The organism is Brevibacillus brevis (assembly GCF_900637055.1).
Taxonomy (GTDB): domain Bacteria; phylum Bacillota; class Bacilli; order Brevibacillales; family Brevibacillaceae; genus Brevibacillus; species Brevibacillus brevis.
Genome location: NZ_LR134338.1, coordinates 4,052,672 through 4,166,697, shown reverse-complemented (window position 1 = coordinate 4,166,697; position 114,026 = coordinate 4,052,672). Strand labels below are relative to the sequence as shown.

Sequence of the window (114,026 nt, the reverse complement as noted above, 5' to 3'; positions counted from 1 at the left end):
ATCTAAAACGATCCAATCGGCTCCATTCCATGCTTGAAATTGCCAATCTTTTGGTGCCTGTGACATACCATCAGTCGGACTACCTGAATGAGCATAATTTTTGGGTTCCAAAGTATATTTTTGTATTTGTTTCTTTGAGGTAAATTCAAATTGTAACCACTCATTTGATGTAGTTAGTGAAGCCCAAACATCAAAGCCATCAGGAATTGTAGTATCATCAAAAGCCAAATAAGCAAAATACTTTTGTTGTTCTTGGTTTTCACTACTTGCACTTGCGATTCCCTCTGGTGATGAGTGGCTTGTCATTGTAGGAATCAAATCCTTAGTATATTGATCCTCCGCATGACCAATGTTCTGGCCAGAAAATAAAATGGAAAACATAAGAGCAAAGCTAAAGAATTGCTTGCTGAACCTGTTTGTTAAAATCATTATAATCCCCCTTGAAATGTTAAAAATGGATAATAAAACAAATTACTTCAGAAATATATTATATTTCGATGATTTGAGCAAAACAGTAAAAGGAATAAATTCAAATCAAAGGAATGCTCAGGGGAATGTTCATAAGGTGTTCAAGAAATAGCAAACCTGTCCCTGTTTTGAGGGGACGGGTTTCTTTACTAATACCTATACTACTGCTTTTCCCACTTGCCGTTTTCCAGTACGAACTCTACAGCTGTGTTCGTTCCATCCGCATATTGCCGCAGTACGTACAGACTTTCGCCGGATTCGTGTAAATGGATTTGAGGCATTTTATCGCCCACTGAAAGATTGCTAGTCAGCTCTTTAACCTCTTTGAATAGGTCTTTGTCCATTTTCCAAACGTCGGCTTTTTCAATTGCGCGTATTTAGACAAATCTACGCCAGTGTCGGCAGCGATCTCCGTAGCTCTTTGAGTGAGTAGATTATCGAAGGCTTGAGCCTCCTTTTTCGCCTCTTCGCTGGTCAATTCTTCCCTAACAAACTGCCAATCCGTCGGATTGTATGTGACTGTATCCTGTGACTGATCAAAATCTAAAACAGCTATTTATCTGTTTTTTTAAAAATATGCCTAATTATAGGATTTTTTAAAAATGGAGAAATAGTTTCTTTTTCATATACGACATTATAGTTATCTCTTAATCATTGGAACTGTAACAGTAAAGCGAGTTATACCCTGATGAGAATAAACTTTGATTCTCGTGTGTACCTTTCATTAAGTCCAAAGCTTATTCAAAAAACAGATAAACACATAGGGTGAATGAAATCACCTTGATCGACGTCCTCGGCACAGAAACCGACGAAGTGGTCGACGCTGTGCAACCCTCGATGAGCGTGAAAAAGAGGTCATCATCGGCAGATTTGGGCTGGATCAGGACAAAGAAAAGACACAGCGCGAAATTGCGCGTGAGCTGGGCATTTCTCGTTCGTATGTATCCCGTATCGAAAAGCGAGCGTTAATGAAGTTGTTTAATGAGTTTTATCGGACGAAGCAACCGCAGAATCGGTAGTTTTTCGCAGCGGGGGCAGTTTTTTGAGTAAATAGGATGAAGCCACTCGGACTGCGGGTGGCTTTTCTATTTGCAGGCTGATCAAGAGGCTCCCTATTGGATCAGTCAAAACGCAGATGGAAGTCCAAACAGCATTCCCCAGTTTTCGTGAATGGGCATGAGCACGGAATCACCATAAGAACAAAGCCATTTCTTCATACGATTGCCTCGGGCATTCATTTGACTTGTCCCATAAAAAACTCCCGATAACGGGAGTTTTTCATTTAAAAACGACGCATCGAATGTATTTGCGTTCTGTGGTGATGGGCCCGCATGCGATGGAAGTGTTCTCTTTCTCGAAAGGTATGATGACGCATGCGATCATGGCGATGTTCAAAAGCCAACGAGCGATAACGATCTGCTTGCCGCAAGTGATGACGCATTCTCCGTCTATGATGCTCAATCGGATCCATGACACTGCCCCCTTAGCGTTGGTACTTATATGCTATGAGGACAGCTCCTTGCTTGCTTATGCATGTGTGGATACCACCATGAAGGAATGGAAAAGAGGCGTAAAGCCTTTAGCTTTCGCCCCCTTCTCAATAATTAATCTCTTACTCAATGCGCGGTCTGGTCGGGAAACAGTCTGGTGATTGCACGTCGGAAACCTCAGATAGCTTCATCAAATAGTAGCATTCTTCCCGAGACATATGGTCGGCCATGAGCGGGGAGAAAACGCCTAGCAATTCATCACGCATCCGCATCTCTTCCAATTCATGCAAGAATACTTGAAAAAGCTTCATTTCTATTTCTGCTTGATGGTTAAAACGGCGTAGTGCCGGGAAGTTATGCAGGTTCGTTCGGAGGTACCCGGCTAATTCCACCGCTTTTAGGTAAAAGTGCTCGAACTTTTTGGTAAATCGTTCGCTTTTGAGCTGATAGTCTTTTTCCACCATGTCCAAAAGGGAAGTGATGGTGGCCGCATGCCCTACCGCATCGGATAGCCACAGAAGGTGGAGCTCTACCGGGTGATTGGCAGGTGGCAAGCTTCCAGAGAGAAAAGCATGCAAAATTCGTTCGTACTCTTCTAGCTCATTGACCATGTGGTTCATAAACGTTGGGGGGAGGCTGATCGATATTTTACTGATGAGATGCCTTTCTAGAATGTGGAGTTTAAAATCACGAAGTTGTTGGGTGAGTGTGCTTGCTTGTTGGTTGAGTGTATGCAGTTCATCGGAAGACAGGTTTTGCCTGGCGTTTCCCAGCAAGTGGTCAAATGACTCGATAAAGTAAACGGCTCTTTCAATTTCCTGCTCTTCATTCGGAGCAAGCGATTGAAAAATAAAGCGGGCATGATCGCCCAGAATTTGTAGCCAGAAACGATGCTCAAACAACATACTCTCTCGCAATGGGTCGTTCACTGTTGTTCCCTCCTTACTCCACTCAAGATATGTAAAAACGCCCAGAAGTGTGTAACGGATTGACCTTGACTCCCAAATGGACATAAATGGTAAAATGCTTGTAGGAGGAGCAGCAGTAAGGGGGAGAATATGAAGAGACCAATCATAAATATTCCAAAGACAGGCAGCGAATGGTTATGGGATGTAGTTGGTTTTTTATTTTTCGTGGGATCGCTACTCTTTTTAGTCTTTGCATGGAATAAGCCCCTCCTGACGAGGTGCCTGCCCATTACAATGCTTTGGGGGAAGTAGATCGCTGGAGCTCAAAATGGGAACTGCTTCTGTTACCTGGGATTGGCGTCTTTATCATTTTCCTCATGCAGGTACTCGAGAAACATCCGGAGTTGCATAACTATCCGGCACGCTTCTCTGAATCGAATGCCAAACAGTTTTATTTGCACAGTCGAAAAATCGTGAATCAAATAAAAAATAGCTGCTTAATTATTTTTTCCGTAATCTTGTTGGAGTCGGTCTCCATTGCGCTAGGATGGGGAGGCGGCTTTGGGAAGTGGTTTCTGCCGATCACCATCGTTGGGATGATCGTTCTGCTTGTAATAGGGATCGTGAAACAAAAAAAGATTCAATGAGAAGAATGAGCGAGAGGTCCCTTTAACAGGAAGGGCCTCTCCTTTGTTTTTTTGCAACGAAAATCATAAGGACATATGTCCTTCCCTATCCACCTTGCCATCCCTTTTAATTAGGAACAGATCAGTGTGAGGTGAGAGGATGAAAGGGATTGTTTTTGCGATTTTCGGCGGTGTTTTCATTACCTTGCAAGGTGTAGCGAATTCAAGAATCAGTCAAGATATTGGGGCGTGGCAAACCGCGACACTTACGCAGTTAACGGGCTTCCTCACGGCTTTTTTCCTCCTGTTGTTTTTTCGGGATGGAAAATGGCAGGCATACAGGCAAGTGAAACCGTTATATTTGACAGGTGGAGCATTCGCTGCGTTTATCATTTTTAGCAATGTTACGGCCATCCAGCATATCGGGGTAACCATGACGATTTCAGCCCTCTTGATTGCGCAGCTAAGCCTGACTTTTCTCATTGACAGCAATGGGTGGTTCGGTGTCGATAAACAAAAGATGAGGCTGCCGCATTTTATTGGGATCGGGATGATGATTCTGGGTGTGCTGATACTGAGAGCCTGATAGCGAGAGGGTGAAAACAGAGGGATGAAGGAAATTGAAAATCGTGAGCTTTTGCAACAATATCTCCATGACCATCAGTTAGCGTCTGTCTTTCATGAGCCTTTTCTGCCGCATTTGTCCTTGTACCAATTTGATCAAGGGGAGCTCATTTGTGCCCAGGGTGAATTGGCCTGTCATCTGTATGTTTTGGTGAAGGGCAAAGTAAAGATTTTTACGACTTCCCCCGAAGGGAAAATACTGATCCTTTCCTTTAAAAAGCCGCTTGAAGTGATCGGAGATATTGAGTATGTAAGAGGAATTCCTTATCTGAATTCGGTAGAAGCGGCATCGTCTGTTCAGATGATCGGGATTCATTATCGCTGGTTGAAAAAATATGGAACAGACTATGCTCCACTCCTGCAATTTTTACTGCAAATCATTACGAATAAATTTTGTGTGAAGTCCAACTCATTAAGCACCAACCTTCTGTATCCAGTAGAAGTACGTTTCGCTCGTTATTTGTTGTCCGTTTCGATAGAAGAGTGGAACCTTGCCAACAAAGAACAGATCAGTACGAGCAATCTCTTGGATGCAGCGAATATGATTGGAACGAGCTACAGACATTTGAATCGGGTCATTCAACAGTTCTGCAAGGAGGGACTAATTGAGCGTGCCAATGGATTCCTACTGATCAAGGATAGAGAAGGTTTAGCTGAGATGGCGAGCGAGACACTGAACGAATAATGGGACAGGAGAGTCAAAATCATGGTAGTCGGGCTATTCTTCGCGTTACTGGCTGGCTCGTTGGTCAGCCTCCAAAATATTTTCAACAAGAAAGTAAGTGAACAGGCAGGAACATGGTCTACGACGACTCTTGTGCTTGGGATGGGATTTCTGTCTTCTTTGACGATGGGTCTTATTTTCGAAGGCGATCAGTTGTTTTCACTTCCAGCTATGCAGCCGTGGTACTGGTTCAGCGGTATGATCGGCGTTGGGGTGGTCTTTTGTCTGGTACAAGGAATGAGACTGCTTGGCCCAACGTATGCCATCTCCATCGTTCTCACTGCCCAGCTCGGATTTGCTTTATGGTCTGATTCAATCGGCTGGTTAGGGCTGGTTCAAGTGCCGATGACATTTACACAATTGTTTGGGGTTCTGGTCATTATCGGGGGTGTGATCGTATTTAAATTAGGCGGCGAATGGCAACAGAAACGCTCAATGAGTAAGATGTAAATTTTTTGTTGACTTAATTTTAAACGTCATGATAAAATAAAAAATTTCAAATCCGATTTTTGTGCTATAATGGATATAGATTGCTTTGAAGGAGGTGGACGTATGTTTCAAGTTGGAGACAAGGTTTTTTATCCGATGCACGGAGCAGGCGTAATCGAGGCGATGGAGGAGAAAGAATTTCTGGGTGAAAAACACCTCTATTATGTGCTCAACATGATGCTGAAAGAATTAAACATCATGGTCCCGGTTGAAAAGATGTCCGCTCTTGGTATTCGAAAGGTGGTCGAAGCCGACATTCTGGAGAATGTTTTGGCCGCCATGCGAGAGGGGCAACGCGACACCGCCTTGAATGCAGCGCAGCGCTACAAGCTTCATACAGAAAAAATGAAGAGTGGCGATATTTACGAGCAATCTGAGGTCATTCGTGATTTGGTTGGTATGAGTAAAGTTAAAGTATTGGGATCGAGCGACAAAATGATGTTGGATACTGCGCAGCAGCTCCTCATTAGTGAGATTGAACTTGTAAAAGACGTAGATACGGAACAGGCAACAGTGATGCTGAAGCATGCTGTATGCCCAGAAGAAATGTCTGAGATTGTGCCATAAATATTGTCCATACAAGGTAATCAAGGGGAGTGATTGTTACTGCAATCGCCCCCTTTTTTGTATGTCTTTTAGAGCAACAAGCCATGATCCAAGGAAAATTCTTGGCGATTGGCAAACTGTTGGTATCCAGCACGTAAAAAGGCTTTGGCCATTGGCGTGTTTTTTACATCGGTATCCGCGCGGATGTATGTTTCGCCTGCTTGTACAAGAACGTCTGTGGCCTGCTTCAGCAATCGATCAATATAGCCGTGTCCTCTTTGCTCGGGGAGAACTCCGATGTATCCAATCGTAGCGAAGGTAGGGCTGACCGTAGGCATCAAAAAACCAATGAGCTCATTTTTTTCTGTATAGGCAAGCTGCCACCATTCCGGTTCGTACTTCATTTGTTGCAAATCTTGGAACATTTCCTGTGCTTGGGCTAGAGGGCCTTTTTCCAAGCGCTCCTCTGTAATTTGTTGATCATGGGTGAATTGCGAGACACGCAGGATGGCATCCACAAATGCAGCCTCGCCAACCTCAGGAAGACTGCGGTACACGATCAGATCATGCGTTTCGTTTGAGGGTAGAGCAGCTGCCTCCATCGGAGCATGCCATTCGAATCGGTTAGTTTCCCGGCTAATCCGAAAGCCGAGTGCTTCCAGAACGTTTCTTCGCTCTTGGTGATCCGTTTGCCATTGAGGAGAGGAGGAAGGTGAATCCAGAACATAGCCGATTTTCTCCGAAAGATTCCCCGCCATGAGTGTGAAGACTTCACGTAAGAAATGAGCGCCGAGCGAAGGGCATTCTGTTTCTTTCCATGGAAGCTCCCACAATACCAAATCAGTTGCTTGTTTACTGCCAGGCAATGTCCAGAAGGCGAGACGACCAGCTATCTTGCCATGTACCTCCAGAACGAAGCACCAGTCCTGGCGCATAGCTCCTTGTGTGAACATTTTGTTGAGGTAAGCAGCTATATCATCCCGAACGGACGCAGGGTGGTCCGGAAATGCAAGAAATACAGGTAAATCCTCCGAGTGGATACGGCGAACGGTGATCATGCAAGTAATCTCTCCTTTGTAACCATCTAAAATAATTTTGTTAGTTACAAATGGATTTTACCAAAATGTTCTGTGAATCGTCAATCGCCGTCTATGTAGAAAAATGGGGAGGGTAGGGAGCAAAATGCCCGCCCCCTCGTTTGCTCTTGTGTTATTCAATCAATACGCCCCGCGACCTACCTATGATGCGGATGGCGCGATTCCACAGCAACTGGAGCTTTTTTCTCTGCAGAGGTCGCAAATACAGATCAGGGCTTTTCAGATACGAACGCATGGGGATGACACGAAAGCATATACGCCCTTGACTTACATACCGTTGCGAAAACGTCGGGATGACCGAAATTTGCTCGAGTGAAATCTGATTCCTCTCATTCTTTTCGACAGTAAATCGCAGGATTGCCCCGCACTGGGATTGATCAAACGAGAGCATTTTCTCTGATGTGAAATTGCCTAAAGAATATGCGACTAGCGTTTGTCTTTTTGTTCCGTGAGCAGTCGTGATACTCGGGGTGACAACAGGCTGCAGAACATGTGGGTGAGCCCCGAGGATGACATCAGCACCGTTGTCGAGCAGGCTTTGTACGAGCTGTCGCTGGCGTGTTGTCGGAGTATAGCGGAATTCAATCCCAAAGTGAAGGGAGATGATCACCAGATCGACGAGAGGACGGACTTTTCTCAGGTCGGATAATATCGTGTCAAGATGAAGAAGTCGAACGATCCATGGCGTATGAGCGGGGATTACCTGCTTGTTTGTCCCGTAGGTGTAAGCAAGCAGGGCGATGCGAATGCCGTTTACCTCCTTGATCAGGTAGGTATTTGCCTCTTCGGGGCTACGATAGGTTCCGGTATGAGCAAGCTTGTATCGATCCAAAACATCAAGGGTTCGGCATAGTCCGGTTACTCCGCCATCCAGACAGTGGTTATTCACTGTAGTCAATACATCAAATCCAGATGTTTTCAAGTCCCGAGCCAATTCATCTGGACAGTTGAAGCGAGGGTAACCGGTTCGTGCCGAACCGATTTGATAGGGCTGTGTTTTCCCGGAAAAGGTGGTTTCTAAATTGCCAATCGTGAGATCTGCCGCTGAGAGAATCGGTGCCACGGGATGAAACATATCCGTAAAAGAGAATTGATCTGTACCAGGCAATCTGGCAGTTGCCACCTGCTCTTTCCACATCAGAATGTCGCCTACAGCGGCGATGGTGGCCTTCTTTGTCATGCGCTTCACCTCCCCTCCTACTCTATTCCAGAAGTCGTCCGTCTGATTTGGATAGTAGCGGAACGTTTTCATAGATAATGGTCTATACAGGCTGTCTATGCCGTTCATACAATAGGAAAGCTGATCGAGAGAAGAACGAGGCAAAGGGGTGATGCCCGTGAAAAAGAAGAGAAGAGCTGCTGTCCCGGCAAACACACTGATTCTCGACAAGCCGGTTATCGCTGTGACGGGAAGTGCAGGGAAAACCACAACAAAGGAAATGATCTATACCATCCTGAATCTACGCATGCCCACATATAAATCGATGTACAACAAGAACTTCCTGGGAAATACAAGAGCGCATGCCAAAAGAATTCGGGACGAGCACAAGGCCGCAGTGCTTGAGTATGGTATTTATCGAAGCGGTCATTTGCGACAGCATTGCAAAATCATACAGCCGTCGATGGGAGTCATTACGAATATTGGCACGGCTCATATCGGAAATTTTGGCGGTGATGCCAGGAAGCTGGCGTTAGCAAAAACGGAGTTAATTCGTCATATGAAACCCACGGGAACCATTTTTCTGAATTGGGACTGTCCTTATTCTCGCCAGTTTATTCAACAGCCTTATCTGGGTTCGTTCACGGGAAAAATCGTAACATTTGGCAAGGAGCAGGAGGCGGACTATAAGGCGGGAAGAACGAAAATGGAGGGCAACGGGTTTCGATTCGAATGTTCTTTGCGTGGAGAAAAGGAATCATTTTTTGTCCCCATTCCCGGCGAGCATAATTTGTACAACGCGTTGGCTGCTATTGCAGTCGCGCATACGATGGGGATTCCCGTCGATGTTATTCGTCGCGGGTTAAGTCAGTTTCGCGGACAGCGCAGACGACTAGCTAGCTATCGACTCGCGAATAACATTCAGGTGCTGGATGATACCTACAGCTCGAATCCGGATGCGGCCAAGGCAGCGATTGATGTGTTAAGCCAGGTAGGGCATACGACAAAAATCGCGGTGCTCGCCAGTATGCTGGAAATGGGTAAATACGACGTGAAAGGTCATGAGGATGTCGGGAAATATTTGAGTCAAAAAAATGTAGACTACTTATATACACTGGGAAGAAGTGCTAGGAATATTGCCAGAGCAGCGATTCTCTCCGGTTTTCCGGCAAATCGGGTCAGGCATTGCTTGAGTAAAGCAGGCTTGCATCGGCGTCTAGCAAAACAGCTGAAGCCAAATACAGCCGTTCTCGTAAAAGGATCGAATCAGTTGAAAATGGGAGAGACTGTACAATTTTTGTGCAGGGTAACTGCCAATCGAAGCGCTGGGAATGGATGAAAGAGTGGGGACGCCTGCGGGGTGGCGGACAAGGGATTTATATACAGGCTCTTGCGGAAAAAATAGGTGAATGACGGCGGGCAAACGCACATACCATCTGTGCGTTTGCTGCATTTCCTATAGGGAGACTAGTAGGAGGTGACACGTCATGTCATACCAATTTCCCCCTGGCGGTCCAGAAGGTTCCCCAGGTTATCAAGGTTCCCCCGGTTCCCCGGGAGGTTTTCCCCCTCCGCCACCAGGTCCTCCACCGAGCAGGACGCCAAGTGCACCGGGAGCAAGAGGCTATGGGGGAACCCGCCGGATCGATGCTGGCGGATTCTATCCCTGTTTATATCGTTACACGTACGTTTGGCTGCGAAATGGTCGCTCTTTCTGGTTTTACCCCGTCTACGTCAGCCGTAACTCTGTAGCCGGATATCGCTGGAGAAGATATCGGTGGGAGTATTACGGGACGGATTTGGATCGAATCTCCTATTTTACCTGCTAACGCCATTTGCGAGCAAAAAGGCCATTCCTTGGGAGGAAGGCCTTTTTATTTGGAAGGACTTATTTTATGGAGAGTGGAAAATCTTTGTGATCATGAATGTCTCCTTTTTCTACATGGACCTTCACTGTATAATCCCCGGCAGTGGGGAACTGTACGTTGCCTTCATACTGGCCAGCCGCAGTTTCCGTTGCATCGACGAAGCTGTGCTTCTCGTCATTTCCCCGCCAGAACTCGAATTTGACTGTCGCTTTGTCCAACGCTTTGTTGTTTTTCATAAGGTGAACAGTGAGAGCAGCTGGGGTTGCCACTTGAATATTGTCGGCTGGAGAGAAATGATAATCAACTGTATCAGCATTCACGTGACCTGCCGCCCCATGATCGTGCGACTGACCTGCGTCAGCTGGAGGAGCGGAGGGCGTAGCCCCAGGCGTCTCACCAGCCTTGCTGTTTACGGTGAACGGTGTCTTTTGCATATTGTGGAAATCACGTGCTGTCACATGGTAGTAGACAAAATAAGAACCTGGCTCGCTAATGGTTTGTTGGGCCGTATAGACACCGTCTCCTTGCAGCGAAGCCGGGATTGTTTCATGCTTTTCTTGCCCATCCCTCCACCATTCGAACTTCACTTCCTTGGCATCATCCACGGGTTGGCCATCTTGTGTGACTTTCACGGAGAAGGTAACGGTGTCGCCCGCTACAAGCTCCTTTGGCTCCAATGTAAAGGCAGCCTGAACGGGAGCTCCGGGTTGAAAAGCTTGTTGCTCGTTCTCTTTTCCACAAGCGGCTAAAAGGAGCATAAGCATGGATAAGAGCAGAATCATCGTACGTTTCATGTTGGATTACCCTTCCTTCTTCAATTTCAACAGTTCCTGATAAATTTGTTCGGGATCGAAATCGTCCCCCATGCCGAATTTTTGAATGACAGCATTGTTATCATCCACGAGATACGTACTCGATGTATGAGAGATAAATCCATCATCCATCTTATTGGCAAAAAAGCCAAGCGAATTTGTAACTGTTTTGATCGTTTCCTCATCACCCCGAAGCAGGGTCCAGCCTTGTTCTTGAATCCCCAACTGCTTGGCATAGTAGCGCATGACATCAGGGGTGTCGTTTTGCGGATCAATCGTGATGGTCAAAAACTCAACTTCTTGCCCCATCAGGTTTGCTTCGAGCAAGCGCTTTTGCAGCTGAACCATTTTTACCGTTGTCGTGGGACAAATATCCGGGCAACGGGTATAAATCAGCTCCACCAAGCGAAACGTTTTCTTTTGCGGTGCTAGCGAATAGGATTGTCCATCGATGGTTTGCAGAGTCACATCAGGTAATTTCGCCTGGGCGTTTTTGGGCCCGAACCAAACCCAAGAAGCGACAAGAGCAACAAGAACAAGGACGGGTAACAACAAGAGCAACCGTCTGATTCGGATTGCAGTAGCAGGGGCGATATTCACGTGTGTGTGGCGCCTCCTTTCTATATCTTCTTTTTGGCTATGGCGTCATGAGTCCGTCCTCTTCCTGATTCTTTTCTTTTCGATACCAGGTAGAGAAGATGTAAGCCAGAACGACTCCGTACGTCAGCTCCTGCATGAGCTTCATCACAATTCCGCCCAGCCGTTGATCCTCCAGAGGGAGAAGGGGAACGGCAAACATTGATTTGTCGATCGGCGTGGAAAAGAATGGAGCGCAGAGCATGGAAGGACCGTCTACATATGTCGTATACAACGGTGTTGCTGAAAAAATAATCAGTGCGCATGCAGGCGTAATCAAAACGCCGTTAGCAAAGATGTAGGCGAGCTTTTGCAGTTCCGACAGACGGTGAATTTCCGGTATGGGTGCGACAACAGGCATCCACATCAAAATTGCAGTCACCAGCAGCAGTAAATGAATCAAATTATGTAGGGCCAGGTTGTTCATTGCCAAGTCTAAAATAACAGGCATATGGTAAAACGAGAACAGGGCATTAAACATAAGAATAGCAGGTATCGGATGACTCGCTATGCGCATGAAAAGCTTGAGCCCCCGGCGATAGAACAGGGAGCGGATCAACCATGACGGGGTCCCTGCCAAAAGCAGCAAGGGCATTACGAGATAGAGCAACGATTGCTGCAGCATGTGGGCGCTAAACAAAAAATGCCCAGCTACGTTCAAGGGACTCCCCATACTAAAGTAAAAACCAATTAAGCCGAGTGTGAAAAAAGTCTTTTGCTTGCGTGTCACAGGTGTGGAATCTTGAAAAGTTTGGCGTAATGGTCCGGTCAGCGAGAAGTAAGCCAGACCGATCAAGAAGGTCAAAAGAATCAGCTCTGGATTCCATGTCGCCCGAAAGCCAAAGGTTTCAGTGAAATAAGTGAGGGTCATGCGATTACCTCCGTTTTCAAGGATTATCCCCAGTACTCATTATAGGCAATTAACTGGAAAAGCCTAATGACTCGTTCGGGCTATTTCTTCCAAGGGAACGGAATTCTTCACATATTTGTCACGTATGTCCAATATGAAAAGAGCCTCCCGCAAAGAATCGAGGGAGGCTACCGCACGTTATGATTTTTTCTGTTCTTCCAACCAAGCTTTCCATTCGCTTGCTTCGCGTCCGCCGACGAGTCGAGCTACTTCCTTGCCGCCCTTGTAATGAACGAGGGTAGGGGTAAATTCGATGTTGTATTCACCATAGCTGGCGTTAAATTCCAGCAAATTAAGCTTTTTCATATCGATGTCCAAGCTTTTCACGATCGGTACAAGGACGGGGGTAGTTGCTTTGCAGTGCTCACAAACCGGGCTGTAAAAGTAAACAAACGCATCCTCCTGATTATCGAGCTTACCTTTGAGTTCATCAGGCATAATGAGATTATCGTACAGGGGGTCACTCAATTGTTCGAGAGTAGCTGGGTGCAAATTGGCTTTCCCATAAGGGTTTCCTTCCGCAAGCTGACGGTTCGAAATGTCAGAGTACACGATCGCACCGATCAGGATCGCAGCCACAAGGATGGATAGAAAGATGACTTTCTTCATGAATCATTTCTCCTTTGCATTTTTCATAACGATGACAAGCAGGATGCTGATCAAGGTGAAGGCAATGAGAGCAAGGAACGGAATCGTGATAAAACCTAGCCAGTTAATATAGTCCGTGCTGCATGGCACAATGCCGCAAGCGCTGCCCAGATCTTGCAGGGCAGGTATTTTTTGGATCGAGTAATGATACAGCGATGTGAGTCCTCCGATGATGGAGAGAATCAAGGCGTACGACGCGATCTTGTCATCTTTCTTCGCGGAGGCAACTCCGAGTAAGATGACGAGCGGGTACATCAAGATTCGCTGATACCAGCACAGGTCACACGGTATGTACTTTAACACTTCTGAAAAAAACAAACTGCCTCCTGTTGCGATGAGGGAGACTCCCCATGCGGCAAACATGGCTTGTTCCACGATTTGCTGACGTTTCATATAAACACCTCGTCCATATCTTAACATATTACAAATCGAAAGTAGATTATAAAAAGTAATAATTTATTGAACGAATGGGCTTGTCTTCTGCATCAAACTGGATGCACTACCCGATGCACTTGCAGCAGGTAGGAGCACCAGTGCGAAAGCTCCCAGTTTTCCTTAAGCATGCTCAGTAGACCCGTACTTGTGGAGAGGATTGCCTATCCCGAATCGGTACGAAAATGGATGGAAGAGAAGGCCATTCGACGAGCAGGACGCCTCGCCAATATCCTGCGCCACCATCAATGCCAACCATATTGTCTCTTTGCCAAGGACCGCTGCCTGAGTATTGAGGTAATCCTGGAACAGGGGTATGGCCAAAGATGACAGGGAGTTCTCCATCATAATAAAGGTAAAAAGGCTCGCGAATCCATAGTAAATCTTGCGGATTTTGTTCCTGCAAGGGGATACCGGGTCGAATGCCTGCGTGGACCAAAAGTGCGGCTGGAGCTCCTGTACGCGGATCGGCTGGTAGCTCAATATACAAAGGAAGAGACGACAAGGCTGGCAAAATGGTTGGATAGCGAGAAAGGATGAATTGCCGCGCTTCTTCTTGTTCCTGCAAAGAAGGCATCCGATTAAGAAAAGCTCGCCGAAGCGGGTGGTTTCCTAAAAAAGAACGAATGGTGGCATCACCGCCATTGTAGCGCAGGTATAACTCCGGATTGCCGTTGCCGGATAGCCAATCTGCAAGCATTTGCTCGTGGTTGCCTTTTATGAGATAGATTTGGCTCGGATACGCTTGTCGAAGAGCGAGTAAATCGAGCAGTACTTCCTTTGATTCAGGTCCTCGATCGATCATATCCCCCAATACGAACAGACGATCACCAGCTTGGGGGGAGAAGGAAACGTCCCGCAGCGCCTTTTGAAAAGCCTGATTCTGACCATGTATATCCGAGACCAAATAAGTAGCCAAACAAGATCACCCTCCTCGATTACCCGTTATGCCTTTTAGTAGGATATGTTTGTGCAAAGTGGAGGGTGAAAGGGTGTGTCTCTTTCTCGTTTGAATAGATGAGTGCACATATTTTGTGAACGGGAATAGAGATACAAATGAGTCAAATACCCATACGGTGGGAGGATCAAACGACAGATGGCTACTTCCTATCGCGACTATACATCGCCAAATACTCAATTCACGTACGACATGAGAAATAATCTGTTTTTCAAAAAGGACGATCGGAATTTCATCGATTCCCTGGGGATCGCCCAATTAAATACATTAGGCAACAATTCGTTGTTGGATATTTTCTTGACAACCGGAAATGTTGTCGAGCCACACATTCATCAAAATGCAGCGGAGCTGGTGTACTGCATCGCTGGTGAGGCCATTGTATCCTTAATCAATCCTTTTACCAATCAATTGCTCAACTACAATATTAAACCGAGACAAGTTGCCAATATCCCACAGGGCTGGTGGCACTATGAAATGGCTTTGACAGACGATACGCATCTACTGGCTATTTTTGATGCGCCTATTCCTGAGGTGATCTTTGGCTCCGATATTTTGCGCTTAACTCCAGCGAGTGTGTGGGCACATACGTATTGTTTAGACGAAGCAAAGGTAAAAGAAACATTTGCGCCTATTACCCAAACCGTCGTGATTGGCCCGCCAGTAGGATGTCAGCAGCAGGGGCAGTTGCCAGATAGAGCTGTCTCAAGTCAGTACCCGTACTATGGTTACTCGAGCCAGATGCCAGACGGTTACGGTTATTACGATGCCAACTATGTGCAGCAGGGTGGATATGGACAGCAGCCAGTCTATCAACAGCCGACCGGATTTCCGCAATATAGCACGCACCCCTGCCATACCGGATATCCACCACAGCCCGATTACCCATCCTATTAAATGGAAAGACAGATGGTGTCCTGGTGGGCAGGTCTCCCAAATCCGGCATTCTTCTATTACAATCAGGAGAAGAACATTTTCAAAAAAAGGGGAGACCATGATGGAACATCTGGCACACTGGTTGCGGACATCTTCCTTTACCGTTGTATTTACTGGAGCAGGCATGTCGACAGAGAGTGGCTTGCCTGATTTTCGTTCACAGTCTGGGCTATGGCGCGGCAAAGATCCGATGCAACTCGCGAGTACACGCGCGATGATGGAGAATCGGGAAGCGTTTGTGGAATTTTATCAGATGCGCATTCAAGGATTGATAACCTGCAAGCCACACGCCGGACACGAATGCTTAGCAGAATGGGAACGGCGTGGATTCGTTCATGGGATCATTACACAAAATGTAGATGGCTTTCATCAAGAAGCGGGAAGCTTGGCTGTAGCCGAACTCCATGGCTCCCTTGCGAAAATCCGCTGTCTCGCCTGCGGGACGGAGTATGCCAACACGCGTTATCTGGAGGAACAAGGGACGATCTGCGCATGCGGAGGATTTTTGCGTCCGGGTGTTGTCCTATTTGGGGAATCTTTGCCGCAATCGCAAGTCGATCAGGCCATCTCGTGGACCGAACAAGCCGATTTGTTCATCGTATTAGGTTCTTCGCTTACCGTGAGTCCAGCCAATTGGTTTCCGCAGCATGCAAAAGAAAGAGGGGCCAGACTGGTCATTGTCAATCAGGAACCAACCCCATTGGATGCATGGGCAGATGAGGTCATCCAAAATGAACGGATCGGCGAAGTGCTGAAAAGAGTAGGACAATCGTTAGGAGATTAAAAGCAAGCGTGCTCGATGAAAAGAGTACGCTTATTCTGATTGGGCTCGTTGACATGCCTTATTGCCGGTGACGCTTTCTATTTTATTTTCGTACATGTGTCATTATTACTTACTATTCTATATTTTACCATTAATGAGATAATGTTCCAATATTTGCTCCATCCATTTGAATCACCCTAGAGCTTGCGCGAAAAACATGATACCATCGAGTGTAGGATTCACATGGCATCTCGATAAGCAAATAGAAAAGAACAGGTGACGTTCATGCAAATATTATCAGTAGAAAACCTCTCCAAAGGCTATGGAGAAAAAGTATTGTTTGATAACATTTCCTTTCATATTGCCGAGCAAGAGCGCATTGGTCTGATCGGTGTTAATGGTACGGGAAAATCCTCGCTCTTGAAAATTGTGGCGGGCCTGGATACAGCGGATAGCGGGAAAATTGTTCACGCGAATCATTTCCATGTGGAGTATTTGCCGCAAAATCCCGATTTTGACGAAAACTCCTCCATACTGGAACAAGTATTTTACGGCGATTCTCCGCTCATTCAGCTTTTGCGTGATTATGAAACAGCGCTAGAGGCTGTTCAGGAATCGCCTGACGACGAGAAAAAGCAGGCGCGATTGTTTGCTGTTCAAAACAGGATGGATGCGGCTGATGCGTGGGAGAGCAATACGCAAGCCAAAATGATCCTGACCAAGCTTGGCCTGCACAATTTCTCGCAAAAGGTAGGAGAGCTCTCTGGTGGACAAAAAAAGCGGGTAGCAATGGCACGTGCCCTGATTCAACCAGCAGACCTGCTCATTTTGGATGAGCCTACGAACCATATTGACAATGAGACAGTCGAGTGGCTGGAAGAGTATTTGTCCCGCTACAAGGGCGCTTTGCTGCTCGTCACCCATGATCGTTATTTCCTGGATCGTGTGACGAACCGCACGTTTGAGCTGGATCGCGGCAAGCTGTACAGCTATGAAGGCAACTACGCGATGTTCCTGGAGAAAAAGGCGGAGCGTGAAGAAAATGAAGCAGCCGTAGAGAGCAAGCGGCAAAATCTGCTTCGACGCGAGCTGGCATGGCTTCGTCGTGGAGCAAAAGCGCGGACGACCAAACAAAAGGCGCGTGTGCAACGGGCTGAGGAGTTACGAGATAAAGTTGTAGATGGACCTGCTGCCAAGATGGAAATGGCACTCGGGGCCAGCCGTCTCGGTAAAAAGGTGATCGAGCTTACAAACATCAATAAAGCATACGGTGAGCGAAAACTGATCAACGATTTTAGCTATATTGTCCTGCCGGGTGATCGTGTGGGAATTATCGGGCCAAACGGAAGCGGAAAAACGACGCTCTTGAACATGCTTGCAGGAAGAATTCAACCGGATAGCGGTTCATTGGAAATCGGAACGACCGTAAAAATCGCCTACTACACGCAGGATAATGTTGAGATGGACGAAAAGCTGCGCGTCATCGAATATGTAAAGGAAGCAGCAGAGGTCATTCAGACGAGCAACGGGGAGTCGATTACGGCTTCGCAAATGCTGGAGAGGTTCCTGTTTTCGCCGCATATGCAATGGACACCGATTTCCCGCCTGTCTGGGGGAGAGCGCAGACGTCTCTATCTGCTCCGTACGCTGATGGGAGAGCCGAATGTGCTGTTTTTAGATGAGCCTACGAATGATTTGGATATTCAAACACTCAGTATTTTGGAGGACTATCTCGAGCAGTTCCCAGGGGCAGTTATCACGGTGTCGCATGACCGCTATTTCCTCGATCGTACCGTTGACCATTTATTTGCTTTTGAAGGGCAAGGAGACATTCGTCATTACTACGGCAACTACTCCGAGTACTTGGAAGAAAGACGCCAGGAAAAAGCATCACAGGTGCAAGAAGCGGAGCAACAGGCAGAAAAGGCGCCAAGCAACAGCGGGGCTAATCGCGGCAACAACCGAACCCGCAAGCTGTCCTACAAGGATCAGAAGGAATGGGATGCGATTGAAGGCAAAATCGCGGCTTTGGAAGAGCGCAGTGTCAAGCTAAAGCAAGAGATTGCAGCGTCTGGCAGCGATTACGGCAAAATTGAAAAGCTCTATGCAGAAGAACAGCAAGTAGCGGCAGAGCTGGAAGCAACCATTGAGCGTTGGGCGGAATTATCTGCACTGGTAGAGGAATTGGAGCAAGGGAAATAATTAGTGGCGTAGCCAGTAATTGAGGGTTGGGAAAGCGACGCTTCCACCTGTAGACTAGAGTAGATTACTAGAGTAGAGGAGTCGCTGTCGTTGCCTGCCTATAAGTTAGACCCGGAATGGGTGATGTCTTACCTAGAGCTCCAAGAACAACAGCTCTCTTCCGAAGTGCATCCGGAGGATAAAGAAGTGATCATGAACAAGATCAGGGAAATGACGTTATCGATCATGTACAAGCAAGCGAGAAGATTTCTTGTATACTTGGAATCGGATGAAACGGAAGCAGAAAGAACGAAAAAGACTCATCTTATGTAAAGAAGGCCCGCCTTGGTTAAGAGAGGCGGGTCTTTCTTATTGCTGTCTGATTCGAACGGGCGTACCAATGGGCACGATTTTTGCGAGAGCATTCACGTCCTTATTGTACATACGAATACAGCCACGAGATACGTACTTACCGATGGAGGAAGGATCGTTCGTGCCGTGAATGCCGTAGTGTGGCTTGCTTAGTCCCATCCAGAAGGTGCCGAATACACTCAAAGGTCCTCCCGGATAGGAATTCGGATAGGGGACTTTGTTGATGATGGTAAAATCCCCTCGTGGCGTCGATGTGGCGATTTTGCCCAAAGCAACAGGATACGAGCGGATGCGTCGGTTTCCATCGAACAGATCGAGACGTAGCTTCGCAATCGAGATGCGGATGTTGTAGGACGGCAGCTTCTTCACCTCCCCGACAAACGATACGATATGCCGCTGTTACTATCTTATGAAAACCAACGAAACCGGTACCTTTCCCATCCTGATTAATGTAGTTTGAAATCTAACGAAAACGTATCCGGATAGCGCAGGCCGTCACGATAGAACAAGGTTCTCACCCAGACGTACATCCGTAAAGGAACGGAAGGAAAGACGATGGCCAGCTTACCTTCTTCCAAGACAGGCAAATCGAGCGGGGATTGAATTTCATAAGGGACTCCTTCTTGATCAAGCAACGTTTTGTAATGTTGGGCCTCGCTCCAGCTAACAGGATAATAAAATGATCGCTCCATCCAATTCCAACACCTTTCCAGATTTCACTGCTTCCCATTGTATGCAAAACATTTGAGATAAAAAAAGAAACAAACGCCACAGGCATTGAAAATTAGGCAGTCCAATTGAGGCTTCAAAAGTGTCGTCTGGGCAAAAAACGTCATGATTTTCCCAGGAAATGCGTGTAAAGTGGAAGTAAGCACAAACTGGAGGGACACGGGAATGAAGCAGACACACTTGCACTTTAACATGCAAATAGGCAGAAAAAAGCCAGTGAGTGTAAACAACACAGAAACGGCCTGTCCTTTTTGTGATCGAAACAGTCTCACAGACGTTTTGGAGCAGCGGGGCTCCATGATTTGGCTCATGAACAAATTCCCTGTTCTGGAGGATACGCATCAAACTGTTTTGATTGAGTCGGATGAATGCCAAGGGGATTGGTCTGTCTATTCCAAAGAACATGTACGAGCATTGCTGGCATTCGGGGTGGAGAAGTGGCTTGAAATGGAGCAAAGCAAGTCTTATCGTTCCGTTCTGTTCTTCAAAAACCACGGCCCGTATTCCGGGGGCAGCATCCGTCATCCGCACATGCAGATCGTCGGATTACATGACTACAACTATCTGGATCAGGTAAAAGACAGTGATTTTACTGGCATGACCATCGATCAAGAGACGGGGATTGAATGCAATCTGTCTACGCATCCGCGTGCAGGTTTTTTTGAATACAATGTCATTCTATCGGACTTTGATCAATTGCCGAAAATGGCAGACTACTTACAAATTTTAGCACATTGGATACTGACTCATGTCAATCCGCGCAACCAAAGCTACAATTTTTTCTTTTACCATTGGAGAGAAAAGCTGATCGCCAAAGTGGTTCCGAGGTTTGTTACCTCTCCTCTTTACGTAGGCTATTCCATTCCGCAGGTCGCCAATAATTTGGAAGAGATCGTCGATGAATTGCAGCGACGATACTTCTAATCATAGAAAGGGTGCTTACGCTTTGACGTATACGATCACGGCAAGAAAAACACTCACCTCAGAGGAACTGGCACAGATTACAGAATTGGTTGCGATTTGCAATGAGCAGGATGGGATTGATCTCAAAGTAAACCCGGGTATGCTGGAAAAGCGTTCGGGAGAGCATGAAGAAGACTTTGTCTGTTATGCCGATGGAAAGCTGGTTGGCTTTCTAGGACTCTACGTGTTTCATGGCGGTGAGGCAGAAGTGAGCGGCATGGTCCATCCAGCCTACAGAAGAAAAGGCATATTCACAGCGTTGCAAGCACAAGCCGCAGACGCATGCAGACGAAGAGGCATTCCGGCGCAGTTGTTTATCGTTCAGCGAGATTCGCAAAGTGGCAAGTCATATAGGGAGCGAATCGGTGGCCATTATCAATTCTCGGAATATTGGATGGATTTAGGAGAGAAGCAAAGAGCAACGGTTTCTGGAAACGTGCTGCTTCGACCGGAGGCCGCCAGCGACTATGAAACATTGATTTGGCTGAACGTCCATGGTTTTCAAATGGAGGAAGAACGGGCAAGGGAAATGGCCGAAAACATGGCGGGTGATCCCAAGTCCACCACGCATTTGATGATTGTCGATGATAAGGCCGTTGGTAAAATAAGCGTGAACAAAAATGAAGGCAAGGCGTTTATTTATGGATTTTGTGTCCACCCAGATTACCAAGGGAAAGGGTATGGACGCCAGGCTTTGGCACAAACGATCGAGATGCTGGGGAAAGAAGGATACCAGGACGTATCACTGGAGGTAGCCTGTGAAAACAGCAGTGCTTTGGGGCTGTATGAATCATGCGGCTTTTTTGTAAAGTCGGCCAATGATTACTACAAGCTGGTGTTGTAGCGGGCAAACTGCTTTTCACTATCTCTCGGGTTGGAAAATGGATTAGGTTACATGCTACGATAGAAGAGAAGCAAGTACGTTGTAATAAGGTTGTTCAAAAAGCCGTCTTTTGATCACGAGGTATTCGTGACTTTTTGAACATGCATAATAAGGAGTGACTCACTATGAAACTGTTGTCCATCGAACCGACGCCGAGTCCAAACGTCATGAAGCTGAATGTAGACGAGCGTTTGCCGGATGGGGTCCAACATGTCTATACAAAGAAAGATGCGAGTAAAGCACCAGAACTTATGAACAAGCTCTTGGAGATCGAAGGAGTTACCTCCATTTTTCATACGGCGGATTTTCTCGCGCTGGAGCGAAAGTCCAATGCAGATTGGCAGCGTATTTTGACTGTCGCGCGCGAGGTTTTGCAAGCAGGTGGGGGAGCGGCTGTTTCTGACATGTCTGCGGAGGAAGCAGGGGCATTTGGAGAGGCGCAAGTGTACATTCAAATGTTCCGCGGTGTACCCATGCAGGTCAAGGTGACCATGGGAACGGAACAGATTCGTGCAGCGCTGCCAGAGCGTTTTGGCCAGGCAGCCGTGCGTGCAGGCTCTGCTTCGCCCAACCTCATCATGGAGCGGAAATGGGTCGAGCATGGCGTGCGCTATGGCGATTTGCGCGAGATTGGCGAGGAGGTCGCATTGGAAGTCGATGCCTCCTATCCGGATAGCCGTGTGGAAGAAATCGTGCAACAGGCCATGGCGCTTGGTCCCGGGGAAACTCCAGAGCCAGTCGTGCGTGAAAAGAAAGTCGTTACGCTGGAGATGCTCGATGATCCGGATTGGCAAAAAAGATATGAAGCGCTGGATCGAATGGAGCCTACCGAAGAGGATTTGCCTGTTTTGGAAAAAGCGCTCCGTGATGGCAAGCCGTCGATTCGCAGGCTGGCGGTTGTGTATCTGGGCATGATCGGTGGGGATAATGTCTTCCCGCTGCTGTTTGAAGCGCTCCGGGATGATTCCGTCTCTGTCCGACGCACAGCAGGCGATACCTTGTCTGACTTAGGTGACACGCGCGCAATTCTGCCGATGTGTGAAGCGTTGAAGGATAAAAACAAGCTGGTACGCTGGCGCGCTGCTCGCTACCTGTTTGAGGTGGGGGATGAAACTGCCTTGGACGCTTTGCGTGCCGCACAGAACGATCCAGAGTTCGAGGTCAGCTTGCAAGTCCAAATGGCCGTGCAGCGCATTGAAAGCGGTGAGGCGGCTAGCGGTACCGTTTGGCAGCAAATGACTCGCCGAAACGATTAGTCTCTGCTTCCAGTTGCGTAAGAGCTCTCTATCAAGCAGATTACTGCTAAAGAGGGCTTTTCTATCGTGTTTTCGTTGGCTGGATATACAGCGAATAGCGGGGCATACTGCTTCAAGAAGAGTGGTAAACAAGCTGGTTGATTAGGTAAATATTGGTATAAGTCAGTATAAAAATAGACACAGTTCAATAATGGTTGACTTCCACCTTATCCATCCCTTAGACTAGGATAGGGTTTAGCTTATGTATTCAACATCGCTAGTGCGTAGGGGAGATTGTGTATGACAACCAATCACTATGACGTTGTTATTGTAGGTGCAGGACTTGCTGGTCTTTCCAGTGCCGCCTACCTGTCGTCGAAAGGCAAAAAAGTTGCAGTTTTGGAACGCGGTCAATTGGGTGGACGTGCTGTTACACTGAAGATCAAAGGATTTAACTTCAACTTCGGTGCCCACGCCATTTATGCTCGCGACAGCTCCGTTTTGAGAACGTTTGAAAAAGAATTGGGTCTGAACATCGATTGGCAGGATTTCAATCCGACGAAAGCCAAGTACGATATTGGTAGCGATCTGACTGCAGTTCCGGCGAATGTACAAGGACTTTTCCAAACGAAGCTCTTAAAAGGCATGGACAAAGTATTGTTCACGTTTGAGATTTTGAAAACGATGCTAAAAATGGAAAAAGGCCATCCACATATGTCGATTCAAAAGTGGATGGAGAAAAAGCAAGTCAACGAAGAAGTGCGAGAAATGATGTTGACGCTTGCTTCTTCCAACTTCTTCACACGTGAGCCTGAAAAGATTCCTTCTGACGTATTCTTTGAGTACTACAGCCGTTTGTTTACAACAAATAAACCGGTAGCGTATATCGGTGGCGGCTGGCAAGCATTGATCAATGAATTCGTGCGTGTGATTGAAGCGAATCAGGGTACGATTCTGATCAAAACCAAAGTAGAAAAGTTCCAAGTAGAGAATGATCGTGTGGTTGGAGTGGTGACACCGGAGGGCGAATTTACGGCGGATGAATTTATTTGCTGTATTCCGCCGAAGGAGATGGCGAAAGTCTTTGCGGAGACGCGCCTGGAGCATGCGATTGCACAGCATGCTGAATACGAGCCAACGGTCGTTATGGTGTATGACATTGGCTTGAAAGAGCGAATTGACGTACCGTTCTCCTACATCTACGAAAAAGCAAACAATATTTTCATTACCGATATTTCGTATTATGACCGCACTTGTGTACCTGAAGGCGGGCAGTTGCTGCAGGCGACTGCTTACATGCGTCAGGATGAAGTAGGAAACAAGGAAGCGGCCGAAATCCGCAAACAAGAGATTGAAAACCTGTATGACAAGCATTTCCCAGGCTGGCGTGAGCAACTGGTTGTGCCGCGCGTTTCTGCTCGTGCAGTCGTACAGGAGATCAAATGGACCATGAATCAGAAGCCAATGCCGATTTTCATGCCGGATTACCGCAACCTGTTCTTTGCGGGTGACTGGTGTGAAGGACAAGGCCAGCTGTCTGAGCTGTCTTTCTCTAGCGCGATGAACGTTGCCAAGCTGATTTTGGAAAAAGAATAGGTCGATCACGAGCGGGTGTTCCTTGGAGAAAGGAATACCTGCTTGTTTTTTCTCATGCAACGTTTCAAAGAAAAAAGCCCGCCAATGGAGATGGCAGGCCACATGGATTACGCTTTCTGACTATATACGTGATAGACGAGAGTGCCGATTTGCGCCATGACGTTGGCAGCATCCTTTTGCTCGAGTCCCTTGTTTAATAGGGACAAGGTAACAGCATGAGAACCGATGTAGAGGATGCCGACATCATGCGTGATTTTGGTCACAGAGCCAGTCTTGTTGGCGAATTCCCATTTCGGAATCATCCCGATCACATCGCCGTCTGGGTCAGGCAAAAGGAAGGGAATGCGATCGCGGTGCTGCTGAGTCTTCAAGATGGCGACCATTTTCAAACAGCTGTCGTAGGAGATCACTTTTCCTGTTGCCAAGTATCGGAGGTGGCTTCCCATGTCTTTTGCCGTCACCTCATTGTATCCTTCCAATTCAGCTGGGACGACCATAAGCTTGTTGTAGAAGTGACTGTTTGTCATTTCGGTTTTTTGCATTGCGTTGCGAATGCTCTCTGTTCCGACGAGATCAATCATCATGTTCGTCGCCGTATTGTCGCTTTGGATGATCATCAGGGTAACCAGGTCGCGAATCGTAAATTCAGTGCCGGGAGTCATATGCTGAAGAACACCTGCACCGCCAACGAGATCCTCTGCACGCAGCTTGATCTTGTCCTCCAAGGCAAATTTGCCTGCGTACGCCTCTGCAAAAACGGCTGTCATGATCGGGACTTTGATCACACTGGCTGCATAAAAGCGCTGATCTTCGTTGATGGATAATGTTTCACCGGTTTGCAAATCTTCGAAAAAGATTCCCCATTCCCCTCCTGCATCCTTGATCAGATTGGATATTTGGGCAAAAAGACTGGATAACATGTAGACCCATCTCCTTTTGTTTCGATGTAGACAAAATTTTCTCAAGATAATATTATTTAGTCATGCTCCTAACAATCAAGAAGAATTATTCCTAAGATGGGGGTTTTGCTGTTGCATAAGTGGAAGAAACTATCATTTTGTGCTGTTCTGTTAACCAGTTTAGCATTCGCTGGCTGTGGAACACCGCAAGCGAGCACCACGGGGGAGACGACAGGTGCGAAGCAGGAGCAGAGTAGCGCCCCCCAAACGATGCAGGTTAACCTGAATTCTGGTGAGCCAAGCACGATCGACCCTGGACTGGCAGAAGATATCCCTTCGATGTCTGTTGCCCGTGCAGCATTTGATGGCCTCCTGCGCTTGAATGAAAAAGGCGAGCTGAAAGAGGCGGTCGCAGAGAAGTACGAGGTTTCCGCTGATGGTCTCACGTACACCTTCCATCTGCGGGAGTCCAAATGGACCAATGGAGATCCGGTTACCGCTCATGACTTCGAATACGCATGGAAACGAGTTCTCGACCCGAAAACCGCTTCCGGATACGCGTACCAGATGTACTATTTGAAAAATGGGCAAGCCTTTAACGCCAACAAGGCCAAAGCCGAAGATGTCGGTGTGAAGGCAACAGACGACAAGACACTAGTTGTTACACTGGAAAACCCGGCGCCGTTTTTCCCGGAACTGGTTGCGTCTGTCACCTATTTCCCAGTCAACAAAAAAGCGGTTGAGGGCAACAAAGAGTGGGCTGCTAAGCCAGAGACGTACATTACAAACGGTCCATTCAGCTTGAAAATTTGGGAGCACAAATCAAAGATCGAATTTGAGAAGAGCGATTCTTACTGGGATAAGGACGCTGTCAAATTGTCCAAGCTGACCTTGAACATGATCGAGGATGCCAATACGGAGCTGTCGATGTTTGAAAAAGGTGATCTGGATTGGGCAGGCTCACCACTGGGCGATTTGCCACTGGATGCGCTGGATGCTCTGAAAGAATCCGGAAAAATGCAAGCTCAAGCGACAGCGGGTACGTACTGGTACATTTTCAATACGAAGCAAAAGCCGTTTGACAACAAAAAGATTCGTCAGGCATTTGCTACGGCTGTGGGTCGTCAGGAAATCTCCGATAATGTCGTACCATACAAGAGCACGCCAGCGACGGGTATTCTCCCGCCAACCATGGCACTTACACCAGAGGGCTACATCAAAGACGGCGATGTAGAGACCGCGAAAAAGCTTTTGGCAGAAGGTATGAAAGAAGCGGGGATCAAAGAGTTGCCACCGATCATGATTGCATACAATACGTCAGAGGTCAATTCACGTATTGCGACAGTCATTCAGGATCAATGGCGCAAAGCATTTGGCATCGAGGTCAAACTGGTTAACAAAGAGAACAAGGTTCACCGCGAAGACATGAAGCAAGGAAACTTCACCATCGGCCGTGGTAGCTGGATTGGCGATTTCAACGATCCGATCAACTTCCTGGAGGTCTTCAAGGGTGGACTGAATACATCCAAATGGGAAAACAAGGAGTTCCTCGATTTGCTCGCGCAGTCTGCCAAAGAAGGGGATGTAGCGAAGCGTAAGGAAATCCTCAAGAAAGCTGAACAAATCGTCATGGATGAAATGCCTGCGTTGCCAATCTACTATTTCACCTATGCGTGGGTGAAGCAGGATAGCGTAAAAGATGTGGTGGTAGATGCACTCGGGTTCATCGACTTCAAGTACGCTTCCAATCAAAAGTAATCATGAGTCTATAAGGGAGTGACTGGCGTGCGTCCGATCATTGGTGTGGCATGTACGAAAATGTATTTTCCGAAGAACGATCTCGACCAGTTTTTCTATGTAGGTTCAGGCTATGTGAACGGAATTGCGCGCAGTGGCGGTACCCCACTGATCTTGCCACTGCTGACGATTCAGGATGCTCCGTTTCGGGAGATGATCGAATCCCTGGACGGCTTGATTTTGTCTGGTGGTGAGGATCCTGCGCCGCATTTGTACGGCGAAGACCCGCTGCAAGGGCTGGGTGATATCAATTACGAAAGAGACATCACAGAGCTTGAGATTATCAAGCTTGCGCTGGAGCTGAAAAAGCCAATCCTGGGTATTTGCCGAGGGATGCAAATTTTGAATGTGGCGTGTGGCGGCACCCTCATTCAAGATATTCCAAGCCAAGTACCAGGAGCATTACAGCATGCACAGAAGGGATCACGGCAATACGGGGCGCACAAGATTACGCTACAGCCTGGTTTTATAGCGGATGCCCTCGGAAAGACAGAGGTGCTCGTGAACACCTCTCACCACCAAGCAGTCAAAGACATAGCACCGGGCTTCAAAGTCACAGGATGCGCGGCTGACGGTGTGATTGAGGCGATGGAAAGCCTCGACGGGCTACATGTAGGCGTACAGTGGCATCCAGAACGAATGTGGGCACACGACGACGACATGTTGAAGATTGCCGAGGCATTTGTTGCCCGGGTAAAGCAGTTGAAACTGCAAGCGACTAACTAGAATAGAAATGAGAGAAACCGTTCTGGGATTGCCCAGAGCGGTTTTTCTCATGCAGGAGGGCTTCATAATCTAGTGAAAAAGGGCGTTTCAACCATGTTCCTTGCCACTTCATCTCCATAGTCTGTTGAAGAATACGATTTGGAGAAGAGGAGGATGGCAACTTGCGCATTCTGGTCATTGCTCCGGAGCAGCTACCGATTCCCCCGATAACGGGAGGCTCTGTCGAAACGTGTATTTACAATATTTTTCGGCGCATGGCAAATCAGGATTCTGTCACAATTATCAGTCGCGCTCATCCCAGATTGCCCGGGACATCGCATTTTGGGAGGCTGAAGATCGTCCGAATTCCACAAAGAAACCGTTTATCCTATATTCGTGCTGCCTTGAGACGAGTAAGGGGACAATCATTTGACATCATCCAGATCGAGAACAGACCGACGTTCGTCCCCATTGTTCGAGCGGCTTTTCCCCGAACGCCGATTGTTCTGTCTCTTCACTCGTTGACCTTTATGTCCCAGCTTTCCCATTCGAGAGCAAATGCCATTCTCTCGCAGGTAAAAGGAGTTACCTCCGTCGTCTCGTTTGTTTCTCAGACGATGCGCAAGAGGTATCCTCGACATGCCTATAAGTTCAAAACGGCGATACTCGGAGTGGATACGAGCAAGTTCCGCCCCAGGACCCTCGCCTACAAGCAGGCGTTGCGGAAACGATGGGGTGTCGGTCACCGATACAATGTCCTGTTCGTAGGCAGGATCGTACCGATGAAAGGGCTTCACACACTTGTACGTGCCGTCGCGATTCTGAAAAAGCGATACCCGAGCATGGGAATCGTCGCTGTCGGTGCGTCGTGGCCGGGGGTCAGAAAGCAAACGGCCTATATGCGTAAGGTACGTCAGCTGTCGCAAAGACTCAACGTTCCGATTCGATTTACAGGCTATTTGCCGCCCTCCCAGATCCACAAGATGTATCATTTAGGGGATGTCTTCGTCTGTCCGACACAGTATCGGGAAGGGTTTGCGACAGTCAATTCTGAAGCAATGGCTTCCGGTATCCCTGTAGTTGCCTCGAAAAGAGGTGGAATTTCCGAAGTCGTGAATAACGGAAGCAGTGGACTGCTCGTACGGAATTATCTCAGCCCGCGAGCATTTGCGCATGCCATTGCAAGAGTGAAATCATCGCCTAGCTTAGCCAGAAGGCTTGCTTATGGTGGGAGACAGCGAGTAAAGGCGAGATTCAGCTGGTACAGTACCGTATCCAAACTAAGAGGACAGTACAGAGCGATAAAAAGCAGGCGGAAAATATGAAGGTGATGGTCACGGGTGGGGCCGGTTTCATTGGCTCCCATATCGTGGACTTTTTGGTGAGTATGGGGATAGAGATAATCGTAGTCGACAATTTCAGTACTGGACGCCTTGACCATCTGCCGAAAGTGATACAGTATTACAACGCAGACATCGTTTCGCAGGAGCTGAAGGAAATTTTCGCGATGGAGCAGCCGGAGAAGGTCATTCATCAAGCAGCTCAGGTAGATGTCCAAAAATCCGTGGTCAATCCGTATGATGATGCCGTGCAAAATTTGCTGGGAACGATAAACGTATTGACCTGTTGTCGTGATTATGGCGTGCAGAAGATCATTTTCGCTTCTTCCTGCGCTGTTTATGGAGAAACCCCCGATATGGCTATTACGGAAGCCCATCCGATTCGGCCATCGTCTTTCTATGGCCTTTCCAAGTACAATGGTGAGCAGTATGTCCGTTTGTATCAGGATATGTACGGTTTGCCTTACACCATCCTTCGATATGCCAATGTTTATGGTCCTAGACAGAATAGCGGTGGGGAAGGTGCAGTCATACCAATCTTTATCACCAAACTTTTAGCAGGGGTATCCCCGGTTATTTATGGTCGGGGTGTCCAAACGCGAGATTTTGTGTTCGTGAAGGATGTGGCGCACGCCAATTATCTCGCTCTTCAGGGAGCAGATAACACAACAGTTAACATCGGCACGAACATAAAAACAAGCATCAGCGAGCTGTACAAGATGGTTGCCCATGCTCTTTCTTCTCCATTGCTCCCCGTTCATCAGCCTATGAAAAAGGGAGATCTTCTGTTCAGTTGCTTGCAATGTGAAAAAGCAAAAGAAGTGCTGGCATGGCAGCCCTCTGTTAGTTTAGAGGAAGGGCTCGCATATACAATCGGGTTTTACAAAGAAAGACGATAACTTCATGACATATATCCACAAAAGCCTCACGTAGCGTAATGTATGCGTGAGGTTTTTCGGTGCCAGCGTATCATGGGAGAATGAATTTTGATATTCCGGTATCCCCTGTATACTAAGTATAGAGGTGAGAGAAATGTTAAATGTCGGAGACTTGGCTCCCGTCTTTACGGCGGCGAGCACAAAAGGAACCATTGATCTTGCAGCGCACATCGGCAAGGAAACGATCGTCCTCATTTTCTATCCGGGAGATGATACCCCGATTTGTACGAAACAGCTGTGTGGGTGCAGGATCACTACACGAAAATCGAGCAAGCAAATACAGTCGTTTTTGGCGTCAATCCAGGGGGTATGGACAAGAAACGCTCGTTTGCAGAAAGGTTTCGCTATGAATTTCCATTGATCATGGATGAAGGTGAATCCATTCGAAAAGCGTACGATGTCGGAAAAGTTCTCGGGTTGTTTTTCCAGCAACGCATCGTGTACATCATCGGAAAAAACGGAACAATCGTATATGCCAAAAAAGGAAATCCTCCAGTATCGGAGCTGCTACAGGTGATTGAAAGCCAAGCGTAGAACGTTCTTGCTTGCGTCAATGGAACAAAACAGGGATAATAGAAATGAGAATGTATGTTTGGTGGGTATCCCTATGAAAAAAATTCTTCACTTGGATATTGACGCATTTTTCGCGAGTGTAGAGCAGTTAGATCGCCCCGAATTGCGGGGGAAGCCGGTTATTGTCGGGGGAATTGGCAATCGCGGTGTCGTATCGACCTGCAGCTACGAGGCGCGAAAATACGGTGTTCGCTCAGCAATGCCTGTAGCCATGGCGAGGAAAAAATGTCCGCAAGGCTTTTATTTGCCTGTCCGCTATAGCCGTTATATCGAAAAATCTGCTGAAGTCAGACAGATATTTACTTCTTATACAGAGCGTTATCAAACAGTAGGGCTAGACGAGGCTTATTTAGACGTGTCCCATTACGAGAATGCGGTCCCCATCGCCCACGATATCAAGAGGCGAATCAAACGGGAGACCGGACTTACTTGCAGCATCGGACTTTCCTACAATATGTCGTTGGCTAAGATTGCCAGTGACTTGAAAAAGCCGGATGCCTTTGTCATCATCCGACCTGAGCAGGCTTTGGATGTGCTGCGGTCGTTGCCAATTGGCACCTTGCATGGAGTCGGCAAAAAGTCGCAGGAGCTGCTCGCGAAAAAGGGGATTGAGACGGTAGAGGATTTTTGGCGGCTTTCACTCGATGAGGCCACTGTATTATTTGGGAAATTCGGTCGTTCCCTCTATTACCGGGCGAGAGGAGAAGACAATCGCGAAATTGAAATGGACCGCGCGCCGAAATCATTGAGCCGCGAAACGACACTGCCCTTTGACTTGTTTGACAGGGATGCGATTGCTCCGATTGCCACTTCCCTTTTGCGTGAGGTCGAAGAGGACATCCGCGAGGAAGGGGTCGAGCCCCAGACGATAACACTCAAAATCAAGTACGCGGACTTTACCCAGCGGACCAAGCAACACAAGGCTGTGGCTGGGGCCAACTGGCAGGAGCTGTTGGACGATTTGCTCGACGCCTTTGACTATACGGCAGGCGTTCGATTGGTGGGCGTAGGCTTTTCGAATTTTGCCGAGCAGCAAGGGGAGAGGTACGAACAGCTCTCGATGTTTTCGTGGAAGCTGGGGAAGTAGGGGAGGGAGAACGGTGGAGACAGAGAATGCCTTTCATTGCTGTGCGACCTGTATTCATTTTCGCGTGGAGAAAGGTACGGGAGGAGCCAGCTATCGATGTTCTCGTCTGACCTATGAGACACGTCCAGACTACCGATTCCAATGCTGGACTCCGACAGAGAAGGTCAAGCGACTGATGGAAGCACGTAAAAGTCAACCATAGCTGCAAAAAGAGGCACCGCCTTCGTCATTATCGACAGAAGCGGTGCCTTTTCTATTCATTTGTCAGGTCGAGGACCATCACTTCCTCCGGACCATCCATTTCGCCATTTGAGGTAAAGCCAAACGACTCATACAGCTTTCGCGCGAACTCGTTTTCAGGATGAATACTCAAGTAAATGCGCGTACAGCTGTAGCGTCTGCACATTTCATCAACGAGCATGTGCAGAAACTTTTTGGCGTAGCCCTTACCCTGATGGCTACCATCAATCATAAAGCGATCCAGCCAAATTCGGCCATTCTCTACTTCGATTCCGTGCATGGCATAACCAACAGCGATGTCCTTGTCATACAGACCGCATGATATCCATTCTGGCTCAAAACCTGATTGGGCGATGGAAAAAGCGTTGCTCTCGATGAAGGAGTGTTGACCTTCCGTTACAGTCAAGCAGGCAATTTGGCGCCAATTTTCTTTCGTAATAGCACGAATAGACAAACTCAAAATTTCATCTCGCTTTCCTTGGTGCAAAGACGGGCGGATTTGCTTGCTTTTAATTGGACAAAAAGTAAAATGCCGAAACCAAGGATGGACGCTGCCACGATCAGGAGGGCAGAGGATACAGGCAGTAAATCCGTCAAAATTCCCCCTGCCAGTGGGCCTGCAACCATTCCGATTCCGTGAAACATATTAAAGAGAGAGTATGCCGTGCCGTATGCGCCGCTTCCTCCTTGGTCAATAATGGCCCCCAACGTAGCCAAGGTTGGCGATAAGGTAAAGCCAATACTAGCCCCGACTAAAGCCATTGCGAGCATTGCCTGCCAGAGAGAGTCAGCCAACGCCAAAAATGGCAGAAACACAGCCAGCGTGATGATTCCGCCAAACATGAGTTGAAACGGATTCATGCGGCTGGAAAGGGAGCCGGCAACTGGGGCGATCAGTCCGTAGGCGAGTGTCATGACCCCAAACAAGAGACCAATCGTTGTCGGTGTCATGCTGAGTTTCTCTGTAAAAAATACGGGCAACGTCGGTTCCAGCAAACAAAGGGAAATCTCAGCCAACAGGACGATTCCAGCAATAAAGATGACTTGCGGATTGCGGATGAATCCACCGACATGAAGCTTTTCACTTTCAGTTCTTGTCGCGTCTTCCTTCAAGAACAAGTAGACCAGCACAATGTTGATCACGGTAAAGGCTGCTGCTGCCAGGAAAGGCATGCGATGGTCACTGATTTCAAACAACCATCCTCCAATCGGCGCTCCAAGCAATGTACCAGTTGAAATCGCGGTCAATGCAATTCCCATAACAGCTCCGCGCATTTTGGATGGGAACAAATCCGCCAAGAGGGCAAGGGCAGTTGGCCATGTAGCCGCAGCAGCTATACCTTGAACAAAACGAGCGGTAATCAACAAGGCCATTGTCTCAGAGAAAGCAAACAATAACGTGGAAGCGGCGAGACCGAGTAAGCCGATCAAAAGCATGGTCCGTCTGCCAACCCGATCGGATATCGGCCCGAAAATAGGGGTGGCAATGAGCATCGCGACGGCATAGCTGCTAAACAGCACGCCCATCATGGTAGAGGAGGGCTGAAGCATTTCCGTAAAATAAGGTACAATTGGAATCAACAAGCTGTACAGCAGCATGTCGATAAAAAGGATCAGGATGACAAACAAAAGTCCGATTCGTTGTTGTTTGGTCATTTGCGTAAAAATAGACATAATGGAACACCTCTTAACTATAAAAACTATTTTTGTTTTATTGGTTTTTTTACAAAAAACGATATCGTGGTCTTCCAAAGTTAGTGGGATGACCACGAGTCATTTGTTACCTTTTATTCGCTGGTACCAATCCAAACAAGAGGACATCTACAATAGCGGAAAGCGCCTCTGAGACTGTAATCTGGTTTTTCATGTAAAAACGCTGGTCGAGTGTAGAATTCACCGCATCGACAATAACCTTCAGCATGAGCGTGACGTCCATATTGACGATGAGCCCTTCTCGAATCGCTTGCTCGAGAAGGACGCGAAGCGTCTGCCAATCCTCGGATAGAGAAGCCTCTACTTGGGCATATTGCTCAGGATAATACCGCTTCATCTGTTCGAGGATGCGCAGATCATAAAATTCATAGTGTGTCGGTAAAACCATCATGACACCTTTGATTTTATCGATAAGAGAGAGACTGTCGTCTGCGAGAATTTGCTGTGTTTTTTCATCGCCCTCTTCAAAGGACTGCTGAATGATTGTTTCCAGAATTTCTACCTTAGATGAGAAGTGCTCGTATAACGTGCGTTTGCTGATCCCGAGCCGCTTCGCCAAATCATCCATGGAAAATTTCATGCCTTTATCGCGAATCTCTTCAATAAAACCTTTCATGATCCGGTTTTTAATTGCAATCAACCCCCAGCCAAAACAACATAACAGAAAACTATAAAAACAAAAACAGTTTTCTTGGTAACGTTATTCTACACAGAATGACAGAGCAATGCAAGTGGTGATCATGCTTTTTGTTTTGCAACCAAGTGGTCGATTATGGTATAGTAGGTGCCGAAATCGCGGTTGATTGCTTCACATCATTTGGAGGTGCCCCGTGTTTTTAGAGAAGCTGATGCCTAGTCAGTTCGTCGAATCAATCCATCACATTGACATAGATCAATTGAAACGAAATAACATCCGTGCGGTGATTACAGACTTGGATAATACCTTGGTGGAATGGGACAGGCCACATGCAACCCAGGAGGTCATCAACTGGCTTGCTCGCTTGCATGAGGCAGGCATACAGGTCACTGTTGTCTCCAACAACAACAAGGAGCGTGTAGACCGCTTCTGTGCCCCATTAAATCTCGGGTTTATTTATGCGGCCAAAAAGCCGACAAACCGTGCCTTCTTGCAGGCAGTGCGGCAGATGAATGTAACCATCGCTGAGACTGTTGTCATTGGCGATCAATTGTTTACCGATGTGCTGGGAGGAAATCGATTAGGATTTCATACGATCCTGGTCGTTCCTGTGGCCCAGACGGATGGTTTTTGGACGCGCTTTAATCGTCAGATGGAGCGTGTGGCCCTTATTTGGATGGAGAGGAAAGGAATGGTTTCGTGGAGGAGAAAAGCATGACGGAACAATCGCATGGCTCTTGTGCTGGATGTGGGATTGCCATTCAGACAGCGGATGCAAAAAAGCCTGGCTATGCACCTGAGTCCGCACTTGGCAGAAAGGTAGTCATTTGCCAGCGGTGTTATCGCATCAAGCATTATAATGAAGTAGCTCCCGTAGGAATGGGCGATGATGACTTCCTCAAGATTTTGGATGGCATCGGTTCTACAGACTCTCTTGTCGTAATGGTAGTCGATATTTTTGACTTCCAAGGCTCCTGGCTCAAGGGTTTGCCACGTTTTGTCGGGAAAAATCCGATTTTGCTCGTGGGTAACAAGGTCGATCTACTGCCGAGAAACATCAACCTGAACCGCGTACGCAACTGGATGCAGCACGAAGCAAAAGAACGCGGACTGCGCCCAGAGGATGTCGTACTTATCAGCGCGCAAAAAGGGCTTCATATCGATGAACTGTTGAATCGCATTGGAGAGCTGCGCAAAGGACGAGATGTTTACATCGTGGGTGTGACCAACGCAGGAAAATCGACTATGATCAACCGCATCTTGCATGACTACGGTGCGGCTGAGCTGGAGATTACCACTTCGCCATTCCCAGGTACAACGCTGGACAAAATCGAGATTCCACTCGAGGATGGCCGCTCCATTTTTGATACGCCGGGAATCATTAATCGCGACCAGATTGGACATATGGTATCCCCGACTGATCTGAGGAAGATTACCCCGACCAGCCGGATCAACTCCAAGGTGTATCAGCTCGATGATGGACAATCACTCTTTTTGGGTGGGTTAGCCCGTATCGACTTCGTACGCGGAGAGAGACAGCCGTTTATCATCTATGTCGACAACGACCTGTACATCCACCGGACGAAGCTGGAGAAAGCAGACGAAGTGATGCAAAAGCATCATGGAACCTTGCTGGTGCCGCCAACAGGGGAGGAAGCTGCGAAAGCACTTCCACCATTTGTGAAGCACACCTTTAAAATCAACAAGTCCACCATGACGACTGACATCGTAATTTCCGGTTTGGGCTGGGTCAGCATCCAAGGAAAACACGAAGCAAGTGTTGTCGTGCATGCACCTAAAGGCGTAAGTGTTGGGATGCGCAAAGGGCTGATCTAGCTTAAACAAGAAAAGTCGAGTTAGCCTTGCCCCTTGCCATATGCTATAGAGAGACGTCCGGGGAGGAAAAGCTCCATGATTACAAGCAAAACACAACTGGTTGGCCTGTTTGGGCATCCAGTTTCCCACTCGCAATCACCGATGATGCACAATACAGCTTTTTCAGAGACCGGGTTGGGATTTGCCTACGCTGCGTTCGATGTGGAACCGGAAAATCTGGAAGATGCAGTCGCGGGTATTCGCGCGTTAGGCTTGAAAGGGATTAACGTCACGATCCCCCACAAGGTCGCTATCATGCCGATGCTGGATGAAATCGATCCGCTTGCCAAACGAATCGGTGCCGTCAATACTGTCGTTTCTCGTGATGGGCGCTTGATTGGCTACAACACAGATGGTATGGGCTATGTTCGTTCGCTTGTGGAAGAGACGGGAATCGTTCTTGAAAAGCAAGTGGTAACCATGGTAGGGGCTGGAGGCGCTGCGCGTGCAGTGGCGTTTACTTTGGCTGAACATGGAGTCAAGGAAATTCGCATCATCAATCGCTCCCGGGAAAGAGCCGCAGTATTGGCTGAGCATGTCGGGACGATTGTCCCTACGAAAATCGTAGAACAGGGTGAAGGGGAAGCAGCTATCGCGGACTCTTCGCTGTTGATCAATACGACATCGATCGGAATGCTGCCAAACGTACAGGAGACACCTGTGCCAGCAGAATGGCTTCATTCTGGTTTAACCGTTAGCGATCTGATTTATAACCCGCTCGAAACGCGTCTGCTTAAAGAAGCGCGTGCTATCGGAGCCACTGTTCATTCCGGAATCGGCATGTTCGTGAATCAAGGTGCACTGGCTTTCGAGCTGTGGACGGGCGAACGAGCACCAACTGGGGTTATGCGTGAGGTCGTCTTGCAACAATTAAAGAAAACAACCTGATTTTGCAGGATGTAAAAGGAGGCATTGCCGATGTTGACCGGCAAGCAAAAGCGCTTTTTGCGCGCAGAAGCACATCATCTCACCCCGATTTTCCAAGTAGGAAAAGGCGGCGTAAACGAAAATATGATCACGCAGATCAAAGAAGCGTTGGAAGTACGTGAATTGATCAAGGTAGCGATTTTGCAAAACAATAATGACGATAAACATCAAGTGGCAGAAGATCTGGCAGCAGGTGCTGGAGCAGAACTTGTGCAGTTGATTGGCCATACGGTTGTCTTGTACAAAGAGTCCCGGGAGAACAAGACGATCAAGCTGCCATAAGTGACCTGCATGCGATGAGAGAGCCAATCAAGCAAGTAGGGATCATGGGAGGAACGTTTGACCCGATTCATTGCGGACACTTGCTGGCGGCCGAACAAGCCAGAGAGCAAGCGGGCCTGGATGAAGTCTGGTTTATGCCTACACACGTTCCACCGCACAAAAAGAGAGAGAGTCTGACGCTGGCGCATCACCGCTTGCAAATGGTTCAGCTCGCCGTGTCTGATCACGAGGTGTTTCGTGTAACAGATGTGGAGTTCGCAAGAGAAGGTCCATCGTACACCTATGACACGATGATTCAGCTCATCAGGCAGTTTCCGGATTGCCGGTTTTCCTTTATCATGGGAGGAGATATGGTGAAAATCTTGCCCAAATGGTACCAGTACAAAGAGCTGATTCATATGGTACGATTTATAGGTCTAGCGAGGCCAGGAACCGAACTGGACCTAAAATCGAGTGAGGACGTCACATTTGTGGAGATGCCTGTTTGGGACATTTCCTCCACAATGATTCGCGAGAAGGCAGCTGCCAGAAAAAGCATACGTTATCTTGTACCTGATGCCGTGGAGCGCTATATAAAGGAGAACCGAATCTATGAGACTTTTGGATAATCGGGAAGAGCTTCTCGTTCGCATACGGCAACAAATGCATGAAAAACGATACAATCACACGCTAGGGGTGGCTGCGTCGGCTCGCGAGCTGGCAGAGAGATTCGGGGCTGATCCTGACAAAGCCGAGCTTGCTGGACTGTTGCACGATTACTGTAAGTGCTGGCCTGTGGAAAAAATGTTCGAGATTCTCGTTCGCCACGATATGCCTACAGAGCTTTTGGAAGGGGAAAAAGAGCTGTGGCACGCCTTTGCAGCAGCCATTGTGATCCAGACTGATCTTGGTGTAACGGATGCAGATATTTTACAAGCCGTTCGCTACCATACAACGGGTCGGGCTGGCATGTCCCTGTTAGAAAAAGTCGTCTGTGTGGCAGACTATATAGAACCAAACCGCGTTTACCCTGGTGTCGATTTTATTCGCGCCAAAGCCATGCATGATTTGGATGCTGCCCTGGCACTCGCCTTGGGAGGCACGATTCAATTTTTGATAGAGAAGCAAAAGACGGTTTTCCCGTTGACATTGACGGCATATAACGATTTGGTTTCCCGCAAAGGGAGAGAAGGAGGGTTTTAATGGTTAAAACAGTAGAAGATTTGGCCCAGTTGGTTGTGAAGGCAGCAGAGGACAAGAAAGCAGAGAACTTGAAGGTGCTCGATATTAAAAAGCTGTCCGTCATCGCAGACTATTTCATGATTTGCCACGGAAACAACGAGCGTCAAGTACAGGCAATTGTTCGCGAAATCCGTGATCAAGCCCACAAAAACGGCTTTGACGTCCGCGGTATTGAAGGAGCGGATGAAGGTCGCTGGGTACTGGTTGATCTGGGCGATATCGTCATTCACGTTTTCCATCGCGAAGATCGCGAGTTTTACAACCTGGAGCGCCTGTGGAAGGACGCAGAGGAAGTTTCCTTCAGCGCGCAAGGGTAAGATCAGATGGCATACGCACATATGGCCGCTGTATATGACAGGCTGATGGCGGATACTCCTTATGATCAGTGGCTCGATTGGGTCGAGCGTCATTGGACAAAGGGAGAGAAGCCTGTGCGGGTCATTGATCTTGGCTGTGGGACTGGTACGATTGCGATCCCACTCGCCAAGCGGGGATACCGTGTTACGGGAGTGGATCTCTCAACAGAAATGCTTGCGATCGCCTATGACAAAATGAGGCAGGAGCAAGTGGATGTAGCTTGGGTGGAGCAGGATATGCGGGAGCTGTCCTTGCCAGAAGCGGATGCGGTCATCTCCTTGTGTGATTCATTGAGCTATCTTACAGAGGAAGCGGATGTGCAGGAAACGTTCAAGCGCGTTTTCGCTCATCTCGCCCCCGGTGGGAGCTTTCTGTTTGATGTGCACAGTCCGTACAAGATGCTGCACATTTTCGGAGACGAGACGTTCACACATGTAGAAGATGAAGTTTCGTACATTTGGCAATGTTTTTGCGACCCGCTGCGACTGGAGGTAGAGCATCAGTTAACGTTTTTCATTCGTCAGCCAAACGGACTGTACGAGCGGATGGAAGAGGAACATTGGCAACGGGCTTACCAGCCTGTCCAACTGATGCGCTGGCTGACAGATGCCGGCTTCACAGACATTGTCATCACCGCTGATTACTCGGATATGCCGCCACAAGAAGCGAGTGAGCGCCTATTTTTTTCAGCCCGCAAGCCGAAAAGTTTGACATGATTGGTTCGGATTGACTATAATGGCGTTATAACTACAGATTTCGACGCGTTTAAGAGGAAAAGTAGGAATAGGATTCGAGCATTCACAGAGAGTTGGCGGATGGTGCAAGTCAACCCGGATCTATCTGAACTCACCTCCCAGCACTTGCCCCCAAGGTCATTCAAGCAATGACTGCGTAAGGGTGAGCGGTTTATCCCCGATACGGATGAAACAAGTGGGTGAATGCTTGTCATTTGCCAATCTGGGTGGTACCGCGGGAATGTTAACAACCTCTCGTCCCTTTCGCAAGAGCGATCTGGGATGTGAGGTTTTTTTATACGGAAAACATTCCGCTAATACGCGATCGCTCATCCTTGAGCAATCCTCGATAGAGGTTTTCGTATTTTCACCTATTTTAAGATGGGAGTGCTTTACCATGGTATTCAGTCATCAAAATGTCGAAAAGAAGTGGCAGCAATATTGGGAGCAGAACAAGACCTTCAAAACCTCCGAGGATGAGGGCAAGAAAAAGTTTTACGCACTCGATATGTTCCCGTATCCATCTGGAGCTGGCCTGCACGTAGGACATCCGGAAGGCTATACGGCTACTGATATTTTGTCCCGCATGAAGCGGATGCAAGGATATAACGTTCTCCATCCAATGGGTTGGGATGCGTTTGGTTTGCCAGCGGAGCAATACGCGCTCGATACAGGAAACGATCCGGCAGAATTCACCGAGCACAATATCAACACCTTCCGTCGCCAAATTAAGTCGCTCGGATTTTCCTACGACTGGGATCGCGAAATCAACACGACCGATCCGAATTACTACAAGTGGACGCAATGGATTTTTACGAAGCTGTATGAGCACGGCTTGGCTTATATTGACGAGGTAGCTGTAAACTGGTGCCCTGCTCTGGGAACAGTTTTGGCGAACGAAGAAGTCATTGACGGGAAAAGTGAGCGTGGCGGACACCCAGTAGAACGCCGTCCAATGAAGCAATGGGTCTTGAAAATTACTGCGTATGCGGAAAGACTGCTCGCTGACCTGGATGAACTGGATTGGCCAGAGAGCATCAAGGAAATGCAACGCAACTGGATCGGTCGTTCTGAAGGGGCAGAAGTAACTTTTGGTATCGAAGGTCATGACGAAACCTTTACTGTCTTTACGACTCGTCCAGACACTCTCTACGGAGCAACTTATGCGGTACTGGCTCCTGAGCACAAGCTGGTTGAGCAAATTACCGTACCAGCTCAAAAAGAAGCAGTGGAAGCGTACCTGGATCAAGCGAAGCGCAAGAGCGATCTGGAGCGTACCGATCTGGCGAAAGAAAAGACAGGAGTATTTACCGGAGCATATGCGATCAACCCGGTAAACGGCGAGCGTCTGCCAATCTGGATTGCAGATTACGTGCTGATCAGCTACGGAACAGGCTCTATCATGGCGGTTCCAGCGCACGATGAACGCGACTATGAGTTCGCGAAAACATTCGATCTGCCAATCAAGCAAGTAATCGCTGGCGGAGATATCTCCAAGGAAGCGTATGCAGGCGACGGAGAGCACATCAACTCCGGCATGCTCGATGGTTTGAACAAAGAACAGGCGATCAGCAAAATGATCGAGTGGCTGGAAGCGGAAGGCAAAGGAAATCGCAAGGTAACGTACCGTCTGCGCGACTGGCTGTTCAGCCGTCAACGCTACTGGGGTGAGCCAATTCCGATTCTCCATCTGGAAGATGGCACGATGAAAGTCGTTCCGGAATCCGAACTGCCAATCGTGTTGCCAAAAACAAAAGAAATCAAACCATCCGGTACAGGTGAATCGCCATTGGCAAACATCGCGGAGTGGGTAAACACTGTCGATCCGGAAACAGGAATGAAAGCGCGTCGTGAGACAAACACGATGCCGCAATGGGCGGGTAGCTGCTGGTACTTCCTGCGCTTCATCGATCCGCACAATGACAAGGCATTGGCTGATCCAGAAAAACTGAAAGAATGGCTGCCAATCGACATTTACATTGGCGGTGCGGAACACGCGGTGCTGCACTTGCTCTACTCTCGTTTCTGGCACAAGTTCCTGTACGATATCGGTGTCGTACCAACCAAGGAACCATTCCAAAAGCTGTTTAACCAAGGGATGATCCTGGGTGAAAACAACGAGAAAATGAGTAAGTCCAAAGGCAACGTCGTAAACCCAGACGATATTATCAACAGCCATGGTGCTGACACACTGCGCATGTACGAAATGTTCATGGGACCACTGGATGCTTCGATCGCTTGGTCGACAAAAGGATTGGATGGCGCACGCCGCTTCCTGGATCGCGTATATCGTCTGTTTGTGGGCGACAACGGTGAGCTGAACGAAAAAATCGTGGAAACCTCCAATGTGGCTGGCATGGAGCGCGTGTACCACCAAACTGTGAAAAAAGTAACGGAAGACTACGAGGGCCTGCGTTTCAATACAGGTATCTCTCAGTTGATGGTATTCGTAAACGAAGCGTACAAAGCAGAAGTTCTGCCGAAGAAATTCATGGAAGACTTTGTGAAAATGCTGTCTCCAATCGCTCCGCACTTGGGTGAAGAGCTGTGGGAAAAACTGGGCCACAGCGAGAGTCTGGCATACGAAGCATGGCCTACGTATGACGAAGCGAAGCTGGTTGAAGACGAGGTAGAAATCGTCCTGCAAATTAACGGCAAAAACAAAGAGAAGCTGCTCATCGCTTCTGATTCGACGAAAGAACAGATGGAAGAGATGGCGAAAAACAACGAGATGATCCAAGAACTGATCGAAGGAAAAACGATCGTCAAAGTCATCGCTGTTCCAGGCAAACTGGTGAATATCGTCGTTCGTTAAGAAAAGGACGGCAAAAAATGAGAAGAGGAGCGGAGCCTGTGACTGACAGGTATCCACTCCTTTTTTCGTAAATATCGTTTCTTCGTTTTGCGCTAATGCGGTTGATTGCTCAAATTTCGTGCAACCAGTTCTTGATCCTCGGCAAACTTCGCTTGTGTGCGGCGAAATACTTGGGCGAAAAGACCGGGAATTCCGTCTTGCAAAGGAATCAGTCCTTCCCCAGTAATTCCTCCGGGCACGCAGACCCTCTTTTGCAGAGTAGGGAGGGTGAATGCTTCTTCGCGTAAAAGATCTGCCATTCCAATTAGCATTTGCGTGGTCATGTAAGTAGCAGCTTCTGCGGAAATGCCAGTTTCTTCAACGGCTTCTTGAATCATTTGCTGCAAAATATAGCTGAGAAACGCTGGCCCGCAACTGACAATGTCAGAAGTAATTCGTAAAAAAGGCTCCGAAATCTCAATAGGGGAGCTAATGTGGGCAAACAGACTCCGTATAAATTGACGTTGTTCCTCTTGGATACGTGATCCAAACTCACATAAACTGACACCACTCTTTACTGCATTTGTTATAGAAGGAACGACTCTGGCAACTGCACATGGAACTTGAGACTCCAGATCCGCAAGCTTGATCGGACTGGTGATCGTAATCAATAGGTGATCTGGCGTTAAGGCAGGAGCAATTTGTTCCAGCATCACGCTATATTCCAGTGGCTTGACGCACAGCACGATCGTTGTGGCTTCTTTGACCAATTGGGCATTGCTGTGCGCGACAATGAGCCCGGGATGTTTTTCTGCCAGTTGCTGCGCCTTCGCAGGGGTTCTGTTGCTGATAAAGACATGACCAGGAGTCAGCGCCTTGGCTGACAGTAAAGATTCAATCAAGATACTGCCCATGCTGCCCGTACCAATGAACCCAATTCTATTCATGGGCATACCTCCCTCCGATATTCTTTTCCCATTCTATGTAGGAGTGCCTATGATCATGACCGGATGCTGAGTACTCATTGTACCGCCAGCCGATCCTTTATCCGTGCAAACATCTTCTCGCCAATTCCCTCAATCTGTTTCAGGTCATCCGCTGAACGAAATGGCCCTTGTTTTGACCGGTAATCCACGATTGCCTTGGCACGAGCTTCTCCAATCCCGGGAAGGCTCATGAGCTCTTCGACAGTTGCCGTGTTGATATTAATGGTTGTGGAGGCACCAGTGGTGGACACGCGGGCGGAAGACTGTACAAGGCCAATGGATGTGGAGACTGGCGCGGCTGCCCCTTTAGCCGGGATGACAAGAGCAGCTCCATCTGTGAGCGGCTCTGCCAAATTGATTTGGACGAGGTCGGCATCAGGCAGTGCACCACCTGCTTTTTCGATGGCATTTGCGACACGCGTACCTGGTTCGAATTGGTATAATCCAGGATTTTTCACTTGCCCTTTCACATCGACATAGAGAGGAGAGGGGGGTGGTTCCTTATCCTTATCTTTTTCCAGTGTCGCTTTTAGAGGCTTGGCAGGTTGAGCAGCTGCTGAATCATCTGTCCGTTCTTTTGTTTGCAGATTCGATGCTGCATAAGCAGGAGAACGCAACGGTAGTTCGTCAGTCTTATGCGATTGGTCGCGTTGATAGAGCCAATAGCTACAACCGACAAACAGCACAGCCGCAGTCAGCAAGATGAAACGACGATAACGCTCCCACCATTCCAGCACCATAACAAAAACCCTCCCGTCCTTCACATAGCGATACGTTCATAGAGAGAACTTGTTCTCTATCAACGATGCTACGAAAAGTAAGAGAGGGTCTGCAAATCTATTTATGGTGTTTTCGCTGTTAGCCGATATGCTGCAGCGTATTTTTTTTGCGGCGAAGGTCTACATTCGGGCTGACATAAGGCTCAAAATTGTGCTTTTGCTCAATGAAGATTTGATGCCACAGCATGAAGACCAGGATCGTCCAGATTTTGCGACTGTAATCCGCATTGCCTTCGCGGTGTTCATCGAGCATGTACAGAACATAGGCCTTATTGATCAAATTATCCACCTTGGATTCGAAAATGATCTCTTTTGCCCATTTGTAAAATTCGTTTTTGAGCCAATGACGAGTCGGAACAGGGAAGCCGAGCTTCTTTCTCATTTGGATCTCAGGTGGCAAGAAGTCTTTCATCGCTTCACGGAGCACGTGCTTGGTGGTGCCGTTGGCAATTTTGTACTTCGTTGGAATGGTAGCGGCGAATTCAAATACCTTCAGATCAATGAAAGGCACACGCAGCTCCAAAGAATTGGCCATCGTCATCTTGTCGGCCTTCATCAAAATGTTGCCTCTGAGCCAAGTGTGAATGTCCAAGTATTGCATCTTGGTCACATCGTCATATTCGGAAGCGCGTTTGTAAATCTCTTCAGTAATGGTGAAAGGAGATACATACGCTTCCGAACGGGTAATATCTTCCATCACGACACGCTTTTTCATTTCTTCGCTGAAAATCAGCGCGTTTCCGAAGAAGCGTTGCTCAACCGTTTTCGATCCGCGGATGAGGAAGTTTTTCCCTTTTACCTGATCGGGGAGGCGTTCTGCCATGTATCCGATGGATTGGCGCATCCAGCCAGGCATTCCGGAAAACATTTTGAGAGAATGAGGCTCTCTGTAAATATTGTATCCGCCAAAAAATTCATCTGCACCTTCACCGGACAATACGACGGTTACGTGTTCACTCGCCATCTGTGCTACGAAATAGAGCAGGATGGCAGAAGGGTCCGCTACCGGTTCGTCCTGATGCCAGATGAGCCGTGGCAATTCATCCATGTACTGCTTGGCGTTTATCACGCGCTCGAAATGCTCCGATCCCAAATACCCGGCAGTTCGCTTCGCATAATCGAGTTCGCTGTAACCCGGAATATCCGAACCGACAGAAAAAGATTTGACTGGCTCGAATGTACGCAGCATCCCAACGATACTGCTAGAGTCAACGCCACTAGACAAGAAGGCTCCACGAGAGACTTCACTAATCCGGTGTTTGTCGACAGATTCAAGCATGACACTGCGCGTACCCTCAACAAAATAAGAGAACGGCTTGCTTTCATCGGGCTTAAATTCTACATCCCAGTACCTTTCCAGCTTGATCTGGTCGTTTTCAATCACGAACGAGTGTGCAGGCGGTATACGGTAAATGCCAGCAAACATCGTTTCAGGATCCGGTACATATTGGAATGTCAAATAGTGATAAAAAGCGGTTGGATTCACTTCACGCTTGAATCCTGGCAGCTCCAGCAAGCTTTTAATCTCGCTGGCAACCCCGATCGAATCATTCGTCTCGACATAGTAGAGAGGCTTGATTCCAAAATGGTCGCGTGCCCCAAACATACGTTTTTTACGGGAGTCGTAGATCGTAAAGCCAAACATCCCGCGCAAATGCTTGGGTGCATCTGTTCCTACCTCTTCATAAAGGTGGAGGATGGTTTCAATATCAGAATCGGTATGGAAAACGTGACCGATGTCCTTTAACCATTGCTGTAACTCTTTGTAATTGTAGATTTCACCGTTACCAATAATCCAGATGTCACGTGTTTCGTTAAACAGCGGTTGATGTCCGCCTTCCACGTCAATGATGCTTAAACGACGAAAGCCCAGGGCGATGTTGTCTTCAAGGTGAAAACCATCGTCATCTGGACCACGGTGCAGGATGACACCCGTCATTGCACTAATCGCTTCTTGTTGAACAGGCTTTTGCCGCTTGTTATAGAGTGATACGATTCCGCACATAAGAAATGACTCTTCCTCTCACTGGATTGCTCCTGCTAACTCTATCATGTATCGACCATCAGCGCAATCTCTTATGAGTGCCAGTGATTGACCTGCAAAACGCTGATTCTACAAGGGAATTAGCCTTTCTTCTTTTCTATTTTTGTCCCCATTCAGTTAGATATACTCCCTTAGGAGTCTGTGAATCGTTCGACAAAACGGTTCATGAAAGAACAGGACGGGGGGATTGCAGTGTCAGTATGGATAGCAAGCCTAGCGATGATGATCGGCCTCATTCTGTCCGCCTATTTGCATCCTGCTTGGCTGCTTTTGGCTGCAGGCGTATCATGGGCACTCGTTGCATGTATCCCGTTACCATACCGCAAATACGTTGCATGCTACTCACTGATTTCTATTCTAGCAGGTCTCTTTTTTTATGGGTACGAGAATCTCCACAGCTCTGAAGTGAAACCATTGGCAGAAAGGGAGCAGAGGGTCTGGATAGAAGGTGTCATTGATTCACCCGTTAGACGGGACGGCGATGTAGCACGATTTTTTGTCACGATCACATCATGGGGTGAAAATCAGCGTGATCAGAAAGAGCATCGGTCTCTCGAAAAAATCGCGCTTCGTGTTAAACTTGCTTCTTTCCAGGAAGCATCACAAATAGAGAAGTGGAGGCGTGGCAGTGTTATTGTGGCTCCGATCCGACTATCCTTGCCAGTTACTGCGCGCAATCCTCATGCCTTCGACTACGCCAGTTATTTGTATTGGCAAGGTGTCCATGTCACAGGGGAAACAAGCTATCAAGCGGTTGATATGACACCTGTTTTTTCGGTGACGGCGAGCTTTCAAGAATGGCAGGACTCGGGTGCCAAGCGAATTGAAACATTATTTACAGATCCAGAGACAGCGGGGTACATGAAGTCGTTGCTGCTTGGCCTTGGACAAGAGGTGAACCCTGAGCTTGCGGCGATGTATTCGAATTTGGGCTTAAGTCATATCCTCGCGATTTCCGGTTTGCATGTGACATTGGTCAGCTCCATGTTTATGTGGTGTTTGGAACGGATTGGAATCAGACGCAGACTGGCATTTGCCGTAACGATTTTGTTCTTGTTCGGGTATGTGCTTTTGGTGGGAGCCAGCGCGTCCGCAATCCGATCTGGATTGATGGGGAGTGTGGGGCTTCTCTGTCAGGTATTTGGAAAGAGGTTGGACGGCAAGGACGTCTGGGCAGGCGCACTCATTCTGATGCTGGTGGTAAATCCGTATCAGCTGTGGCATGTCGGTTTTCAGCTTTCCTTTGCGGTCACACTTGGTCTGATTATTTTTGTGCCATACAGTTTGCATGTGTTTGTTCGGGTACCCGTCTGGATTCGTACACTTGTGGCGGTTACTTTGTCAGCCCAGCTCGTTTCTTTTCCGTTTCTCATCTACCATTTTCATTTGTTTTCACCTGTGTCTTGGCTGGTCAATTTGGTAGTGACACCGATTCTCTCGGCTATAGCGCTACCGTTCGGGTATATCGCAGTAGTTCTCGACTTTGTCCATCCGTTTTTGGCCGTGATCCCTGTTTGGGTATCGACGGCTATGCTGAAATGGATTCATCTCCCGCTGTTTGCTATTGAAAAAATAAGGCTCCCCTTCACCTATTGGCCGCATCCTTCTTGGTGGTGGCTTGTTTTGTATACCTGCTTTTTAGGTGTCCTGCCCATTTCATGGAAGTTGGGCTATCATCGAAAGCGTGATATAATGCTTTCTTTCGTTATATTTCTCTTGTTCATTGTCGCGGCCAGACAGCCCTTTTCTGGAGTCGAAGAAGTGCGAATTACCTTCCTTGATGTCGGACAAGGGGATTCCATCGTTGTCGAAATTGGTGATCAGAAGGTATACTTAATGGATGCGGGTGGGACAATGCGGTTCCCAGCTGCTGAACCATGGATGGAAAAACGTGACCCTTTTGAGGTGGGGAAAGATGTCGTTCTGCCGTTTCTGATGGCCAGAGGAATCGAGAAAATCGACCGTGTCGTCATGACGCATGGCGATTTGGATCACATCGGGGGTTTAAAAGCGCTTGTTCCTCATTTTTCTTTTGGCGAGGTATTGGTGAATGGAACAGCACCTTCCAAATTGGAGAGCGAGATTGTCCAGCTTTTCCAACAAGAAGGAGTTCCGATTTTAACCGGGATCCCGGGGCAATCATGGTCAGATGGGCCGGGAATCGAGTGGAAGTGGCTGCACCCGGGTGGATCGGGTGAATCGACCTTCTCAGGAAATGATGCATCCGTAGTACTTCAGCTGACTGCTTTCAACAAGACTGTATTGTTTACGGGTGACATTGAAAAGGATGGGGAAAGTCTGCTTGTTCAAAACGGTTTGACTTCTGTGGATGTTTTGAAAGTAGCCCATCATGGCAGCAATACCTCGAGTACCGAAGAGCTCCTTGCAGTCACAGCACCAAAAGTTGCTGTCATCTCTGCCGGGGTGAAAAATCGGTACGGGCATCCATCGTCCGAAGTACTGCATCGCTTAAAAAAATCGGGTTCCGCCGTGTACAGGACTGATGCTCATGGAGCGATTACGCTGGTGATTACACCTGCGGGATTATATTGGCAGGCCCAAATATTGGATACATAATCTGTTTGCAACTTTTTCAATGAGCGAACCGTCTGTAGGGGGGAGAAGTGAATATGCATGAAGCAGAGTTGATCAGGATGGCGCAATCCGGGGATCATGACGCGCTAGTCGAACTGCTTCGATCTATTGAGACCTCCGTTTACCGAAGCGCTTATTATATTCTAGGGAACGAACAAGACGCGCTTGATGCCTCCCAGGAAGTCCTCATTCGAATTTATCGAAAGTTGGACACCTATCAGGAAAAAGCAAAGTTCTCTACCTGGGTACAACGCATTGTCAGCAACGTCTGTATGGATAAATTTCGCGCGAAGAAGGAAACGGTCTCAATTGACGAGCACGAGTTGATCATTCCTGATCGTAACAACGTAGAAGAAGAAATCCTTCTCACCGGGCTGTCGAATGACATCCAGGAAGCCATCGGAAGATTGCCAAAGCAATACCGGATGGTTGTAGTACTCCGCTATCTAGAGGATTTGTCCTATCAAGAAATAGCGGAGGCACTAGATTTGCCGCTTAACACGGTAAAGTCGTATTTATTTCGGGCTAGGCAACAGTTACAGGAGCTGTTGTACGACTACCAGAAAGGGGGGATCGGTTGATGACCAACGAAGAGATTTTTGAACTCATGCAGCGGGATCTGGATGGAGATCTGTTGGAGTCAGAGCAGCAATTGCTCCATCGTTTGATTCAGAAAGATGCTGATCTGCAGCTTATGTACAACCGTTTGAAAGATGTGTCACAACAGTTAGAACATCTGCCCCCTGTCGTACCTCCGTTCAGCATCGTAGATTCGATCCTGCCCAAGCTGGAATCAGCCGCTGCAAAGCCTGCTGCGGTGAAATCTACGGTGAACGAGGAAATCCTGCCCACTCTGGAAGTTAAGCGCGAGACGTCTTCGCTGCCAGCTTATTGGTTGGCATGCTGTTTTCTAGTGGTGATGGTAAGAAGCAAGAAGTCGATTCGTTCCAGAACGGAACGGACATGACACCAGCGGTCGTGGAACAACCCAAAACTCTTGGGCCAGAAGATCCTACTCCTCCAAGCAATAATCCAATCCCATCGAATTCAAAAGAGGAAGAGGACAAGACAAAAAAGTCTGCTGGAACAACTACTCATACCAAGAGTAAAAAGCCACCAGCAAAGAACGTTCAAAAGAAAACACCGCCTCCGAAGAAAACGAATCCGACGCCACCACCACAAAAGAAACCTGCACCTCCAACGCCAGTAATTACCGATGATAAGCCACCGGTATGGCCGATCGGACTGGAAGAGAATCCGGACAGAGAAGACAAAGAACCTGCTAATGACGATAAGGACGACGGCGGGGACAAGCAAGAGGAGAAAGACAAGGGAAAAAATAAAGAGAAGAAAAAAGATAAAGATGATAATGACTAACTTTTTTCCACGTATGGACCGGCACCGCTTGCGGGGATTTTGCGTATAGTACATTATCAAGCACCCCCTGCTTACCGTTTGGGGAGGAGGAATCCCGGGGCTTTTCCCTAAACGTTTACATAGAGGTGCCAACGGATGAAAAAACCGCTACCGATTCACTGGTGGCGGTTTTTTTTCGCTTTGTTCTGATCAACATGTGCTATAATAACGCAGGTAAGAAGAAGGAAAGGGGAGAAGACGTATGCCACTCCTATCGGCTATTCGCGAAATAAGGCAAAAACAATTCTCGCCGATCTACGTCTTATACGGTCCGGAGTCTTTTCTGGCCGAAGATTTTTTGGCGTTGTCTCGAAAAGAAATGATTGATCCAGAATTTATGGATTTGAATATGAGTGTGTATGATTGTACCGAAACAGGATTGAGTGAAATCCTGCAGGATGCGGAAACCTTGCCGTTTATGGGTGAGCATCGATTGGTGATTGCCAGACAAGCCTACTTTTTAACAGGAAGCAAACCTTCGACTAAGGTAGAAAGCGACCCAGATGCTCTGCTCGATTATTTGCAAAATCCGCCTCCCTACACCACACTTATCCTACATACAGAAGCTGACAAGCTCGATGAACGAAAAAAGCTGGTCAAAACGCTGCAGCAAAAAGCGAAAGTGATCCCTTTTCCGTTGCTAAAAGACGGAGATTTGTACGGCTGGGTAGAGCGGCAAGCGGGTAAATACGAGGCGAAAATCGATCGTCAGCAAGCCATGAAGCTGGTGGAGCGTGTGGGAGCCGAGCTGCGTCTTCTGGACAAGGAAATCGAAAAGATGGCTCTGTTTGTCGGGGTGGGTGAAAGCATCACGGACGATGTCATAGAGCAGCTAGGAGCACGTACGCTGGAGCAGGATGTGTTCGCGCTGATTGAACAGGTCGCTTCGGGGAGATTGGACAGGGCACTCAGGATGATGTACGACTGCATGAAAACAGGAGAGGAGCCGATCAAGCTGCTGGCTCTCTTGGCGAGGCAGTTCCGCATGCTGTTGCATGTCAAGCAATTGGCTCCGCGTGGTTATTCACAGCAACAGATGGCAGGCATGATTAAAATGCATCCTTACGCGGTGAAAAAAGCCATGGAGCAAGCGCGTCATTTTTCCGAAGAGTCGTTGAAAAAGCTGTTGGGCATTCTGGCGGAAGAAGATTTTCGAATGAAGTCAGGGCAAGTGGACAAGCGTCTCGCCCTCGAATTATTTATTGCACGTGCACATGACGAACGAACAAAACGGTCGTGACGTTTTTCACAGTAAAAAAAACCCCTAGAACAAGATGTTCACGGGGTTTTTTTGCGCTTGGTCTCTTACGCTACAGGAGCGCTCAGAACGTTAAGCTTTTTCATCAAACGAGACTTTTGACGGTTTGCTGCGTTTTTATGAATGAGACCTTTCGAAGCGGCCTTGTCCAGCTTTTTCACAGCCACCAGAAGAGTAGATTTCGCCAATGCTACATCGGAAGCAGCGACAGCTTTCTCAAAGCTCTTGATGGAAGTGCGCAGATCAGACTTTTGAGAAGCACGGTGTGCGCGACGCTTTTCGATTGTTTTGGTGCGTTTAATCGCGGATTTAATGTTTGGCATGTGTGTCACCTCCTTAATACGACCATAGACATACAGTCATACAACAAAGTAATTCTAGCATGGGGCGAACCCATTTGCAAGAAAGGATTCGGAATAAAAATGAAGGATTCAAGCAAGCTAGTAGCAGGAACAAAATGGTTAGTACTTTTTTCACTTCGGATCAAAGGAGCTGATAAACATGGCACATAACATTGATTTGTCGGGTTATTCCATTCGAACGGATCTTGCCTTGGAGGCCCACGAGCTTGCCCAGCAGCAAAACCAGAGCAGTATTGAGGGCATTTGGCTGCAAGCTGACGACAGCGAGCCCAATGTGAAAGTAACGAGATTGCATGTGGAAACAGAGGAAGCGGGGAAGGAAATCGGCAAGCTCCCGGGGCATTACCTGACGATTGAAGTACCTAAGCTGCGGGATAATGATACATCGATCGAGGAGCAGGTGGCCAAGCGATTCTCCGTCGAATTTGCGATGTTTCTCAAGCAGCTGGGAATCACCGAGGACAAAAAGGCTCTGGTCGTTGGTCTCGGCAACTGGAATGTCACCCCGGATGCGCTGGGACCGATGGTTGTGGAAAATTTGCTGATTACACGTCATCTGTACACACTGGCGCCTGAAACCGTCGGAGAAGGGTATCGGGAAGTCAGTGCGCTATCACCGGGTGTTCTAGGGATTACAGGCATAGAAACGAGTGAGATCATATTTGGTGTCGTGGAAAAAAGCAAACCCGATTTTGTCATCTGTATCGATGCTCTTGCGTCCCGCGCTCTTCACCGGGTCAACACGACGATTCAAATATCGGATACAGGGATTCATCCCGGATCAGGGGTTGGCAACAAGCGCAAAGCGATTGATCAGGCGACACTTGGTGTGCCTGTGATTGCGATAGGAGTGCCTACGGTCGTTTTTGCCTCCACGATTGTAAACGATGCGATTACGTACTTGCTGGGGCATTTTGGACAATCGATGGTGGAGAGCAAGCGGGCGTTTAACAAACTGGCATTGAGTACGTTGCCAGAGCGTAAGGAACCGTATACGGAAGAGGATTTGCCTGACCTGGAATCCCGCAAGACATTTATGGGATTGGTAGGTTCACTGCCGGAAGAAGAGAAACGGCAATTGATTCATGAAGTCCTCCGACCGCTGGGACAGGATCTCGTCGTCACTCCAAAAGAAGTGGACGATTTTATTGAAGGTGTGGCGAATGTGATTGCAACAGGTCTGAATCGCGCCTTGCACAGTGCGGTGAATGAAGAAAATAGCGGCTCGTATACCCACTAAGTCGTGAAAAGCTAGAGTGAGAGAGAAAAGCTAGAAAAGGGTTCTATCGTCTCTATGAGCCTCATAAGCTAAAGCATAGACAAGCGCGAGGGGAAGTTCTCCCAACGTGCAACCATGCTACAGCTAGAGGAGTGAGACAGATGGCGACCCTCATTCAACGCCAATTCGTTGTTCTTTCCTTTATAACCGCCTTCCTGTTTGTCATGACAGGGGTATTTTCGCTAGGCGGAAACCGAATCGCAATTTCTTCCTCCGCTATACAACAGGCCGCTTCTCATATTTCCAGTCTGGCAATTTTGGGGTGGATGGGGCAGGAAATTCCGGTTTTGTCCGAAACGGTGCAAGCACAGGCTGATGATCGCACGAATAGCGTAACGGGTTTTCTCTTTCGCTTGGCAACCAATATACAGCCGGGAGACTTGCGCAGCTTGCTGGGCAGGGAGCTTCCGGGAATGGTAACGACAGAGGATGCCAGGTTCGTCGTGCAGGGAAAAGGAGCTTCTCTCGCAGATTTTTATGTGGAGTATCCCGCCCATCCGAGACAGGTAGCGGATCAATCGCAAGTAGTTCCAATCGTAGAACCAAAGCCGGAGGATACCACGAAGTCAGGCGAAACGAAGCCAACTCCTGTGCCTAATTCAATCACGAACGGCAAAAAAATCGTGTACGTCTACAACTCGCACAATCGGGAATCGTGGTTTAGTGAGACGAAGCCAGTGGGAACCTCCGTTGATCATCCTACGAGAAATATATCGTTAATCAGCAAGCATTTAGCAGAAGCGTTGAATGACAGAGGAATTGGTTCAGATGTGAGTAACGACGACATCTATCAGCAGCTGTTGAACAAAAAAATGCATTACTCCTTCTCCTACGCGGAATCTTTGCAAGTGGTCAAAGCGGCAACGGAGAAAAATAAGGAACTGTACTACTTTTTCGATCTGCATCGAGACACAGCGCCACGAGAGCGTACGACGGTCACGATCAAAGGAAAAACGTATGGAAGAGTATTATTCGTCATCGGAAAAAGAAACAAAAGCTACGAGAAAAATGAAGCATTTGCGACGGAACTTCATGAGTTGATGGAAAAAATGTACCCAGAGCTTTCGCGTGGCGTGATGGAAAAAGGCGCAAAAACGGATCATGGCGAGTATAATCAGTCCCTCTCCCCGGGAAGTCTGTTAATAGAAATAGGTGGTACGGAAAACAGCGTGCAGGAAAGCATGAATACAGCAGAAGCATTGGCTGATGTTTTCACAGCCTATTATCAGCAAGCTGAAAAAGTAGGCAAAACAGTTTCTGACGAGCCTGCAAAGAGGTGACGGGCATGAACGTGACGATGAAGCTGACTGGACTGTTAATCATCTTGCTGGTCGGGGTAGTTTTGGGATTGCAAACGGCTGAGCGTGGAATATCCAAGGTGAGTGGAGTGCCTGAGGGGCAGGCGCAAACCTTTTCCATCAAAAAAGTGGACCAAGGGCAAGTAGAGATCGCGGTAATGGGCAAGCAGGTTCAGACTGCCAACCCGAAGGAAATGGTCAACTACGTCAGTCGGATCGGTTTGACTTTGGGGGGAAGCATTAAAAGTGGGGCGCAGAGTTTTGTCGATTGGGTAGGGAGTTTTTTTGAACCGTGAAAAATGGTTTACGCGCAAAAAGAAGGGGTGCAGAAAGCCCCAGTGACAAAAGACCCGTACAGGCGGGTCTTTTGCATGCGACCACAGATCCTTCATTCGATATGCGTAGACAGTGCAAGTGAGGCTACATCAACAATGAAAGGGCTATCATAAAATGAATTTTAAAACACGAGTTGAATATTCTGTTTAGTCAGTAAAGGTATAATAGTTAGAATTTATTGTGTTGCGAAAAAATTGAATAAATGTCATAATGTCTACTGACAGGTCTAATTTGGAAGTATATATCGGTGAGAGAGGTGAGCCACGTGTCACATCCTGTCCTACAAATCGAAAACCTGCAAACGCACTTTTTCACGGACCGCGGCCAAATCCCTGCCGTTGATGGCGTGACGATCACGGTACAAAAAGGAGAAGTAGTCGGTATCGTAGGCGAATCCGGCTGCGGAAAGAGCGTTACCTCCCTTTCCGTTATGAAGCTTGTACCCAATCCCCCAGGGAGAATCGTGGGAGGCTCGATTAAATTCAAGGGGGAGGACCTCGTATCTGTTGACGAAAAGCGTATGAGAGACATCCGCGGGAATGAAATTGCGATGATCTTTCAGGAGCCGATGACGTCTTTAAATCCGGTGTTTACGATTGGAGACCAGATAGGAGAATCAGTCCGATTACATACGAAGGCGAGCAAAAAGGACGCAAGAGCACGTGCTATTGAGATGTTGAAAAAAGTCGGAATTCCTCGAGCGGAAGCGATCGTCGATGAATACCCGCACCAGCTTTCCGGGGGTATGCGGCAGCGTGTCATGATTGCGATGGCAATGGCTTGCAATCCAGCGCTTTTGATTGCAGACGAGCCTACCACTGCGCTCGACGTGACGATTCAAGCGCAGATTTTGGACCTGATGCGTCAACTCAACCGGGAAGCAGACACAGCCATTCTCCTCATTACCCACGATCTTGGGGTCGTTGCGGAAATGTGTCATCGCGTTGTGGTGATGTACGCGGGCAACGTGATCGAACAAGGCGATGTCCGTACGATCTTAAAAAGTCCGAAGCATCCTTATACGATCGGCTTGTTGAATTCGCTGCCGAAGCTGGAAGGATCACAGGAGCGTCTCTATTCGATTCCAGGCAACGTCCCGATCCCGGGTTCGCTTACTGTCGGATGCCGTTTTGCACCCAGATGCGATAAAGTATCAGACCGATGCCGCAATGAGATGCCAGAATTAAAAATGGTAGGGGACAATCATCTTTCCCGCTGCTGGCTGACCGAATAACCCGAGAGGAGCATGCAGGTGGCAGAAGATCTTCTGATCGTAAAAAACTTGAAAAAATACTACCCAATCACAGGCGGTGTTCTTGGAGGGGAAGTAGGTGTAGTAAAGGCGGTAGATGATGTATCGTTTACCGTTAAGAGTGGAGAAACTTTGGGGCTGGTAGGTGAGAGCGGCTGTGGAAAGTCTACGACGGGACGTTCCTTGCTGCGACTGATTGAACCGACCTCCGGTGAAATCAACTTTGACGGGACAGATGTCATGTCGCTTTCTACTGATGCAATGAGAAAGATGAGACGTGACATGCAAATTGTCTTTCAGGACCCGTTTGCTTCGCTCAACCCTAGACATAATATTGAGAAAATTTTGGAAGAGCCTTTGATTGTACATGGTTTGGGTTCTTCGGCAGAGCGAAAAAAGCGCGTGCAGGAAATGCTGGAGATCGTTGGTCTGAGCAGCTATCACGCGAGCCGCTATCCGCATCAATTCAGCGGAGGACAAAGGCAGCGGATCGGCATTGCGAGAGCACTGATGCTCAAGCCCAAATTGATCGTTGCAGATGAGCCTGTATCTGCACTGGACGTGTCCATTCAGTCGCAGGTGCTCAATCTCATGCAGGATTTGCAGCGCGAATTCGGCCTTACATACTTGTTCATTGCCCACGATTTAAGTGTAGTGCGTCACATCAGTGATCGGGTAGGCGTGATGTACCTTGGCAGAATTGTCGAGCTGACGACGAGTAGCCAACTGTATTCCAATCCGCTCCATCCGTATACAAAAGCACTACTGTCGGCGGTACCTTCGCCAGACCCTGATGCGGTACGAGAAAGAGTTATTCTCCAGGGAGATGTGCCGAGCCCTGCAAAACCTCCAAGTGGCTGTACATTCCATACGAGGTGTCCCCATGTGACAGAGGAGTGTCGTACTGTGCGACCAGAATTTGCGGACACAGGCGACGGTCACTTTGTTGCTTGTCACTTATACAAGTCCTAATCGACAAAAGGGAGTCTGCCTGCCGAATAGGAAGTTTTGTAAAGGGGGGATGCAAAGCAGGAGGTATTGATCGACCATCTACCAAAAAGGAACATGCGACCATTATTTGGAAAAAGGGGGATGTTTTCATGAAAAAGAGAGTTCTCTCCGCAACCATGACCAGCCTAGTGGCGCTGGCCATGCTGATTGCTGGATGCTCTAGCACTCCTACAACACAAGCGCCGGCAGAACAACCAAAGACAGAAACTCCGGCACCTGCAGCTGAGCCTGCAAAAACTGGACCGAAGCAATTAATCATCGGTCGCGGTGCAGACACAAAAGGGCTTGACCCAATCACGCAAACAGATGGTGAGACATTCAAAGTAACAGAGAACATTATGGATACATTGATTGGCTTCGCGGATGGCTCAACAGAGCTCGCTCCATCGTTGGCTGACAAGTGGGAAGTATCTCCTGATGGTCTTGTTTATACGCTGACACTTAAATCTGGTGTGAAGTTCCACGACGGTACTGATTTCAATGCTGAAGCGGTCAAATACAACTTTGAGCGCTGGAGCGACAAGAGCCATCCACAGCATTCGCCAGAGGGCTTCGAGTACTACGTGAGTCAATTTGGTGGTTACAAGGGTGACGCGACCCACGTTATCAAATCCGTGGAAGCAGTCGATCCAACGACTGTAAAATTCACACTGACTCGTCCACTCGCTCCATTCCTTGCTAACCTGGCCATGTCTCCTTTTGCAATCGGTTCGCCTGAAGCATTGAAAAAGGATGTCAAAAAGTTCAATGAGCACCCAATTGGTACAGGACCATTCAAATTCGTTGAGTGGAAGCGCAACGACACCATCACTCTCGAGAAAAACCCTGATTACTGGAACAAAGGGTTCCCGAAATTGGATAAATTGGTATTCAAGGTCATTCCAGAAAATACGGCGCGTCTGACTGCTTTGGCATCAGGTGAGATCGATTTGATGGATGGTCTGAACACAGATGATATCCCAGCAGTAAAAGACAACAAAGACCTGCAACTATTCCTCCGTCCTACCAATAACATTGGTTACATTGGCTTTAACGTAGAGAAGAAGCCACTCGACAATCCAAAAGTTCGTGAAGCCATTGCTTATGCCATTAACAAACCTGAAATCGTAACGGCCTTCTTCGATGGTGTTGGAGAACCAGCAGTCAACCCAATGCCAAAGACCATGTGGGGACATAACAACGATATTAAAGATCGTGAGTTCAACCTCGATAAAGCAAAACAATTGCTTGCAGAAGCAGGACATCCAAACGGTTTCAAAATCAAGTTCTGGGCAATGCCAGTACCGCGTCCATACATGCCTGAAGGTGTGAAGATTGCAGAGGCAATCCAGCAAGACCTGAAGAAAATCGGGGTAGATGCTGAGATCGTGACGATGGAATGGGCAACGTATTTGGAAAAGACCCGCTTGGGTGAGCAAGAAATGTTCATGCTTGGTTGGACAGGTGACAATGGCGACCCTGACAACTTCTTGGCTGTCTTGCTCGACAAAAACAGCATCGGCAGCAACAACTATACACGCTGGGCAAACGAAGAAGCACATCAATTGATGATGAAAGCACAATCCACTCCAGACCAAGCAGAGCGCGATAAACTGTACAAACAAGTACAGGAGATCATCTTCAAAGACGTGCCAATGGTTCCGCTGGCACACTCTACACCAGCATTGGCAGGAAAAGCGAATATCGTAGACTACAACCCGCATCCAAAAGGGTCTGAAAGTTTGGAAAAGGTAGATTTCAAGTAAGTTGATTCATAAGTAAAGGGTAAGAGGAGTGCATACCTCTTCTTACCCTCCTTTCATTATTTAGCGATTATTTTATGCAGGAAGGCGAGGAGATGGCATTGCTAGCTTACAGCATTCGAAGAATTTTAATGCTCATTCCTGTCTTAGTGGGCATGTCAATCATCGTTTTTTCCATTATTCGTGCCATCCCTGGTGATCCGGCTTTAACGATTTTGGGAGAAAAGGCGACACCACAAGCGATTGCAGACATACGAGAGGCATTGGGTTTGAATAATCCGTGGTACATACAGTATTTCGATTATATGAAAAATATTTTGAGCGGAAATCTTGGGGAATCATTGCAAACGAATGCGCCGATTTCAGATGAAATCATGCCTTATTTGGCGGCGACGACTGAACTTACAATTGTGAGCATGCTGATTGCAGTGTTTATCGGTGTAAATGCAGGGATTCTTTCTGCGTGGAAGCAAAACTCCTGGTTTGACTACTGTGCGATGTTGATCGCTTTGGTTGGTGTATCCATGCCGATTTTTTGGCTAGGTTTGATGGAGCAATGGGTGTTTGCCCAAGAACTGAAATGGCTGCCATCAGTTGGTCGTGACAATTCGCGTAATCCCGTAGAGGCCATTACGTACTTTTATATACTGGATACGATGATCGCCGGTCGTTGGGATCAGCTATGGGAAGTCATCAAGCATTTGATCCTGCCAGGCATCGCGTTAGGTACGATCCCGATGGCGATCATAGCACGCATCACTCGTTCGAGTATGCTGGAAGTCATGCGTGCAGACTATGTTAGAACCGCTCGTGCAAAAGGGCTGACACAGTTTTGGGTCGTGTACAAGCATGCGCTGAAAAATGCGATGATCCCTGTCTTGACGGTAATTGGTTTGCAAACAGGGTTGCTGCTGGGTGGAGCAGTTTTGACAGAGACGATCTTCGGATGGCCAGGTGTCGGTCGTTATATTGTGACCGCCATTGGAAACCGTGACTATCCGGTTATCCAATCCGGTATCCTTGTGATCGCGACGATTTTCGTCCTGATCAATCTCTTGGTCGACCTTCTGTACGCCTATATTGATCCGCGCATCAAATATCGCTAAGGAGGGACGAAGAGACATGGCACAACCACAATTACAACCACAAGATCAGGTAGTACCTTTAAAAGTGAAGCAAGAAGAAGTAGTCTCTCCTTGGAAGGATGCATGGAGGACGCTACGAAAAAACAAGCTGGCGCTGGTGGGCTTCGGGATTATTTTGTTTTTCATTGTTGTGGCGGTACTAGCTCCATGGATTGCTCCGTATCCGTACGACGAAGGCAAACTCGTGATGAAAAACAAGCCACCTTCTGAAGAGCATTGGTTTGGAACAGATTACAATGGTCGCGATGTGTTTAGTCGCGTTATTTATGGGGCACAAATCTCTTTGTGGGTAGGGACGTTCTCTGTTATTGGCTCTGTTCTCGCAGGGACCTTGCTCGGTCTTTTGGCAGGATATTATGGCAGATGGATCGATACGATCATTTCGCGTCTCTTTGATATTATGCTTGCCTTTCCAAGCATTCTTCTGGCGATTGCCGTTGTTGCCATCTTGGGGCCTTCCTTGCAAAACGCTTTGATTGCGATTGCGATTATTAACATTCCGACATTTGGTCGCTTGGTACGCGCACGCGTTTTGAGCTTGAAGGAAGAAGAGTTCGTCATGGCCGCACGGGCAATCGGGATGAAAAATTCCCGAATTATCATGCAGCATATTTTGCCGAACAGCCTCGCACCAATCATTGTGACCGGGACGATGGGAATCGCTACAGCGATTATCGAGGCAGCTGCACTTGGCTTTCTCGGACTGGGAGCACAAGCGCCAGAACCGGAATGGGGAAAAATGCTCGCTGATTCACGTCAGTACATTCAGAAAGCACCATGGACTGTTATTTTTCCGGGGCTCTCTATCATGCTGACAGTTCTCGGCTTTAACTTGATTGGGGACGGCTTGCGCGATGCACTCGACCCACGGATGAAGAGCTAATTAAATTGCAAAAAGACAGAAGGGGATGGAGGTGTCCGTCCTTCTGTCTTTTCTTATTTATCCTTCTTCCATGAAGGTACGGCACAACTGATTGAAAGTGGGGGCAGCTTTTGAGATGACTTGATGCTTCACGTTTGGGATCATCTCGAGTTTTGCTTTTGGCAATTTCATAGTAAGCATCTGCGCATAATGGTGCATCCGTTGATCTTGTTTCCCATAGGCAAGTAAAATTGGAACCTGGATGTTACTCAGACGCGTCGTACATTGATAACGATGACCGGCAGCGTAAAGGTATTTCAGGCTGGTCGGATCTGTTTTGGAGGCGTGCGCCGTCCATTTTTCCCGCATTTCTGGGTCAGTGACATGAGAGGAAGCAATCGAACGGGCAAGAAGAGGGACTCCGCGAAGCATCGACAATGCCTGTGCCATCCAAAATCGTCCATGTAAATACAGGTCATTCACTTCGGAAAAACCACTCACGAGTATACCGCCTTGTGCATGATCAGGATATCGAAGACAATATTCAAGAGCGATAGAAGCACCTTGGGAGTACCCCAAAATAAAAGGACGCTCAATGCCGAGTGACGGGATCAGCTTATGGAGCCGTTCTGTCAATTCTCCAATGGTATATGGCTTCTCCATCGGGGAACTGTCGCCATGTCCAGGCAAATCAGGGATAATAAGCTGATACTTATCCGTGAGTGTTTGCTGATAAACAAAATTGACAGAGCCGATACATGGCGCATGGATACACAATAACGGTGTGCCTTTTCCCGATATGTGAAAAGCAAACTGCTTTCCATCCTGATGGACGAGTATTTGTTCCATTTTCTTTTTCACCCCACCTTTAGCTTGTCCGATACGAAGTAGATTTTTCAATTGAACTCTTCTTTTTTTGATGGGGAAGTGGTATTCTCGCAATAGAATAATTGGTGAAAGCAGGGTGAAGAAGTTGTTTCAAGAGCGCATTTCAAAGCTCCACACGTTTTTGACAGAGCAAGAGCTGAACGCGGTGTTGATTACCTCTCCCAAGCACGTTTACTATTTGACCGGATTTTTTACAGACCCGCATGAACGTTTTATGGGTCTCGTTATTCCTGCTGAGGGCAAACCTTCCTTAATTGTACCTGCTCTTGATCGTGAGGCAGCGGCTGAGGCTTCATTCGTTCAAGATATCCATACACATACGGATATCCAAAACCCGTATGAAATTCTCAAGCAAGTGTTGCCAGCGAACTTATCGAAGCTCGGCATTGAGAAAAGTCATATGACTGTCGAGCGCTATGAAGCACTTAGACAAGTTGTTCTGGCGTCGAGCTATGTGGACGTGGAAGAGCCGCTGCGTGAAATGCGATTGATCAAATCTGCGGATGAAGTGGATCGCTTGAAGCACGCTGTTCAGTTGGTCGAGGATTCCTTGCGGGAGACCCTGAAAAAAGTCAAGACAGGCATGACCGAGACAGAAATCGTAGCTGAGCTGGAATTCCAGATGAAGCGCTTGGGTGCGGAAGGTCCATCGTTTACGTCCATGGTATTGGCAGGGGAGAAGTCGGCACTGCCACACGGGAAACCAGGAACGCGCCAGGTACAAGAAGGCGACTTGCTTTTGTTTGATATCGGGGTAGCAGCGAATGGATATGTATCCGATATTACCCGCACCTTTGCTGTAGGCGAGATCAGTGCCCAGCTACAAGAAATTTATGAGACGGTATTGGCTGCCAACGAAGCGGCAATTGCTGAGATTCGTCCGGGTGTGACCTTTGCGCATTTGGATAAAACTGCTCGCGATGTCATCACCGCAAAAGGCTACGGAGAATACTTCATGCATCGTCTTGGGCATGGACTTGGGATGGATGTACATGAATATCCGTCTGTTCACAGCCAGAACCAAGAAGTGCTTCGTCCAGGGATGGTCTTTACGATCGAGCCAGGCATCTATCTGCCGGGTGTAGGCGGCGTGCGGATTGAAGACGATGTATTGGTTACGGAAACGGGCGTTGAAATACTCACGCAGTTCCCAAAAAAACTGACTTCTATCAACTAATGAATAAATCGTAAAAATTGAATACGTATCGAATGGTGCTGGACGGCATATGCTGTCAGCTTAAAAGGGAAGTCCGGTGAGAAACCGGCGCGGTCCCGCCACTGTAACGAGGAGCGCCTAGCGAATAGCCACTGTTTTTTGCGAGACAAAAAATGGGAAGGTAGCTGGGCGTGCTGATTCGTAAGCCAGGAGACCTGCCATGCGATCATATACAATCGACCCACGAGGATGGGGCAGATGTGGAAGTAGTCTATGAAAGGTGCCTTTGTGCCTGCTTATAGCTATATCTACGTTTGTCATGCACCTCCCGATTGAAATGGGGGGTGCTTTTTTTGTGGAGGATTTGGGTTCAACCCATCATTTCCATACAGAAAAGGGGATTATAGATGTTTCAGGCAAACAAATCACATACAGTAAGGAAAGGACTAGCTTTCGGTATCATGACAGCTGCTATGCTTTTGGTTTCGGCATGCGGCTCCACGACGACAACACAGGCTCCAGCCAAAACAAACCAAGCAGCTGCACCAGCAACAGAGAGCAAGCCTGTAACACTAACCAATAATGGCATCGAAATGACCTATCCAACAGCACCTGAGCGTGCCGTGACTTTGAACCAACACGTCACCGAAATCATGCTGGCACTGGGACTGGCTGATAAAATGGTCGGAACCGCTTACCTCGACGATGAAATTCTTCCAGAGTTAAAAGCAGATTACGACAAGGTTCCGGTACTGTCTGACAAGTATCCTACGAAAGAAGTGCTGCTGGCAGCGAACCCAGACTTCGTGTACGCCGGATGGAAAAGCGGATTCGGCGAAAAGGGTGTAGGATCGATGCAGGATTTGGAAAAGATTGGTATCAAATCGTATTTGCAAGCCTCTTCTAGTATGCCTGGCCCGACAATTGACGATGTATTTGCAGACATTACAAATATTGGTCGCATTTTCCGTGTGGAAGACAAAGCCAATGATTTGATCAATAAAATGAAGAGCGAAATGGATCGAACGATTAGCCAAATTGGCAAGGTGGACGAGCCGCTTAAAGTGTTCGTGTACGACAACGGGGAAGATAAGCCATTCACAGCAGCCAACAACTACATGACGTCCTTAATCAAGACTGCTGGCGGTAAAAACATTTTTGATGACATTCAAAAGGGCTGGGCAGAGGTCAGCTGGGAACAAGTAGTGAGTCGCAATCCAGACGTGATTATCATCGTAGACTACGGTGATAGAACCGTCGAGCAAAAACGCAATTTCCTTTTGACCAAAAAAGAACTGGCGGATATCCCGGCGATTAAAAATCAACGACTAATGGTATTGCCATTGTCTGCGGCTTCTGAAGGTGTTCGAGCACCGATTGCGCTAAAAATTTTGGCAGAAGGGCTCTACCCGGATAAATTCAAATAGAGTACACCCCTTTTAAGGGAGGGAATGGCACTGCAACAGATTAAGTTACCTTATATCATCATTACTCTACTGGTCGGACTTTTCCTCTCGATTACGTTCGCAGTTACCTTGGGCTCAGTGGAGATTAAGCCGACAACAGTATGGAAAATCGCCTTATCGAAAATTCCGATGTTTACCCAATGGATTGAGGTGGATTGGTCCAAAGGAGAGCAAACGATTATTTGGGATATTCGCTTTCCGCGTGTGCTCTTAGGGGCGATCGTCGGTGCAGGTCTGTCTGTCGTGGGGGTAGCGATCCAGTCATTGGTTCGCAACTCCTTGGCTGACCCCTACGTGTTAGGCGTATCATCCGGTGCTTCGGTTGGAGCTACCTCGGTGATTATATTCGGAGCATTCAGCATGTACGGGCAGTATGCACTATCCTTAGGCGCTTTTACAGGCTCTCTTGTGTCGATCATTCTCATTTTTACGCTATCCCGTATCGGAGGACAAAACTCGACGGTACGCCTGCTCATGGCCGGAATCGCGATATCTGCGATCTTGTCAGCGATTACCAGTCTCCTAGTTTTTTCAGCGCCGGATGAGCATGGAATTGGTACGGTCCTGTTTTGGTTAAGTGGAAGTCTGGCTGGCGGGAAATGGGAGTACCTGACGATCCCTACATTGATTGTCATCATCTGTCTCATCGTCTTGATGGCCCAATACCGCTCGCTCAATGCGATGCTGATGGGCGAGGAGTCAGCGGGGACATTGGGGGTGAATACGGTACAATTCCGCAAGCTTCTCCTGGTGATCACGGCACTGCTCACGGGGGTGATTGTGTCCATTGCGGGATCAATTGGTTTTGTCGGATTAATGATGCCCCATATCGTTCGTGTGATGGTCGGATCAGATCACAGACGTGTCCTGCCTGTCAGTGCTTTGTTTGGCGCGATATTTCTAATCTGGGTTGATGTAGTCGCCAGGCTCGCATTTGCGCCGGAAGAACTGCCGATTGGTATTTTGACAGCGCTGTGTGGAGGTCCATTCTTTATCTGGTTGATGTTGCGGAGTTCTTATTCCTTTGGAGGTAGCGGACGATGAATTTACTGGTTGAGAATATATCGGTCGAACTGGAGAAAAAGGGAATTCTGCGCAACGTAAATCTGGAGGTGCGCTCCGGAGAGTTTGTGGGACTGATTGGGCCGAATGGCAGTGGGAAGTCCACATTGCTAAAGAGCATTTATCGCGTACTGAAGCCGCGTTCTGGATGGATCTCGCTCGATGGCGACGATGTATACAAGCTAACCTCACGCCAAAATGCTCAGCGAATGGCCGCAGTACGGCAGGAGTCCTCTGTTGAATTCGATTTTTCGGTAACCGAAATCGTGAATATGGGACGTGCCCCGCACAAACGGCTATTTCAGTCCGATAACGCAGAAGACGTTCGGATTTGCGAAGAGGCACTACAGCGGGTAGGGATGCATACATATGCCGATCGCAGCTTTTTCAGTTTATCGGGCGGGGAGAAGCAGCGGGTGCTGATTGCCAGAGCTTTGGTACAGCAAGCCCAGTTCCTTGTCCTTGATGAACCGACGAATCATCTGGATGTTCGATACCAGTTGCAAGTAATGGATCTGGTCAAAACGCTGGGAATTACGGTTTTGTCCTCGTTGCATGATCTCAATATCGCTGCGATGTACTGTGATCGTCTGTACGTGATCTGCGAGGGAGAAATCGTTACATCAGGGACTCCGGAAGAAGTCTTGACTCCCAAACTTATTCGGGATGTTTTCGGGGTAGAGACAGAAGTGACGACGCATCCCGTTACAGGCAAAAAACATGTGTATTTCTACTCGGAAGCGATCCGTGTGAAGCCATCTAACCAGAAGATAATCAGTGGAGTCAACTGATAGGGGGCAAGTTGAGATTCTTTGATTTTCATTGGAAGGATGCCTAGGCGGCGTCCTTTTTTGTTAAGCCGACGGCACATGGATTGGATTTCAAATCATTTTTATCATACATTTGGCGAGTGTTTTGGCCAGTATCCGAGTCCTATCAAGCTCCCTCTCTTGCATTCTGGGGGAAGCAAGCAATCTTCAGGAGGTATCTAAAGCATTATGACTGTCTATAGTTGCAGAATATGCAAATTCCGTTACGACGAGTGGCTAGGTGATACAAAAAATGGCGTCCCGCCCGGGGTGCCTTTTCCGCATTTGGCAGGCTCTGTGTGTACCGATTGTGGGATGAACGAGGAAGGACGGCACTTGCCGCTTCCTGAAACGAAGTACACAAACGTAGAAGCTACGTATTACGATCAGTTTGCCGGGAAGGCCAGCATCGCTTTTTATCGAAACTGGTTGTTGCAGGAAGCGGAGCAATCACCAATCTCCGTGCTGGAGCTGGGTGTTGGAACAGGGAGAATTGCCATTGAGCTGGCACGGAATGGCTTGTCCGTCTGCGGAGTAGATTGGAGCCCGGATATGCTGGAGATGGCCACCAAAAAGAAACGGCGCATGTTAAAAGGGAAAGAAGAACTGCTGGAGCTGGTCGAACAAAATATGTGGGAGATGGAGCTTGATCGGCAATTTACGCATGTGCTTCTTCCGGAAGGGATTTTTCAGCAGGCCACCTGTAGAGACAAGCAACGTCAATTGCTCTCGGTCATTCACGATTACATAATGGAGGGCGGAACATTGGCAATTGACTTGCTTTTGCCTCCAGTAAAAAATCAATGGACAACGATGCAACGCAAATTCGTTTTCCCGGACCGAATGGTGTATCAAAAGGTGGAGGGGGAAACCTCGCTCTTGGATCAAAAGTTCCGTTACACGCTCACTTATGAGACTTTTCTTGATCAGATCGAGCAGCCAAGGTATCGCGTAGAGCGTGAGATGGCGTTGCTTTTGCCTACAGAGCTTGAGCTGTTATTGGAAGGATCAGGCTTTCACGTCACCTATAGCAAAGAGAATGTATACCACAAGCAAGACTTCGAGCCAAGTCAAGCGGACGAGGGCTATGATATGGATCGTTGGCAGCATGGTGGGTATCCATTCGCTGAGCCTGTCGGGATACCCGGTGGAGCTACTCGTTGGACGATTTTGGCGAAAAAAATTTCTTCCCCCACTTTGTAACAAAACGTCTGCTGCTGCATCTAACCATTATGATTGCGAGTGAAGGAGGTCGCGCCCTTGGAAAAATTGCAGCCAACGACAGATGCTGCGTTTGAACAAATCATGAGGGAATATGGGACCCGCGTGCTTCGACTCGTCACTTTTCTGGTCAAGGATCGCAGCTTGGCAGAGGATATTACCCAGGACGTTTTCGTCAAGGTGTATCGGCATCTTCCCCGCTTTCGGCAGGAGAGCAGCGTGCACACGTGGTTGTATCGCATCGCGGTAAATGAATGCAAAGGTTATTTGCGTTCTTGGTCGTTCCGTCATATCCTTCCCCGTTCGTGGATTAGACAGGATGGGGAGCTTTCTACAGAAAGTCTTGTGCTCGATCAAGCCGAGAGGGACCAGCTCGTAGCAGAAGTGCTGCAGCTTCCTCCGCTCTATCGCCAAGTGATTGCCCTTCATTACTACGCGGATTTATCCATCACAGAGGTGGCAGAGGTACTAGGGGTAACGGAAGGAACAGTCAGAACCCGGTTGCATAGGGCCAGACAGCAGCTGCGGCAGAGTATGGGAGAGGGGAGGGACTGGGAATGGACGAAAACCGATGGCTCACGGACTTAAAGGAACGGGCAGATCAGACCATTTTTCGTAATGTTCAATTCACTGCATCGATGGAAGAGCGAGTGCGTCAGAGGGTGAGGCCCGGGACAGGATGGATGATTGGCTGGAGCAAAATAGCCTTGCCGGGTGTTGTGCTGACGATGGGCTTGCTATTGTGGTTCGGGCTCCTAATTCAGGAGGAGAGACATTCTTCACAGCACGAGGTAAGACCTTCAAAACAAGAGACACAAGTACCCTCCTTGTTGCCAGGGGGCCAAATCGTCGAAGCGGATTTGTGGAAGGTGTCGCCTTCTTTGTCTTCCACTTACGACAATCAGTCCTTTTCTTATTTGGGAGAAAAGCCTGTCCGCATCATGACAGATCAGGACGCTTTCTACGAAGGGCAGACGCAGCGTGTGATATGGCTATTGAATGGGGACTACGCACAAGAAGTAGAGATCGCTGCTTACAGCACCGATGGGACCCGTCTGTCATTGGGCAGCTACGAGGTTATGGACCCGTTATACGATGCAGATGGCCATTTTCCATCAGGGATCGTGTTGCCTGAACCGGGAAAATGGAAGCTGGAAGCAAGATCAGGAGGCAAACATCTTGGACAAGTTTTTGTCGAGGTGAAAAAAGGGATAGCACCTGCGAACCGGCAACTGGTCGGCCCTATCATTCAGCAGTATTTGGAGACGGAAAGCGATAAGCTGGGGTGGCTGGGAAAACAACGCGAGATGAATGTCGAGCTCCTCGGAGTCGAAGCGCCAGATGCTGCGAAACGAACGGTATACGCGTGGGTAAAAATAACGGGAAACAATTCTTCCGCACTCAGTGCACCGATGGTCTTTCAAATCGTCTACAATGGGAAGGGTTATCGGGTAACTGACTTCCAAATGCCCGAGGACGGCAGTAACTACCAGAGCAGCCTGCAAAAACTGTTTCCACCTAAAGTGCTGGAGCAAGTTAACAACCGATCAAAAACATAGTAAGAATGACAAAACGGACCTCTGCCTAAAAGAAGGTCCGTTTTAGCTTTTCATGTCTATCCGTATATTTGAGCGCCTATCGCCCAGTATGTCCCATCACGACGTGGCAGGCTATCAGCATTCGCAACCATCACTGGGGGATGTGAAACCTGTGTGAAGCCGCTTTGCTCCAAATAAGTGTGAAACGCTGCTTGCTCATCCGGTACATCTATTCGCACACGTCCGGTATGATGTTGTGTCAGCTTGTACAGGATATGTTCAGCCATGACGGCATTTTCTGCGACAATCGGCCCCGCGATAAGATTGACCGGGCCTTGAACAGCGAAGCCATACCCGATGATCTTGCCTGAGAAATTTTTGGCTACCAGACAGGTGCTAGCTTGTCTCATGCGTGTCCCGAGAAAATGAGAGCGTCTGCTACCCAGCGCTGCTTTGTCCAATTCAACCACGCTCGAGAAATCGTCTAACTCCATTGGCACCATTTCAAACTCGACATTGGCTTCGTTAGGCAGAGGTGCTTTAGGTACAAAGCGTTCAGCTATAAACTTCCGAATACGATCGACTGTCTCGAACCCGAGGTTTTTGTACAATGGCTCTCCTTCTGGAGTCGCAATAAGCATGATCGTTGTATCCGTAGAAACAGACGCCATGCAAGCCTTCATGAGCTCGCGTCCAAATCCTTTTCCTTGTGACGAGGGATGGACAATCACCATACCAATGCTGGCAAGCTTGTCTTCGTAGGGAATAATAGCCGCACTTGAAAGTAGGGTACCACTCCCATCTTTGTGACCGAATACGCTCCCGATAGACAGAATTGTGCGAATTTCCGCTTCGTCGTAATCCCAGCCTACGGAATCAGATAAGGCAATGAGTCCGGGAATATCCGATATCGTTAAGGAATGCAAGCAAGGGTCAACGCTGTTCACTTTGATCATTCTCCGTTTCTTTCTTTGTGTTCACGGTGGTATCGCCTATGAAATCGTTTAATGCTTCCGCCACTTTTGTACGTGTAGCGGCCAAGCGGTTCGCAGCTCCATGCTCGTACAGCGGATCACTCCACCCGAAGCCGTCATGATGGAATCTTGGGATGACATGCACATGGAAATGAGTCAAATCGTTGAAAGCACCGCCGTTTTGACAAATGGTAATGCCATCGGGCTTGTACAACTTGGTAAGGGCATGGGACAGGGATGTGACTACCTCGCACACTTTTTGCATCGTTTGTTCATCCAAGTCTATCCAATCTACCAGATGCTGCTTCGGGAGGACGAGCGCATGACCTTCAGAAAAAGGATCGATATCCAAGAGGCACGCCACCCATTCGTTTTCATAGACGATATGCGCTTCTTCAATTCCATGGGCCAACCGGCATCCTAAACAATCTGCTTTCTGTGGATTCATGGCTAGGCACCTCCATCTATGTACCACTTTAGCACAGGAAAAGTTTGGATACGAGAAAAAGGAGGCAAATGCCTGATTCTCTTTGGTTGCTCTTTATATCATCGGTTTGTTATAATTACTGTTAGTGTATTTTTTGCGAGGCGCAATCTGAACGTTTGAATGGATTCGCGTGGGAGGGAACGAACAACACATGGATCGTCGTGAAAGACAAAAAAGGATACGAAATTTTTCCATCATCGCCCACATTGACCATGGAAAGTCGACGCTGGCAGACCGCATTTTGGAGCTGACCGGTGCTTTGACTGCACGTGAGATGGAAGCCCAGTTTCTTGACACGATGGAGCTGGAAAAAGAGCGCGGGATTACGATTAAGCTGAATGCCGTGCGTTTGAACTATAAAGCAGATGACGGTGAGGAATACATTCTCCACCTGATTGACACCCCAGGACACGTCGACTTTACGTATGAAGTATCCCGCAGTTTGGCTGCCTGTGAAGGGGCTATCCTCGTCGTGGATGCAGCACAAGGGATCGAGGCCCAGACTTTGGCTAACGTGTATTTAGCGTTGGACAGCAACCTGGAGATCATTCCAGTTGTTAACAAGATCGACCTGCCTAGTGCAGAGCCTGAGCGCGTGAAGCAAGAGGTTGAGGACGTGATCGGTCTGGATGCCAGCGATGCGGTCCTGACTTCTGCCAAAGCGGGTATCGGGATTAAAGAAGTACTGGAAGCCGTTGTGCAAAAAGTACCTGCTCCAGAGGGAGACCCGGATGCTCCACTGCAAGCTTTGATTTTCGACTCCTATTTTGATGCGTATCGTGGCGTTATTGCCTCCATCCGTGTCATCAACGGAACCTTGAAAAAGGGTATGAAGATCAAGATGATGGCGACTGGCAAGTCGTTTGAGGTAACCGAAATTGGTACATCGACACCGCGTCAAACGCAAGTAGAAGAATTGACGGTCGGAGATGTAGGCTACGTAGCTGCTTCCATTAAAACAGTGGGAGACACCAGTGTGGGGGATACCATTACAGATGCGAATCGCCCTGCTCCTGAACCGCTACCTGGTTACCGCAAGATCAACCCGATGGTTTTCTGTGGTTTGTACCCAATCGAAACGAACGAGTACAACGATCTGCGCGATGCATTGGAAAAGCTCCAGCTAAACGATGCATCCTTGCAGTTTGAACCGGAGACTTCCCAAGCACTTGGTTTTGGTTTCCGTTGCGGTTTCTTGGGACTTCTGCACATGGAGATCATCCAAGAACGTATTGAACGGGAATTCAACATTAATCTGATTACGACCGCGCCGAGCGTTATTTACCGCATTACCAAAACGAACGGCGAAGTATTCGAAATCGACAACCCGTCCAAAATGCCGGAAGCGCAAAAGATCGAAATGGTCGAGGAGCCTTATGTTACGGCGACTGTTATGGTGCCGAAAGAATACGTCGGTGATGTTATGCAGTTGTGCCAAGGTAAACGCGGTGAGTTTCTTGACATGCAGTATATGGGTGAGAACCGTGTGCAGCTGAAGTACGACATGCCTTTGTCGGAGATCGTTTACGATTTCTTTGACATGCTGAAGTCGGGTACAAAAGGCTACGCATCCTTTGACTACGAGCTAGGTGGGTACAAAGCTTCCAAGCTGGTGAAAATGGATATTCTCCTCAACGGTGAAGTGGTGGATGCTCTGTCGTTTATCGTTCACAAAGACACGGCTTATCCTCGTGGAAAAGTCATCTGCGAAAAACTGAAGGAACTGATTCCACGTCAGCAATTCGAGGTGCCGATTCAAGCGACCATCGGACACAAGGTTGTCGCTCGTGAAACGATCAGTGCCTTGCGTAAAAACGTTCTTGCCAAATGTTACGGCGGGGACATCTCACGTAAGCGCAAACTGCTCGAAAAGCAAAAAGAAGGAAAGAAGCGCATGAAGTCTGTCGGTTCCGTAGAGGTACCGCAAGAAGCATTTATGGCTGTATTGCGCATGGATGATAAGAAGTAGCAGTAGTATCAAGGGTTTAGGGATTTGCATGTAAGGCAAAAGTTGCTTTCCCCCACCGTACAGCCACCGGATTGGCAAAATGGTGGGGGATTTTATTTTACTTCGCCCATGAGTCTCTCGAAGATGTCGACGGTCTGGTTTCTCATTTTGTCAGTTAAGTGGGAATAAGTGTCCAAGGTGATTCCCGAGCGACTATGACCCAATCTTGCCTGGATATCTTTGACGGGGGCTCCTTGTTCCAGCAGCAGTGTCGCATGGGTGTGTCGAAGTGAGTGGAAATTGAAATCAATATCGAGTTTTTCCCTGATATTTCTACCACTCCACTTGCAACTTGAAGGAGTGACATTCTCGCCATTTTCTTTGGTGCATACAAAGTCACTGACATGGTAGAACTCGCCATATTTCAACCTATTCTCTTTTTGACGAACTTTATGCTCCTTGAGTACTCGAATCAATGTAGCCCCTATGTGAATGGTTCTGTAAGATGATGAAGTTTTTGGTGTACCAAAGACCCATTCTTTGTTAACATTGACCAATATCTTATCGACAGTAATCGTACCCTCGTGTAGATCAACAGCATCCCAAGTGAGGGCGCACACCTCACTTACTCTCATACCGGTATTAAGTCCGATGTGAAAAGGGATGTAGAATGTGTTGGATGGATCAAGGAACTCAGCAATCTTTCTTATTGACGACAAGGGTAAGATTTTTAAATCTGTCTCTGTCGTCTTTTTGTTTTCTTTCTTGGGGAGCTTTACATACTGCATGGGATTTTCGTTTAGTAGCTTATACGGATACACTGCTTGCTTTAAAGCATGTTGCAAAACTGTATGGAAAATAGTTAACGTTTTTCGGGAATAGCCTTCTCTGTGTTTGTCATTTATGAACTTTTGAAGGAGCTCTGGTGTTAGTGATTTCAACTTAATCATTCCGATTGCTGGTTTGATGTGATTCTTGATGATCCCTTTGTAATTTTCTTGAGTGTTATGTTTTAAGTTAACCATCACATATTCATTCAGCCAAAAAACCATAAAGTCATATAAGCTGATTTTAGAAGGTTCAAATATTGTCCCGGTGTTTTCGTATTCAGAAATAGCCCTTCTTAATATTTGTTTTGCTTGAGCTTTAGTCTCAGCTCCTTCTGCTTTTCGCTCAAACTTCTTCCTCTTTCCATCGATCTCCCCTAGGTCAAAATAGTAGTACCAAGAGCCATAACGCTTTCTTACTCCGCCTTCCAAAATAACTCACCTCATTATCAGAATGTATGTTCGGTTAAAGCTGTATAGAAAACAGCCTTGCGGCTGGAAAGCGCAAAGTTACTCAAAGAATTCAAGTACACCCAATGGCTCGAAAGTAACAATAGATGGGCCGACGATTACATGGGTTCCGTATTTTTCGATGTACCTTTTCAGTGATGAGTCCAGAAATTCCTCAGTTACTCCAAGATGATCGGCAAGTTCATATCTGTTTCTAATACCTTGTTTATGGGCATGCACAAAAGCCGAGAGTGGAACAAGTCTTTCGTATCCCCAACTTCTTGCGCGGTTCTCTTGCTGGCGGTTTTCTATTTTTGATTGATCTAAAATGTTACCAACTGTTTTGTGGTAGTGTCCAAGTTCTTCAGCAAGTACGCATGCCTTCTCAATGGTGGTCGGTATCAATTTATTAATTGCAATTACGTTATCGCTGTATAATCCTTTGATTCGTGCTGAAAGAGGCTTTTCGTAGATGTCTATTCCTTGGTGTACAGCCTCAACTAGAAGCTGCTCATACGTCATCATGTCACTCCTGTTGTTTTCTCTTCGTTTTTACAAACTGTTTAAAGAGTTCGATCTCCGCAAGTTCTTCTTCTGTCCATTCATCCCCGTCATGGTGGGCAGCTATGGTTTCAGGTTCATAGCTTGAACTCTCTTCTGTATTGCTTGGTTCTGACATCGCTTCTTTAAATTCAGCTTCCCTAAATCTTGCATAAGCTATCACCATTTCAGTTTCAGACATGCCCTGCTTTTGGTAGTGATGCAATAATTCTATGGGAATGTCCTCTAATAAATCATCGCTCATTTCTCCCAGATCGTATCCCGCAGCTTTGAAAAGAGATTCGGCGTCAACCAGCCAATCGTTTTCATTATGAACAGCAATTTTCAAAACGGAGTCTATAGATGGCTGCGTATACTCGACACCTGAACATAGCCTGTTTAAATAAAATTCATCCAAGCCTGTATCTAAGGCAAACTCCTTTATCGATCTTTTGTACCTAATCAAATTGATAAACGATGTGAGCTCGCTTTTATCGAATCCGTAAAGCAAATAATCAGTGGAGACACCAAAGTATTCGGACACCTTTTGTACTTTGTCGACAGAAGGGGAGTTTTTATCCCAATTACGGATAGTACCCCTTCCAAGCCCAATCTCCCTTTCTAACCCTATCAAGGTAGTGTTTTTACTACTACATAAATCTTGGATACGCCCTACTAAAGACATAAATAAGTCCTCCCACAAACTAAAGAGTATTAAATATAGCACTTACATGTTGACAGGTAGGAAATATAACACTATACTAAAGTCAACAGCTTAATTATTGGCAAAAAAGGCAATAAAAAATCAGAGGGTTTGAAACCCAATTTTAAAAATCGTTCCCCAACGACTGTTATTTGGTTTTGCCTTCTTTAAGATAGTAGTACATTTACGACTTTCTGTCAACGATTAAGCTGTGCTTTTTACAAACTTTAGGTGGGAGGGTTTTATAGTGACCAATTATACCGATTTCGGATTAGAAGCCAGAAAGATCATGCTCCAAAAGAAAATCAAAATGGTAGACGTAGCAAGAGAGCTAGGAGTTTCGGTTACATACATCTCAGAAATTTTCAAAGGCACACGTGAAGGTAAAAAGCAAAAGCCACTTATCGTAAAGATGCTCGGCATGGAAAGTGAGGTAGCGCAATGAACGATTTAATCCCAACACACTCCAATGAAAATGGAAACCTTCTTGTGAGCGGTCGTGATCTTCATGAATTTTTGGAAGTTGGTACTCGTTATGATATCTGGTTCGATCGAATGAAAGAATACGGATTCGTAGAAAATGTGGACTTTATATTGGTTGTTCAAAAAAGGTCAACCAATAATCCTAAAAATCCGGTTACCGAATTTACCGATCACCATATCAAAATCGAAATGGCAAAAGAAATCTCTATGATACAGCGGAACGAAAAGGGGAAGCAAGCTCGACAATACTTCCTCGAGCTTGAACGTAAATGGAACAGTCCTGAAATGGTCATCAAGCGGGCGCACGAGTTTCTTGAGCGCAAAGTGGCTGCCCTTACTACAGAGAACATGGTTCTCATTCAACAGAATGGCGAATTAAAACCTAAAGCTTCCTATTATGACTTGGTACTCCAGAATAAATCGCTATTATCTGTTTCTAAGATTGCCAAGGATTATGGAATGAGTGCGGTGGCTCTCAATAAGAAGCTAAACGAACTCGGTATTCAGTTCAAGCAAGGCGACATCTGGCTGCTGTATGCAAAGTACCAGGATAAGGGTTACACCCAGACAACAACGCACGTCATTGATGCGGATTTATCACGAGTAAGCACGAAGTGGACCCAGAAAGGTAGACTCTTTATCTATGATCTGTTGAAACGGGTAGGCATTCTTCCTGTGATTGAACAAGATGATCAACACAACACAGCCTGAAAACAATTTGGGCAGGAGAGGGGAGGGATTAAAATTGAATCGTCTTCATCCAGTTTCAGAGGTCGCTGAAATTCTCGGGGTTAACAACAACTACGTTTACGACTTAATTCGCCATGGCCATCTACAAGCACTGAAACTTGGAAGGTTAAAAGTCTCAACATTTGAGTTGGAAAGCTTCATGCAAAGGAATTCAGGAAAGGACTTCTCGGACTTAAGTAATGTCATTGATTTAAGAGCGGTGACGGATGAAGGTTTGCAATCTTCAAAAAAACCAAACGCGAGGTGAAGGTTGTGATGTACGACTTTGATTCTGCGATTAACCGAATAGCAGAGCTTTGGAGAATCTATCGTTCACTGCGTAATCAGCCTGCTGACGGCACATGTGACTGGTGGATCGTGAATGAAGTAAACGAGCTGGAAAAGGAAATGGCCACTGCTCGTAACAGTGACCAATTCAACACACAAACAAATTTGAATAGTCCTATCCTACCACAGTTCCTTGGAGGTGGACAAGCACTATGACACGAGCTGCTGCAACCATCGTCATCGAAGACGGCATTGAATATGATCGGTACGGCAGGATGCAATACCACCCGGAATTTCACTTTAATCATAAAACACCATTTGAAGAGGATGAGCTGGAATACCTCTGCAAGTTCTATGAAACAGATGCAACAAGATCGCTTTCCTTTGCATTAGGAAGAACGGAACACACGATTAGAACCACGGTTAATCAACTGAGAAAAAACGGAATGTACCAGGTGTATAAAGATCGTTGGAATGCACGCTATGAACTTGAATCTAACTGAAAACACAGGAGGAAATAAGGACATGAAATCAACAGGCATTGTACGAAAGATCGATCATTTAGGACGAGTTGTTTTGCCAAAGGAGCTTCGTAATACTCATGATCTTCCGGAAGGGACTCCAATGGAAGTCTTCGTGAACAATAACCAAATCATTCTCAAGAAGTATGTGCCTGGTTGCGCTTTGTGTGGGAGTGTTGAGAACGTTCAACCGCATAAGAGCGGAAAGTTGGTGTGCAAAGGATGCCTATAAAACGAAAGTTAAAGCTCGCAACAAAAATTAAGCGACTTATCCCGAAAGGGAAAAAAGTACTGTTCGTTTGCGTTGGTACAGACAGATCAACAGGTGATTCTCTTGGTCCGCTGGTTGGTACTGCATTGAAAAAGCTCAAATTTGACGTGTTGGGAACACTGGACGAGCCTGTGCATGCAATGAATATTGCCGAAACACTTACTCAAATTGAGAAGAACTATCCGAACCATTTTGTTATTGCGATAGATGCAAGCCTTGGGGCTTTCAAAAATGTGGGAAATGTTGAAGTATCGTGTGGTGCCCTGAAACCAGGTGCAGGTGTAGGGAAGGAGCTACCAACTGTCGGTGACGCACACATATACGGAATCGTTAATGTCGGAGGATTCATGGAATATTTTGTCCTTCAAAACACGCGGCTTTCATTCGTAATGAAAATGGCCACTCAAATAGCAGATGCTTGCCATGAAGCATTAAGAGGAAAGGAACGTGGACGAGCGAGGAAAGGAGCATAAATGGAAACACCGCGGGCTTCGGCCCTGCGTGCAGCTGGTATGAAATTGTCAGTTGCACGGAGGTTCGAACCTCCAAGTTATACATAGCGAGGTCATCGGGATCAGTCAGAGGAGCTGTACGGCTGGCAGAGAGGTTGGGCTGCTGGCGGCCTCGTGACTAAAGAGAAGGGAGGAGAAAGAATGTTCAGATTGGACGATTTTGCGAATGGTGCGCTCACAGAAAAATTCAACATGGAGGCGCAACGGGTTTTGGAAAACATTGCTGATCCGAATACAGACCCAAAGAAAGCGCGAACCATCACCATGACAATCACACTCAAAGCAGATGATAACCGTGAGCTGGCAATGGTTGATATCAACACGAAAGCTTCGCTTGCTCCATCAAAAGGCGTACAAACCAAAATCATCATGGGACGTGACAGACAAGGGAAGGTTGAGGCTGCCGAATTGAAATCAGGGGCAGTTGGCCAAACATACATCACGGATGAAGGCGATGTGGCAGACGACAAGGGTAACAAAGTTGTGCAATTCAAATAATCGGGAGGGATATTCGTGTTAAAAGAAGCCTTGCAATATTTGATTGGTCTTGGAAACACAGAAATCTTGACTGTTGCAACAGGTCAGGAATACGCCTCACAGCCGGTTCACTTGATTAAGCAGCCAACACCAGAAGCATTAGTTGTTCGGAATCTCTCAGGTCTGGTAGATTACCTGATTCACAACTATGACGATCAACCGCCTGTTCTCGTCCATGTCGCTAGTCCTACACAAGTTGATGTATTCAGCACTTTTAATAACGACTACAACCGGAATCATCTTTTGAGAGCAGAAGCACTGCTACCAAGAATAGCATTCGGACAATTTTTGGATGCTGAACCTTTCAATATTCTTTTGCAAAGCTGCTTTGTTCCTAATGAAGCGCGATCCGTCGTGTTAAAAGTAATCGGCAACATTAAAGAGGAAACAGTATCCAACATCGGAGACGATGGCGTTTCCCAACAAGTAACTGCAAAGACAGGGGTAACAACTGTTGAAAATATCGTAGTACCGAATCCAGTTTCTTTGAAGCCATTCCGTACTTTTGTAGAAATTGAACAGCCCGAGAGCGAATTCGTTTTCCGTATGAAGTCCGGGCCCTCCGCAGCCTTGTTTGAAGCAGATGGAGGCGCATGGAAGCTGACTGCGATTGCTAGAATCAGTGAGTATCTGCAAGGTGCCCTTGAAGATGAAATCAAAGGTGGAAAAGTAACAATTATCGCCTAGCAATCCAAACAGAAAAGGACTCCGCTGCAACGGAGTCCTAAGTACAACTATGGTTGGCTTCATGCTACCACAGATGACGCCAGGAGGGAAGAACATTGCTTTGTATGAAGGGCGATGAAGTCAAGATGAAATCCGGTGAAATAGGTATAGTAACCGATACATGGGGGATTGCCCGGGATTGGTGCAAAGTGAAGGCAAATGACGGGCAAATCATTATTACCATGACGGAAAATATTGAATCAATCCTCACACGTAATCGAGAGAAATCGAGGAGGAAGCCATGATAACAATTAGTAGGCTGGAAATCGAAAACGTGAAACGTGTCAAAGCTGTCAAAATCGAGCCGACAAGAGCGGGATTAACGGTGGTCGGTGGGAAGAACGGACAAGGCAAGACTAGCGTATTGGATGCCATTGCTTGGGCATTGGGCGGCAATAAGTACCGCCCTTCCCAGGCTGAACGCGAAGGATCGGTTGTTCCTCCATATCTCCATCTCGTCCTATCTAATGGTCTGATCGTTGAGCGAAAAGGTAAAAACTCGGACTTGAAGGTCATCGATCCAAACGGCCATAAAGGCGGTCAGCAGCTGCTTGACAGTTTCGTTGAAGAACTGGCAATTGATTTACCGAAATTCATGAATTCTACGAGCAAGGAAAAGGCAAATATCCTGCTCCGCATTATCGGCGTTGGTGACAAGCTCCATGAGCTGGAAACCAAGGAAAAGGAGATTTACAACCAACGCCATACCATCGGTCAGATTGCTGATCAGAAAGCCAAATTTGCCAAGGAGCAACTATTCTATCCTGACGCCCCAAAAGAGCCGATTTCTGCGTCGGAGCTTATTCGCCAACAGCAAGAAATCCTCGCACGAAATGGCGAAAATCAGCGTAAACGGCACAGGCTGACGCAAATTCAGGCAGCCTACGCTAGCCAACGACAGGAAGTCGAACGGTTCCAGTTGTTGCTAAATGAGGCACAGACCAAATATGCACAACTCGGGGCCGACCTAGAGATAGCTCAAAAAGATACACTCGACCTGATGGACGAGTCGACCGAAGAGTTGGAAGCCAATATTCAGCGGATCGACGAGATCAACCGCAAGGTCAGAGCTAACTTGGACAAGGACAAGGCAGAAACGGATGCAAACGACTACCGCGTGCAATACGAGGCATTGACGGGCAACATCACGGCGATCCGCCAGCAAAAGACAGACCTTCTGACAAATGCGAATTTGCCACTGCCTGGGCTTTCTGTTGAGGATGGTGAGCTGACCTATAACGGTCAGAAGTGGGACAACATGAGTGGCGCCGAGCAATTGAGGGTAGCCACCGCGATTGTTCGTAGGCTCAAGCCAAATTGCGGATTTATCTTGCTGGACAAGCTTGAGCAAATGGACTTGGAGACATTGAACGAATTCGGTCGTTGGCTGGAAGAGGAGGGGCTGCAGGCCATTGCAACGCGAGTCAGTACCGGAGACGAATGCTCTATCATCATCGAAGACGGGTACGTTGCTGGACAGGAAGGCGTTCAATTGCAACAGCAGCCTGGTGAGATCGATCCAGGCCCCACTTGGAAAGCAGGTGAATTTTGATGCAAGTCATTAGTGGAAAGGTAGTAAAGGCAAAGAAAGTCGTTTTGTATGGCCCGGAAGGGATCGGGAAATCCTCACTGGCGGCCATGTTCCCAAAGCCCATCTTCATTGATACAGAAGGATCGACGACGGAGCTTGATGTTGAACGTCTGCCCAAGCCGTCAAGCTGGGAGATGATCAACCAACAAGTTAGATGGGTTATGACACAAATTGGGAGATATGAAACGCTCATAATCGATACGGTCGATTGGGCTGAAATGCTGTGCGTGGAATGCATTTGCGCGAAGCATCAGAAGAATGGCGTTGAGGACTTCGGCTATGGCAAAGGCTACATCTATGTGGCGGAGGAATTAGGTCGCTTTTTGAATCTTCTCAGCGACGTAATCGAAGCAGGTTTTCATGTCGTGCTGACTGCTCACGCACAGATCATCAAGTTTGAGCAGCCAGACGAGATGGGAGCTTATGACCGTTACCAGCTCAAGCTTGGACCAAAAACTGGTTCGAGAACGGCAGCACTCGTCAAGGAATGGGCTGATATGGTTCTGTTCATCAATTACAAGACGTTCTCTGTTGCTACAGACAAGGAGGGAAAGAAGAACAAGGGGCAAGGCGGAGCACGCACAGTCTATGCAACGCATCATCCAGCCTGGGACGCGAAAAACCGCCATGGACTGCCAGACGAGTTTCCACTGGATTATTCCTATCTTGCTCATATCTTCAATAGTTCTACAAAAGCGCCGCCTGTACTGGCAACACCTCCCGCACCTCCGCAGGTAGTCGACCCACCATCACAGACTGCTCAAGAAGCTTGGGGCCAGATGACCGGGGGGCAGCAGCTAGCAGAGGATCAGCAACCTTCTACCGAGGATGCATTGAAACCGCACATCCCTAGTAATATTCCTGCTTCATTGCGAGACTTGATGGTCCAACATCAGGTGTCTGAAAATGAAATTCAGATCGTAGTGAGCAAAAAAGGTTACTATCCGATGGATACACCGATTGCGAAGTATGATCTTGGTTTTGTCCAAGGAGTGCTTGTGGGTGCATGGCAGCAAGTTTTCCAAATGATTCAAGATACCAGAAATGATTTGCCATTTAATTAACAGCGGGAGGAATTACACATGACCCAAATGGATAGAGAACTTGGATGGGATGACGAGATTCAGAAGGACGGTATGGAATTTATTGTCCTGCCAGAAGGTGACTACAACTTTACAGTCACGAAATTTGAGCGCGGGCGATTCGCGGGTAGTGAGAAAATGCCACCTTGCAACCAGGCAAAACTGGAACTAAAGGTTCATTCTCCCGAACATGGTGACGTTGTCGTATTCCATAATTTGCTCTTGCATACCAAAACAGAAGGGTTGTTGTCCAATTTCTTTGCCGGAATTGGCCAAAAGAAGAAGGGCGAAAAGCTACGAATGAACTGGAACACGGTTGTAGGCTCTAAAGGCCGATTGAAATTGGAGATCCATCAATTCAAAAACGGCAAAGGCGAGAATCGGACAAATAACCAAGTGAAGTCCTTTTATCCATATGAGGAGGTATTCGGACAGCAGCAACAACAGCCTGCTTACCAGCAACCGCAATACCAGCAACAACAGCCACAACAGCCACAACAACAGTATCCAGCTCCGTTTCCGACAGGCGGACAGCAGCAAGGTGGCGGATTTACTCCTGGCCAGTTTTAGGAGGGGCGTATGTCTGAAACAGTATTGATTCAAGACGAACGCTTTACTTGCATTGGTAAGCCTGCATATGGGCTTTTCAAAAAGTGGCGGGATTTACCAGGGTGCGGACTAAAGTGGGAACATGACACGCCAGATGGGAAATGCCCGGTATGCCGTGGGAACTTAATTCCGACGTCGATGGTTGGGCCGCAGCACCGTATTTCTGGCGGGAACGTGGAGGTAATGAAACGATGAATTTACGACCTTACCAACAGGAGGCGCGGGATTCCATTCAATCTGAATGGGAAAACGGCGTGAAAAGAACGCTTTTGGTCCTTCCGACTGGTTGCGGCAAGACAATCGTGTTTTCGAAGGTCATCGAAGATCGGGTAAGGCTGGGCGAGCGCGTGCTCGTCCTGGCCCACCGAGGCGAGCTGCTAGATCAGGCAGCTGACAAGCTTGAAAAATCTACTGGTCTGAAATGTGCTAGGGAACAAGCCGAGGAAACGTCAGTCGGAAGTTGGTTCCGTGTTGTGGTTGGCAGCGTGCAAACAATGATGCGTGAAAAGCGCCTGGAAAAGTTTGATCGTCAATTCTTCGACTCGATCATCATTGACGAAGCACATCATTGCTTATCAGAGAGCTATCAACGTGTTCTGAAATATTTCGATTCAGCAAATGTCTTAGGCGTGACTGCTACACCGGACCGTGGAGACATGCGCAATCTCGGAAGCTATTTCCAGAGCTTGGCCTATGAATACACGCTGCCGAAGGCTATCAAGGGTGGGTATCTCAGCCCGATCAAGGCTATGACTATCCCTTTACAACTGGACTTAACAGCAGTTGGTCAGCAGGCTGGTGACTTCAAATCAAGCGACTTGGGAACAGCCCTGGACCCGTATCTGGAATCGATAGCGGCGGAAATGTGGCGAGTGGCGCAGGACAGAAAAATTGTGGTATTCCTTCCGTTGGTGAAAACAAGTCAAAAATTTGCCAATATTTTGAATTCGTTTGGATTCAAGGCTGCAGAGGTAAACGGCGATTCACAAGATCGAGCGCAAATTTTGGAAGACTTTGATCGGGACAAATATAACGTCCTATGCAACTCCATGCTGCTAACAGAGGGCTGGGACTGCCCAAGCGTTGATTGTGTCGTTGTCTTGCGGCCAACAAAAGTTCGCAGCTTATACAGCCAGATGGTCGGGCGCGGTACCCGACTACATCCTGGAAAAACTGATTTATTGTTGTTGGATTTCCTGTGGCATACCGAGCGGCACGAGCTCTGCCATCCAGCGCATTTAATTGCTGAGAATGAGGAAATCGCCAAGGCCATGACCAAACAGATTGAGGAAGCCGGAATTGCGCTCGATCTGGAAGATGTCGAAAAGCAAGCTGTGGAAGATGTGATTGCGCAGCGTGAGGAAGCTCTCGCCAAGCAACTTGAAGAAATGAAGAAACGGAAGCGCAAACTGGTCGATCCATTGCAATTTGAAATGAGTATCCAAGCGGAGGATCTAGCTAGTTATGTTCCATCGTTTGGCTGGGAAATGGCACCGCCGAGTGATCAGCAAATCAAGACGCTGGAGAAGTTGGGCATTTTGCCAGATGACATCCATAACGCCGGTAAAGCTACGAAGCTGCTGGAGCGCTTGGACAAACGGCGTGAGGAAGGGTTGACCACGCCGAAGCAAATCCGGTTCCTGGAGCAACGAGGATTCGAGCATGTTGGCACTTGGTCATTCGACAATGCAAAGCGTCTGATCGATCGTATCGCAGCTAATGGATGGCGTTTGCCGGACGGCATAAATCCCAAAGAGTACCGTGGGGAGTAGACAAGAGGAGGATAATATGAACGCTCTTAAATCTGTTCAATTGATGCGCAAGTATGCAAATTGTAAGGAATGCGGTAACGACAAAGTTGGTAATGGTGAAGGGACTTTGCTCATTGAAGACGATATTTTCAAACGCAGTTGCAAATGCGGATGGAGTATTGAAGTGGATGAAAATGATAAGCCTTTGCTAAATCTGACCATAGCAGCCTGGGCGACTATTGGGCCAAGAAAGATTTACGAGATTCATGATAAAGATGATAGATTCTTCGGTTATGTCAGTGTTAATGAATTGCAGAAAATGGGCTACGTAAAGCGTATCGATCATTGCAAAAAGGCGGAGGAGTTTTTCAATACTCCTGATGGATTGGACTGGGTTAAGAAAAATAGATTTTTCAATGTGCAATAAACGCTATGAATTATAGGGTTCAGTTCTACAAAGGCATACGGCTAGAGCTAGCCGGGTACACCGAAGCAATACCCGGAATAAAAAGGCGTTCGATTCAGTGATGGGGGAGTAATAGGATGCAGGAAATTGCAGTTGATAATTTCGCGGGTGGCGGCGGGGCAAGTGTGGGCATGGAACTTGCGTTCGGACGCTCTGTAGATATAGCAATCAATCATGATCCAGCAGCCATTGCCATGCATCTGGCAAACCACCCTGAGACAGAACATTACTGCGAGTCAGTTTGGGACGTTGACCCACGTGAAGTTACACGGGGGCGCCCTGTGGGGCTTTGTTGGTTGAGTCCAGACTGTAAGCATTTCAGTAAAGCAAAGGGCGGTAAGCCGAAAGAGAAAGGAATCCGAGGTTTGGCATGGGTGGCCCTACGTTGGGCGGCAACGGTAAGACCCCGGGTAATCATGCTGGAGAACGTTGAAGAGTTTAAGACGTGGGGGCCGTTGTTAAAAGACGGTATGCCAGACCCGAAAAACAAAGGCCGCGAGTTCAATGCTTTCATCAATGCGCTAAAACGTCAAGGATACCAGGTTGACCACAGAGAGTTGCGGGCATGCGACTACGGCGCGCCAACGATTAGGAAACGCTTCTTTCTGATTGCTCGGTGCGATGGACGCCCGATTGTATGGCCGGAACCGACTCACGGAGATCCAGAGAGTGCAGAAGTCAAATCTGGAAAGCTACTGCCCTGGCGGACCGCAGCGGAGATCATTGATTGGTCGTTGCCATGCCCGTCCATTTTTGAACGGAAGAAGCCTCTGGCAGAGAATACGTTGCGTCGGATCGCACGAGGAATCCAGCGTTTTGTGATCGATAATCCGAATCCCTTTATCGTAAAGGTCAATCATCAAGGAGAGCAATTCCGTGGGCAACAGATCAGCGAGCCGATGCAGACCATAACAGCAAAAAATGGGTGGGGTATTGTCACTCCTTACATTGCTCGGATCGGGCAGACCGGATTTGGCGGTGATCGATTGCAGTATGAAGTGGAAGAACCTCTAACGACAATCATAACAAAAGCTGAACATCTACTCGTGACGCCAGTATTGGGGGTCAATACATCAGGGCACCCAGGAAGTTCGGTAGATGAACCTCTCAGAACAGTCACCACGGGCGGTCACCATATGCTAATTAGTCCAGCACTCATCCAGATGGGCTACGGAGAAAGGGAGGGACAGCAGCCGCGCGTTCTTGATCTTGAAAAGCCAATCGGAACAGTTACAGCAGGTGGTAACAAATTCGGACTTGCGACCGCTGAATTAATCGCTGTTCCCCATATTACCAAGTTCCGGACTGGAGCTACTGGCCATGATGTCAACGAGCCATTACACACTGTAACTTCTGGTGCGGGAAGTAAACGTCCTGCTGGAGCAGCTCACGCAATGGGAATGGTAACAGCTTTTCTATCACGCCAATTCGGACAATCAGTTGGACATGCCGCAGATGCTCCAGCAGCTACGATAACAGCAGGAGGAGGCGGTAAGTCCGCGCTTGTAACAAGCCATTTGGTCAAGATGCGCGGGACCAATACCGGACAGAGGGTTGATGTTCCTTTGCAGACGGTGACAGCCGGCGGCAATCACTTCGGGGAGGTCAGAGCGTTTTTGATGGCCTACTACGGCAGCAGTGTCGGGCAGAAGACAGATGAACCACTTGGAACAGTAACGACTCGGGATCGATTTGGACTGGTGACCATTCATGGGCAAGACTATCAGATTGTCGACATCGGTATGCGGATGCTGGAGCCACATGAGTTGTTTGCCGCCCAAGGCTTTCCTGACACATACATCATCGATCGGGACGCAGACGGTAAATCATACCCAAAAAGTGCCCAGGTAGCGCGCTGCGGCAATTCAGTACCGCCCCCTTTCGCAGAAGCATTGGTCCGAGCGAATCTACCGGAGATGTGTACTGGATCAGGAAATTCCTTGGCGTTCGAGAGATACAAACAGCAAGAAGGGCAGCTGCAATTGTCTATGTGAGACGACAGAAAGGGTTGTAAAGCCTATGGAAAATAGATTGGATCTCGTTGCGCTGCTGGCTTACATCGACCCGGCCTATCTTACCTATCAGGAATGGTTAAACGTTGGCATGGCCCTCAAGTATGAGGGCTATACAGCCAGCGATTGGGATGAATGGAGCAAGCGTGACATGGGCCGTTACCATCCCGGAGAATGCTTTAAGAAGTGGACGACCTTTGAAGGCACAGGTGGTAAGCCAATTACTGGTGCGACGATTACGCAAATGGCGAAGGACAACGGCTGGTTGCCGCGTTCTGGCGTAGAAGACAGAGAGCTGGGCTGGGATGATGAGATTGCCGGCGATTATGTAGTGGTCGATAAAAACTGGATCGAGGGCAAGGAGATCCACGAGCCTGCTTCGTGGAATCCAGTGCAACAGCTCACAACGTATCTGGCCACACTGTTTGAGGCATCCGAAAATGTCGGATACGTGGTGGATACATGGCAAAACGATGAAGGAAAATACCTGCCCACCAAAGGGGCATGGGACCGGACGGCAGGCGAGCTGATTCAATTGCTGAATCAAAGCAATGGCGATATCGGGTCAGTGCTGGGTGACTATAATCCCGAAGCAGGGGCTTGGATACGATTCAATCCGCTCGACGGCAAGGGCGTGAAGAACGACAATGTGACCGAATTTCGGTACGCCTTGGTAGAGTCCGACACGATGGATATTGAAAAGCAACACGCGATTATGCGTGAGCTGGAGCTGCCAATCGCTGTCCTCGTATATAGCGGCGGGAAGAGCCTCCACGCGATCGTTCGCATCGATGCTGTCAGCTACGACGAATATCGGAAGCGCGTCGATTACCTGTACAACGTGTGCAAAAAGAACGGTCTTAGCATCGACAATCAAAACCGTAACCCATCTCGACTTTCCCGAATGCCAGGCATTGAGAGGAACGGGAAAAAGCAATTCATTGTAGACACCCACATTGGAAAAAGCAGTTGGGCCGAATGGAATGAATGGATTGAGGGAATCAACGACGATCTTCCTGACCCGGAGAGTTTGGCGAGCTATTGGGACAACATGCCTCCATTGGCACCACCGTTAATCGAAGGTGTGCTCCGGCAAGGCCATAAAATGCTGATGGCGGGTCCGTCCAAGGCTGGTAAGTCGTTCTTGCAAATTCAGCTTAGTATCGCCATCGCAGAGGGGATCAAGTGGCTAGGATGGCAATGCACGCAGGGCAAGGTGCTTTACGTCAATCTGGAGCTAGACAGCGCCAGTGCCTTAGATCGTTTCAAGAATGTTTACCAAGCACTAGGGTTGCAGCCCCTAAACATTGACAAGATCGACATTTGGAATTTGCGCGGCAAATCCGTACCGATGGACAAGCTGGCGCCCAAATTGATCCGGCGAGCTGCCAAGAAGAATTACATCGCGGTCATCATCGACCCGATCTACAAGGTCCTGACTGGCGACGAAAACAGCGCTGACCAAATGGCGCATTTCACAAACCAGTTTGACAAGATCGCAACGGAGCTTGGTGCCAGCGTCATCTACTGTCACCACCATTCAAAGGGGTCACAAGGCGGCAAAAAGTCGATGGACAGGGCCAGTGGCAGCGGCGTATTTGCCCGCGATCCAGACGCGCTGATCGACTTAGTGGAGCTAGATGTAACCGAGGCTTTACTCAAGCAAGAGGAAAACAAGGCGGTATGCGCCGTATATAGGCAGCTCTTTGAAAAATTCAATCTGAACTATTTGGACGAGCATATCTCCCAGGACGATTTACTGAGTGCCCGGGCGATGGAGGATCACGCCAAACGCGCCATTCCAAGACAAGCGGAAGCAGCCAGAGAGAGCATTGAACAAGCGGTGCGCAGTGTCCGCAAACGTTCGGCATGGCGAGTGGAGGGCACGCTGCGCGAGTATCCAAAATTCGATGCAGTCAACATGTGGTTCCAGTATCCGATTCATCGAGTCGATGACGTGGGCAGCTTGAAGGACATCGAGCCAGAAGGGGAAGCGCCAGCATGGAAGAAGGCGACCGATAAGCGGAAATCGTCTGCCAAGAAAGAACAGCGTAGCAAAGAGGCACAATTTGAGGATGCTGTGAACAATTGCAATTTTGGTGAGCCTCCGACTGTCAAAGACATCGTGGAATGGTTCGGGAAGTCCGGTAAAGAGGTTTCTGAGCGGACGGTTAGGGACTGGATCAAGAAGTACGGTTACGTTTTAAAGGACGGCGTGATTGTCAAAGACAACGGCGGAGATCATGATTAATGCCGCCGCCGCCAAATTAGAACACGGCGGCAACGACCATCAAAATATGATTGCCGCCGCCGAATGCAGAAGATGGCGAACACCATGAATTTATGGTCGCCGCCGCGCGGAAAAAAGCACCCCTATATATATACGCGCGATGTAATAAATAAAATAATGATTAATCTACTAGTGTAAAACGTAGTGAGAGAGAAGGTCGCCGCTGCCGTTTCTGCGGCGCCCCCTGCTCTCACGTTGACTACGTAAGCGCGAGAGAAAAGGGAGAGAAAAATCATGACGAAAAAATATTGGGAAAATGAAACTCCCGAAACGATCGAATTCGGAAATTATTTCATGCGTTGTTTTGATAAAGCCGGAAAACTTCAATTCGGCGTAAAGATCGACGGCAAGTTTATCGTCAAATTTGTTTTGGACAGAACGGCATTGTTCTCCAGCGAAGAGGCTCCGGCCTACTTGCGAGGGACAGTAAGTGACTGGGAAGAGATGCTAGAGGATCAAAACAATGACAACTGAATTCTTTATGCCAATGAAAAATCCCCCGACCGTCACCCATCAACAGAAACAGGTCACGATCATAAATGACAAGCCAGTATTTTATGAGCCTGCCGAATTGAAAGCAGCCAGGGCGAAGTTGATGGCTCACCTTGGGCGGCAAGCGCCAGAGCATATGTATACCAAACCTGTCAGGTTGATCGTCAAGTGGTGTTTCCCGATCACAGGCAAGCGACAAGACGGGGAGTACAAGGCTACGAAACCGGATATCGACAACAGTCAGAAACTACTGTTTGACTGCATGACTGATTTGAAATTCTGGAAGGATGATGCCCTAGTGGTCAGCTTGATCGCGGAGAAGTTCTGGGCCAAACTCCCGGGAATCTATATTCGCATCGAAGAGGTATAGCCTATGGATTACAAAGCCTTTTACGACGATGTTGTCGGCTGGATCAATCAGGCAAACCAGGCTGCTGTTATGTATGGGATGCATACCGAGCAGTTCTGGGCATGGGTGGCCGACTCAAGCGCTGCTATCAGCAAGAAGTATCGGGACAATCCGCTGGTCATTAAACAAATGCTCATGCTCGTTAACTGGCTTGAAGAAGCGTATGAGAATAATGCACATGGGGGAAAGGGGATTAAACAATGAACGCTGTAATGAGCGACGACATTGATACGCTAGTTCGGAACAGTTTGCCATTCGTTCACCATATCTTGAAAAATTATTATCCGCCTACTGGCTTTGATTACGATGACCTTTTTCAAGTTGGATGCATTGGACTTATTCAAGCCGCAAGAAAGTTTGATCCGTCTCTGGGCTTTAAATTCACGACGTATGCAGGAGTATGGATTGAGAATGAGATAAGAAAAGCCATCCGTATGCAAATGACCGCGAAGCGGACAGGTGATGTCATTTCCATGGATTGGGTCGGTAATGAAGAGGAATCACTGGCGGATTTACTCGCAAACTTTGATTCGGTGGAAGAAGAGGTCGAAGCTAAAAGGTTGTTCACGGAGCTGATCCGTCAAGAGCCAGATATCACCTTGCTTGCTTTGGAGGGATACACTCAAAAAGAGATTGGGCGAAAGCTAGGGATGAGCCAGGTCAACGTGTCTAGGAAACTAAAAAACATGAAAAATGTTGCAGTAGCCTTGTGCTGAATCAGTCATGGTAAGCAAAGCGAGAATTGTTGGACGAACCAGGAGACGTGGTGATATCCGTTTTCCACATAACGAAGAGGCTATGGAGCCGAGCGAGGTTATTACCTATCGGCTCTCTCCAGAAGAAATGGAACGTCTCGTGAAGGGAGATAAGAATACGATGGGTGCTGCAACGAAAAGTAGGAAGGATTTGACCAAAGAGGTCTACCTGAAATTGGTCAAGCAAGGCAAAATCGATTCGCATATTCGTAAGGAATACGGACTTTCGAGTTGGACGCAATTGAAACGGATGAAAGAAAACTGGGGAATACTAGAGGCGTCTGGCGCTGGTAATAAACGCGATGCAGCTCCTGTAGAAGTTTCGCTTGAAGAAGTTATGGCCAGAATGGACGAATTGGCCGCTGAACATGCAGAAACAAAAAAACAGTTGAATGAGCTCCGAGAAATGCTCACCCAACTGAAACAGGAAATGAAATTACCTAATCGTCAGTATATCCCGAATGTCGATGAAAAGTCTAACAATGACAGAACAATTGAGCTGATGCGAGCGTTACTGAAAGAGCTACTTTGAATTAACAAATCGGTAACTGGTTGTAAAATTCTCGGTTTTTAGGAGAAATGGTTGTAATGACTTTTGTCAAGATTAACTCGAATTATTCCAAAAATTATTCTTGGGAGTGTTTTGGATGAGCATATCAAATTTCCGAGTTCTAGGTGGAGAAAAGAACTACAGTGGCATGACAAGCGAATTAGCAAAGGATGAAGCAGCATATGCGGGTGTGAAAGCTTTCGCTTGGTTTGACATGTTGAAAGGAAAAATGAAGCCCATAAGATGGTACAAGCCTACCAAGAAAGGCACTCGGGTGAAATTCGAAATGATTGCATCGCAGGAAATCTATGACACAAGCTACGGCGAGTTTGAAGGATACCTCAAGCACATCAATGAGAAGTATAGCCTTGGGTTGGAAGTAACCAGCGATCAAAGAGCAGTATAAATACTTTTGAAAATAGGGGGATTGTACGATGAGTGTAAAACTGTATGTTTCCGAAGGATCAAAGCGCGTAGAGCTTGAGTTGAGTAAAGCGAATAACCTGCAGGTGTTAAACATCATTCAAGGGATGTTTGGGTTCTTGGGATACGAGCTGAAAGAAATCACAAAGCCGATTCAGCAAAGTATGAGTTACGGCCCGATTTTTTCTGATCCAGGAGCGCCAAATAAAGAGGAGCCTATTGTTGAATCGAAAGGTATCCCAATACCCTTTGTACCCTTTGAGATGCCGGAAGCTTCCGAAGAAGTGGACAAGCAGGTAAAGGGATTGCGACAGCTACCGCTCATTAATGGCGGACATACTTTGTCTCAGTCTCTTGGAGAAAAGTTGGGGCCGCTTCTTGGGTTGGAAGTGAAGGAGGGCGCGGCCTGGGTGGATGGATCGGAAAATCCAATTGTTCCTAAAGAGAGCCAATCTCATATGACCATACCACTTGAAGAATCACTCATTGATCCAACTAAGGAGTATCCGGCTATTCGGAACATCAATGGAGTACCGCACTATCAAACATACGTTTATTGCAAAAATCAAAAATGCCAGAAACGAAAAAAAGTGTTCGTGAAGGAATTGCAGTTGTCCGTCTATTGCCCTGAATGCAATACGAAGCATGTCAGACGTGATGCGACGAATGGAGGTTTTCCTGAACAGGACGATTTCGGGAACTATTTCAAAGCGGATCGGCTCTGGGTGGAGAACCACAAACCTCATCACGAGAGAATCAAAAGCCCGTTGAAATAAACAGCAAAGTGGAGGTGGTCGCCTTGAATCAAAGACTAGCAGAAGAAGTAACCAAGCTGTCTGCGGAAACTGCGGTTAAGGCAGCGATAGAGTTTCTTGAAAAAGAGAAACAGAAGCAGCAAAAAGAAAAACGGGACTGGCGGCTCCGGAATACAAAGCTGTTGTTGAAACACTATCGGTCGTTTGTGAGCCATGTAGAAGGTGCGAGGGATAAAGTGACAGCGGTGGAATATGCAGATGTTATGACGGATTTGTACTCCAGTGAATTAGCATTAGAGTCCATCAAACGCAGCAGACAAAGGACGATCGTTATGGTGAAATTCGTACGGAAAATGATCAGTGTCTATCAAGCAATGTGTGAAACATCAGGGCTACAAGAGGATTTACGTCGATACAACATCATCTATGAGTTGTACATTTCCGAGAAAAAACAAACGGTTGAGGAGCTCGCAGAATTTCACAATATTGAGCCTAGAACGGTGTACAATGATGTGAAAAATGCGGTAAATACCTTATCAGTCCTAGTGTTTGGCGTAGATGGGATAGAGTTCAACTGATTTCATTTTCGTTTCAAAAACACTTCATTTTTTATTCAGTGAGCCCGTGTTACTATGATAACATCGAAAAATTATGAACAGCGAAAATGTATGAGCCATCCGGCATATCGGGTGGCTTTTTACTATCTTAACGAGGTGGTGTTTCTATTGTGGCCGTTTACGGAAAAACAGGAAATTCTGAATTGCCGACACTGTGAACACTACGCAGAGCTAAGATCATCCGATAAGGTCATGCCGGATAAGACCGTTATCGAAGGGGAAGTCAGGATTAGGCAATGCAGTAAAGGCAGGTTTGAACTAACTGATTTGCAGCCTTGTGGTTTATTTTTGAAAAGGAGTCCAGGTACGCATATGAAAATAGCGATACCTCCTATTCCCCCAAAACCAGGAAGTTCGGTGCAACGAAAAGCTGATCCTTTCAAAAAGTGCAGATGCCACGAGCGAGGTCAAGAATAAAACGGGGTGCGATATGCCAGTAAAACCGAAAAGACCCTGCAATAAAGCAGGCTGCACCGAGCTTACGGCAGATAGGTATTGTGAGGAGCACCAGCATTTACAACAGCAGGCCAGGAATAGACAGCAAGCAAACTACGATAAGCATAGGCGCAACAAACAGTCGAGCGACTTCTATCACAGCAAAGAATGGGAAGCCGTAAGGAACGAGGCTTTGCAACGGGACTACGGCTTGTGCCAAGACTGTAAGCAGGAGCAGCGTATCACTTCGGCTGATGTGGTTGACCATATCAAGCCGCTGCTTCTCTTCTGGGATTTACGTCTACGGCTGGACAATCTACGGTCGCTGTGCCATGCACACCATAACAAGAAGACAGCAGAGGACCGGAGAAGGTACGGGGGAGGGTAAAAAATCTGTAGGCGTCTTTTTATAGACCGCCTCGCCCCCCTCGCACGAATTTTTTTCGTTTTTTGAAATTTTTCTGGAAAGAGGTGAGCCCTCGTGGCAGGAAGAAATGCAAAACCTGTTGCTCTACATCTTGCAGAGGGCAACCCGAATCGATTGACCAAAGAGCAAATCCAGCAACGAAAGGACGCAGAAGTCAAGTTAGGAGCCCAAGACCTAAAAAAATTGAAAAAGCCAGGCTACGTCAGCAAGGACAAGATTGCAAATCGTATCTGGAATGAGTTGGTAAAGGAGTATAAGAGTGCGGCTGATCAGGGAGTCGAATTACTGACCAGCTCAGACGTCGGCACGCTTGCACTGTACTGTAAGACATTCAGCGAGTATGAGCGTCTGCTTGTGCAGTATCAGCGACTTGAGAACATTGTCGTCGATGAACACATCCTTGATGAATACATTGGTCGTGCAGAAGCGGTAGACGAGGTGAATTACAAAGCACTCCGTTACCTATCCCAGTTGGCAAGTATTGAAGGCATACTCAAAATCGAATCGGCAATCAACAAGAAGATGGACATGCTGCTAAAAATGCAAGATCGGCTTTTCCTGAATCCGTTGGCCAAAGTTAAAAACGTCCCCAAGCCGAAAAAGGAAGAGAAAAAATCAGCAATGGCGCAATTTATGAACAGGCGTGCTAGCCATGGTCCATGATGAACAACGAGCGCTTGAGCCAATCGAGTTTATGAGCATGCTCCAGGGTGTCGATGATTTTTATGGACAGCCCCTTGTTCTTCTCGACTGGCAGACTAGCTTATTACAGGATGTATATGGCACGGTTAACGAGAGCGGCTACCGCCAATATCGATATGCCTATCTGGAAATGCCGAAGAAAAACGGTAAGACGACAATGATTGCTGGATTAACTCTCTATCATTTGGTTTGCGACGGACCAGGAGGACAGATTTACTGTTGCGCGGCGGATCGGCAGCAGGCGGAGCTAGTCTATAAGGCCGCATGTGGAATGATTGAGCAAGAGCCAGAGTTTGACGGCGTACTAAAGGTGCTGGATAGCAAAAAAGAAATCAAAAATGTTATTACGGGCACTGTTATGAAAGTCTTGTCGGCCGAAGCATACACCAAACACGGTATCAACCCGACAGTTGTAATCTTTGACGAGTTACATGCTCAACCAAATCGGGACTTGTGGGACGTGATGACGTTCGGCGCAGGGGCGGCGAGGAAGGAACCGCTGTGGTGGGTGATTACGACCGCAGGGGATGACCCGGATCGGCATTCAATCGGGTTTGAAATCCATGATAAAGCGCTCAAGTTATTGTCCGGTAAGCTGGTTGATCCATCATGGTACGTTCGAGTTTATGGCATTCCAGACGACTACGGTTTCGATCCTGACAAGCCGGAAGAGGACATTTATGACGAGGCTTTGTGGTATAGGATTAACCCGAGTTTGGGGCATACGATCAGCATTGAATCTGTCCGACAAGAGGCCGTTTCGGCACGCAACAGTGAGGCATCGGAGAAACTTTTCCGATGGCTGCGGCTAAACCAATGGATATCACTGAAAAAAACGGGGTGGCAACCTTTGACATTGTGGGACAAGACGGAAGGACAGTGGGAACCGTCAGAATTAGTAGGCAAACGCTGTTATCCAGGTTTGGATTTGTCCAGCACAACTGACATCACAGCAGCCTGTTATCTTTTTCCTCCCCAAGAGGGTATCCCTGATTGGCGAGTCATCTTTGATGCTTGGATTCCCGAAGACAACATGAAAGAACGAGTCCGAGTTGATAGAGTTCCCTATGATATATGGGTCACACAGAAATATTTGCACACTACTCCCGGGAATGTTGTGGACTATGACTTCGTTGAGGCCAGCATATTGGATGCAAATAAGCAATACAACATTCAAACCCTGGGCACCGACCCATGGAACAGCCGCATGCTGTCTCAGCGGCTTATTCGCGGTGGTGTTGATGTCGTTGAAATCCCCCAAAACATGCAGAACATGAGCCCTGCTATGAAGATGATCGAGCAGCTCATGAAGCGGGGGCTTATGAGCCACGAAACAAATCCCGTTGCGCGTTGGTGCTGGGGGAATATCGTTATTGCTGTCGATGGAAACGAGAACATCAAGCCAATGAAAAACAAATCGAAGGAACGCATCGACCTGATTGTCGCCATGATCAATGCGATGGCAACGGCCATGCTATTTGAGGAGATCGATTTGAACGTTGGAGAGTTCGCAGAAGAAGAATTCTTGGACAAGCTTTGGGGGTAAATTCCCAAGCGCTTGCGATTTTGAGAGGAGGGAGGTGCAAATGTGAATATCAAGACAATAGCACGGCGTTGGCTCGGGATTGAAAAGCGTGAAACCTTAGAACTGGACGTAGATGATCGTCGGCTTCTTGAAGTTCTAGGGATCGACGTTGGCGATGTGAATGTAAAAGGGAAAAATGCTCTCAAAATCGATACGGTTTATGCGTGTATCCGTATTCTGTCGGAATCTGTGGCGAAATTGCCGATCAAAGTATACCAGGAAGACGAATCAGGGATTCAGAGGCAAACGCGGCACCCGGTTTTCCAACTACTCCGGCTCCGTCCAAATCCGTACATGAGCTCCTTCGATTTTTGGAAATGCATTGAGGCACAATGCAATGTGTACGGAAATGCATACGCCAGTATTGAGTTTGACCGACGTGGACGAATCGTAGGATTGTGGCCGATGGATGCAAGTAGGGTAAAAATTTGGGTAGACAATGACACGAGGGCAAGTGGTATCATCACAAATCGATCAAGTCTATGGTACGAAGTCAATTTGGGGTACGAACAGCGAAAGGTCATGCCGCATGAAATCCTGCATTTCAAGGGCGGTATTACGCTTGACGGGATTGTTGGGCTTTCAGCTCTGGATATGCTCAAAGGCACACTCGAAAATGGGGCATCGGCAAGCAAATTCGTCAACAATTTCTACAAACAAGGGCTTCAAGCCAAAGGTATTATCCAGTACGTTGGCGACCTTGACGAAAAAGCAAAGAAAAATTTTCGAGAGAAATTTGAAACGATGTCTTCTGGGTTGAACAACAGTCATCGAGTTGCACTGATGCCTGTGGGGTATCAATTTGTGCCGATCGCATTGAATATGCATGATGCACAGTTTCTCGAAAACAATCAGCTTACAATCCGCCAGATCGCGGCAGCGTGGGGCGTTAAAATGCACCAGTTGAACGATTTGGATGCAGCCACCCATTCAAATGTAGTCGAGCAGCAAAGAGGGTTTTACACTGACACGTTACAACCGAAGTTGACGGGGTACGAGCAGGAGTTGACTTGGAAGTTGCTCCTTACTGACGAGATCGAAGCGGGGTTATTCTTTCGATTTAATGTCGATGCGATCCTACGCAGTGATATCAAAACCAGATATGAAGCTTATCGAATCGGGGTACAAGGTGGCTTTATGACACCAAATGAGCCGAGATCACTGGAAAATCTGCCCCCAAAAGAAGGAGGAGATCAGCTCCTTGTAAACGGTAGTTACGTGCCCATCACACAAGCGGGCGCAGCTTATCAAGCGAAAGGAGGTGGGGGAGCTGGCACAGGAGAAAAGGACGACCCAAACAAAGGAAGTCAGAGCGATGCCGGTAAAGCTTGAGATTCGAGCAGTCGAGGGCGAGGAAAGCAAACGGACGATTCAGGGGGGGATTAAGTACGATTCTGAGTCGCATGTCATGAGGGACTGGTATGGTGACGAATTTGTGGAGGTAATAGCACCAGGAGCTTTTTCTGAATACTTACGAGAAAATCCGACAGTATCACTTTGGTGCCATAGAACTGATCAAATCTTGGGCAATACCAAGAGTGGGACCCTTCGTATTTTCGATGGACAATCCGAATTACGATTTGAATTAGACTTGCCGAACAGCAGTTGGGGAAACGATGCGTATGAGAGTATTCAACGCGGGGATGTTGACGGAGTCTCGTTCGGTTTTAATGTTAGGACGAATGGAGACAGATGGTCAAAGATTGAGAGAGACGGAAAATCCCTATATAAGCGAACAGTCTTGAATGCAACACTTCCCGAAATTTCACCGACACCATTTGCAGCATACCCAGAGAATGACGTATCTGTTCGATCACTAGAAGACTTCAAAGCTAGTGAGCAACGGGCTGTCGATCAGTACGAAAAAGAAAAAATGCTTATCGAGCTCGACCTCATCGGTTGAGCTTTTGTTTTGCCAAAAATCTTATGAGGTGATCAAATGACAAAGGAATTGCGAGCGCTGCTCCAGAAACTGGACACCGCAAAACAGGAAGTACGTACCATGTTGGCTGATGATAAAACGAACGAGGCAAAAGAGAAAATGGACGAAGTCCGTAGCCTACAAGTTAAAGTGGATTTGCAACGTGAGCTTGAGGAAACAGAAGCCCGCGGCTTGGGTGGCCTAGAACTGAACGACGACGGAAACATTGAAGAACGAGACATGCAGGAACTTGAGAAAGAATATACAGGCATCGTGCTCCGGGGGATTCGACGCCGAGGAATCAATGAGGAGATGCGTTCTGTGGTTCGGGAGTATGAGCAACGAGCAGTTATGAATGAGGGCGGAACGAATCCGGCTATCGCAGATGGTGATGTAGGAATCATCGTTCCGAAAGACATCCAAACACAGATTAATATGCTCATGCGTGACTGGAATGATTTGAGCCCATACGTGTCTGTTGAAAACGTCACTGCATTATCTGGAACTCGTGTTTTGGAATCCGACGCAGACATGACACCATTTGCGGATGTTGATGAGTATGGAGATATTCAGGCTACTGACAACCCGAAATTCACTCCAATCTCATATAAGGTCAAGAAACGAGCTGGATTCTTACCGTTGACTAACGAACTATTAGCCGATAATGACGCTAACCTGATCGCTTATATTACAAACTGGATTGCCCGTAAGGCGGCTCACACACGTAATTTCCACATTCTTAACCTTTTGAAAACAGTCACTCCAAAGACTTTAGCTGATTTGAAAGCAATCAACACGGTACTCAATGTAGACCTTGATCCAGCAATCAGTCGCTCGGCTGCCATCCTTACTAACCAGGACGGATTCAACTGGCTGGATAATCAGGTCGACGGTAACAGCCGTCCAATTCTTACGGACGACTTTACACAACCAGGGCGTAAGATGTATAAGGGCCGTCCTATTGCTGTTATGAGTAATCGAAATCTGCCGTCCAATACCAATAAAGCACCACTTATTGTAGGAAACCTCAAACAATTCATGGTGCTGTTTAACCGCCGTTTTTTCGAGCTAGCTAGCACACGCGAAGGTGGCGACGCATGGCGTCGTGATACTACTGAATTGCGGACAATCATGCGCGACGATTACGTGAAGTGGGATGCCGAGGCTGCTGTATTTGGTCAGTTAGATGTCACTCCAACGCCTTAAAATACGACGATTAGGGCCGGGCAACCGGCCTTTTTATGATTGAAGGGGAGGTGGTCAAAATGGTAGCGAAAGTGATTCAAGATTTCAGAGAACGATATCAGAACATGAAGCTATACTGCATCGGGGACACATATTCGCTGGACAACGCTGAACGCGTAGATTATTTGGTATCGCAAGGCTTTTTGAAAGTGTCGGAAGAGAAGGATGTTCCAGAACAGAAAGAGTTGACGTTCGAGGAATTCGCCGCCCTTGCAGCACCCGAACAGAAAAAGGTGCTAGATGTATTAAAAATTGAAGGCGACGACAGCAATGCTGAAAAGCGAGAAGCGTTATACAAGGCACACCTTGAGAATAGCGTCACTGAGAATGACGGGAATGTGAATGACGATGGCAATATTGACGCTTGATGAAACAAAGACCTGGTTACGCGTGGATGGGGAGGATGAAGACGCAATCATTCGAATCATCGCCAACGCAGCCGAGGAATATCTGCATAACGCTGTTGAGGTTGTGTTTGACGGAACGAATCCTCTGGCGAAATTATATTGCCTCGTCCTTTGTGCGGACTGGTACGAAAATAGAGATTTGATTGGCTCGCAGCCATCTTCTGACAAGGTACGGTTTACATGTCAGTCCATTATGGCGCAACTTCAGCATAGCTATGCGCCGGAGGGGACGCCATGAAGCAGCTCGTTAATCGGTTAAATAAACGTATCACGATTCGCAAGCAAAAATGGATCGAGAACAGTATGAAAGAAAAGAAGCAATCCTGGATCGACTATGCCACGGTATGGGCAGCTATAGAACCTTTACGTGGACACGAATCCCTTGTGGCCCAGAAAAGTGAGTCGACGGTCACTACTCGCATACGGATTCGCTTTCGAGAAGGAATAGAGCCTTCGATGATGATTGACTATCGCGGAATCTCGTTTGAGATTATGTACATTATCCATCCTGAATTCAATAAGCGAGAGTTGCAATTGATGTGTAAGGAGAGACGATGACATGTTGACACGCGTTCAGATAAACACAGCCATTAACGAGAAGATCGAAGCAGAGTTTCCAAACATCATAATCCAAAGCAGTGACGTTGAAGAAGGGTTTGCACGCCCTTCTTTTTTCGTGACGCTGGAGACGAACAGCGGAAATGGCGGGCAATTCAGCACACAACGGGACATGACATGTCGCATACTCTTTTTCCCTACTGATCGATACGACTATAAGGAAGAGGCTTACAACGTGCAGGATCGGCTTGAAAAACTGTTCAGCCTGAACTTTGCTGTGGCTGATCGCACCTTTACGATTGACGACTATTCCTCTCGTATCTTCGATAAAGTGGTGCATTACGATTTTGATTTTACTTTCTTTGATGATCCGGCAGTTGATCCATGTGCAGGAGAGAACCAGGAGAAAATGCAGGAGTTGAAGCTCCGTGGCTGACTTTGATGTGGACGACAAGGATATCGAGGCGTTCCGGCGTGAGCTTGATAATTTGGTGAAGCATTTTCCAAAGGAAGCCAGGCGCCTCATGATGCGATCCGGTAATCATGCCCGAAAGATTGTGCTACGTAAAGCCAAGCAATCTGTTGTCGAGGATACAGGCGAATATTTCCGTTCAATCAAGCGTGGCAAGGTGTGGGTGAAAGGAAAGGAGTACAAAGTGCGAACCTACTCCCGTTCCCCTGTCGCCCACTTGCTGGAATATGGTCACCGAATGGTCGGGCCAGAGCCAGACAAGAAAGAATTAGGCTATGTGCTTGGATTCAACATCTTCGACAAAGCTGGTAAGGAAATAAACCAAGATTGGAACGAGATACTAGATGAAGAGTTGTACAAGATTTTGAAAAAACTATAGGAGGAATGCTGCATGGGGCTACCTGAGATTTCAATTGTTTTTTCCTCATTATCAGTCTCGGCTGTCCAAAGGAGCCAGCGGGGCATTGTGGCCTTAATTTTGAAAGATGACACAGGAAAAACTTTCAACACGAAGGAATACAGGTCCATTTCGGACATAGATGCAACTGATTGGTCAGCAACGAATTTGGACTATATCAAAAAAGCCTTTTTGGGTGTTCCATCGAAGATTATCGTTGAAAGACTACCTACAACGGCAACGGATTACAAAAGTGCGCTCACAAGGTTGGCAGGAAAACGGTGGGATTACTTGGCTGTGCCTGGTATTGGGGCTGCTGATGTCCCTGACATTGCCACGCAGTTAAAGACGTGGCGTGATGTAAACAAAAAGAAGTTCAAGGCAGTATTGCCAAACAGTACCCCCGACCATGAAGGGATTATCGATTTTACGACAGGGGGCATTGTTGTCGGAGCGAAAACCTATTCCGCATCGGAGTATACGGCACGGGTCGCTGGCATTCTAGCGGGGTTGCCTCTTACGCGTAGCGCTACTTTCTACGAATTGCCAGAGGTTGAAGCGATTGAGGAAAGCGAAACGCCAGACGCTGACATTGACGCAGGAAAGCTTATCCTTATCAACGATGGGGAGAAAATCAAGATCGCACGCGGAGTAAACTCGTTGACGACCACAACGCCAACAAAGGGCCCTGATTTTAAGAAAATCAAAATCATCGAAGGACATGACCTGGTAAAAGAAGATATCACCCGCACCTTTAATGAGGAGTATGCCGGGAAAGTAAACAACAGCTATGACAATCAGGTGTTGTTAATCACGGCCATTAATGCTTACCTTCGTGGGCTACAGGGTGAAGTGTTGGACCCAAGCACAAATAACGCTATGGGGGTGGATATCGAAGCCCAACGGCAAGCGTGGGAATCGGTCGGCACTGACACGAGCGGGTGGGATGATCAGAAAGTAAAAACGTCGAGTTTCCAGGATGATGTGTATTTGTCCGGAGGTTTGAAGTTTTTAGACGCGGTTGAAGATTTGAAAATTGCAATTCACGTTTAAGGAAAGGACGGTGATCTGAATGGCAAGAAATGATTCCCGAAAAATCGTGAATGGGACGTACGGCCGTGTTTGGGTAGACGGTGAACTGTGGGCGGAAGTAGATAGCTTTGAAGCAAAGGTGACGATTAACTCTGAGGATGTCACCTTTGCAAATGATCCTGCTACCTACCAAAAGGAGCTTGGGTGGGCAGGCGAAGGTTCCATGACAATCAAGAAAATCCATTCACGCGTGCAACGTAAAATGGCTGCAGACGTGAAGCAAGGGAAATATCCTCGATTTTCGATTGTCGGCAAAGTGGAAGACCCAGGAGCGAGTGGGGCTGAACGGGTGGCAATCCATGATGTGACGATTTCTGAGTTTATGCTTCTAAAGTTTGAGTTAAAAACGACTGGTAGCGAGGAAATACCATTCAAGTTCAGTGATTACGAAATGATTGACATGCTCCCATAATAATCCCCAAAGATGGAGGAATAAAAATGTCCAAAAAAATTACAATTGCAGATTTGATCGCTCAAAAAGAACAAATCAAAAAACGGAAGGCAAAAACGATTACTCTGTATGTGGAGTCGTTGGATGGAGAAATTACCGTCCAAGAACCGAGTAAAGCGATTGCAACGGAAGCACTAATTATGGTTCATGACGAAGCGCAAAGCGAAATGGCCGACCACCATCTTGTTTATCATTGTGTGAGTGAGCCAAATTTGAAAGACGCTTCGCTGCAGCAGGCGTACGGATGTGTAGAACCAATAGACATTGTTTCAATAATTTTTCGACCGGGTGAGATTGCTGCGATTGGCGGACTCGCCTTGCAACTTGCAGGATATCAAGTAGGCGTGCGAAAAGTTGACACTGAATTAAAAAACTAATCGAGGGCGATGCCGATTTTTACTTTCTGCACCACTATGTGCAGCGCGGTTTCGCCCTCGATTATTTATTAAACTTGGATTTGCTTACGAAAAGATTTATGATGCAGTCCATTCTTGTACACCTGAAAGAAGAGAGCAAAAAGTTGGGCGGATAAATTCCGCCCTTTTTACGTGTCTTGAAAGACAGGTCACAGAAGCGGGGGGAGGACTATGTGAGCGCAAAAGACATTAGCAAAACCCTTGTACTCAAAGACGGGGTAACAGGGACCCTACAAAAGATTATTGGCGGCACAGTCGCCTATAAAAAGCATTTGAAGGACCTGAAAAACGTTGGCGTTGAAACTTGGTCATCGATTAAGTCAGGTGCAGGCATGGCCGCTGTCGCCATTGGAGCCGCAACAACAGCCATGGTCGGAATTGGCGTGAAAGCGAATATGACAGCCGAGACAGCGGAACGATCCTTTAGCATCCTATTAAAATCCGCCGAAGATGCAAAGAAGATGGTGAAGGATTTACAAGTATTAGCTGAGACATCCCCGTTTGACTTTGAGGGCATGCAGCAATCAGCGAAAACTTTGCTGGGCATGGGTTTTGCTGGTAGCCAGGTTATCCCGATGTTACAGCGACTTGGTGATACGGTAGCGGCAGTGGGAGGAAATACAGATCAGTTAAAAGGAATTGCTTTGGCGATCGGTCAAATCCAAACCAAAGGAAAAGTATCCGCAGAGGAAATGAACCAATTAGCGGAACGCGGTGTCGCTGGATGGGACCTGTTGTCACAGGAGTTAGGGAAATCAAAAGCCGAGCTAATGAAGATGGCCGAAAACGGAGAGCTTTTTGCGGACAAGGCTCTGCCGGCCATCATGACTGGTTTGGAGAAACGTTTTGGCGGCTCCATGAAGTCCATGTCAGACACTTTTGAGTACACTCTTGCCAACATTAAAGAGTCAGGAACGCGAAAGTTGGCTGAATTGACATCGCCTCTGTTTCTTGCTCTCAAGGATGACCTGAGAGGAATACAGGCGTTTCTATCCAGTGACAGCGCGGCAGCCTGGGGAGCCAGTTTCTCTGCTGGGTTAATGACCGTCTACAATGCTGCGAAATCCACATTCGGGGTAATGAGCGATATTGCGGTATTCGTTTCTGGTAACTGGTCCGTAATTGGGCCTGTTGTCTACGGGGTTACTGGATCGCTTGTGGTCTATAAGATTGCTGTTGCAGCCGCTACACTTACCACCGCGTTATTTGGCAAAGAATCATCCTTTGCTGCCATGAGAACAGGATTAATGGGCACAGCGGCGATGGTAACGTCCGGACAGATCGGGATAATGCGAGCTGCGCAAATGGGGCTCAATGTGGTCATGGCAGCCAACCCGATCGGCTTTGTTATTACGCTGCTAGGACTCCTGGTTACAGCCGGAATTTATGTCGTGCAAAACTGGGATACCGTCAAACAGGCCGCTAAAGAACTGTGGAACGGTGTCGTGGACTATACAGAGCAGGGTGTAAACAATTCGATTGGCCTAGCCAACACACTTTTAAGTGCATACGATTTTGCATGGAAAGGAATTGGGTTCGGCGCTGCGATGATGTGGAACGGGATTGTTTCTGCTGCGGAATGGGGCGCTAAAAATATGTTGGCTCCGATCAACGCAGCTTTGGAAGCAGTCGGCGGGCAACGAATCGATGTCAATTTTGGTGCTGCTCAATTCGATGCGAAGATGCCGAAATGGGAAACAAAGAGCATCATTCCCCAGGTTGATTTTTCAGCAGCAAAAGCAAATACCGGATTCCAAGATGACCTGAACCAAACTAGGAAAGAGCAGCGTGAGGCAAGCGGACAACGCGACAAGAAGCTGACGGACGCGCTGAATGCAAATACGAATGCGTTAGCGTTTAACACTGACGCTACAGCCGGAAATACCAAGGCAACAGACAAGAATACAAAGGCGACGTTACGTGATAATTTAAGCCCGGTAGATTTGGCAGACAGCTTACTCGGACGAATTGAGCGTCATATGTGGAGTACGTAGGGGGTGCTGACTTGATCAACGTGTTTTTGTCGATTAACAACAATGCAGAGGTCATGCAACTTCCTGTGCCTCCAGCCGATTACAACGTACCTTCGCCTTGGGGCACAGAACAGGTGGATGGGCTGCAGCAGTCGCTTCTACTGATCGGGTTGAAAGGACTTCGATCAGTAGATATCAAGAGCTTTTTCCCGATCCGGGACTATCCCTTCTTGCAAAACCGCAGCATGTGGGGAATGGCTTATGTAAATACAATTGAGCGCTGGCGCGAGATGCGGATTCCGGTGAGACTGGTCATTGTTGACTCAAACGGCGCACAGTCCCTGAACATGGCGGTTGCCATAACGAACTTCGAACATAGTGTGGGGCGGAGCGGTGATATTGACTATACTTTGCAGATGACCGAATTTCCATTTGTAAGCACGGCAAGGAGCTGAGGCCATGTTTCAAGTCCTAGTAATCAAAAACGACGGTCAGAAAAGCCATGACCTCACACCCTTGGTGGGCAGTATCTCATGGGACTCCAATCTGTCGCTGATGTCCGCGATGAATTTTGATGTGAACTGGACGGACGCAAAATTGTTCCCGGTTAACCCATGTGATCTTGGCGACGTCGTGCTGCTTCTCAAAGATGGTGAAGAAATAAACCGTGGTGTGGTTGTAAAAGAAGGTCGGCAGGGACGCAGCGCGATTACGTACACCGTATATGATTATGCCTGGTATCTTGGAAAGTCAAAAAGCGTGTACCAGTTTAATAAAATACCGGCTTCACAAGCCATTACGAAGATTCTTAGCGATTTCGGTATGCTAATCGGAAATGTCCCGGAAATGCCGACGATCATAGACGATATTTTCTTAGAGAAAAGTCCTGCCGAGATTATCGAAACCATTTACAAGCTCCATGAGCGCCGGAGCGGGAAACGATACAATGTCGAGATGCGGCAAGGGAAAATCTATTTTGAGGAAATGAAAGATTTACTCATCAAAGGCACCTTCAAGCTGGCTGAGAACATCGCACCTATGGACGTGATGACAAACCCGTTAGGCGCGGATCGCACGAGATCCATTGAAGAAATGCGAAACCGTGTAAAAATCCTCATCGAGCGCGATGAGAAGGAAAAGTCAAAGCCCAAGTATGAGATCGTGGCAATGTCCCAGGACGAGGGGCTAATACGCAAATACGGTCTGCTGGAAGAGGTATTCAAGATAGATGCAGAGGATGCCGCAAAAGCGAGGGAAGTCTCTCGAATCCTATTGAAGAGGCTGGCACGAATTCACGAGACAAACACCATCCAGCTAATGGGTGACGTTGCTTTTAAGGCTGGCCGTCTGCTCGATGTAACAGAGCCGGTCACTGGTATGCAAAATCGATTTATGATTACCAGCGCCAAGCATGAAGTGAAGAACCAAATGCATACGATGCAACTGGACTTGGCTTTACCCGAGGACGTGAAATAGGAGGCGATTAGGTGAGTAGTGAAGACCGACTGGCCAAACTGATTGTTGATTTGTACAATGAGAACCGCAACCCACCGAGTACGGCTCCGCGGGTCGGGACGGTTGTTTCTGTAACACCTCTCAAAATTCAGTACGGCGAAAGCATCGTTTTAGAGAGGCGGCACCTGATTATTGGCGAAAGTCTCATGCCCGGCTACAAGCGTACCATCGAATTAACGGAGCTACAGATGTCCGGACTTGATGAGGAATATCCAGCAGCCATTACGTTTTATCGAAGAGGTGGGACTATACAGGAACGTATCACGAATCTGGATATTCCTATCACGGATAACCCTGACAGTCAGGAAAATAAGATCAAGGCAACCATCACGTATACCGACGGGCTGAAAGTGGGCGACCAGGTTATTTTGCAACCAGACGAATCGCTAAAACTGTGGTTTGTCAAAGATCGTGTATGGAAGGAGCCGGATGAATGAGTTTACCACAGATTGCTCAGTTGGATTTACCGCAAGCACAGATCACCCAGCAGATGAAGACCCAGACCGTTCATAAAACGTATCTGTGGGACTTTGTAGCGGGTGATTTTGTTTTAAAAGATGGAAAGCTGATCGAGGTAACCGGATTGGAGTACATCAAAGTGTGGATAGAGAAAATACTCCGAACTGTTAAGAGGAGCTTGATCTACGCAGAAACCGAATACGGCAGCGAGCACCACTCATTGATCGGCCAGAATTTTCATCCTGACTTTTCTCGGTCTGAATACGAGAGGATGATTCGGGAGGCTTTATTGCAAAACGAGGCGATCACGAAGGTGGACAACTTCTCTTTTTCACAGACAGGCTCCCGATTGGAGATCAACTTTGAGGTGTCTAGCATTTATGGCACGGTAGAAAGGACGGTATCCATATAGTGGCAGACAAAGATCAAATCCTTTCTGAAATGCTTCACACTGTATCTAATGAGCACGACAAGCGGCAAGGATCGTTTATGTATGACGCTCTTGTGCCGCCAGCAGAGCAATTCGAAAAAATAGATCAGGCTATTAGCTTCGTAAAAGAAAAATTGGATATTGGAAACTTGTCTGGCGATGAGCTGGCAAAACGTATTAAGGAACGCACTGGAATTGATAGAAAACAGGCGACCTTTTCTTCTGGATATGTACTATTACATGGAACTGGTACAGCCAATCTAGGCGACTTGGGTGAAACGCCAGGCGGCGTTCAATTCCGGATCACCGAAACGAAAACAATCACCACGTCAGGAACAGTGAAGGCTCAAGCTGTTATTGCGGGTAGTACCGGTAATGTTCCGGCAAACACGATTACGATGTTCCCTGTGACTTTGCCCGGCTTTACTTCCATAACAAACCCGGAACCTATGACAGACGGTTTCGATGCCGAGTCAGATGAAGACCTTCTCCAGCGGTATTATGAGCGCATCCGTACACCAGCTACAAGCGCCAATAAGGCTCACTATAAAAACTGGGCAAAAGAAGTAACGGGCGTGGGAGATGCCCGCGTTATTCCGCTATGGGAGGGCCCCAACACGGTGAAGGTTGTCATCATCGATGGTGATAAGCAACCAGCAAGTATGGCTATTATCAATGACGCGCAGACTCATATCGATCCAGGCAAAAAGGGGCTCGGGGAAGGCGCAGCTCCAATCGGAGCCTATACCACAGTTGTAAGTGCAACAGGAGTAGACATCAATGTATCGGTAACCGTGACATTATCTCCAGGGTATACACAAGAACAGGTGACGCAAAACATCACCGCAAGTTTGACAAAGCGCCTGAAAGAGATCGCGTTCGTCGAAGCGATTGTCAGCTACGCAAAGGTAGGGGCGGCTATTTTGGATAGCGAGGGCGTGACTGACTACAGCAACCTCCTGGTCAACAATGGTACAGCGAATGTGCCTATCAATTACGAGGAAGTGGCTGTAGTAGGGACGGTGACTGTCAATGTCTAGGTCGGATACTATGCTAAAACGATTACAGCCGTTCCAGCGAAAATCAAAAGTATATAAAGCTATTTTTGACACAGAGGCCGAACAGCTCGATAGCAGGGATGCGGCTATCGCTGATTTGCATAGGCAAATGTCTGTTGACTCCGCAACATGGGCTTTATCTATCTATGAGACGGAGCTAGGCATTCCTGTTGATGCCAGCAAACCGATTGATGAACGCCGATCGCTTATCAAATCAAAAATGCGCGGGACAGGAAAAGTCGACGCCGCTCTTATTAAGTTGGTGGTGGATAGCTGGACGAACGGCCAGGTGGAAGTAGCATTCGCCAACAGCACCATCACGATTACTTTTTCTAGCATTGTAGGAATCCCGCCGAACATCGAAGACGTGAAGGTCGCCATTGAAGATATTAAGCCAGCACATTTGGCAGTGCTTTATGTTTATTTGTTCAATCGATATGAGCAACTATTGGGTTACACACACAACCAGTTGGCGACGAGGACACATGAAGAATTGCGCTCATCGACGCTACCTTAGATAGAAGGGAGGAAGACAAGTGCCGAATTATACGCCTAATTTTAAACTCAAGCAGCCGTTTCCGACGGAGAACTACAACGTTGAAGATCAAAACGGAAATATGGATATCATCGATTCAATGTTCGAAGCTCATAAAGCAGCCGCAACGTTAGACCATCCTGATAATAGCGTAACCGATGCAAAAATTGGAGAGCGGACAATTGATCAGACGAAAACGCCTGTGAATACAGGGGTATTGTCAGCTTTGCTTGGTGGTCTGGCGAACATGATTAAGAAAATCACAGGTAAATCAGACTGGAAGACGGAGCCTCGTACTACTCTGGAGAATGCTGTAAAACGTGACGGTGACAGGATGACAGGGCAACTCGAAATTAACAACACAGCCCCAAGGTTTTTATTGCAGGACAGCACTCCCGATGCAAAAGGGGTCGCCTTCGTGAATGACTTGAACAAGTTGTTTGTGCAACAGACAGATGGTGCGGGTGCGAAAGTTTCTGATAGGTTCAGTATCGACCTAACAACTGGAGAAGGATTTCTCGGTTCTGCTGACAAACTAATTTTCCACACTGGCAACCACAACAACTCAGGCGATCCGCACGCCCAGTATGTAAGAAAAACGCAAGCTGTCACTGGAGACTGGAACGATGTAATAACCACTGGTTTTTACGACGGGAACCTTTTGCTAAACGCTTGCCCTGGTGGTACTCATGGGTGGCGTTATTGTCAAGTTACTTCCCATAGTCAAGATGGTGGAGCAAGATGGGTTCATCAAGTTATGACCGCATTCGATGGCACAGGGACATATGAGCGGTTTTCTCAGGATATCGGATCACAGAGAAAATGGACACCTTGGTATCTGGTTAGCCAGCATAATAACTTGCGCCAGTATGCAGGCAGTAAGGACGAAATGAAACTGCTGTACAAGGTGGTAGACCACAAGAGAGCTGACGGTACTATTTATGCCCAATCCATTTTGTCCAATCCTGATGCCAATGGTAATTACCAAACCCTCTCATTGACGTATTACAACAACGCTGGAACCGTGGCGCTGGAGACGAAAAGCTGGACCTTTACGTATGATTCAGACGGCTTGATTACGTCAAAAGTACCAAACTTCTAAGGGGGCATTTCATAATGGATATCGATAGCTTGTTACTGGCTCATGGTTTGGGGGGTGGAGCAGGACAAAATGTTGGCGAGGGTATCGTCGCAAGATTGCAAGTTGCGCCAGGGGAGACAGTGACAGCCGGGGATGTTGTGGAGTATATCAATGGCAAGGTACGCAAAACAAAAGCGGAGTTCACCAAAGACGGCGTTTCTGCATTGAATTTCGAGGTCGGCAAAAACATTCAGGCAGTTGGGGCGTGCAAATTGGACGAGAACCGCGCATTTATTGCGTACAAAATCCAAGACGGGACGAACGCACTTTGGTCAGCAGCCGCATTGATTATGACGATTGATGATGCGGGGAATATGTCCGTTGGCTCACCTGTCGTCTTCGAAGCAGCTCATACTAACCAGGACCCGAAACATATGACTCCTGTATTGGTGGATAAGGATAAGGTTTTGCTCGTGTATGTACTTCGATACAATAACTTATTTACACATCAGGTGAGGTCGGTTGTTGTCTCTACAGCAAACAACGTCATTACGTTTGGAACCATCACAAGTCCACCATACGGTTGGCAAAACAATGATAAAGTCATGGCTGATTTGCTTGAAACGAATAAAGCGATTGTAGCATGGCGTGACGGAAGCAATGGAACAGAGCTGCGGTTTTCGATTGCAACGGTTTCCGGTATGACGGTTACTTATACGCAGGCGTGGTCAATGACTGGTGTAGAAGGGTATCGTGCTTGCTTGCTTGTCTTGTCGCCAACTCGTGTTTTTGTTGCTTATAACAACTCATCAAGTCCATACACTCTGTATGCTCGTTTGCTAACGGTAAACGGAAGTACTATTGATTCGTTAAATAATTCGATTGTAAGCATAGGCTTCTATGAAGCGTCTCATTGTTATGCGGCAAAGTCTGGACCGGATAGGATTTGCCTTGTGACAGCGCTACCGCACACAACTGCAACGGGGGGATACGCTCATTCATTAAGTGTCGCTGGTGATGTTATTACGTATCACACTACTAGAGCTATGATCGGACAGCTTGCGGGTATTGGACTAAAGGTAACGTTTCTAAAACAAGATGGAAATGGCACAGATTATTATGCGGCAACCTACGTAAATACCAATCTAGACTTTATTAATTTTCAACGTATTGCCATTTCATCCACCAATGAAATAACATTCCCAACAGGTTTCTGGGTAGACGGAAGGCAAGAGTTTGCAACCGATACGTTTTCGCCATTGTTGTTTGAGAAACAAGGGCGGTTAGTCATGCCTTTTGGTAGCTACAAAGCTGGCTTTTATATGGGGTTATTAAGAGGTTACAAAGTACGTGGGTTAGGCTCAAAAGGGATCGCGTTGAATGGCGGCACAGCGGGGCAAACGATAAAGATGGGTATACGAGGCGTTTCGAAGGCTCCTGGATCGTTAGCGGCCGGGAATCATCAGTATGTCGATGACAACGGGAACGTTACTGCTACCGACGTCAATCATAAAGTTGGTTTAGCTGTTGCGAGCAATCAAATGATTATTCAATTCCCATTTTGGGAGAGCAGGATAACAGGGGATTCAACTGATGTAGTCGTTTCACCAGGTGGGACTATTACACAGGGACGGGTAGTAAAAATTTTGCCCAATGGAAGTGTCGTTGATTTGATTGTAGCAGGGGCTGGTATAAACTTCGGTGTTGCTCAACCTGGAGGCAAAATATTGGCGCGAGGTATTTCAAGAGGGCACACCGGGCTAAGACCGGGTGAAAATTATTACTACAGCACGACAACTGGTGTTATTTCTCAAGAACAAAGCGGAGTGTTCGTTGGGATCGCCATTTCACCGACAGAACTACTGATTCCGAAAACACTTTTTTAGAAGGGAGAGAGTACCGTGAAAGTGCTGACGAAAGCGACAGACAAAACCATTTTGCATATCGGGAAAAAAGCAACCATCGTAGAAAATGGAATCGATGTGGGCCATACCGTTTATGCAAATACAGAAGACTACGTGATCCACGATGTGGAGATTATTCCCGGTGACGTGCGAATCATGGAATATTGTTATACGCCAGAAGATGGCTTTTACAAAAATCCTGATTTTCCGGATGAATTATATGTTACGCCGGAGGAACAGATTGCCCAACTCAAAAAACAAGCGCTTATCATGCAGGGGACAATCAACTACCTGCTTGGTATATAAAAAACATTCAAGAGGGAGAGATAAGGACATGGCAAGTAGACTGTTTAACTATTTCTTGATGTGCTGGGTTTGCAAGTCGGTAGACGAAGAGAACCTGTCAAATGCAGTAGCGAAGGACTACATTACCGAAGAGGAAAAGAAAAATATCATGGCTACACCGCGCTGACGCCGACTCATCATTCAGAGAAGGCGTTTTTTCATGGGGAGCTGCTGACGCGGCTCCCTTTACTTTTGCCCCCAGGGGGTGAGGAGGTCATGTGTTAGTGGCAGACGAGATCAAAGATTTACAAAAAGGAATCACTGACATCCTGGTTGCGATAGGGAAAATCGAAACAGAAATTAAGCAGCTCGGCAATATGGCAAACAAACTCGACTCAACGGAAAAGCTGGCCATCGAAGCGATGCAAAGCACGAGATCAGCCCACAAGCGTCTCGATGAGTTGAGCTTAGAGATCACCGATCTAACGAAGAAGGCCGAGGACATCAAGAAAGAAATTGAGCAACGAATCGATAACGATAAAAGACAAGGCCGAGATGATAAACGTTGGATTGTTGGGACAGTGCTAGGAGCTGGAGCGCTGATTTGGAAACTCATTGAATCGATTACGAAAGGTGGATGAACAGAATGAAAGAAACAGACCTGTTGCTATTGGCCAACGAATACTTGTTGGATGAAATTCTAATTGTTGTTATCGCACTCCTGTTAATTGGGACGATGCTCAAGAAAACACCACGGGTAGCTGACTGGCTGATTCCTTGGCTTTTGACCGTGAGTGGTGTTGGACTAGCCTGGGGAGTGATGGGAGCAATCAGTGTCCAAGCGACGATCCAGGGCATCCTCGCTGCTGGAATCGCGACGTTGGGGCATCAAATTTGGAAACAGACATTTGTGAAAAGGGAAGGTGATCAATAATGACTCAGCAAGAGTTTATCGCAAAGATTGCACCTGCAGCCGTCGCGGATATGAAAAAGACCCGGGTACCTGCTTCGCTGACCATTGCACAGGCAATCCTGGAGAGCAATTGGGGAAAGAGTGGTCTGACGCAAAAGGCAAATAATCTGTTCGGTATCAAGGGCACTGGGACAGCCGGCCATGTATCTATGCCGACCAAAGAGTTTTCCGCAGGGAAATGGATTACGGTCAACGCCAACTTTCGAGCCTACAATAGCTGGGCCGAATCCATTGCTGACCATTCGAAGTTGATCCTTAATGGTACTAGGGACAAGCCTACTCGATATCATGGTGTCTTGGGAGCTGACTACAAAGCAGCATGCTATGCCGTGTGGAAAGGCGGCTATGCGACCGATCCTGATTATCCTGGTAAGCTGGTCAGCCTGATCGAGAAGTATGAGCTGCACCAGTATGATGTTGATAAGTCTGACAAATCCGTGGATAAAGAAAAGACTGCTACTTTGGAGCTGGCACAGTGGGAACGCGAAGCAGGCTTGAATGCGATTGACAGTCTTGCGGCCAAGGGTCTGCTGAATGACCCCGATAAATGGAAGCAGCGATTGACTGACGACCCGGTGGGCGTGCTGCACGAATTGCCTTGGCTCATGTTTACAATGCTGGATCGAGTAACAGAAAAAGCGACAAAGTAAAGCGAAAGCCATCCTTCCGGTAAAACGGGGGAGGGCATTTTTTATTTGAAAATGGACGTCTTTTATCACTTGAATTATATTACAGTTTATTACAAATATACGCATTAAGAACTATGGAATTTATTACCAATTTACTTAGCGGTGTGATATCATAATGAATAAAAAAGGGCTTCTTGTAGTATCATTCTGAAAAAAAAGGTGATTGCTGTGACTGGAGTGTCTTTTAAAAAAATGTTTAAAAACTTCTCTATTTTTACTGTTGCACTAGTTGTTATATTGGGTTTTATTTCGTATTTCCGAGTGGGATACGTAGACTACAATGATAGTTTCGATGTGTGGTTAATCTCATCACTTGCTTATCTATGTGTATTATTTTTATTCGAATTAAGAAATAAAACAGGTAAGAATACCTCTGGTGATTAGGGGTAACTTGCAACAGAAAAGGCCCAACTCCTACTGATAAGGAGTTGGGCCTTTTTCATTATTTCGGTGCGACGTCGCCGCCGTGATTTGCATCAGCTTCATACTCAATCACATCTTCATCGATAACGGTGTTTCCCATTTTTATTGTTGTTTCAACTCG

General features: G+C 47.4%; 132 protein-coding genes, 3 pseudogenes, 1 riboswitch and 1 other annotated feature (2 of these 137 running past the window's edge). Of the genes and pseudogenes, 106 read left to right on the top strand and 29 right to left on the bottom strand.

Going from position 1 to position 114,026, the window contains the following annotated elements:
- Both EL268_RS33445 and EL268_RS20035 read right to left on the bottom strand, forming a co-directional pair.
- Positions 1-429 carry the 5' portion of a discoidin domain-containing protein gene (locus EL268_RS33445; RefSeq protein WP_232029953.1) on the bottom strand. It extends 426 nt beyond the left edge of the window, so 429 of the gene's 855 nt are visible here — the first part of the coding sequence; the start codon lies at positions 427-429; its stop codon lies beyond the left edge, outside the window.
- A 200-nt stretch (positions 430-629) separates the two neighbouring features.
- Positions 630-812 (bottom strand): hypothetical protein, encoded by a 183-nt coding sequence (locus tag EL268_RS20035; RefSeq protein ID WP_126435454.1) that lies wholly within the window; start codon positions 810-812, stop codon positions 630-632.
- A gap of 424 nt (positions 813-1,236) precedes the next feature.
- On the opposite strand from EL268_RS20035, the pseudogene EL268_RS20030 reads away from it, so the two are divergent.
- Positions 1,237-1,487, top strand: a pseudogene (locus EL268_RS20030) (sigma-70 family RNA polymerase sigma factor); the annotation flags it as partial.
- 263 nt (positions 1,488-1,750) lie between these two features.
- Here the strand turns inward: EL268_RS20030 and EL268_RS20025 are convergent.
- Positions 1,751-1,939 (bottom strand): hypothetical protein, encoded by a 189-nt coding sequence (locus EL268_RS20025; RefSeq protein WP_106656698.1) that lies wholly within the window; start codon positions 1,937-1,939, stop codon positions 1,751-1,753.
- A gap of 141 nt (positions 1,940-2,080) precedes the next feature.
- On the bottom strand, positions 2,081-2,887 hold the full coding sequence (locus EL268_RS20020) for a DUF2935 domain-containing protein (RefSeq protein ID WP_106656697.1): 807 nt from the start codon (positions 2,885-2,887) through the stop codon (positions 2,081-2,083).
- 129 nt (positions 2,888-3,016) lie between these two features.
- Here EL268_RS20020 and EL268_RS20015 point away from each other — a divergent pair.
- From EL268_RS20015 to EL268_RS19995, 5 genes and pseudogenes are all read left to right on the top strand, one after another.
- Positions 3,017-3,513 (top strand): annotated as a pseudogene (locus EL268_RS20015) (DUF1648 domain-containing protein).
- A gap of 139 nt (positions 3,514-3,652) precedes the next feature.
- Positions 3,653-4,078, top strand: coding sequence for a DMT family transporter (locus EL268_RS20010; protein ID WP_106656696.1), 426 nt, complete (start codon positions 3,653-3,655; stop codon positions 4,076-4,078).
- A 24-nt stretch (positions 4,079-4,102) separates the two neighbouring features.
- On the top strand, positions 4,103-4,801 hold the full coding sequence (locus tag EL268_RS20005; protein ID WP_106656695.1) for a Crp/Fnr family transcriptional regulator: 699 nt from the start codon (positions 4,103-4,105) through the stop codon (positions 4,799-4,801).
- 21 nt (positions 4,802-4,822) lie between these two features.
- Positions 4,823-5,290 (top strand): DMT family transporter, encoded by a 468-nt coding sequence (locus EL268_RS20000; RefSeq protein WP_106656694.1) that lies wholly within the window; start codon positions 4,823-4,825, stop codon positions 5,288-5,290.
- Between the two features lie 102 nt (positions 5,291-5,392).
- Complete coding sequence (locus EL268_RS19995) at positions 5,393-5,896, top strand: CarD family transcriptional regulator (RefSeq protein ID WP_106656693.1); 504 nt, start codon at positions 5,393-5,395, stop codon at positions 5,894-5,896.
- A 68-nt stretch (positions 5,897-5,964) separates the two neighbouring features.
- Here the strand turns inward: EL268_RS19995 and EL268_RS19990 are convergent, their stop codons facing one another.
- Positions 5,965-6,933: a GNAT family N-acetyltransferase gene (locus tag EL268_RS19990; RefSeq protein ID WP_106656692.1), complete on the bottom strand. Its 969-nt coding sequence runs from the start codon at positions 6,931-6,933 to the stop codon at positions 5,965-5,967.
- 151 nt (positions 6,934-7,084) lie between these two features.
- Complete coding sequence (locus EL268_RS19985; protein ID WP_232029951.1) at positions 7,085-8,152, bottom strand: CapA family protein; 1,068 nt, start codon at positions 8,150-8,152, stop codon at positions 7,085-7,087.
- A 151-nt stretch (positions 8,153-8,303) separates the two neighbouring features.
- On the opposite strand from EL268_RS19985, the gene EL268_RS19980 reads away from it, so the two are divergent.
- Together EL268_RS19980 and EL268_RS33740 are read left to right on the top strand one after the other, a co-directional pair.
- Positions 8,304-9,470, top strand: coding sequence for a UDP-N-acetylmuramoyl-tripeptide--D-alanyl-D-alanine ligase (locus tag EL268_RS19980; protein WP_106656691.1), 1,167 nt, complete (start codon positions 8,304-8,306; stop codon positions 9,468-9,470).
- A gap of 287 nt (positions 9,471-9,757) precedes the next feature.
- On the top strand, positions 9,758-9,883 hold the full coding sequence (locus tag EL268_RS33740) for a hypothetical protein (protein WP_255438287.1): 126 nt from the start codon (positions 9,758-9,760) through the stop codon (positions 9,881-9,883).
- Between the two features lie 136 nt (positions 9,884-10,019).
- Here the strand turns inward: EL268_RS33740 and EL268_RS19970 are convergent, their stop codons facing one another.
- The 6 genes from EL268_RS19970 to EL268_RS19945 all read right to left on the bottom strand — a co-directional run bounded on the left by EL268_RS19970 (position 10,020) and on the right by EL268_RS19945 (position 14,356).
- Positions 10,020-10,793, bottom strand: coding sequence for a FixH family protein (locus tag EL268_RS19970; protein ID WP_106656689.1), 774 nt, complete (start codon positions 10,791-10,793; stop codon positions 10,020-10,022).
- Between the two features lie 6 nt (positions 10,794-10,799).
- Entirely contained in the window at positions 10,800-11,411 is a 612-nt protein-coding gene (locus EL268_RS19965; RefSeq protein WP_106656688.1) for an SCO family protein, read from the bottom strand.
- Between the two features lie 37 nt (positions 11,412-11,448).
- Complete coding sequence (ctaG, locus tag EL268_RS19960; protein ID WP_106656687.1) at positions 11,449-12,318, bottom strand: cytochrome c oxidase assembly factor CtaG; 870 nt, start codon at positions 12,316-12,318, stop codon at positions 11,449-11,451.
- 177 nt (positions 12,319-12,495) lie between these two features.
- A complete protein-coding gene (locus tag EL268_RS19955; protein ID WP_106656686.1) occupies positions 12,496-12,966 on the bottom strand; it encodes a thioredoxin family protein in 471 nt (156 codons plus the stop codon).
- 3 nt (positions 12,967-12,969) lie between these two features.
- Positions 12,970-13,398 carry a disulfide oxidoreductase gene (locus EL268_RS19950; protein WP_106656685.1) on the bottom strand — a complete coding sequence of 143 codons (429 nt, stop codon included), beginning with the start codon at positions 13,396-13,398 and terminating at the stop codon, positions 12,970-12,972.
- Between the two features lie 172 nt (positions 13,399-13,570).
- Positions 13,571-14,356 (bottom strand): metallophosphoesterase family protein, encoded by a 786-nt coding sequence (locus EL268_RS19945; RefSeq protein WP_106656684.1) that lies wholly within the window; start codon positions 14,354-14,356, stop codon positions 13,571-13,573.
- 177 nt (positions 14,357-14,533) lie between these two features.
- On the opposite strand from EL268_RS19945, the gene EL268_RS19940 reads away from it, so the two are divergent.
- From EL268_RS19940 to EL268_RS19925, 4 genes are all read left to right on the top strand, one after another.
- Entirely contained in the window at positions 14,534-15,289 is a 756-nt protein-coding gene (locus EL268_RS19940; RefSeq protein WP_106656683.1) for a cupin domain-containing protein, read from the top strand.
- A 100-nt stretch (positions 15,290-15,389) separates the two neighbouring features.
- Positions 15,390-16,112: an NAD-dependent deacylase gene (locus EL268_RS19935; protein ID WP_106656682.1), complete on the top strand. Its 723-nt coding sequence runs from the start codon at positions 15,390-15,392 to the stop codon at positions 16,110-16,112.
- 264 nt (positions 16,113-16,376) lie between these two features.
- The gene (locus EL268_RS19930) at positions 16,377-18,293 is read left to right on the top strand and encodes an ABC transporter ATP-binding protein (RefSeq protein ID WP_106656681.1); all 1,917 of its coding nucleotides are present in this window, start codon (positions 16,377-16,379) and stop codon (positions 18,291-18,293) included.
- Positions 18,294-18,383: 90 nt separating this feature from the next.
- Positions 18,384-18,605, top strand: coding sequence for a hypothetical protein (locus EL268_RS19925; RefSeq protein WP_088906829.1), 222 nt, complete (start codon positions 18,384-18,386; stop codon positions 18,603-18,605).
- 36 nt (positions 18,606-18,641) lie between these two features.
- Here the strand turns inward: EL268_RS19925 and EL268_RS19920 are convergent, their stop codons facing one another.
- Both EL268_RS19920 and EL268_RS19915 read right to left on the bottom strand, forming a co-directional pair.
- Positions 18,642-19,013, bottom strand: coding sequence for a L,D-transpeptidase (locus EL268_RS19920; protein WP_106656680.1), 372 nt, complete (start codon positions 19,011-19,013; stop codon positions 18,642-18,644).
- A gap of 77 nt (positions 19,014-19,090) precedes the next feature.
- On the bottom strand, positions 19,091-19,336 hold the full coding sequence (locus EL268_RS19915) for a hypothetical protein (protein ID WP_106656679.1): 246 nt from the start codon (positions 19,334-19,336) through the stop codon (positions 19,091-19,093).
- A gap of 202 nt (positions 19,337-19,538) precedes the next feature.
- On the opposite strand from EL268_RS19915, the gene EL268_RS19910 reads away from it, so the two are divergent.
- The 4 genes from EL268_RS19910 to EL268_RS19895 all read left to right on the top strand — a co-directional run bounded on the left by EL268_RS19910 (position 19,539) and on the right by EL268_RS19895 (position 24,050).
- Positions 19,539-20,297: a DUF4931 domain-containing protein gene (locus tag EL268_RS19910; RefSeq protein ID WP_106656678.1), complete on the top strand. Its 759-nt coding sequence runs from the start codon at positions 19,539-19,541 to the stop codon at positions 20,295-20,297.
- Positions 20,272-21,180 (top strand): GNAT family N-acetyltransferase, encoded by a 909-nt coding sequence (locus tag EL268_RS19905; RefSeq protein WP_232029949.1) that lies wholly within the window; start codon positions 20,272-20,274, stop codon positions 21,178-21,180. Before EL268_RS19910 ends, EL268_RS19905 begins: the two co-directional genes overlap by 26 nt.
- Positions 21,181-21,344: 164 nt before the next feature.
- A complete protein-coding gene (locus tag EL268_RS19900; RefSeq protein ID WP_106656677.1) occupies positions 21,345-22,475 on the top strand; it encodes a virulence factor in 1,131 nt (376 codons plus the stop codon).
- A 279-nt stretch (positions 22,476-22,754) separates the two neighbouring features.
- Positions 22,755-24,050, top strand: a complete 1,296-nt coding sequence (locus tag EL268_RS19895; protein WP_106656676.1) for a phytoene desaturase family protein — start codon at positions 22,755-22,757, stop codon at positions 24,048-24,050.
- Positions 24,051-24,157: 107 nt separating this feature from the next.
- Here EL268_RS19895 and EL268_RS19890 read toward each other — a convergent pair whose 3' ends face one another.
- A complete protein-coding gene (locus EL268_RS19890; RefSeq protein ID WP_106656675.1) occupies positions 24,158-24,970 on the bottom strand; it encodes a serine hydrolase in 813 nt (270 codons plus the stop codon).
- Positions 24,971-25,081: 111 nt separating this feature from the next.
- On the opposite strand from EL268_RS19890, the gene EL268_RS19885 reads away from it, so the two are divergent.
- From EL268_RS19885 to EL268_RS19855, 7 genes and pseudogenes are all read left to right on the top strand, one after another.
- Entirely contained in the window at positions 25,082-26,707 is a 1,626-nt protein-coding gene (locus tag EL268_RS19885) for a peptide ABC transporter substrate-binding protein (RefSeq protein WP_106656777.1), read from the top strand.
- 27 nt (positions 26,708-26,734) lie between these two features.
- Positions 26,735-27,472, top strand: a complete 738-nt coding sequence (locus EL268_RS19880) for a gamma-glutamyl-gamma-aminobutyrate hydrolase family protein (RefSeq protein WP_106656674.1) — start codon at positions 26,735-26,737, stop codon at positions 27,470-27,472.
- A gap of 161 nt (positions 27,473-27,633) precedes the next feature.
- On the top strand, positions 27,634-28,776 hold the full coding sequence (locus tag EL268_RS19875) for a glycosyltransferase family 4 protein (RefSeq protein ID WP_106656673.1): 1,143 nt from the start codon (positions 27,634-27,636) through the stop codon (positions 28,774-28,776).
- On the top strand, positions 28,773-29,690 hold the full coding sequence (locus EL268_RS19870; protein ID WP_106656672.1) for an NAD-dependent epimerase/dehydratase family protein: 918 nt from the start codon (positions 28,773-28,775) through the stop codon (positions 29,688-29,690). Before EL268_RS19875 ends, EL268_RS19870 begins: the two co-directional genes overlap by 4 nt.
- Before the next feature lie 133 nt (positions 29,691-29,823).
- A pseudogene (locus EL268_RS19865) lies at positions 29,824-30,263 on the top strand (peroxiredoxin).
- Between the two features lie 73 nt (positions 30,264-30,336).
- Complete coding sequence (locus EL268_RS19860; protein WP_106656671.1) at positions 30,337-31,389, top strand: DNA polymerase IV; 1,053 nt, start codon at positions 30,337-30,339, stop codon at positions 31,387-31,389.
- Between the two features lie 13 nt (positions 31,390-31,402).
- Positions 31,403-31,591, top strand: a complete 189-nt coding sequence (locus EL268_RS19855) for a hypothetical protein (RefSeq protein ID WP_106656670.1) — start codon at positions 31,403-31,405, stop codon at positions 31,589-31,591.
- A gap of 51 nt (positions 31,592-31,642) precedes the next feature.
- On the opposite strand, the gene EL268_RS19850 is transcribed toward EL268_RS19855, so the two are convergent.
- The 3 genes from EL268_RS19850 to EL268_RS19840 form a co-directional block, all read right to left on the bottom strand.
- Complete coding sequence (locus EL268_RS19850; RefSeq protein WP_106656669.1) at positions 31,643-32,089, bottom strand: GNAT family N-acetyltransferase; 447 nt, start codon at positions 32,087-32,089, stop codon at positions 31,643-31,645.
- Positions 32,086-33,303, bottom strand: a complete 1,218-nt coding sequence (locus EL268_RS19845; RefSeq protein WP_106656668.1) for an MFS transporter — start codon at positions 33,301-33,303, stop codon at positions 32,086-32,088. The genes EL268_RS19850 and EL268_RS19845 overlap by 4 nt, the downstream gene beginning before the upstream one ends.
- A gap of 106 nt (positions 33,304-33,409) precedes the next feature.
- On the bottom strand, positions 33,410-33,973 hold the full coding sequence (locus EL268_RS19840; protein WP_106656776.1) for a TetR/AcrR family transcriptional regulator: 564 nt from the start codon (positions 33,971-33,973) through the stop codon (positions 33,410-33,412).
- 199 nt (positions 33,974-34,172) lie between these two features.
- Between EL268_RS19840 and EL268_RS19835 the strand changes: the two genes are divergently transcribed.
- The 9 genes from EL268_RS19835 to leuS all read left to right on the top strand — a co-directional run bounded on the left by EL268_RS19835 (position 34,173) and on the right by leuS (position 42,190).
- Positions 34,173-34,697: a YqeG family HAD IIIA-type phosphatase gene (locus EL268_RS19835; RefSeq protein WP_106656667.1), complete on the top strand. Its 525-nt coding sequence runs from the start codon at positions 34,173-34,175 to the stop codon at positions 34,695-34,697.
- Positions 34,694-35,815 carry a ribosome biogenesis GTPase YqeH gene (yqeH, locus tag EL268_RS19830; RefSeq protein WP_106656666.1) on the top strand — a complete coding sequence of 374 codons (1,122 nt, stop codon included), beginning with the start codon at positions 34,694-34,696 and terminating at the stop codon, positions 35,813-35,815. Before EL268_RS19835 ends, yqeH begins: the two co-directional genes overlap by 4 nt.
- A gap of 75 nt (positions 35,816-35,890) precedes the next feature.
- Entirely contained in the window at positions 35,891-36,742 is an 852-nt protein-coding gene (locus tag EL268_RS19825; RefSeq protein ID WP_106656665.1) for a shikimate dehydrogenase, read from the top strand.
- Positions 36,743-36,772: 30 nt separating this feature from the next.
- On the top strand, positions 36,773-37,063 hold the full coding sequence (gene yhbY, locus EL268_RS19820) for a ribosome assembly RNA-binding protein YhbY (RefSeq protein WP_007727776.1): 291 nt from the start codon (positions 36,773-36,775) through the stop codon (positions 37,061-37,063).
- A gap of 14 nt (positions 37,064-37,077) precedes the next feature.
- A complete protein-coding gene (locus tag EL268_RS19815) occupies positions 37,078-37,671 on the top strand; it encodes a nicotinate-nucleotide adenylyltransferase (RefSeq protein WP_106656664.1) in 594 nt (197 codons plus the stop codon).
- Positions 37,655-38,245 (top strand): bis(5'-nucleosyl)-tetraphosphatase (symmetrical) YqeK, encoded by a 591-nt coding sequence (yqeK, locus tag EL268_RS19810; protein ID WP_106656663.1) that lies wholly within the window; start codon positions 37,655-37,657, stop codon positions 38,243-38,245. Before EL268_RS19815 ends, yqeK begins: the two co-directional genes overlap by 17 nt.
- Positions 38,245-38,601, top strand: coding sequence for a ribosome silencing factor (rsfS, locus tag EL268_RS19805; protein WP_047072622.1), 357 nt, complete (start codon positions 38,245-38,247; stop codon positions 38,599-38,601). The genes yqeK and rsfS overlap by 1 nt, the downstream gene beginning before the upstream one ends.
- Positions 38,602-38,607: 6 nt before the next feature.
- Complete coding sequence (locus EL268_RS19800; RefSeq protein WP_106656662.1) at positions 38,608-39,357, top strand: class I SAM-dependent DNA methyltransferase; 750 nt, start codon at positions 38,608-38,610, stop codon at positions 39,355-39,357.
- 39 nt (positions 39,358-39,396) lie between these two features.
- Positions 39,397-39,641 (top strand) — a binding site (T-box leader).
- Positions 39,642-39,772: 131 nt separating this feature from the next.
- Positions 39,773-42,190 (top strand): leucine--tRNA ligase, encoded by a 2,418-nt coding sequence (gene leuS / locus EL268_RS19795; RefSeq protein ID WP_106656661.1) that lies wholly within the window; start codon positions 39,773-39,775, stop codon positions 42,188-42,190.
- 92 nt (positions 42,191-42,282) lie between these two features.
- On the opposite strand, the gene comER is transcribed toward leuS, so the two are convergent.
- The 3 genes from comER to asnB form a co-directional block, all read right to left on the bottom strand.
- Positions 42,283-43,116: a late competence protein ComER gene (gene comER / locus EL268_RS19790; RefSeq protein ID WP_106656660.1), complete on the bottom strand. Its 834-nt coding sequence runs from the start codon at positions 43,114-43,116 to the stop codon at positions 42,283-42,285.
- A 74-nt stretch (positions 43,117-43,190) separates the two neighbouring features.
- Positions 43,191-43,895: a ComEA family DNA-binding protein gene (locus EL268_RS19785; RefSeq protein ID WP_106656659.1), complete on the bottom strand. Its 705-nt coding sequence runs from the start codon at positions 43,893-43,895 to the stop codon at positions 43,191-43,193.
- A gap of 118 nt (positions 43,896-44,013) precedes the next feature.
- Positions 44,014-45,939: an asparagine synthase (glutamine-hydrolyzing) gene (gene asnB, locus EL268_RS19780; RefSeq protein ID WP_106656658.1), complete on the bottom strand. Its 1,926-nt coding sequence runs from the start codon at positions 45,937-45,939 to the stop codon at positions 44,014-44,016.
- A 204-nt stretch (positions 45,940-46,143) separates the two neighbouring features.
- On the opposite strand from asnB, the gene EL268_RS19775 reads away from it, so the two are divergent.
- The 5 genes from EL268_RS19775 (at position 46,144) to holA (ending at position 51,229) form a co-directional block, all read left to right on the top strand.
- Positions 46,144-48,555 (top strand): DNA internalization-related competence protein ComEC/Rec2, encoded by a 2,412-nt coding sequence (locus EL268_RS19775; RefSeq protein ID WP_106656657.1) that lies wholly within the window; start codon positions 46,144-46,146, stop codon positions 48,553-48,555.
- A gap of 53 nt (positions 48,556-48,608) precedes the next feature.
- On the top strand, positions 48,609-49,154 hold the full coding sequence (locus EL268_RS19770; protein WP_012685711.1) for an RNA polymerase sigma factor: 546 nt from the start codon (positions 48,609-48,611) through the stop codon (positions 49,152-49,154).
- Complete coding sequence (locus EL268_RS33440; RefSeq protein WP_232029948.1) at positions 49,154-49,540, top strand: anti-sigma factor; 387 nt, start codon at positions 49,154-49,156, stop codon at positions 49,538-49,540. The genes EL268_RS19770 and EL268_RS33440 overlap by 1 nt, the downstream gene beginning before the upstream one ends.
- Positions 49,541-49,551: 11 nt before the next feature.
- Positions 49,552-49,950, top strand: a complete 399-nt coding sequence (locus tag EL268_RS33435; protein ID WP_232029945.1) for a hypothetical protein — start codon at positions 49,552-49,554, stop codon at positions 49,948-49,950.
- Between the two features lie 241 nt (positions 49,951-50,191).
- Complete coding sequence (holA, locus tag EL268_RS19760) at positions 50,192-51,229, top strand: DNA polymerase III subunit delta (RefSeq protein ID WP_106656656.1); 1,038 nt, start codon at positions 50,192-50,194, stop codon at positions 51,227-51,229.
- A 65-nt stretch (positions 51,230-51,294) separates the two neighbouring features.
- Here the strand turns inward: holA and rpsT are convergent, their stop codons facing one another.
- Positions 51,295-51,570: a 30S ribosomal protein S20 gene (gene rpsT, locus EL268_RS19755; protein WP_005833151.1), complete on the bottom strand. Its 276-nt coding sequence runs from the start codon at positions 51,568-51,570 to the stop codon at positions 51,295-51,297.
- Between the two features lie 178 nt (positions 51,571-51,748).
- On the opposite strand from rpsT, the gene gpr reads away from it, so the two are divergent.
- The 8 genes from gpr to EL268_RS19715 all read left to right on the top strand — a co-directional run bounded on the left by gpr (position 51,749) and on the right by EL268_RS19715 (position 60,555).
- Complete coding sequence (gene gpr / locus EL268_RS19750) at positions 51,749-52,849, top strand: GPR endopeptidase (RefSeq protein ID WP_106656655.1); 1,101 nt, start codon at positions 51,749-51,751, stop codon at positions 52,847-52,849.
- Between the two features lie 140 nt (positions 52,850-52,989).
- Positions 52,990-54,168, top strand: a complete 1,179-nt coding sequence (spoIIP, locus tag EL268_RS19745) for a stage II sporulation protein P (protein ID WP_106656654.1) — start codon at positions 52,990-52,992, stop codon at positions 54,166-54,168.
- Positions 54,169-54,173: 5 nt separating this feature from the next.
- Positions 54,174-54,482 (top strand): YqxA family protein, encoded by a 309-nt coding sequence (locus EL268_RS19740; RefSeq protein WP_007727739.1) that lies wholly within the window; start codon positions 54,174-54,176, stop codon positions 54,480-54,482.
- 305 nt (positions 54,483-54,787) lie between these two features.
- Positions 54,788-55,756, top strand: a complete 969-nt coding sequence (locus EL268_RS19735) for an ABC transporter ATP-binding protein (RefSeq protein WP_106656653.1) — start codon at positions 54,788-54,790, stop codon at positions 55,754-55,756.
- Positions 55,757-55,774: 18 nt separating this feature from the next.
- Entirely contained in the window at positions 55,775-56,746 is a 972-nt protein-coding gene (locus tag EL268_RS19730) for an ABC transporter ATP-binding protein (protein WP_048032248.1), read from the top strand.
- 128 nt (positions 56,747-56,874) lie between these two features.
- A complete protein-coding gene (locus tag EL268_RS19725; protein ID WP_106656652.1) occupies positions 56,875-58,530 on the top strand; it encodes an ABC transporter substrate-binding protein in 1,656 nt (551 codons plus the stop codon).
- 92 nt (positions 58,531-58,622) lie between these two features.
- Positions 58,623-59,633, top strand: coding sequence for an ABC transporter permease (locus EL268_RS19720; protein ID WP_106656651.1), 1,011 nt, complete (start codon positions 58,623-58,625; stop codon positions 59,631-59,633).
- Between the two features lie 16 nt (positions 59,634-59,649).
- Positions 59,650-60,555: an ABC transporter permease gene (locus EL268_RS19715; RefSeq protein WP_106656650.1), complete on the top strand. Its 906-nt coding sequence runs from the start codon at positions 59,650-59,652 to the stop codon at positions 60,553-60,555.
- A 57-nt stretch (positions 60,556-60,612) separates the two neighbouring features.
- Here the strand turns inward: EL268_RS19715 and EL268_RS19710 are convergent, their stop codons facing one another.
- Positions 60,613-61,383: an alpha/beta fold hydrolase gene (locus EL268_RS19710; protein ID WP_106656775.1), complete on the bottom strand. Its 771-nt coding sequence runs from the start codon at positions 61,381-61,383 to the stop codon at positions 60,613-60,615.
- A 124-nt stretch (positions 61,384-61,507) separates the two neighbouring features.
- Here EL268_RS19710 and EL268_RS19705 point away from each other — a divergent pair, with 124 nt between their 5' ends.
- The 7 genes from EL268_RS19705 (at position 61,508) to EL268_RS19675 (ending at position 68,695) form a co-directional block, all read left to right on the top strand.
- Positions 61,508-62,599 (top strand): M24 family metallopeptidase, encoded by a 1,092-nt coding sequence (locus EL268_RS19705; RefSeq protein ID WP_232030577.1) that lies wholly within the window; start codon positions 61,508-61,510, stop codon positions 62,597-62,599.
- A gap of 16 nt (positions 62,600-62,615) precedes the next feature.
- A riboswitch (cobalamin riboswitch) is annotated at positions 62,616-62,815 on the top strand.
- A 170-nt stretch (positions 62,816-62,985) separates the two neighbouring features.
- Entirely contained in the window at positions 62,986-64,005 is a 1,020-nt protein-coding gene (locus EL268_RS19700) for an ABC transporter substrate-binding protein (RefSeq protein WP_106656649.1), read from the top strand.
- A 24-nt stretch (positions 64,006-64,029) separates the two neighbouring features.
- On the top strand, positions 64,030-65,088 hold the full coding sequence (locus EL268_RS19695) for a FecCD family ABC transporter permease (protein ID WP_164724497.1): 1,059 nt from the start codon (positions 64,030-64,032) through the stop codon (positions 65,086-65,088).
- On the top strand, positions 65,085-65,897 hold the full coding sequence (locus EL268_RS19690; protein ID WP_106656648.1) for a heme ABC transporter ATP-binding protein: 813 nt from the start codon (positions 65,085-65,087) through the stop codon (positions 65,895-65,897). Before EL268_RS19695 ends, EL268_RS19690 begins: the two co-directional genes overlap by 4 nt.
- A 207-nt stretch (positions 65,898-66,104) precedes the next feature.
- Complete coding sequence (locus EL268_RS19685) at positions 66,105-67,118, top strand: methyltransferase domain-containing protein (protein WP_106656647.1); 1,014 nt, start codon at positions 66,105-66,107, stop codon at positions 67,116-67,118.
- A 57-nt stretch (positions 67,119-67,175) separates the two neighbouring features.
- Positions 67,176-67,724 carry a sigma-70 family RNA polymerase sigma factor gene (locus EL268_RS19680; RefSeq protein ID WP_106656646.1) on the top strand — a complete coding sequence of 183 codons (549 nt, stop codon included), beginning with the start codon at positions 67,176-67,178 and terminating at the stop codon, positions 67,722-67,724.
- Entirely contained in the window at positions 67,694-68,695 is a 1,002-nt protein-coding gene (locus tag EL268_RS19675; RefSeq protein ID WP_106656645.1) for a hypothetical protein, read from the top strand. The genes EL268_RS19680 and EL268_RS19675 overlap by 31 nt, the downstream gene beginning before the upstream one ends.
- Positions 68,696-68,751: 56 nt before the next feature.
- Here EL268_RS19675 and EL268_RS19670 read toward each other — a convergent pair whose 3' ends face one another.
- The gene (locus tag EL268_RS19670; protein ID WP_106656644.1) at positions 68,752-69,630 is read right to left on the bottom strand and encodes a GNAT family N-acetyltransferase; all 879 of its coding nucleotides are present in this window, start codon (positions 69,628-69,630) and stop codon (positions 68,752-68,754) included.
- Positions 69,608-70,096, bottom strand: a complete 489-nt coding sequence (locus EL268_RS19665) for an HIT family protein (protein ID WP_106656643.1) — start codon at positions 70,094-70,096, stop codon at positions 69,608-69,610. The genes EL268_RS19670 and EL268_RS19665 overlap by 23 nt, the downstream gene beginning before the upstream one ends.
- A 190-nt stretch (positions 70,097-70,286) precedes the next feature.
- Here EL268_RS19665 and lepA point away from each other — a divergent pair, with 190 nt between their 5' ends.
- A complete protein-coding gene (gene lepA / locus EL268_RS19660; RefSeq protein ID WP_047072572.1) occupies positions 70,287-72,104 on the top strand; it encodes a translation elongation factor 4 in 1,818 nt (605 codons plus the stop codon).
- Positions 72,105-72,196: 92 nt separating this feature from the next.
- Here the strand turns inward: lepA and EL268_RS19655 are convergent, their stop codons facing one another.
- From EL268_RS19655 to EL268_RS33970, 3 genes are all read right to left on the bottom strand, one after another.
- Complete coding sequence (locus EL268_RS19655; protein ID WP_106656642.1) at positions 72,197-73,342, bottom strand: tyrosine-type recombinase/integrase; 1,146 nt, start codon at positions 73,340-73,342, stop codon at positions 72,197-72,199.
- A 78-nt stretch (positions 73,343-73,420) separates the two neighbouring features.
- On the bottom strand, positions 73,421-73,885 hold the full coding sequence (locus EL268_RS19650) for an ImmA/IrrE family metallo-endopeptidase (RefSeq protein ID WP_373863426.1): 465 nt from the start codon (positions 73,883-73,885) through the stop codon (positions 73,421-73,423).
- Position 73,886: 1 nt separating this feature from the next.
- Complete coding sequence (locus EL268_RS33970) at positions 73,887-74,585, bottom strand: helix-turn-helix domain-containing protein (protein WP_373863425.1); 699 nt, start codon at positions 74,583-74,585, stop codon at positions 73,887-73,889.
- Between the two features lie 265 nt (positions 74,586-74,850).
- On the opposite strand from EL268_RS33970, the gene EL268_RS19635 reads away from it, so the two are divergent.
- The 53 genes from EL268_RS19635 (at position 74,851) to EL268_RS19380 (ending at position 113,443) form a co-directional block, all read left to right on the top strand.
- Entirely contained in the window at positions 74,851-75,048 is a 198-nt protein-coding gene (locus EL268_RS19635; protein ID WP_106656640.1) for a helix-turn-helix domain-containing protein, read from the top strand.
- The gene (locus EL268_RS19630) at positions 75,045-75,797 is read left to right on the top strand and encodes a phage antirepressor KilAC domain-containing protein (RefSeq protein WP_106656639.1); all 753 of its coding nucleotides are present in this window, start codon (positions 75,045-75,047) and stop codon (positions 75,795-75,797) included. The genes EL268_RS19635 and EL268_RS19630 overlap by 4 nt, the downstream gene beginning before the upstream one ends.
- 34 nt (positions 75,798-75,831) lie before the next feature.
- A complete protein-coding gene (locus EL268_RS19625; protein ID WP_106656638.1) occupies positions 75,832-76,083 on the top strand; it encodes a helix-turn-helix domain-containing protein in 252 nt (83 codons plus the stop codon).
- An 8-nt stretch (positions 76,084-76,091) separates the two neighbouring features.
- Positions 76,092-76,319, top strand: coding sequence for a hypothetical protein (locus EL268_RS19620; RefSeq protein WP_106656637.1), 228 nt, complete (start codon positions 76,092-76,094; stop codon positions 76,317-76,319).
- A complete protein-coding gene (locus EL268_RS19615; protein WP_106657799.1) occupies positions 76,316-76,606 on the top strand; it encodes a DNA-entry nuclease in 291 nt (96 codons plus the stop codon). The genes EL268_RS19620 and EL268_RS19615 overlap by 4 nt, the downstream gene beginning before the upstream one ends.
- 22 nt (positions 76,607-76,628) lie before the next feature.
- The gene (locus EL268_RS19610) at positions 76,629-76,856 is read left to right on the top strand and encodes an AbrB/MazE/SpoVT family DNA-binding domain-containing protein (RefSeq protein ID WP_106657798.1); all 228 of its coding nucleotides are present in this window, start codon (positions 76,629-76,631) and stop codon (positions 76,854-76,856) included.
- Positions 76,847-77,368, top strand: a complete 522-nt coding sequence (gene yyaC / locus EL268_RS19605; protein WP_126435452.1) for a spore protease YyaC — start codon at positions 76,847-76,849, stop codon at positions 77,366-77,368. Before EL268_RS19610 ends, yyaC begins: the two co-directional genes overlap by 10 nt.
- Before the next feature lie 180 nt (positions 77,369-77,548).
- Positions 77,549-77,905, top strand: a complete 357-nt coding sequence (locus tag EL268_RS19600) for a replication terminator protein (protein WP_106656590.1) — start codon at positions 77,549-77,551, stop codon at positions 77,903-77,905.
- Between the two features lie 15 nt (positions 77,906-77,920).
- Positions 77,921-78,631: a hypothetical protein gene (locus EL268_RS19595; RefSeq protein WP_106656591.1), complete on the top strand. Its 711-nt coding sequence runs from the start codon at positions 77,921-77,923 to the stop codon at positions 78,629-78,631.
- 95 nt (positions 78,632-78,726) lie between these two features.
- Positions 78,727-78,915, top strand: coding sequence for a hypothetical protein (locus EL268_RS19590; protein WP_106656592.1), 189 nt, complete (start codon positions 78,727-78,729; stop codon positions 78,913-78,915).
- A complete protein-coding gene (locus EL268_RS19585; protein ID WP_106656593.1) occupies positions 78,912-80,222 on the top strand; it encodes an AAA family ATPase in 1,311 nt (436 codons plus the stop codon). The genes EL268_RS19590 and EL268_RS19585 overlap by 4 nt, the downstream gene beginning before the upstream one ends.
- Positions 80,222-81,325: an ATP-binding protein gene (locus EL268_RS19580; protein ID WP_106656594.1), complete on the top strand. Its 1,104-nt coding sequence runs from the start codon at positions 80,222-80,224 to the stop codon at positions 81,323-81,325. Before EL268_RS19585 ends, EL268_RS19580 begins: the two co-directional genes overlap by 1 nt.
- Positions 81,326-81,343: 18 nt before the next feature.
- The gene (locus tag EL268_RS19575; RefSeq protein WP_115984563.1) at positions 81,344-81,913 is read left to right on the top strand and encodes a hypothetical protein; all 570 of its coding nucleotides are present in this window, start codon (positions 81,344-81,346) and stop codon (positions 81,911-81,913) included.
- Positions 81,914-82,143: 230 nt separating this feature from the next.
- Positions 82,144-83,724, top strand: coding sequence for a DEAD/DEAH box helicase (locus EL268_RS19570; protein ID WP_106657716.1), 1,581 nt, complete (start codon positions 82,144-82,146; stop codon positions 83,722-83,724).
- Between the two features lie 16 nt (positions 83,725-83,740).
- Positions 83,741-84,130, top strand: coding sequence for a DUF3797 domain-containing protein (locus tag EL268_RS33860; RefSeq protein WP_106657715.1), 390 nt, complete (start codon positions 83,741-83,743; stop codon positions 84,128-84,130).
- A 116-nt stretch (positions 84,131-84,246) separates the two neighbouring features.
- Positions 84,247-86,163, top strand: coding sequence for a DNA cytosine methyltransferase (locus EL268_RS19560; RefSeq protein WP_126435382.1), 1,917 nt, complete (start codon positions 84,247-84,249; stop codon positions 86,161-86,163).
- A gap of 25 nt (positions 86,164-86,188) precedes the next feature.
- Positions 86,189-88,432: an AAA family ATPase gene (locus EL268_RS19555; protein ID WP_106657673.1), complete on the top strand. Its 2,244-nt coding sequence runs from the start codon at positions 86,189-86,191 to the stop codon at positions 88,430-88,432.
- A 273-nt stretch (positions 88,433-88,705) separates the two neighbouring features.
- Positions 88,706-88,945, top strand: a complete 240-nt coding sequence (locus EL268_RS19550) for a hypothetical protein (RefSeq protein WP_106657674.1) — start codon at positions 88,706-88,708, stop codon at positions 88,943-88,945.
- Positions 88,935-89,333, top strand: a complete 399-nt coding sequence (locus EL268_RS19545) for a RusA family crossover junction endodeoxyribonuclease (RefSeq protein ID WP_106657675.1) — start codon at positions 88,935-88,937, stop codon at positions 89,331-89,333. Before EL268_RS19550 ends, EL268_RS19545 begins: the two co-directional genes overlap by 11 nt.
- Before the next feature lie 3 nt (positions 89,334-89,336).
- Positions 89,337-89,576 (top strand): hypothetical protein, encoded by a 240-nt coding sequence (locus EL268_RS19540; RefSeq protein ID WP_106657676.1) that lies wholly within the window; start codon positions 89,337-89,339, stop codon positions 89,574-89,576.
- Entirely contained in the window at positions 89,573-90,088 is a 516-nt protein-coding gene (locus EL268_RS19535) for a sigma-70 family RNA polymerase sigma factor (protein WP_106657677.1), read from the top strand. Before EL268_RS19540 ends, EL268_RS19535 begins: the two co-directional genes overlap by 4 nt.
- 82 nt (positions 90,089-90,170) lie before the next feature.
- A complete protein-coding gene (locus EL268_RS19530; protein ID WP_106657678.1) occupies positions 90,171-90,659 on the top strand; it encodes a hypothetical protein in 489 nt (162 codons plus the stop codon).
- A 115-nt stretch (positions 90,660-90,774) separates the two neighbouring features.
- Entirely contained in the window at positions 90,775-91,083 is a 309-nt protein-coding gene (locus EL268_RS19525) for a hypothetical protein (RefSeq protein ID WP_106657679.1), read from the top strand.
- A 28-nt stretch (positions 91,084-91,111) separates the two neighbouring features.
- The gene (locus tag EL268_RS19520; protein ID WP_106657680.1) at positions 91,112-91,876 is read left to right on the top strand and encodes a hypothetical protein; all 765 of its coding nucleotides are present in this window, start codon (positions 91,112-91,114) and stop codon (positions 91,874-91,876) included.
- Between the two features lie 23 nt (positions 91,877-91,899).
- A complete protein-coding gene (locus EL268_RS19515; protein WP_232029943.1) occupies positions 91,900-92,433 on the top strand; it encodes a hypothetical protein in 534 nt (177 codons plus the stop codon).
- A 469-nt stretch (positions 92,434-92,902) separates the two neighbouring features.
- Positions 92,903-93,295, top strand: a complete 393-nt coding sequence (locus tag EL268_RS19510) for an HNH endonuclease (protein ID WP_106653952.1) — start codon at positions 92,903-92,905, stop codon at positions 93,293-93,295.
- 93 nt (positions 93,296-93,388) lie between these two features.
- Entirely contained in the window at positions 93,389-93,997 is a 609-nt protein-coding gene (locus EL268_RS19505) for a terminase (protein WP_106653953.1), read from the top strand.
- Positions 93,987-95,582 carry a terminase large subunit gene (locus EL268_RS19500; protein ID WP_106653954.1) on the top strand — a complete coding sequence of 532 codons (1,596 nt, stop codon included), beginning with the start codon at positions 93,987-93,989 and terminating at the stop codon, positions 95,580-95,582. The genes EL268_RS19505 and EL268_RS19500 overlap by 11 nt, the downstream gene beginning before the upstream one ends.
- A gap of 42 nt (positions 95,583-95,624) precedes the next feature.
- On the top strand, positions 95,625-96,953 hold the full coding sequence (locus EL268_RS19495; RefSeq protein WP_197724031.1) for a phage portal protein: 1,329 nt from the start codon (positions 95,625-95,627) through the stop codon (positions 96,951-96,953).
- A complete protein-coding gene (locus EL268_RS19490) occupies positions 96,937-97,524 on the top strand; it encodes an HK97 family phage prohead protease (protein ID WP_106653955.1) in 588 nt (195 codons plus the stop codon). The genes EL268_RS19495 and EL268_RS19490 overlap by 17 nt, the downstream gene beginning before the upstream one ends.
- Positions 97,525-97,560: 36 nt before the next feature.
- Positions 97,561-98,748, top strand: coding sequence for a phage major capsid protein (locus tag EL268_RS19485; RefSeq protein WP_106653956.1), 1,188 nt, complete (start codon positions 97,561-97,563; stop codon positions 98,746-98,748).
- 59 nt (positions 98,749-98,807) lie between these two features.
- Complete coding sequence (locus EL268_RS19480; RefSeq protein WP_106653957.1) at positions 98,808-99,155, top strand: hypothetical protein; 348 nt, start codon at positions 98,808-98,810, stop codon at positions 99,153-99,155.
- The gene (locus EL268_RS19475; RefSeq protein ID WP_106654025.1) at positions 99,136-99,432 is read left to right on the top strand and encodes a head-tail connector protein; all 297 of its coding nucleotides are present in this window, start codon (positions 99,136-99,138) and stop codon (positions 99,430-99,432) included. Before EL268_RS19480 ends, EL268_RS19475 begins: the two co-directional genes overlap by 20 nt.
- Positions 99,429-99,752, top strand: a complete 324-nt coding sequence (locus EL268_RS19470; protein WP_106653958.1) for a phage head closure protein — start codon at positions 99,429-99,431, stop codon at positions 99,750-99,752. Before EL268_RS19475 ends, EL268_RS19470 begins: the two co-directional genes overlap by 4 nt.
- Before the next feature lies 1 nt (position 99,753).
- A complete protein-coding gene (locus EL268_RS19465; protein WP_106653959.1) occupies positions 99,754-100,188 on the top strand; it encodes a phage tail terminator family protein in 435 nt (144 codons plus the stop codon).
- A complete protein-coding gene (locus EL268_RS19460; RefSeq protein ID WP_106653960.1) occupies positions 100,181-100,603 on the top strand; it encodes an HK97 gp10 family phage protein in 423 nt (140 codons plus the stop codon). The genes EL268_RS19465 and EL268_RS19460 overlap by 8 nt, the downstream gene beginning before the upstream one ends.
- Positions 100,604-100,615: 12 nt before the next feature.
- The gene (locus EL268_RS19455) at positions 100,616-101,674 is read left to right on the top strand and encodes a phage tail sheath subtilisin-like domain-containing protein (protein WP_106653961.1); all 1,059 of its coding nucleotides are present in this window, start codon (positions 100,616-100,618) and stop codon (positions 101,672-101,674) included.
- A gap of 19 nt (positions 101,675-101,693) precedes the next feature.
- Positions 101,694-102,125, top strand: coding sequence for a phage tail tube protein (locus EL268_RS19450; protein ID WP_106653962.1), 432 nt, complete (start codon positions 101,694-101,696; stop codon positions 102,123-102,125).
- A gap of 26 nt (positions 102,126-102,151) precedes the next feature.
- Positions 102,152-102,541: a phage tail assembly chaperone gene (locus EL268_RS19445; RefSeq protein ID WP_106653963.1), complete on the top strand. Its 390-nt coding sequence runs from the start codon at positions 102,152-102,154 to the stop codon at positions 102,539-102,541.
- A 212-nt stretch (positions 102,542-102,753) separates the two neighbouring features.
- On the top strand, positions 102,754-104,574 hold the full coding sequence (locus EL268_RS19440) for a tape measure protein (RefSeq protein WP_106653964.1): 1,821 nt from the start codon (positions 102,754-102,756) through the stop codon (positions 104,572-104,574).
- Positions 104,575-104,594: 20 nt separating this feature from the next.
- Positions 104,595-105,008, top strand: coding sequence for a hypothetical protein (locus EL268_RS19435; protein WP_106654026.1), 414 nt, complete (start codon positions 104,595-104,597; stop codon positions 105,006-105,008).
- A 4-nt stretch (positions 105,009-105,012) separates the two neighbouring features.
- Positions 105,013-106,029 (top strand): XkdQ/YqbQ family protein, encoded by a 1,017-nt coding sequence (locus EL268_RS19430; protein WP_106653965.1) that lies wholly within the window; start codon positions 105,013-105,015, stop codon positions 106,027-106,029.
- Positions 106,030-106,040: 11 nt separating this feature from the next.
- The gene (locus EL268_RS19425) at positions 106,041-106,505 is read left to right on the top strand and encodes a DUF2577 domain-containing protein (RefSeq protein ID WP_232029941.1); all 465 of its coding nucleotides are present in this window, start codon (positions 106,041-106,043) and stop codon (positions 106,503-106,505) included.
- Positions 106,502-106,939, top strand: a complete 438-nt coding sequence (locus tag EL268_RS19420; protein WP_106653966.1) for a DUF2634 domain-containing protein — start codon at positions 106,502-106,504, stop codon at positions 106,937-106,939. The genes EL268_RS19425 and EL268_RS19420 overlap by 4 nt, the downstream gene beginning before the upstream one ends.
- Entirely contained in the window at positions 106,939-107,997 is a 1,059-nt protein-coding gene (locus EL268_RS19415; RefSeq protein WP_106653967.1) for a baseplate J/gp47 family protein, read from the top strand. The genes EL268_RS19420 and EL268_RS19415 overlap by 1 nt, the downstream gene beginning before the upstream one ends.
- A gap of 10 nt (positions 107,998-108,007) precedes the next feature.
- Complete coding sequence (locus EL268_RS19410; protein ID WP_164724495.1) at positions 108,008-108,532, top strand: putative phage tail protein; 525 nt, start codon at positions 108,008-108,010, stop codon at positions 108,530-108,532.
- A 19-nt stretch (positions 108,533-108,551) separates the two neighbouring features.
- Positions 108,552-109,652, top strand: a complete 1,101-nt coding sequence (locus tag EL268_RS19405) for a pyocin knob domain-containing protein (RefSeq protein ID WP_106653969.1) — start codon at positions 108,552-108,554, stop codon at positions 109,650-109,652.
- A 14-nt stretch (positions 109,653-109,666) separates the two neighbouring features.
- A complete protein-coding gene (locus tag EL268_RS19400) occupies positions 109,667-111,517 on the top strand; it encodes a hypothetical protein (RefSeq protein WP_106653970.1) in 1,851 nt (616 codons plus the stop codon).
- A gap of 15 nt (positions 111,518-111,532) precedes the next feature.
- Positions 111,533-111,841, top strand: coding sequence for a hypothetical protein (locus EL268_RS19395; RefSeq protein WP_106653971.1), 309 nt, complete (start codon positions 111,533-111,535; stop codon positions 111,839-111,841).
- A gap of 28 nt (positions 111,842-111,869) precedes the next feature.
- Positions 111,870-112,007, top strand: coding sequence for a hypothetical protein (locus EL268_RS32880; RefSeq protein ID WP_164724494.1), 138 nt, complete (start codon positions 111,870-111,872; stop codon positions 112,005-112,007).
- Positions 112,008-112,104: 97 nt separating this feature from the next.
- Positions 112,105-112,461, top strand: a complete 357-nt coding sequence (locus tag EL268_RS19390; protein WP_106653972.1) for a hypothetical protein — start codon at positions 112,105-112,107, stop codon at positions 112,459-112,461.
- 5 nt (positions 112,462-112,466) lie between these two features.
- Positions 112,467-112,754, top strand: coding sequence for a phage holin family protein (locus tag EL268_RS19385; protein WP_106653973.1), 288 nt, complete (start codon positions 112,467-112,469; stop codon positions 112,752-112,754).
- Positions 112,754-113,443, top strand: coding sequence for a glycoside hydrolase family 73 protein (locus EL268_RS19380; RefSeq protein WP_106653974.1), 690 nt, complete (start codon positions 112,754-112,756; stop codon positions 113,441-113,443). Before EL268_RS19385 ends, EL268_RS19380 begins: the two co-directional genes overlap by 1 nt.
- A gap of 481 nt (positions 113,444-113,924) precedes the next feature.
- On the opposite strand, the gene EL268_RS19375 is transcribed toward EL268_RS19380, so the two are convergent.
- Positions 113,925-114,026 carry the 3' portion of a hypothetical protein gene (locus EL268_RS19375; RefSeq protein ID WP_106653975.1) on the bottom strand. The gene runs 354 nt beyond the window's last position, so 102 of the gene's 456 nt are visible here — the last part of the coding sequence; the start codon falls outside the window, past its right edge; its stop codon occupies positions 113,925-113,927.

Excerpts from the sequence above, each read along its gene's own strand:
- EL268_RS19520 (WP_106657680.1), top strand. The coding sequence starts at position 91,112 with ATGAGTGTAAAACTGTATGTTTCCGAAGGATCAAAGCGCGTAGAGCTT.
- EL268_RS19825 (WP_106656665.1), top strand. The coding sequence starts at position 35,891 with ATGATTACAAGCAAAACACAACTGGTTGGCCTGTTTGGGCATCCAGTT.
- EL268_RS32880 (WP_164724494.1), top strand. The coding sequence starts at position 111,870 with ATGGCAAGTAGACTGTTTAACTATTTCTTGATGTGCTGGGTTTGCAAG.
- EL268_RS19615 (WP_106657799.1), top strand. The coding sequence starts at position 76,316 with ATGACACGAGCTGCTGCAACCATCGTCATCGAAGACGGCATTGAATAT.
- EL268_RS19980 (WP_106656691.1), top strand. The coding sequence starts at position 8,304 with ATGCCCGTGAAAAAGAAGAGAAGAGCTGCTGTCCCGGCAAACACACTG.
- EL268_RS20025 (WP_106656698.1), bottom strand. The coding sequence starts at position 1,939 with ATGGATCCGATTGAGCATCATAGACGGAGAATGCGTCATCACTTGCGG.
- EL268_RS19560 (WP_126435382.1), top strand. The coding sequence starts at position 84,247 with ATGCAGGAAATTGCAGTTGATAATTTCGCGGGTGGCGGCGGGGCAAGT.
- lepA (WP_047072572.1), top strand. The coding sequence starts at position 70,287 with ATGGATCGTCGTGAAAGACAAAAAAGGATACGAAATTTTTCCATCATC.
- comER (WP_106656660.1), bottom strand. The coding sequence starts at position 43,116 with ATGAATAGAATTGGGTTCATTGGTACGGGCAGCATGGGCAGTATCTTG.
- EL268_RS19740 (WP_007727739.1), top strand. The coding sequence starts at position 54,174 with ATGAACGTGACGATGAAGCTGACTGGACTGTTAATCATCTTGCTGGTC.
- EL268_RS19785 (WP_106656659.1), bottom strand. The coding sequence starts at position 43,895 with ATGGTGCTGGAATGGTGGGAGCGTTATCGTCGTTTCATCTTGCTGACT.
- EL268_RS19910 (WP_106656678.1), top strand. The coding sequence starts at position 19,539 with ATGAAGCAGACACACTTGCACTTTAACATGCAAATAGGCAGAAAAAAG.
- EL268_RS19985 (WP_232029951.1), bottom strand. The coding sequence starts at position 8,152 with ATGACAAAGAAGGCCACCATCGCCGCTGTAGGCGACATTCTGATGTGG.
- EL268_RS19990 (WP_106656692.1), bottom strand. The coding sequence starts at position 6,933 with ATGATCACCGTTCGCCGTATCCACTCGGAGGATTTACCTGTATTTCTT.
- yyaC (WP_126435452.1), top strand. The coding sequence starts at position 76,847 with ATGCCTATAAAACGAAAGTTAAAGCTCGCAACAAAAATTAAGCGACTT.
- EL268_RS19535 (WP_106657677.1), top strand. The coding sequence starts at position 89,573 with ATGAACGCTGTAATGAGCGACGACATTGATACGCTAGTTCGGAACAGT.
- EL268_RS20010 (WP_106656696.1), top strand. The coding sequence starts at position 3,653 with ATGAAAGGGATTGTTTTTGCGATTTTCGGCGGTGTTTTCATTACCTTG.
- rsfS (WP_047072622.1), top strand. The coding sequence starts at position 38,245 with ATGGTTAAAACAGTAGAAGATTTGGCCCAGTTGGTTGTGAAGGCAGCA.
- EL268_RS19690 (WP_106656648.1), top strand. The coding sequence starts at position 65,085 with ATGAATTTACTGGTTGAGAATATATCGGTCGAACTGGAGAAAAAGGGA.
- EL268_RS19675 (WP_106656645.1), top strand. The coding sequence starts at position 67,694 with ATGGACGAAAACCGATGGCTCACGGACTTAAAGGAACGGGCAGATCAG.
- EL268_RS19445 (WP_106653963.1), top strand. The coding sequence starts at position 102,152 with ATGTCCAAAAAAATTACAATTGCAGATTTGATCGCTCAAAAAGAACAA.
- rpsT (WP_005833151.1), bottom strand. The coding sequence starts at position 51,570 with ATGCCAAACATTAAATCCGCGATTAAACGCACCAAAACAATCGAAAAG.
- EL268_RS19665 (WP_106656643.1), bottom strand. The coding sequence starts at position 70,096 with ATGAATCCACAGAAAGCAGATTGTTTAGGATGCCGGTTGGCCCATGGA.
- EL268_RS19695 (WP_164724497.1), top strand. The coding sequence starts at position 64,030 with ATGGCACTGCAACAGATTAAGTTACCTTATATCATCATTACTCTACTG.
- yqeK (WP_106656663.1), top strand. The coding sequence starts at position 37,655 with ATGAGACTTTTGGATAATCGGGAAGAGCTTCTCGTTCGCATACGGCAA.
- EL268_RS19465 (WP_106653959.1), top strand. The coding sequence starts at position 99,754 with ATGTTGACACGCGTTCAGATAAACACAGCCATTAACGAGAAGATCGAA.
- EL268_RS19545 (WP_106657675.1), top strand. The coding sequence starts at position 88,935 with ATGACAACTGAATTCTTTATGCCAATGAAAAATCCCCCGACCGTCACC.
- EL268_RS19430 (WP_106653965.1), top strand. The coding sequence starts at position 105,013 with ATGTTTCAAGTCCTAGTAATCAAAAACGACGGTCAGAAAAGCCATGAC.
- yqeH (WP_106656666.1), top strand. The coding sequence starts at position 34,694 with ATGACGGAACAATCGCATGGCTCTTGTGCTGGATGTGGGATTGCCATT.
- EL268_RS19725 (WP_106656652.1), top strand. The coding sequence starts at position 56,875 with ATGAAAAAGAGAGTTCTCTCCGCAACCATGACCAGCCTAGTGGCGCTG.
- EL268_RS19410 (WP_164724495.1), top strand. The coding sequence starts at position 108,008 with ATGCTAAAACGATTACAGCCGTTCCAGCGAAAATCAAAAGTATATAAA.
- EL268_RS19600 (WP_106656590.1), top strand. The coding sequence starts at position 77,549 with ATGTTCAGATTGGACGATTTTGCGAATGGTGCGCTCACAGAAAAATTC.
- EL268_RS19580 (WP_106656594.1), top strand. The coding sequence starts at position 80,222 with ATGCAAGTCATTAGTGGAAAGGTAGTAAAGGCAAAGAAAGTCGTTTTG.
- EL268_RS33970 (WP_373863425.1), bottom strand. The coding sequence starts at position 74,585 with ATGTCTTTAGTAGGGCGTATCCAAGATTTATGTAGTAGTAAAAACACT.
- EL268_RS19995 (WP_106656693.1), top strand. The coding sequence starts at position 5,393 with ATGTTTCAAGTTGGAGACAAGGTTTTTTATCCGATGCACGGAGCAGGC.
- EL268_RS19620 (WP_106656637.1), top strand. The coding sequence starts at position 76,092 with ATGTACGACTTTGATTCTGCGATTAACCGAATAGCAGAGCTTTGGAGA.
- EL268_RS19510 (WP_106653952.1), top strand. The coding sequence starts at position 92,903 with ATGCCAGTAAAACCGAAAAGACCCTGCAATAAAGCAGGCTGCACCGAG.
- EL268_RS19500 (WP_106653954.1), top strand. The coding sequence starts at position 93,987 with ATGGTCCATGATGAACAACGAGCGCTTGAGCCAATCGAGTTTATGAGC.
- asnB (WP_106656658.1), bottom strand. The coding sequence starts at position 45,939 with ATGTGCGGAATCGTATCACTCTATAACAAGCGGCAAAAGCCTGTTCAA.
- gpr (WP_106656655.1), top strand. The coding sequence starts at position 51,749 with ATGGCACATAACATTGATTTGTCGGGTTATTCCATTCGAACGGATCTT.
- EL268_RS19380 (WP_106653974.1), top strand. The coding sequence starts at position 112,754 with ATGACTCAGCAAGAGTTTATCGCAAAGATTGCACCTGCAGCCGTCGCG.
- EL268_RS19950 (WP_106656685.1), bottom strand. The coding sequence starts at position 13,398 with ATGAAACGTCAGCAAATCGTGGAACAAGCCATGTTTGCCGCATGGGGA.
- EL268_RS20000 (WP_106656694.1), top strand. The coding sequence starts at position 4,823 with ATGGTAGTCGGGCTATTCTTCGCGTTACTGGCTGGCTCGTTGGTCAGC.
- holA (WP_106656656.1), top strand. The coding sequence starts at position 50,192 with ATGCCACTCCTATCGGCTATTCGCGAAATAAGGCAAAAACAATTCTCG.
- EL268_RS19870 (WP_106656672.1), top strand. The coding sequence starts at position 28,773 with ATGAAGGTGATGGTCACGGGTGGGGCCGGTTTCATTGGCTCCCATATC.
- EL268_RS19940 (WP_106656683.1), top strand. The coding sequence starts at position 14,534 with ATGGCTACTTCCTATCGCGACTATACATCGCCAAATACTCAATTCACG.
- EL268_RS19890 (WP_106656675.1), bottom strand. The coding sequence starts at position 24,970 with ATGTTATCCAGTCTTTTTGCCCAAATATCCAATCTGATCAAGGATGCA.
- EL268_RS19540 (WP_106657676.1), top strand. The coding sequence starts at position 89,337 with ATGGATTACAAAGCCTTTTACGACGATGTTGTCGGCTGGATCAATCAG.
- EL268_RS19915 (WP_106656679.1), bottom strand. The coding sequence starts at position 19,336 with ATGGAGCGATCATTTTATTATCCTGTTAGCTGGAGCGAGGCCCAACAT.
- EL268_RS19715 (WP_106656650.1), top strand. The coding sequence starts at position 59,650 with ATGGCACAACCACAATTACAACCACAAGATCAGGTAGTACCTTTAAAA.
- EL268_RS19530 (WP_106657678.1), top strand. The coding sequence starts at position 90,171 with ATGGAGCCGAGCGAGGTTATTACCTATCGGCTCTCTCCAGAAGAAATG.
- EL268_RS19815 (WP_106656664.1), top strand. The coding sequence starts at position 37,078 with ATGAGAGAGCCAATCAAGCAAGTAGGGATCATGGGAGGAACGTTTGAC.
- EL268_RS19570 (WP_106657716.1), top strand. The coding sequence starts at position 82,144 with ATGAATTTACGACCTTACCAACAGGAGGCGCGGGATTCCATTCAATCT.
- EL268_RS19455 (WP_106653961.1), top strand. The coding sequence starts at position 100,616 with ATGGGGCTACCTGAGATTTCAATTGTTTTTTCCTCATTATCAGTCTCG.
- EL268_RS19895 (WP_106656676.1), top strand. The coding sequence starts at position 22,755 with ATGACAACCAATCACTATGACGTTGTTATTGTAGGTGCAGGACTTGCT.
- EL268_RS19775 (WP_106656657.1), top strand. The coding sequence starts at position 46,144 with ATGAAAGAACAGGACGGGGGGATTGCAGTGTCAGTATGGATAGCAAGC.
- EL268_RS19860 (WP_106656671.1), top strand. The coding sequence starts at position 30,337 with ATGAAAAAAATTCTTCACTTGGATATTGACGCATTTTTCGCGAGTGTA.
- EL268_RS19575 (WP_115984563.1), top strand. The coding sequence starts at position 81,344 with ATGACCCAAATGGATAGAGAACTTGGATGGGATGACGAGATTCAGAAG.
- EL268_RS20035 (WP_126435454.1), bottom strand. The coding sequence starts at position 812 with ATGGACAAAGACCTATTCAAAGAGGTTAAAGAGCTGACTAGCAATCTT.
- EL268_RS19710 (WP_106656775.1), bottom strand. The coding sequence starts at position 61,383 with ATGGAACAAATACTCGTCCATCAGGATGGAAAGCAGTTTGCTTTTCAC.
- EL268_RS19955 (WP_106656686.1), bottom strand. The coding sequence starts at position 12,966 with ATGAAGAAAGTCATCTTTCTATCCATCCTTGTGGCTGCGATCCTGATC.
- EL268_RS19845 (WP_106656668.1), bottom strand. The coding sequence starts at position 33,303 with ATGTCTATTTTTACGCAAATGACCAAACAACAACGAATCGGACTTTTG.
- EL268_RS19670 (WP_106656644.1), bottom strand. The coding sequence starts at position 69,630 with ATGATCAAAGTGAACAGCGTTGACCCTTGCTTGCATTCCTTAACGATA.
- EL268_RS33860 (WP_106657715.1), top strand. The coding sequence starts at position 83,741 with ATGAACGCTCTTAAATCTGTTCAATTGATGCGCAAGTATGCAAATTGT.
- EL268_RS19485 (WP_106653956.1), top strand. The coding sequence starts at position 97,561 with ATGACAAAGGAATTGCGAGCGCTGCTCCAGAAACTGGACACCGCAAAA.
- EL268_RS19475 (WP_106654025.1), top strand. The coding sequence starts at position 99,136 with ATGGCAATATTGACGCTTGATGAAACAAAGACCTGGTTACGCGTGGAT.
- EL268_RS19550 (WP_106657674.1), top strand. The coding sequence starts at position 88,706 with ATGACGAAAAAATATTGGGAAAATGAAACTCCCGAAACGATCGAATTC.
- EL268_RS19450 (WP_106653962.1), top strand. The coding sequence starts at position 101,694 with ATGGCAAGAAATGATTCCCGAAAAATCGTGAATGGGACGTACGGCCGT.
- EL268_RS19420 (WP_106653966.1), top strand. The coding sequence starts at position 106,502 with ATGAGTTTACCACAGATTGCTCAGTTGGATTTACCGCAAGCACAGATC.
- EL268_RS33740 (WP_255438287.1), top strand. The coding sequence starts at position 9,758 with ATGGGGGAACCCGCCGGATCGATGCTGGCGGATTCTATCCCTGTTTAT.
- EL268_RS19610 (WP_106657798.1), top strand. The coding sequence starts at position 76,629 with ATGAAATCAACAGGCATTGTACGAAAGATCGATCATTTAGGACGAGTT.
- EL268_RS19385 (WP_106653973.1), top strand. The coding sequence starts at position 112,467 with ATGAAAGAAACAGACCTGTTGCTATTGGCCAACGAATACTTGTTGGAT.
- EL268_RS20005 (WP_106656695.1), top strand. The coding sequence starts at position 4,103 with ATGAAGGAAATTGAAAATCGTGAGCTTTTGCAACAATATCTCCATGAC.
- EL268_RS19900 (WP_106656677.1), top strand. The coding sequence starts at position 21,345 with ATGAAACTGTTGTCCATCGAACCGACGCCGAGTCCAAACGTCATGAAG.
- EL268_RS19935 (WP_106656682.1), top strand. The coding sequence starts at position 15,390 with ATGGAACATCTGGCACACTGGTTGCGGACATCTTCCTTTACCGTTGTA.
- EL268_RS19555 (WP_106657673.1), top strand. The coding sequence starts at position 86,189 with ATGGAAAATAGATTGGATCTCGTTGCGCTGCTGGCTTACATCGACCCG.
- yhbY (WP_007727776.1), top strand. The coding sequence starts at position 36,773 with ATGTTGACCGGCAAGCAAAAGCGCTTTTTGCGCGCAGAAGCACATCAT.
- EL268_RS19480 (WP_106653957.1), top strand. The coding sequence starts at position 98,808 with ATGGTAGCGAAAGTGATTCAAGATTTCAGAGAACGATATCAGAACATG.
- EL268_RS19585 (WP_106656593.1), top strand. The coding sequence starts at position 78,912 with ATGATAACAATTAGTAGGCTGGAAATCGAAAACGTGAAACGTGTCAAA.
- EL268_RS19400 (WP_106653970.1), top strand. The coding sequence starts at position 109,667 with ATGGATATCGATAGCTTGTTACTGGCTCATGGTTTGGGGGGTGGAGCA.
- EL268_RS19905 (WP_232029949.1), top strand. The coding sequence starts at position 20,272 with ATGAATTGCAGCGACGATACTTCTAATCATAGAAAGGGTGCTTACGCT.
- EL268_RS19800 (WP_106656662.1), top strand. The coding sequence starts at position 38,608 with ATGGCATACGCACATATGGCCGCTGTATATGACAGGCTGATGGCGGAT.
- EL268_RS19770 (WP_012685711.1), top strand. The coding sequence starts at position 48,609 with ATGCATGAAGCAGAGTTGATCAGGATGGCGCAATCCGGGGATCATGAC.
- EL268_RS19970 (WP_106656689.1), bottom strand. The coding sequence starts at position 10,793 with ATGAAACGTACGATGATTCTGCTCTTATCCATGCTTATGCTCCTTTTA.
- EL268_RS19700 (WP_106656649.1), top strand. The coding sequence starts at position 62,986 with ATGTTTCAGGCAAACAAATCACATACAGTAAGGAAAGGACTAGCTTTC.
- EL268_RS19650 (WP_373863426.1), bottom strand. The coding sequence starts at position 73,885 with ATGATGACGTATGAGCAGCTTCTAGTTGAGGCTGTACACCAAGGAATA.
- ctaG (WP_106656687.1), bottom strand. The coding sequence starts at position 12,318 with ATGACCCTCACTTATTTCACTGAAACCTTTGGCTTTCGGGCGACATGG.
- EL268_RS33440 (WP_232029948.1), top strand. The coding sequence starts at position 49,154 with ATGACCAACGAAGAGATTTTTGAACTCATGCAGCGGGATCTGGATGGA.
- EL268_RS19630 (WP_106656639.1), top strand. The coding sequence starts at position 75,045 with ATGAACGATTTAATCCCAACACACTCCAATGAAAATGGAAACCTTCTT.
- EL268_RS19525 (WP_106657679.1), top strand. The coding sequence starts at position 90,775 with ATGAGCATATCAAATTTCCGAGTTCTAGGTGGAGAAAAGAACTACAGT.
- spoIIP (WP_106656654.1), top strand. The coding sequence starts at position 52,990 with ATGGCGACCCTCATTCAACGCCAATTCGTTGTTCTTTCCTTTATAACC.
- leuS (WP_106656661.1), top strand. The coding sequence starts at position 39,773 with ATGGTATTCAGTCATCAAAATGTCGAAAAGAAGTGGCAGCAATATTGG.
- EL268_RS19490 (WP_106653955.1), top strand. The coding sequence starts at position 96,937 with ATGCCGGTAAAGCTTGAGATTCGAGCAGTCGAGGGCGAGGAAAGCAAA.
- EL268_RS19720 (WP_106656651.1), top strand. The coding sequence starts at position 58,623 with ATGGCATTGCTAGCTTACAGCATTCGAAGAATTTTAATGCTCATTCCT.
- EL268_RS19470 (WP_106653958.1), top strand. The coding sequence starts at position 99,429 with ATGAAGCAGCTCGTTAATCGGTTAAATAAACGTATCACGATTCGCAAG.
- EL268_RS19685 (WP_106656647.1), top strand. The coding sequence starts at position 66,105 with ATGACTGTCTATAGTTGCAGAATATGCAAATTCCGTTACGACGAGTGG.
- EL268_RS19930 (WP_106656681.1), top strand. The coding sequence starts at position 16,377 with ATGCAAATATTATCAGTAGAAAACCTCTCCAAAGGCTATGGAGAAAAA.